The 84,782-nt window shown below is 36.4% G+C and carries 76 protein-coding genes (1 of these 76 only partly in view); 33 read left to right on the top strand and 43 right to left on the bottom strand.

What is annotated here, in order from left to right; all coding sequences use genetic code 11:
• Positions 1-282: 282 nt before the first annotated feature.
• The gene (locus BW946_RS11290; protein WP_170872077.1) at positions 283-1,098 is read right to left on the bottom strand and encodes a helix-turn-helix domain-containing protein; all 816 of its coding nucleotides are present in this window, start codon (positions 1,096-1,098) and stop codon (positions 283-285) included.
• A gap of 475 nt (positions 1,099-1,573) precedes the next feature.
• Between BW946_RS11290 and BW946_RS11285 the strand changes: the two genes are divergently transcribed.
• On the top strand, positions 1,574-3,082 hold the full coding sequence (locus tag BW946_RS11285) for an RCC1 domain-containing protein (protein ID WP_076596280.1): 1,509 nt from the start codon (positions 1,574-1,576) through the stop codon (positions 3,080-3,082).
• Between the two features lie 421 nt (positions 3,083-3,503).
• On the opposite strand, the gene BW946_RS11280 is transcribed toward BW946_RS11285, so the two are convergent.
• The 3 genes from BW946_RS11280 to BW946_RS11270 form a co-directional block, all read right to left on the bottom strand.
• Positions 3,504-4,580, bottom strand: coding sequence for a GNAT family N-acetyltransferase (locus BW946_RS11280; RefSeq protein WP_076596279.1), 1,077 nt, complete (start codon positions 4,578-4,580; stop codon positions 3,504-3,506).
• Entirely contained in the window at positions 4,577-5,575 is a 999-nt protein-coding gene (locus BW946_RS11275; protein WP_076596278.1) for a polysaccharide deacetylase family protein, read from the bottom strand. Before BW946_RS11275 ends, BW946_RS11280 begins: the two co-directional genes overlap by 4 nt.
• Positions 5,576-5,646: 71 nt before the next feature.
• The gene (locus BW946_RS11270) at positions 5,647-7,785 is read right to left on the bottom strand and encodes a S46 family peptidase (protein WP_083688855.1); all 2,139 of its coding nucleotides are present in this window, start codon (positions 7,783-7,785) and stop codon (positions 5,647-5,649) included.
• A 450-nt stretch (positions 7,786-8,235) separates the two neighbouring features.
• On the opposite strand from BW946_RS11270, the gene BW946_RS11265 reads away from it, so the two are divergent.
• The gene (locus tag BW946_RS11265) at positions 8,236-8,721 is read left to right on the top strand and encodes a copper resistance protein NlpE (RefSeq protein WP_228402538.1); all 486 of its coding nucleotides are present in this window, start codon (positions 8,236-8,238) and stop codon (positions 8,719-8,721) included.
• Positions 8,722-8,760: 39 nt separating this feature from the next.
• On the opposite strand, the gene BW946_RS11260 is transcribed toward BW946_RS11265, so the two are convergent.
• Positions 8,761-9,408: an MgtC/SapB family protein gene (locus tag BW946_RS11260; RefSeq protein WP_083688854.1), complete on the bottom strand. Its 648-nt coding sequence runs from the start codon at positions 9,406-9,408 to the stop codon at positions 8,761-8,763.
• A gap of 188 nt (positions 9,409-9,596) precedes the next feature.
• On the opposite strand from BW946_RS11260, the gene BW946_RS11255 reads away from it, so the two are divergent.
• Both BW946_RS11255 and BW946_RS11250 read left to right on the top strand, forming a co-directional pair.
• On the top strand, positions 9,597-10,181 hold the full coding sequence (locus tag BW946_RS11255; RefSeq protein ID WP_076596277.1) for a hypothetical protein: 585 nt from the start codon (positions 9,597-9,599) through the stop codon (positions 10,179-10,181).
• 15 nt (positions 10,182-10,196) lie between these two features.
• On the top strand, positions 10,197-10,595 hold the full coding sequence (locus BW946_RS11250) for an immunity 22 family protein (protein ID WP_076596276.1): 399 nt from the start codon (positions 10,197-10,199) through the stop codon (positions 10,593-10,595).
• A gap of 82 nt (positions 10,596-10,677) precedes the next feature.
• Here the strand turns inward: BW946_RS11250 and polA are convergent, their stop codons facing one another.
• The 14 genes from polA to tssO all read right to left on the bottom strand — a co-directional run bounded on the left by polA (position 10,678) and on the right by tssO (position 29,217).
• The gene (gene polA, locus BW946_RS11245; RefSeq protein ID WP_076596275.1) at positions 10,678-13,512 is read right to left on the bottom strand and encodes a DNA polymerase I; all 2,835 of its coding nucleotides are present in this window, start codon (positions 13,510-13,512) and stop codon (positions 10,678-10,680) included.
• A 278-nt stretch (positions 13,513-13,790) separates the two neighbouring features.
• The gene (tssD, locus tag BW946_RS11240) at positions 13,791-14,204 is read right to left on the bottom strand and encodes a type VI secretion system tube protein TssD (RefSeq protein WP_076596274.1); all 414 of its coding nucleotides are present in this window, start codon (positions 14,202-14,204) and stop codon (positions 13,791-13,793) included.
• A 366-nt stretch (positions 14,205-14,570) separates the two neighbouring features.
• Positions 14,571-14,984 carry a type VI secretion system tube protein TssD gene (tssD, locus tag BW946_RS11235; RefSeq protein WP_062675331.1) on the bottom strand — a complete coding sequence of 138 codons (414 nt, stop codon included), beginning with the start codon at positions 14,982-14,984 and terminating at the stop codon, positions 14,571-14,573.
• A gap of 345 nt (positions 14,985-15,329) precedes the next feature.
• Positions 15,330-16,193: a lytic transglycosylase domain-containing protein gene (locus tag BW946_RS11230; RefSeq protein ID WP_076596273.1), complete on the bottom strand. Its 864-nt coding sequence runs from the start codon at positions 16,191-16,193 to the stop codon at positions 15,330-15,332.
• A 59-nt stretch (positions 16,194-16,252) separates the two neighbouring features.
• Positions 16,253-18,751: an ATP-dependent Clp protease ATP-binding subunit gene (locus tag BW946_RS11225; protein WP_076596272.1), complete on the bottom strand. Its 2,499-nt coding sequence runs from the start codon at positions 18,749-18,751 to the stop codon at positions 16,253-16,255.
• 329 nt (positions 18,752-19,080) lie between these two features.
• Entirely contained in the window at positions 19,081-19,758 is a 678-nt protein-coding gene (locus tag BW946_RS11220; RefSeq protein WP_170872076.1) for a DKNYY domain-containing protein, read from the bottom strand.
• A gap of 88 nt (positions 19,759-19,846) precedes the next feature.
• Positions 19,847-20,455: a toxin-antitoxin system YwqK family antitoxin gene (locus BW946_RS11215; RefSeq protein ID WP_083688853.1), complete on the bottom strand. Its 609-nt coding sequence runs from the start codon at positions 20,453-20,455 to the stop codon at positions 19,847-19,849.
• A gap of 6 nt (positions 20,456-20,461) precedes the next feature.
• Positions 20,462-21,847, bottom strand: coding sequence for a hypothetical protein (locus BW946_RS11210; protein WP_076596269.1), 1,386 nt, complete (start codon positions 21,845-21,847; stop codon positions 20,462-20,464).
• A gap of 2 nt (positions 21,848-21,849) precedes the next feature.
• Entirely contained in the window at positions 21,850-23,781 is a 1,932-nt protein-coding gene (locus BW946_RS11205) for a type VI secretion system Vgr family protein (protein WP_076596268.1), read from the bottom strand.
• Between the two features lie 171 nt (positions 23,782-23,952).
• Positions 23,953-24,360, bottom strand: coding sequence for a type VI secretion system tube protein TssD (gene tssD / locus BW946_RS11200; protein WP_076596267.1), 408 nt, complete (start codon positions 24,358-24,360; stop codon positions 23,953-23,955).
• A 372-nt stretch (positions 24,361-24,732) separates the two neighbouring features.
• A complete protein-coding gene (tssR, locus tag BW946_RS11195; protein ID WP_076596266.1) occupies positions 24,733-27,138 on the bottom strand; it encodes a type VI secretion system protein TssR domain-containing protein in 2,406 nt (801 codons plus the stop codon).
• Between the two features lie 47 nt (positions 27,139-27,185).
• A complete protein-coding gene (locus tag BW946_RS11190) occupies positions 27,186-28,097 on the bottom strand; it encodes a PKD domain-containing protein (protein WP_076596265.1) in 912 nt (303 codons plus the stop codon).
• Positions 28,098-28,144: 47 nt separating this feature from the next.
• Positions 28,145-28,669 carry a type VI secretion system transmembrane protein TssO gene (locus BW946_RS11185; protein WP_076596264.1) on the bottom strand — a complete coding sequence of 175 codons (525 nt, stop codon included), beginning with the start codon at positions 28,667-28,669 and terminating at the stop codon, positions 28,145-28,147.
• A gap of 11 nt (positions 28,670-28,680) precedes the next feature.
• Positions 28,681-29,217, bottom strand: a complete 537-nt coding sequence (gene tssO / locus BW946_RS11180; protein WP_076596263.1) for a type VI secretion system TssO — start codon at positions 29,215-29,217, stop codon at positions 28,681-28,683.
• A gap of 179 nt (positions 29,218-29,396) precedes the next feature.
• Between tssO and BW946_RS11175 the strand changes: the two genes are divergently transcribed.
• The 4 genes from BW946_RS11175 to BW946_RS11160 all read left to right on the top strand — a co-directional run bounded on the left by BW946_RS11175 (position 29,397) and on the right by BW946_RS11160 (position 33,870).
• The gene (locus BW946_RS11175; protein WP_076596262.1) at positions 29,397-30,068 is read left to right on the top strand and encodes a response regulator transcription factor; all 672 of its coding nucleotides are present in this window, start codon (positions 29,397-29,399) and stop codon (positions 30,066-30,068) included.
• Between the two features lie 317 nt (positions 30,069-30,385).
• Positions 30,386-30,676, top strand: a complete 291-nt coding sequence (locus BW946_RS11170; RefSeq protein WP_002984212.1) for an HU family DNA-binding protein — start codon at positions 30,386-30,388, stop codon at positions 30,674-30,676.
• A gap of 366 nt (positions 30,677-31,042) precedes the next feature.
• The gene (locus tag BW946_RS11165; RefSeq protein ID WP_076596261.1) at positions 31,043-32,602 is read left to right on the top strand and encodes an Rne/Rng family ribonuclease; all 1,560 of its coding nucleotides are present in this window, start codon (positions 31,043-31,045) and stop codon (positions 32,600-32,602) included.
• Between the two features lie 617 nt (positions 32,603-33,219).
• Entirely contained in the window at positions 33,220-33,870 is a 651-nt protein-coding gene (locus BW946_RS11160; protein ID WP_228402536.1) for a response regulator transcription factor, read from the top strand.
• 272 nt (positions 33,871-34,142) lie between these two features.
• Here BW946_RS11160 and BW946_RS11155 read toward each other — a convergent pair whose 3' ends face one another.
• The 6 genes from BW946_RS11155 to BW946_RS11130 all read right to left on the bottom strand — a co-directional run bounded on the left by BW946_RS11155 (position 34,143) and on the right by BW946_RS11130 (position 39,551).
• Complete coding sequence (locus BW946_RS11155) at positions 34,143-35,654, bottom strand: carboxypeptidase-like regulatory domain-containing protein (protein WP_076596260.1); 1,512 nt, start codon at positions 35,652-35,654, stop codon at positions 34,143-34,145.
• Positions 35,655-35,665: 11 nt separating this feature from the next.
• A complete protein-coding gene (locus tag BW946_RS11150; RefSeq protein ID WP_076596259.1) occupies positions 35,666-37,030 on the bottom strand; it encodes a CsgG/HfaB family protein in 1,365 nt (454 codons plus the stop codon).
• 24 nt (positions 37,031-37,054) lie between these two features.
• On the bottom strand, positions 37,055-37,465 hold the full coding sequence (locus BW946_RS11145) for a curli production assembly/transport component CsgF (protein WP_076596286.1): 411 nt from the start codon (positions 37,463-37,465) through the stop codon (positions 37,055-37,057).
• 11 nt (positions 37,466-37,476) lie between these two features.
• On the bottom strand, positions 37,477-38,211 hold the full coding sequence (locus BW946_RS11140) for a curli production assembly/transport protein CsgE (RefSeq protein WP_228402534.1): 735 nt from the start codon (positions 38,209-38,211) through the stop codon (positions 37,477-37,479).
• A 7-nt stretch (positions 38,212-38,218) separates the two neighbouring features.
• A complete protein-coding gene (locus BW946_RS11135) occupies positions 38,219-38,617 on the bottom strand; it encodes a hypothetical protein (protein WP_076596257.1) in 399 nt (132 codons plus the stop codon).
• A 115-nt stretch (positions 38,618-38,732) separates the two neighbouring features.
• The gene (locus tag BW946_RS11130) at positions 38,733-39,551 is read right to left on the bottom strand and encodes a hypothetical protein (RefSeq protein ID WP_076596256.1); all 819 of its coding nucleotides are present in this window, start codon (positions 39,549-39,551) and stop codon (positions 38,733-38,735) included.
• 480 nt (positions 39,552-40,031) lie between these two features.
• Here BW946_RS11130 and BW946_RS11125 point away from each other — a divergent pair, with 480 nt between their 5' ends.
• From BW946_RS11125 to BW946_RS11110, 4 genes are read left to right on the top strand one after another with little or no spacing between them, the layout of a single operon-like run.
• Positions 40,032-40,661 carry an NUDIX hydrolase gene (locus BW946_RS11125; RefSeq protein WP_076596255.1) on the top strand — a complete coding sequence of 210 codons (630 nt, stop codon included), beginning with the start codon at positions 40,032-40,034 and terminating at the stop codon, positions 40,659-40,661.
• Between the two features lie 27 nt (positions 40,662-40,688).
• On the top strand, positions 40,689-41,492 hold the full coding sequence (locus BW946_RS11120) for a lysophospholipid acyltransferase family protein (protein WP_076596254.1): 804 nt from the start codon (positions 40,689-40,691) through the stop codon (positions 41,490-41,492).
• Positions 41,493-41,508: 16 nt separating this feature from the next.
• Positions 41,509-41,946, top strand: coding sequence for a hypothetical protein (locus BW946_RS11115; protein WP_076596253.1), 438 nt, complete (start codon positions 41,509-41,511; stop codon positions 41,944-41,946).
• A gap of 6 nt (positions 41,947-41,952) precedes the next feature.
• Complete coding sequence (locus tag BW946_RS11110) at positions 41,953-43,290, top strand: UDP-N-acetylmuramate--L-alanine ligase (protein ID WP_076596252.1); 1,338 nt, start codon at positions 41,953-41,955, stop codon at positions 43,288-43,290.
• A gap of 76 nt (positions 43,291-43,366) precedes the next feature.
• Here BW946_RS11110 and BW946_RS11105 read toward each other — a convergent pair whose 3' ends face one another.
• From BW946_RS11105 to BW946_RS11075, 7 genes are all read right to left on the bottom strand, one after another.
• Positions 43,367-44,425: an NAD(P)H-dependent flavin oxidoreductase gene (locus BW946_RS11105; protein ID WP_076596251.1), complete on the bottom strand. Its 1,059-nt coding sequence runs from the start codon at positions 44,423-44,425 to the stop codon at positions 43,367-43,369.
• Positions 44,426-44,578: 153 nt separating this feature from the next.
• The gene (locus BW946_RS11100; RefSeq protein WP_076596250.1) at positions 44,579-45,283 is read right to left on the bottom strand and encodes a DNA alkylation repair protein; all 705 of its coding nucleotides are present in this window, start codon (positions 45,281-45,283) and stop codon (positions 44,579-44,581) included.
• Between the two features lie 101 nt (positions 45,284-45,384).
• Entirely contained in the window at positions 45,385-46,260 is an 876-nt protein-coding gene (locus tag BW946_RS11095) for an aldo/keto reductase (protein WP_076596249.1), read from the bottom strand.
• Positions 46,261-46,749: 489 nt separating this feature from the next.
• Positions 46,750-47,604 (bottom strand): glycine betaine ABC transporter substrate-binding protein, encoded by an 855-nt coding sequence (locus BW946_RS11090; RefSeq protein WP_076596248.1) that lies wholly within the window; start codon positions 47,602-47,604, stop codon positions 46,750-46,752.
• Between the two features lies 1 nt (position 47,605).
• Positions 47,606-48,433 carry an ABC transporter permease gene (locus tag BW946_RS11085; RefSeq protein ID WP_076596247.1) on the bottom strand — a complete coding sequence of 276 codons (828 nt, stop codon included), beginning with the start codon at positions 48,431-48,433 and terminating at the stop codon, positions 47,606-47,608.
• Between the two features lies 1 nt (position 48,434).
• Positions 48,435-49,685 carry a quaternary amine ABC transporter ATP-binding protein gene (locus tag BW946_RS11080; RefSeq protein ID WP_076596246.1) on the bottom strand — a complete coding sequence of 417 codons (1,251 nt, stop codon included), beginning with the start codon at positions 49,683-49,685 and terminating at the stop codon, positions 48,435-48,437.
• Positions 49,686-50,203: 518 nt separating this feature from the next.
• The gene (locus BW946_RS11075) at positions 50,204-50,569 is read right to left on the bottom strand and encodes a DUF1304 domain-containing protein (protein WP_076596245.1); all 366 of its coding nucleotides are present in this window, start codon (positions 50,567-50,569) and stop codon (positions 50,204-50,206) included.
• Between the two features lie 65 nt (positions 50,570-50,634).
• Here BW946_RS11075 and BW946_RS11070 point away from each other — a divergent pair, with 65 nt between their 5' ends.
• From BW946_RS11070 to BW946_RS11060, 3 genes are all read left to right on the top strand, one after another.
• Entirely contained in the window at positions 50,635-51,207 is a 573-nt protein-coding gene (locus BW946_RS11070; protein ID WP_076596244.1) for a Crp/Fnr family transcriptional regulator, read from the top strand.
• A 63-nt stretch (positions 51,208-51,270) separates the two neighbouring features.
• Complete coding sequence (locus tag BW946_RS11065) at positions 51,271-51,702, top strand: DoxX family protein (protein WP_076596243.1); 432 nt, start codon at positions 51,271-51,273, stop codon at positions 51,700-51,702.
• 8 nt (positions 51,703-51,710) lie between these two features.
• Complete coding sequence (locus BW946_RS11060; RefSeq protein ID WP_062675364.1) at positions 51,711-52,154, top strand: carboxymuconolactone decarboxylase family protein; 444 nt, start codon at positions 51,711-51,713, stop codon at positions 52,152-52,154.
• A 436-nt stretch (positions 52,155-52,590) separates the two neighbouring features.
• On the opposite strand, the gene BW946_RS11055 is transcribed toward BW946_RS11060, so the two are convergent.
• From BW946_RS11055 to BW946_RS11045, 3 genes are read right to left on the bottom strand one after another with little or no spacing between them, the layout of a single operon-like run.
• The gene (locus BW946_RS11055; RefSeq protein WP_228402532.1) at positions 52,591-53,343 is read right to left on the bottom strand and encodes a type 1 glutamine amidotransferase domain-containing protein; all 753 of its coding nucleotides are present in this window, start codon (positions 53,341-53,343) and stop codon (positions 52,591-52,593) included.
• A 2-nt stretch (positions 53,344-53,345) separates the two neighbouring features.
• Entirely contained in the window at positions 53,346-53,633 is a 288-nt protein-coding gene (locus BW946_RS11050) for a putative quinol monooxygenase (RefSeq protein ID WP_076596242.1), read from the bottom strand.
• Positions 53,630-54,247 carry an NAD(P)H-dependent oxidoreductase gene (locus BW946_RS11045; RefSeq protein WP_076596241.1) on the bottom strand — a complete coding sequence of 206 codons (618 nt, stop codon included), beginning with the start codon at positions 54,245-54,247 and terminating at the stop codon, positions 53,630-53,632. The genes BW946_RS11050 and BW946_RS11045 overlap by 4 nt, the downstream gene beginning before the upstream one ends.
• A 381-nt stretch (positions 54,248-54,628) precedes the next feature.
• On the opposite strand from BW946_RS11045, the gene BW946_RS11040 reads away from it, so the two are divergent.
• Positions 54,629-55,531, top strand: coding sequence for a LysR family transcriptional regulator (locus BW946_RS11040; protein ID WP_076596240.1), 903 nt, complete (start codon positions 54,629-54,631; stop codon positions 55,529-55,531).
• Positions 55,532-55,541: 10 nt separating this feature from the next.
• Positions 55,542-56,063 carry a GNAT family N-acetyltransferase gene (locus tag BW946_RS11035; RefSeq protein WP_076596239.1) on the top strand — a complete coding sequence of 174 codons (522 nt, stop codon included), beginning with the start codon at positions 55,542-55,544 and terminating at the stop codon, positions 56,061-56,063.
• Here BW946_RS11035 and BW946_RS11030 read toward each other — a convergent pair.
• The 4 genes from BW946_RS11030 to BW946_RS11015 all read right to left on the bottom strand — a co-directional run bounded on the left by BW946_RS11030 (position 56,060) and on the right by BW946_RS11015 (position 59,711).
• Positions 56,060-56,524 (bottom strand): GNAT family N-acetyltransferase, encoded by a 465-nt coding sequence (locus BW946_RS11030; RefSeq protein ID WP_076596238.1) that lies wholly within the window; start codon positions 56,522-56,524, stop codon positions 56,060-56,062. The two genes, BW946_RS11035 and BW946_RS11030, sit on opposite strands and share 4 nt — an antisense overlap.
• Entirely contained in the window at positions 56,524-56,958 is a 435-nt protein-coding gene (locus BW946_RS11025; RefSeq protein WP_076596237.1) for a GNAT family N-acetyltransferase, read from the bottom strand. Before BW946_RS11025 ends, BW946_RS11030 begins: the two co-directional genes overlap by 1 nt.
• 225 nt (positions 56,959-57,183) lie before the next feature.
• Positions 57,184-57,645 carry a thioredoxin family protein gene (locus tag BW946_RS11020; RefSeq protein ID WP_076596236.1) on the bottom strand — a complete coding sequence of 154 codons (462 nt, stop codon included), beginning with the start codon at positions 57,643-57,645 and terminating at the stop codon, positions 57,184-57,186.
• A complete protein-coding gene (locus BW946_RS11015; RefSeq protein WP_076596235.1) occupies positions 57,642-59,711 on the bottom strand; it encodes a TonB-dependent receptor plug domain-containing protein in 2,070 nt (689 codons plus the stop codon). Before BW946_RS11015 ends, BW946_RS11020 begins: the two co-directional genes overlap by 4 nt.
• Before the next feature lie 122 nt (positions 59,712-59,833).
• Between BW946_RS11015 and BW946_RS11010 the strand changes: the two genes are divergently transcribed.
• The 9 genes from BW946_RS11010 to BW946_RS10970 all read left to right on the top strand — a co-directional run bounded on the left by BW946_RS11010 (position 59,834) and on the right by BW946_RS10970 (position 69,927).
• Positions 59,834-60,985 (top strand): homogentisate 1,2-dioxygenase, encoded by a 1,152-nt coding sequence (locus BW946_RS11010; protein WP_076596234.1) that lies wholly within the window; start codon positions 59,834-59,836, stop codon positions 60,983-60,985.
• Positions 60,986-61,156: 171 nt separating this feature from the next.
• Complete coding sequence (locus BW946_RS11005) at positions 61,157-62,668, top strand: succinate CoA transferase (protein WP_076596233.1); 1,512 nt, start codon at positions 61,157-61,159, stop codon at positions 62,666-62,668.
• A 218-nt stretch (positions 62,669-62,886) separates the two neighbouring features.
• Positions 62,887-64,161, top strand: a complete 1,275-nt coding sequence (locus tag BW946_RS11000) for an acetyl-CoA hydrolase/transferase family protein (RefSeq protein WP_076596232.1) — start codon at positions 62,887-62,889, stop codon at positions 64,159-64,161.
• Positions 64,162-64,300: 139 nt separating this feature from the next.
• Positions 64,301-65,107, top strand: a complete 807-nt coding sequence (locus tag BW946_RS10995; RefSeq protein WP_076596231.1) for a hypothetical protein — start codon at positions 64,301-64,303, stop codon at positions 65,105-65,107.
• Positions 65,108-65,328: 221 nt separating this feature from the next.
• Positions 65,329-66,459, top strand: a complete 1,131-nt coding sequence (gene hppD, locus BW946_RS10990; protein ID WP_076596230.1) for a 4-hydroxyphenylpyruvate dioxygenase — start codon at positions 65,329-65,331, stop codon at positions 66,457-66,459.
• Positions 66,460-66,529: 70 nt separating this feature from the next.
• Positions 66,530-66,991, top strand: a complete 462-nt coding sequence (locus BW946_RS10985; protein WP_076596284.1) for a hypothetical protein — start codon at positions 66,530-66,532, stop codon at positions 66,989-66,991.
• 52 nt (positions 66,992-67,043) lie between these two features.
• Positions 67,044-68,291 carry a fumarylacetoacetase gene (fahA, locus tag BW946_RS10980; RefSeq protein ID WP_076596229.1) on the top strand — a complete coding sequence of 416 codons (1,248 nt, stop codon included), beginning with the start codon at positions 67,044-67,046 and terminating at the stop codon, positions 68,289-68,291.
• 198 nt (positions 68,292-68,489) lie between these two features.
• A complete protein-coding gene (locus BW946_RS10975) occupies positions 68,490-69,311 on the top strand; it encodes a flavin reductase family protein (RefSeq protein ID WP_076596228.1) in 822 nt (273 codons plus the stop codon).
• A 13-nt stretch (positions 69,312-69,324) separates the two neighbouring features.
• Positions 69,325-69,927 (top strand): hypothetical protein, encoded by a 603-nt coding sequence (locus BW946_RS10970; RefSeq protein WP_076596227.1) that lies wholly within the window; start codon positions 69,325-69,327, stop codon positions 69,925-69,927.
• 55 nt (positions 69,928-69,982) lie between these two features.
• On the opposite strand, the gene BW946_RS10965 is transcribed toward BW946_RS10970, so the two are convergent.
• Both BW946_RS10965 and BW946_RS10960 read right to left on the bottom strand, forming a co-directional pair.
• Positions 69,983-70,495: a hypothetical protein gene (locus BW946_RS10965; RefSeq protein WP_076596226.1), complete on the bottom strand. Its 513-nt coding sequence runs from the start codon at positions 70,493-70,495 to the stop codon at positions 69,983-69,985.
• 47 nt (positions 70,496-70,542) lie between these two features.
• On the bottom strand, positions 70,543-71,385 hold the full coding sequence (locus BW946_RS10960; protein ID WP_076596225.1) for an alpha/beta hydrolase family protein: 843 nt from the start codon (positions 71,383-71,385) through the stop codon (positions 70,543-70,545).
• Positions 71,386-71,445: 60 nt separating this feature from the next.
• On the opposite strand from BW946_RS10960, the gene BW946_RS21850 reads away from it, so the two are divergent.
• The 5 genes from BW946_RS21850 (at position 71,446) to BW946_RS10935 (ending at position 76,951) form a co-directional block, all read left to right on the top strand.
• Complete coding sequence (locus BW946_RS21850; protein WP_076596224.1) at positions 71,446-72,702, top strand: T9SS type A sorting domain-containing protein; 1,257 nt, start codon at positions 71,446-71,448, stop codon at positions 72,700-72,702.
• Between the two features lie 15 nt (positions 72,703-72,717).
• The gene (locus BW946_RS10950; protein WP_076596223.1) at positions 72,718-73,491 is read left to right on the top strand and encodes a HipA family kinase; all 774 of its coding nucleotides are present in this window, start codon (positions 72,718-72,720) and stop codon (positions 73,489-73,491) included.
• Positions 73,478-73,861, top strand: a complete 384-nt coding sequence (locus tag BW946_RS10945; RefSeq protein ID WP_076596222.1) for a DUF3037 domain-containing protein — start codon at positions 73,478-73,480, stop codon at positions 73,859-73,861. The genes BW946_RS10950 and BW946_RS10945 overlap by 14 nt, the downstream gene beginning before the upstream one ends.
• 19 nt (positions 73,862-73,880) lie before the next feature.
• Positions 73,881-74,915 (top strand): alpha/beta hydrolase, encoded by a 1,035-nt coding sequence (locus BW946_RS10940; RefSeq protein ID WP_076596221.1) that lies wholly within the window; start codon positions 73,881-73,883, stop codon positions 74,913-74,915.
• Positions 74,916-75,109: 194 nt separating this feature from the next.
• Positions 75,110-76,951: a carbon starvation CstA family protein gene (locus BW946_RS10935; RefSeq protein ID WP_170872075.1), complete on the top strand. Its 1,842-nt coding sequence runs from the start codon at positions 75,110-75,112 to the stop codon at positions 76,949-76,951.
• A gap of 211 nt (positions 76,952-77,162) precedes the next feature.
• Here BW946_RS10935 and BW946_RS10930 read toward each other — a convergent pair whose 3' ends face one another.
• A complete protein-coding gene (locus tag BW946_RS10930; protein WP_076596220.1) occupies positions 77,163-79,940 on the bottom strand; it encodes a TonB-dependent receptor plug domain-containing protein in 2,778 nt (925 codons plus the stop codon).
• A gap of 412 nt (positions 79,941-80,352) precedes the next feature.
• A complete protein-coding gene (locus tag BW946_RS10925) occupies positions 80,353-82,683 on the bottom strand; it encodes an ATP-dependent helicase (protein WP_076596219.1) in 2,331 nt (776 codons plus the stop codon).
• Positions 82,684-83,036: 353 nt separating this feature from the next.
• On the opposite strand from BW946_RS10925, the gene BW946_RS10920 reads away from it, so the two are divergent.
• Both BW946_RS10920 and BW946_RS10915 read left to right on the top strand, forming a co-directional pair.
• A complete protein-coding gene (locus BW946_RS10920) occupies positions 83,037-84,350 on the top strand; it encodes a M16 family metallopeptidase (RefSeq protein ID WP_076596218.1) in 1,314 nt (437 codons plus the stop codon).
• A gap of 53 nt (positions 84,351-84,403) precedes the next feature.
• Positions 84,404-84,782, top strand: the 5' portion of a protein-coding gene (locus BW946_RS10915; RefSeq protein WP_076596217.1) for a M16 family metallopeptidase. 1,667 nt of this gene lie beyond the right edge of the window; only the first 379 of its 2,046 coding nucleotides appear in the window; its start codon is at positions 84,404-84,406; its stop codon lies off the right edge, out of view.

Raw genomic sequence — 84,782 nt, 5'->3', positions numbered from 1 at the left:
TAATAAAAAGTTATTTCCGTAAAATTTTTTGAGCTATGAGGGCTCAAAATTTTCCAGAATAACTTTTTAACTTACACAGTTAGTGAGACACTACCAATAACAAAAAGAAGGATGTACCAAAGTTTAGTACATCCTTTTTCTTTGTCCATTTTATCATTAATGTTTACAGAAAATTTATGGGAATTTTCAAGCATATACTGTTGAAGATTTTTCATTATATTCTGATGGTATAAGATATAAGATCATGGATCTTGATAGCGTATTACTGAATTCTGACAACTTTTACATTTTCTCTTTACGCTTCAGGTATTCAGTGGCTGTATATCCTGTAATTTCTTTAAATACGCGGCTAAAGCTAGCCTGATAGCTGAATCCTGCTTTTCTGTAAATAAATGAGATTTTATAATTTTTGTGCTCCAGATTTTCAAAATCCTGTAAAACCTGCCGGACACGGTAGGTATTTAAGAGATTATTAAAATTTGTTTTTCCTTTTTCTCTCAGAGCCTTAGAAATGTATGTACGGTTAGAAGACAGCTTTTCTGCTAACTGGCTGATAGAAAAATCTGCATTCTGCCATACCTTATTTTCTTCTATATAAGCAATGATTCGCTGGTAGAGTTCATCAAATTTATCTGCATAATCTGATGGTATTTCAATATGAGCCATGGAATGGTCTTCCAGGAGTTCAGCTTCAGGTTCAGAGTGGTTTTCAGCTGACTGAATTTCTTCATTTCCTTTTTTCAGCAATCCATCCTGTTTTATTTTGTTAAAAATTTTCAAGTAATGAAAAATAAAAAATATACCAAAAATAACGGCTACAAAAGTAGATATATTCTGGATCATTTCTTCTGTCCGGCTCAGCTTCAACGGATGTGAAAAGTTAAAAAAATTATCCAAAACAAAAGGGCTGAGAAAAGAAATCACTATGTAAGCCGACCAGAGAATCAGTACTTTGAGGCTATAAAGATAATTAAGTATCAAAAATGCCGGAATATAGTACAGTGCCTGTATTAAAAAAGTATTGTAGGTAATATAAAAGCAATACTGCATCAGAGTATAGACCAGAATATGAAGAGTTGTGAGAAATTTAAACGTCATATTCAATTTTAATCCAAGCCATAATCCTATTAAAATCGATGCAAAATAAGTGAATATTATAAGATGCGTGATCCCATTTGGGTCCACAATATAGTAAAAGCATCCCATATAAAAGTAGAAAGGAGACATACAAAAAACGAAATTCTTCATGAATTCTCTTTCCTTTACATATAATAGTTCACTTGTTTCCATTTTTAAAATTAACAATATTTTTCATTTTCTAATATACAAAGAGATCAATTAAACAATTAAATTTCAAAAAAAAATCATTTTCACAAATAAAAAAAACAATTAAACATTTTCTGAAAACATATAACATCATATTTTACAGCACTTTATTAAAATGATTCATTCTTTTACACTTTGATTTAATCTTTTGTGATTAAAATTTAAAATCCCTATTACCTTCGCAGAGCAATATTCTATAAAATCACAAATCTTAAAAATATAAATGTTAAACTATAAAATTTTACAAATGAAAAAAAATGTATTTCTATTTATGTTCTTGCTATCCTGTATATACAATGCGCAGGTCGGGATTTACACCCATGATCCTCAGGGTGTAATGGACATCAAAAACCAAACCGGCAAAAAGAACGGGCTGGTTCTCCCCATCGTTGATGATGCTAATAATACACTCACCCCATCGGGAAACACTGCTGTAGAAGGCACATTAGTATATGACCAGGGTTCCCAATGTATCCGTGTAAAAACAGGAACAGGATGGTCCAACTGTCTTATAGACCAGTCGAGTGTAAGCATAACGGCTTTGGGCAGTGTTTATTGGGTAGCCAATTCTTTTTCTAACTTAACAGAGCCATTAATGCAGAAAAAATTTAGTGTCAATATGTATACGGCGGTGTTTGGTAATGCGGCTGACAATGGATATATCACTGGTTCAGGATATGCTACTAATGGTCTGGGATTACCAACAACAGCAGCCAGCGTATCTCCTGCCAAGAGATTATATAAAGGTAATGTTCTTACTGTAAGCGGAAGCCAATCATCTCATGTTATGATCAATACGGATGGAAAAATTTTTGTTACAGGATCTAATACTAGTGGGAAACTTGGAACAGGAAACACTTCAAATATAAACACATCATGGAAGGAAGTTACTTTAACAGGAGCTGCTACTGACGAGAAAGCCATTCAGGTACAGACATCACCGAATGCTACCATAATTCTTACTAACAAAGGTTATGTATATTCTGCAGGATCTAATACAAATGGACAAACCGGTTTAGGTATTACTACTGGTAATACACCAACCTTTACCAAAATCCCAACCCTTAGCAATGTAAAATCTATCTGGGGAGGCGAAGACCTTAACGGTTCCAGTATGTTCACTGCAATTACTAATGATCATAACATATATGCATGGGGATATTATTTAGGAGCAGGTATGAGTTCCAGCCTTGGAAATAATGGAAATAAACCTACTCCGATAGACATCACAGCATCTTTTGCATCAGCAACTGCATCATCGGGTGTTATAAAGAAAGTAATGATTGGACATAACGGAACTCTTGCGATGTTTAGCAACGGCTCCATATGGGCATCTCAATCCGTGAATGCTCCGAAATCTAATATCGGCTTGGGAACTGGTACTGCCAGCACCTCAGAATTACAGGACATTACCAGCTATATCACTATGGATGCAGGAGAAAAAATTGTAGACTTTGACCTTAGTGATAATGGTGGGGTTATTATTACAAACCATAATGTATGGATATTCGGAACAGATCTATCTAATAGGTTCTCCCAAATTGGTGGAACATCTAATACATGGATCAAGGTGCAAAGCCAGCTTTATGATGGAGTTCTCCAGCTTACTTCTGTAGACTTAGGTTATAATGCTATGCTGGTGGGAACCGATCTTGAAAATTCAAACAGAATAATTGTTTCCGGCAGTAACACTTACAGGCAATTGTCACCAAGCGGCAACACAAATATTTCAACCCCTACTTACGGTCTGTACTAATAAAAGATAACGTGTGATTTGTGGAAATAAGGTATTATTTACTTCTACTCAAGAAAATATTCAGAGGAATACTTATTGAACACACTAAATACAGAAAGGGAGATCATTTTGATCTCCTTTTTTGTTACACACCGGCAAAACAGAGCCTGTTGCTATCATTTCTATTTTTGCTAAACAGCCTGAGTCCGAGATAAGAACTTCCTGTTCTAATCAGCGTGAAGACCAGAACTATAAAAAAAACTATTCTGGTAATAAAGACCAGCTTTTCTGTATTGTAACTTTCTAAACATTAATTGGATTCGGGATAACCTCTGCAAATAACAAGGACAGAAAATAACTTTCAGTCTTTTTTTCCAGCGTTCAATAGCCCGAATATTAATTTTATTGTCTCAAAAACCAGATTAAATATATTGCAGATCTGTTAAACCATCATACAATCTGCATCTCCATCCTGATAACTGGGGCTGAAACCCTCCGGAAGCAGCTTCAGTAAGTCCTTATGGAAGAGATATTCTCTGGTAAAATTACGTTCGTAGATATGGGAAAATGCGCTTGAATGCCGGATCATTTCATTCAGCCTGATTTGATAACTGGTAAAGCCTTTCACCTTATGAATTATCATAAAATAATTTAAAAACCGAACCACCTCAGCCAGATCAGATTTTGAAAAAAGGTAAGGTATTTTAAGATAGCCATCACGGAGCTGCAACAGGAAGCAAGAGGAAATGTTATTATCCTGATCCAAAATTTTAATCCAATAAAACTTAAAGCTGTCAGCAAAACTTGAAAACAGGTATTTTTCATCTTTTTTACCTTCCAAAACCCAGGGATAACTGATAAAGGTATTGATTTCATATGCGTCACGTCTCCCAGAAAATCCATTAATAAAATCTGTACTTTCTTTGTCGATCCTATTCAGAACTTCATATTTGAAATCTGGTTTTTGTACTGCCAGGTTCTTTATTGAGATCAGTCCATTGGCTGCAGCATCCAGAATTTGGAAAAGAGGTTTCAAAGGTTTCGTTCCCGGTTTCTTTTCAGGAATCATTTTCGCCGCATCGGTTCTGAAGTAATATCGTTTGCCTTCTTTAGGAAAAACATATTCAAAAACACCCATAATATTGTAGAGTGCTTCTGCCTCTTTGGTAAATTCTGTAATGGCAATTCTGCCTTCGTATTCTTCAAAAGCTTTTTTCAGTAATGCTTTGGCTGGTCTTTTTTTTCTGTATTCCGGGTTTACATACAGAGTACTGAGCCAGGCATAACGGATTTCTTTTCCATCAATAATAAAGGAATCAGGAAAACATCCCACATAACCTACCAGTTTTTCTTCATAAAAGGCAAGAATAAGAAGTACATCTTCATCTGATGCTTTTGGATTTTGAATATGAGACAGCGCCCGATGTCCGGTAATCGGAAGAAAATCATACTGCCGGAAAGCTCCGGATGATATAAAATCGTCCAGCTGGTTTCTATTGAAAGTTTTCAGCGCTATCATTTTCTCACTATCATATTTTTATTAATAAGGCTTTTCAGTCTGAAGTAAGTGATTTCCCTTTTCAGTATCTGTGCTCCGCTCTCTCCCATTTCCATTGGAATCCTCTGGAAATTTCTCTTTACGCTGTCCAGTTTTATACCTGCACACCCAAAGCTGCAGTAGATGTCTTCATTTTTATAAAGTTCATCAAAAAATTCTTTCTTTACTTCAAAATCGGTAAAAGGGAAGGCAAAACTTTCGTATAAAAAACCATTTTCTTTTAAATAATCAAAGGTTTTATCTGTTGTTTCCATCTGCCGTTTCAAAGATAAGTCTCCATATTTCGGATGATCCCAGCTGTGCGAAGAAATTCCGAAACCTTTACGGGTAAGTTCTTTTAATTCTTCTGTGCTTAGATAAGGCTGATATTCTTTTGAATACGCTTTAAAATCTATTTCAAATTTTTCAGCAAGCCTGTCCAAAATATCTTTTTGCTGATAATTTACAGATAAAATTTTCTTTTGTAAAATGCTTCTGTCTGTATTTTTCAACGATAAGATAAAATAAATTTCGGGATCAATGGTTTTCTTTTTTTCAGCAGCATCGGCAAGAAGGCTTGCTTTGCATCTGAACATCATATCTTTATTGTCTATGAAAGCGGGATTGATAAAATTGCAGGCATATATTCCCTTTCTTTCCAAAATAGGAACGACAATATCATAGAATTCTCTGAAACCATCATCAAAAGTGAGCATGGCAATCTTTTTCTGAGGCTTGAAATTCCCGGACGTAAATTCTTTAAACTCCTGCCAATTCACAAACTGAAAATTCCCGGCCATATGATCGAGATCGTCTTCAAACTGCTGGGTCGTCTTATAGCGGATCACATGTTTTAAATGAGGCAGTTCTTTGTCTGAAACACTATGATAAAGCGGCAGACAATAATCCAGCGGAAATGATTTCCCGATATTCTCAGATTCAAAAGCTGCCAAAACATTGATGATTCTGTTTTTCATCCTATTTTAAATAAAAAAGAATCTATTCAAAATTAAATTCAAATAGATTCTTAAAGGTATAACTTTTAAAATTATTTTATGATTTTCATTTCATCAACAAGCCATCTTGAATCAGCAAACTTATCAATGATGAAAAGGATATATTTTGTATCTACCATAATATTTCTGCTGAAACGCGGGTCATAATTGATATCACTCATTGTTCCTTCCCACTGTCTGTCGAAGTTCAATCCGACAAGGTTTCCGTTGGCATCAAGAGCTGGGCTTCCTGAGTTTCCTCCGGTAGTATGGTTCGTTGCAGTGAACCCTACAGGAACATCACCAGTTTTATCTTTATAGATTCCGAAATCTTTTTTGTTGTAAAGATCAATCAGTTTCTTTGGAACATCAAATTCATAATCTCCGGGAACGTACTTTTCCATTACCCCTGCAAGATGAGTCTGGTATCCGTAAGAAACCGCATCTCTGGGAGTAGAACCTTTTACTTTACCATACGTTACACGAAGTGTTGAGTTCGCATCCGGGAAGAATTTTCTGTCTTTATCCGTCTTCATCTGCTGTGCCATGAATTTCTTCTGTAAAGCATCAATTTTTGCCTGCATAGAAGTATATTGCGGATCTGCAGTTTTCGTATAGGTTTCTTTCATCGAAACATATAATTGATAAATAGGATCTTTCTTTAAAGTCTTGATCAGTTTATCCTGATTAGAAAATGCTTTATCAATATCGGCAGTCAATGTTCCTCCGTTTACAGCTGTTCTTCCTGTAATAACAGAGTTTTTAGACATATCTTCTATAACAGGAATATTGGCATTTTCATCTTTATATTTGTTGAATCCCGTTGGTAAAAACTGAGGTGCCGTTTTATTAACGTATAAAGCCAATAGTTTTGCTGTTACTTTAGCATCTAGCTCTGCACTGTAGTCTTTATAGAAAGAAGTTAATTTTGTTTTCAGTTTTGAAAGTTCCTTTTCATCCATTCTCCCTGCTTCTACAGAAGCAACGAAGTCATAATAATCACCAGCTAATTTCAAAGTCTCAGCATTTTTGATAACTTCTGTGAAGTAAGCATTGTTTAATGCATAAGGAGCCTGATCATTGTACAGTTTATTCAGCTGATCCAAAGTAGTTTTAATCTCCGGGTTTTTAGCTACCAAAGAACCTTCATACATTATTTTCTTTTCTACTGCATTGGATTTTTTCAATCCTTCTATTTCACCAATCCACTTTTTCCAGTAGTTTGCAACGGAAGCATATTTTGAAGCATATTTGATACGTGTTTCATTATCAACACGCATTTTTTCATCCAACGTTTTTAAAGCAACATCTCGTACCGCAATTCTTGCAGGATCAATATCTTTCATGATCTTCTCTACAGCGATTGCAGGAAGGTATTCTGTAGTTTTTCCCGGGAATCCGAAAACAAAAGTAAAATCGTTCTCGTTTTTATCTTTGATAGAAACCGGTAAGTAGTGTTTTGGAACGTAAGGTACGTTGTCTTTTGAATATTCTGCAGGTTTGTTGTTCTTGTCCGCATAAATTCTGAACATAGAGAAATCCCCTGTGTGTCTCGGCCAAACCCAGTTGTCAGTATCACTTCCGAATTTCCCGATACTTTGAGGAGGTGCTCCTACAAGACGGATATCTTTATACGTTTCTATGGTATAAGCATAGTACTTGTTTCCATAATACATTGGCTTTACCATGATCGACTGGTAAGATTCAATTTTCTGAGAGTTTTTATACACCTCAATATTGTTGTTGATCTTTTTAGTAAGTTCAGGTTCTGTAAGGTTATCTGTACCTTCTAATATGGGATCAGTAACTTCTTTTATATCTACAATAAAATCTACTTTTACTCCCGGGTTGGGAAGTTCTCCTGCTGTATTTTTTGCCCAGAATCCGTTTGAAAGCAGGTCATTCTGAACGGTAGAGTGTGCCTGAATCTGCCCAAAACCACAGTGATGGTTGGTTAAAAGCAATCCTTTAGGTGAAATAATTTCTGCAGTACATCCGCCGTTAAACTGTACAACCGCATCTTTAATGCTTGGTTTCTGAGGATTGAAAATATCTTTTGCAGAGATCTTCATTCCTAAATCCTTCATTTCCTTTTCATTCAGCTCTGTAGGAATCCACATTCCTCCATATTGTTGCGCAAATGCCATTGCAGCCGGCAAAAGAAATACAGATAAAAGTATCTTTTTTGTCATAATCAAAATTTTGCCCCAATTTACAAAGAAAAATATGAACAGGCTTTATAAAAGAGGTGGAAAAACTGTTGCGAGGTCTTTTTTAAAAAGGTTGATCGTGAATGGCCAATTTTGCTTCACAAGTGAAAGGTGAATTTTTATGATCAGACAGAAGTAAATTTATGAAATATTGACAAGCAAAGCGAATTGACTATTCACTCTTCACAATGCATTCAAAAGTTGGATAGTCAATGGTGAATTTGCTTCGCAAGTGAATGGTGATTTTTTTCTCAGAAGGCACTTCCAATTCATCATTTACTCATTTAAAATTGATGCAAAAAATAAAAATTGACAAGCAAAGCGAATTGACTATTCACCATTGCTGAAATCTGCTCTTCAATGTTCCTCTGGCTCAGTTTTTGTTGATTGGAAGTAACTTTATTGTTAAAAAACATCCTTAAATTAATTATTATGATGAAAAGCAAAATGTTTGTGTTAGGAATGACATCTGTTCTCTTCCTCGCTTCATGTTCTAAAAAGGAAGCTGCTGAAACAACCAACACTACAGATTCTGCTGTGGCTGTACAACCTGCTGCTACAGACAGCATCACTAAAGCTACTCCTACAGCTGCAGGTGATACCTCTGAAAATGCACTGGACTGGGCGGGAACTTATGAAGCAACAGTTCCCTGCGCTGACTGCCCGGGAATAAAGACTTCTTTGACATTGAATGATGATAAAACATTCAGTATTACCGAGGAATACCTTGAGAGAAATTCAAAAAACCAGGATAAAGGTTCTTTTGTATGGGATGCTACAGGAAGCATGATTACTTTAAAAGGGAAATCTGCCAACTATAAATATAAAGTAGGTGAGAATATTCTGATCCAACTGGATATGGAAGGAAAAGAGATTGATGGCCCAAACAAGGATCTTTATGTATTCAGGAAAAAATAAAAATAAAGGCTCAGGCCTTTATTTTTTTGCTTTTACATCCTAAAACTGATAGGCTATAATCTTCGGATCCTCTACCAGCCTTCTGATTACTTCTTCGTGATGGGTATTTTTACCTGTCAGTCTCCATATGACAGCCAAACTTCCCTGTGAATACTGCTGCTTGATCATCTGATAGTTTAAATGATATTCTTTAAAAATATTTTCACAATATTTAATATCTCCTGAATGGATAAGTGTTATTCTATATTCTCTCACTTTATGGAAATTATCAATAAAATTCTGAAGATAGGTTAAGGCACTCAAAACAATTAAAACCAACGCCGTTCCCAGGAGCGCAATATAAATATAGCCGGAACCTACTGCCATTCCTATAGAAGCGGTGGCCCAAATAGTGGTTGCTGTGGTAATTCCTTCAATTTTATTATCTCCTTTGAAAATGACTCCTGCTCCCAGAAATCCGATTCCCGTAATGATATTGGCCGCCAGACGATCCGGATTGGCCACACCTATTTTTATAGAAAGTATGGTAAACAGGCAGGCTCCGAAACACACAAGAATAAAGGTTCTGAGACCAGCCGATTTATTACGGTATTCTCTTTCGGCACCAATGAACAGTCCTAAAATAACAGATATAAGGATAAGCAGCAATTCATTTTTAATGGCGTAATGATCCTGAAGAAAATCCATATTTTACAATTTAAACTGAGAATAAATTTACAATAAATACTATTAAGGAACTATCTTTGCTGCGGAGATTTTATGTTGTTACCTCAAAAAATGTATTTCCGGAAAAAACTTTTGTAATATTATATTTTAGTTACAGCAATTTCCTTGCATAAAAGGGATTCAACAAAGAGATTGTCATAAAAACGCCTATGAAAAACCTTATTTTTGCATTATTTACCGTATTATCCGGAATGACATTTTTACATGCCCAAAAAGTATTTAATGAAAATTATTCTTTTAAAAGTGATGGGTCAACGGTTGCTTTTGTACCCATTATCAATGATTTTAAAGATAATGACGATATTACAAATCAAATTTTAAGGGATACTCTTCAATTAAAATTTAAAGATGCAGCTGTTTTACGGGCAAATATGGATACAAGGGTGATCGATATTTTAAAGAAAATCGCTGAGAAAGATTATAAATCCAAAGAAGTAAAAATGTTTCCTAATCTTACAGGCATAATAACTGGTGAGGAAATGAACTATATTAAAGAAAAATTCGGCAATGCAGATCTATTACTGCTTCCGGTTGTTTTCAATATCAACCAATCTATGGGAATGACCTTTGGAAATTCATTATTCCGGCTCTATGATCTTAATAATGGAGATTTCATTCAGCAGTTTTCAGAAAAAATCAATGTGAATATAGGAGATGAAACAGGCTTCACAATAATGACCAGTATGCTTATCAGCGGTGAAAAATCTCACTTGCTAAAAAATATTAAAAAATAAAACTTATATACAATTATGGATAAAGAAATTTCACACTTCTGGTTAGGATATTTCAAAAATGAAGAAGATTTCTATAGCTTCATAGAAGAGGATGAAAATTATTATATAGAGGAAGAAACTGATGATCAGTATGTTTCCAAGTTTGCAGAATCACAGAATATCAAGTGGTTTGACGATGACTTTATAGAATATGGTTTTGAGGATGAAAGCCTTAGTCTTTATGACAAATTTGCAGAATATTCTTATGCTGACCAATGGATTCCGATCTTAGAAAAAAAGCTGAATGAACTTAGTCTGGACACGCCCGTGAATGCGATCATCTTTGCGACACGATTTGCTATTCCTAATCCGGTTTCTGTAGAAAATGATGATTTTTCACTGCATTATGTAGGGGAAATAGAATATGATATTTAAAAAAGAAGATAAATCAGTACAACAAAAAACTTCCGCCCAAAAGACGGAAGTTTTTTATATCGTTAGGGATACGTTCTGTTTATTAATGTGCTTCTAACCAGTTGTCCCCTACTCCAATTTCTACCAATAATGGAACCTGTGTTTTTAAGGCACTTTCCATTTCAGTTTTGATGAGTTTTGAAGCGGTATCAATCTCATCTACCGGAGATTCAAACACCAGTTCGTCATGTACCTGAAGCAGCATTTTTGTTTTAAGCTGTTTCTCTTCCAATTCTCGGTCTATTTTAATCATGGCAAGCTTTACAACATCTGCCGCACTTCCCTGAACAGGAGCGTTCACAGCATTTCTTTCTGCATGACCTCTTACCACAAAGTTATTAGAGTTGATATCTTTCAGATGACGTTTTCTTCCCAATATGGTTTCCACATATCCTAACTGGCGCGCTTTACTCACCTGCTCTGCCATATATTCCTTCAGTTTCGGATACGTTTCGAAATAAGCTTCGATCATTTGTTTAGCTTCAGTACGGGATAATCCCGTTTGCTCTGCCAAAGCAAAAGCTCCCTGCCCATAAATAATTCCAAAATTTACAGTCTTAGCCTGACTTCTCTGGGTTTTAGACACCTCAGCCAAAGGAATTTTAAAGAGTTTGGCTGCTGTAGAAGCGTGGATATCTTCTCCATCCTGGAAGGCTTTAATCATATTATCCTCTCCTGAAATTTCAGCAATTAAACGAAGTTCAATCTGTGAATAATCGGCAGAAATAATCTTTTTCCCTTCTCCGGAAACAAATGCTCCGCGGATCTGCTGGCCTCTCAAGGTTCGGATCGGAATATTCTGCAGGTTCGGGTTTACACTTGCCAAACGGCCTGTAGCGGCTGTAGTCTGTGAGAAGTTGGTATGTACTCTGTTATCTTTTTTCTCAATCTGTGAAGGCAGAGCGTCTACATAGGTTGATTTTAATTTCTGATAGGTTCTGTATTCCAGGATATGCTTGATGATTTCATGTTTTGAAGATAACTTCTGAAGAACATCTTCTGAGGTTGCATATTGTCCGGTCTTTGTTTTTTTGGCTTTCGGATCCAGCTGTAATTTTTCAAAAAGAATCTCTCCCAGCTGTTTAGGTGAATTCATATTGAATTCTTCTTCTGAAAGTTCAAAAATCTTTGCTTCCAGCTGCTTCAGGTCATTCTCAAGGTCAACACTTTCCTGAGCCAGCCATTTTTCATCCAGAGAAATTCCTGCCAGTTCCATTTTCGCGAGCACTTCCATCAGAGGCATCTCAATATTGTAGAAAAGCTCTTCCAGATTTTCTTTTTTAAGCTGTGGTGCAAAAAGCTCATACAGTTGGAAAGTTATATCTGCATCTTCCGCTGCGTAATCTGTTTGCGTTCTCAGATCAGCATCTCTGAAATTCCCTTGTTTTTTTCCTTTTTTTCCGATGATGGTTTCAATGGATACGGGTTTATAGTTCAGGTATACTTCTGAAAGGTAATCCATCCCGTGTCTTCCGTCCGGATTCAGGAGGTAATGGGCAATCATGGTATCGAACATGGCCCCTTTCACGGTGATATCGTATTGTTTTAAAACTTTATAATCGTATTTAAGATTGTGAGCAATTTTCAGCAGATCTTCTTTTTCGAAAAACGGTCTGAAAATTTCCAGGGTCTGCAACACTTCTTCTCTGTTTTCAGAAAGTGGAATATAGTAGGCAAGTCCTTTTTTGTAAGAGAAGCTCATTCCTACCAATTCTGCTTCCAGCTCATTTAATGAAGTAGTTTCTGTATCAAAACAAACTACTTTTTGCTGGAGCAGGTTTTCGACCAGTTTTTTCTGTGCTTTCGGATTATTGATAAACTGATAAAGGTGATCATTATTCTCAATGGTAGACTTTGTAGAAGTAGCCTGCTCCAATTCTTCGAAATTGGCAAAAAGGTCAAGCTGCATCGCCTGCCCTTTAACTTCTGCTCCTGTTGGACTCTGCTTCACTTCTACTTCACTCACCACTAATGTTTCTGTAGTGGAAGGAGCAAAAGCTCTGTATAGATTTTCATATAGTCTTCTGAATTCTATTTCATCAAAGACTTCTTTTACTTTTTCAAAATCCGGAGTTTCAAGGTCATATTGTTCCTGATGGAATTCTACAGGAGCATCACAGATGATAGTCGCTAATTTTTTAGACAAAATACCACGCTCCGCAGAAGCTTCTACTTTTTCTTTCAGCTTTCCTTTAAGCTTATCGGTATTGGCAAGCAACGTTTCAATATTTCCGAATTCTTTCAGGAATTTCATGGCAGTTTTCTCTCCTACTCCTTCCAGTCCAGGGATATTATCTACTGCATCACCCATCATGGCCAGGAAATCAATCACCTGCTTTGGATCTTCAATCTCATATTTTGCCTTTACTTCTTCAACTCCCAGAATCTCAATATCACCGCCTTTTAAGCCTGGTTTATAAATTTTAATTTTATCGGTAACCAGCTGTGCAAAATCTTTATCCGGCGTCACCATGAAAGTGGTGTATCCTTCTTTTTCTGCTTTGCACGCAATAGTCCCAATGACATCATCGGCTTCATATCCTTCCACTCCAAGAATCGGGATATGCATTGCTTCCAGAATTTTATGGATGTATGGAACAGCAATTTTGATCGCTTCAGGAGTCTCGCTTCTGTTGGCTTTGTAATCTGAGTAGTCATCCGTCCTCACACTGGCCTGGCCTACATCAAAAACTACTGCCAGATGTGTTGGTTTTTCTCTTCTGATCAATTCTATGAGAGAATTGGTAAAACCGAAGATGGCAGAAGTATCCAAACCTGTACTGGTGAGTCTCGGATTCCTGATCAATGCGTAATATCCTCTGAAAATCATCGCATAAGCATCGATGAGAAACAGCCTTTTATCTTGTGTTGCGTCCATATTTTGAATAATGAACAAATATAAGAAAATAGGAGTAAAAATTGGTAGCCTGTTAAAGGGTTTCGGGTATCGGATTTGAGTTTTGGAGTGCAGGGTACGAGGCCCGAGTTGCGGGGTACGTAATATGACAATCACTTTTCAGCAGCGGTGGTTTTAAGACTGATTGGTCTATTTTCATTTCGACTGTTTTCCATTTTTTGCTTTGTACAGCTACTTTTATACAAACAAAACAGCATACCCAAAGGCATACTGTTTCTTTTTTATTTAAGTTTATGGGATTATTTACCTGAAGAAGGCCATAGCCCTGCGTACTGAGAAGTACCGTAGTCAATGGTTTCAGCACTTACTACGAAACTGATCAGCATACTGTTGCTGTCTACTGCGTCGAAGTCTACTTCATGCTGGATGACGTATCCGTTTTCCCATTTCAAAGTGATCAGTGTTCCTTCTTCGTGAGATTTGTTGAAAGTAATTTCTCCTACTGTCGGCTTATATTTGCCGTTTAGTAAGCTTTCCAGGATGTCTGACTTTTCAGTAGCTTCTACTGTAACCTTGATTAATGCGTTGGAAGGATCTGATGCTACACGTCCTGAAACGTCTGTAGCTCTTGATACGCTGTAATTCATTTTTAACAGCTTCTGTCCTTCTCCGTTGTTGAATTTTAAGATTCCTCTTGAGTTTCTTTCTGCCATGATTGTAAATTTTAATCGTTAGTAATAAATTGTAATTCAATAATTATATAACAAAGATAAAGCCCCTGGTTTTGAAAAAAAAGCAATTGAAAGGAAATCTGAAAAAGTGTCGTAATTATACGATTTGATGTAGTAGTTCTACGATTAGTTGTCGTAATTCTACGACATTAAGTTGAAAAAAACAACATAAACACCTTATAATAAACACATTAACAACAGAATCTAAATAAATATTATTACACTATAAAGAGATATATTATATTAAATATTATTTCAAAAAACCTAATTATTAAATAAAAAAACAGAACAGCGTCTCTTGTCCGCTGTTCTGTACCAATTTTATTTTTACTAAGATGATGAATAGGCTTATTTACCTGCCGAAGGCCATAGTCCTGCGTACTGAGAAGTACCGTAGTCAATGGTTTCTGCACTGATGACGAAGCTGATCAGCATACTGTTGCTGTCAATAGCATCGAAGTCTACTTCGTGTTGGATGACGTATCCATTTTCCCATTTCAAAGTGATCAGTGTTCCTTCTTCATGAGATTTGTTGAAAGTGATCTCTCCTACTGTCGGCTTATATTTACCGTTTAGTAAGCTTTCAAGGATGTCTGACTTTTCAGTAGCTTCTACTGTAACCTTGATTAATGCATTAGAAGGATCTGATGCTACACGTCCTGAAACGTCTGTAGATCTTGATACGCTGTAGTTCATTTTTAACAGCTTCTGTCCTTCTCCGTTGTTGAATTTTAAGATTCCTCTTGAATTTCTTTCGGCCATGATTAGTAAATTTAATCGTTAGTAATATTTTGTGATGTGGTGATTGTGTTAGCAAATATAGAAGCTCTTTTCTGCTAAAAAAAGCTTTTGAACGGAAATCTGAAAATTTGTAGTAGTTCTACGATTTCTTGTAGTAATTCTACGATAATGGATTTAACAAAGCTATCCAAAACCTCATCAACAAAGGTTTTGAATCAACTAAAAACCAACAACAAAAACAATAATTTTACACTTAGGTGAGAAATATTAAGAATTTATCAATAAAAAATAGATCTGTTTTCAGCAGATTACTTAATAAAAAAGCAACCAGATCAACTGATTGCTTTGTATGGTATTGCTGTTATTTTACTGTTGGGTCTTTCCGCCTTCTTTTAAGGAACGAACCAATATTTTATTTTTTCTCAGCAGAAAATCCGGCATCAGATCCACGGGAAGATAGAATGGACTTTCCCCTTTTTTCTGGAGTTCTTCCTCGATTCCGGGATTCCAGGCAAGGATTTTGTCTACATCAACGTTCAATTCAGCAGCAACCACGTTCAGGTTGAACCCGGCATTGATCTCTGTTTCTGAAAGCGAAGCAGCGGTCTCTTTACGGTCTCCCTCAAAGAAAATCTTATTGAGTCTTGCAGAATTATAATTATTCAATACACTCTGAAGCTCTCCGGTTGCATAGCATGCATTAAGATATTTCTTCACATGATTAATGGTTTCTGCCGGAAGGTATTTATAAAACTCATGATACTGGGAGGAACCTGCGGCTTCCATTGCTTTGGCAATATTTCCTTCACCGCAGTTATAAGCCGCAACCACTGTCACCCAGTTATTGTACTTTTTATAAAGATTACTTAAGGAAATAGTAGCTGTTTTGGTACTTTTATAGATATCTGTACGCCCCTGCTCTGTAAGTCCATACTGGTTGGCATGGGCTGTCATGAACTGCCAGATACCAACTGCTCCTGCTCCCGAGGTAATATTTCTGTCAAAATGGGATTCAATCAGGGCCAGGTTTCTCAAATGTTTGGGAAGACCTTTCTGAAGGAGTAACTGTTCAATAAATTCTACAAGATCTTTATTGGCATTAATGATACCTTTATACTTTTTCACACTGTTTTCCGAGGTATCGGAAGCGGCAAGAAACTGTCCGTTGATCATGATAACGGATCCTAATAATAGAAAACCTGTAAAGATATTTCTGACAATCGTTTTCATTGTAATTTCATTTATAAGTAAAGGGTAAAAGCTGATGGCCAATCCCCTTTGCTTTATATTTAATCTACTTTCCAGCTCAGTTTTTCTTCGTCTTTATTCCAATCTACATGAATCGTCTGGCCGGATTTCACTTCTTCTTTAACAATCATTTTAGAAATGGGTCTTGCAAGCTGTGCACGGATTACTCCGGAGATCTGTCTTGCTCCGTACTTGCTGCTGAAGCCACCTAATGCAAGGTTTTTCACAGCTTCGTCTGTAATTTTTAAAGCAATTCCCAATCTTGTTAAAGAAGTATGAAGTGATTTCAGCTGAATGTTAAAGATTCTTTCTGCAATGGATTCTGTGATAGGTGCAAAAGGAATGATCTCTGTAATTCTTGCCAGGAACTCAGGTCTGAATCGTCCTGAATTCGACATGATCTGCATCAGTGAAGATGATTCCGGAATTTTTCCTTCTTCAAACTGTTTCACGATTTCTTCACTTCCTATATTGGAGGTAAACAGGATCAGTGCATTGCTGAAATCTCCTTCTTTACCTAATTTATCATGAACTTTTCCTTCATCCATAATCTGAAGGAAAACATCAAAAACTGAATGATGGGCCTTTTCAATTTCGTCAAATAAAACAACGGTGTAAGGCTGCTGTCTTATTTTATTAACCAGCATACCACCCTCTTCATATCCTACATATCCCGGGGGCGCTCCGTATAGCAAGGCTGCGGAATGTTCTTCTTTAAATTCTGACATATCAAAGCGTACCATTGCCTTTTCATCGTTGAAAAGTAATTCTGCCATCGATTTTGCCAGCTCGGTTTTACCGGTTCCGGTAGGTCCCAGAAGGAAGAACGATCCGATAGGCTGTCCCGGTTTGTTCAATCCGCTTCGGTTTTCAACAATGGCATCGGAAAGGATTTTTAATGCGTGATCCTGTCCTACGACTCTGTTTAGCAGAAGAGATTCCATATTCAGGAGTTTTTCTTTTTCCTGAGCCTGAATTTTCCCGATGGGAATATTGGTTTTAGCGGCCATTACAGCTGCCAACTCCAATCTGTCTACTTTTTCTCTTTTTTTGGCGGCATGCTGTAAAAGTTCTGCGAATGTATCTTCAATGATCTTCTGAATCTGATCTACCGGCATAGAGTTGTCAATGGTTGGCTGTTCACTCAGTGAACCCCAAAGAATCGGGCTTATTTTGTCTCTTAGCAGGTTGTAAGTCCAGATCAGTTCATCTGCTTTATCTTTACTGTCTGCATATTCTTCTGTTAAAATCGCATCATAGCTTTCTTTCCAGCTGTCCAGTTCTTTTTCTGATAATTCATCCAGCATTTTGATGGCAGCCATTGTTCTGTCTAATAAGTCAATAGCAGCATCCGGTAATTTTTTACCTTTTGCATATCTTTTAGCCAGACGCACGCATTCCGGAAGGGCTGTTTTTTCCACTTCAATACCGTGGTGTTTTTTGTAGCCTTCAAGAAGCACGTCAATCATTTTCACGCAAGTCTTTTCATCGGGTTCATGAACCGTCAAAACTTCAAAACGGCGGTTAAAAGCCTGTTCCGGTTCTATAATTTTTCTGTATTCTTCCTGTGTAGTAGCTCCGATTACGGTAATTTCACCTCTGGCAAGTTCAGGTTTCAGAAGATTGGCAACGTTTCCGATGCTTCCTTTCGGGTCCAGAAGGGTATGTATTTCGTCAATGAAGAGAATGGCTTTTTCAATTTTCTTGCATTCATTAATTACTTTTTTCAGGCGGTCTTCAATTTCACCTTTGTAAGAAGTTCCTGCTAATAAAGCTCCGGTGTCAAGTTCTAAGAGAGTCCCGTTTTTAAGCATTTCGGGGACATTTCCTTTAATAATTTCTGTAGCAAAACCTTCTACCAAAGCTGTTTTTCCTACTCCCGGCTCTCCGATGATGATCACATTCGGTTTGCTTCTTCGGCAAAGGATTTCCACCAGCATTCTGAGTTCTTTATCTCTGCCGATAATATTTTCGATTTCTCCTTTTCTTGCCTGTGCTGTTCTGTCTACACAGTAGCTTTTAATGGAAGGAAATGAAGAATCTGAGTAGTCTGATGTACCATTTGAAAATAATGATGAAAAATCACCGTCTTCAGACACGGTAAACGGAGTGTCTTTTCTGTACAGGTTGAAGATCTCATGTTCTCTCAAAGGAAGTGACTTTAACTGCTGAAGAGAAAATACAACCTGAGGTTTTACAATGGCTGTAAGGATGCAGATAGGAGTAATCTCATCCAGTCCTAATTTTAAACGGATATCATCAGCTTCTTCAATAAGGGTATCTACCGCATCATCCTGTCCTACTTCATCCGGAAGATGACTGGTTTTCGGATACTCTTCAATACGGACATCTGCCCATTCATAGAAATAACCTGGATCTTTATCTATACTTTTCAGGAATTCATTAAGGCCGATATCTTTATGCATTAAAGCCTGCAGGATATGCGGGCCTCCATAGGTTCCATTATAATTTTCCTTCGCTATCGACTGAGCAATGTGAAATAGTTGCTTTACTGTTTCATTGGTTACTAGTACTCCCATTTATAATTTTCTTATATTAATATATTTGCATTCTGCTGTGCTTGCGATTTGATGATTTTAAAGTATGTTTTTCACCTCTTTTTTCAAAGAATCAAAAATTATTCTTTTTGTGTAGCTAAAATTAGCTATTTTATTCTAAATGATATAAAGATAGTTAATTCTTTAATCAGAGAAATAATAACGGTGTCTTTTTGTTTTTAATCCTAGTTCTGATGGTGATATATTGTAGTAAATTACTTTTCTGGATAGGAATGCTTTGTACAGTTTATTTAAAACAATTGAATCTCATCCATCAACTTATTTGCTTAGTACTAAAAATAGTAATCATATTATTCCGAATATCTTTTTTGGAGAGAATCCAGATTAATTCCTATTATATCTTTCTTATATTGATCTAATTTCTCCTTATTTTCTTTTTTACTTTCCATATAGATTGAATTTTTGTCAAATCCTATTGTTTGGAACCATTCAGAATGTTTCAATCTCATCATAGCTATTTTAAAAGTATTAATATCCACATCTACTAATTCATTTCCCTTACAATAAATTTTGTTTCCAACACGTAAGTATCCACCTCCAATCACACTATATTCATTTACTTTTCCAGCTACAAAAAAAAGAGGAAACTTATTTTTATCAGATATATCATCTTGATAAATATATAAGTAATTTTTATCTTTAAAGTAATAATCATCTCCTCTCAGATAATAATCATTTGATACTTTTTTCCTATCATTAATGTCATTATATAAAACATCAAATGTTTCTGGATCAATAATCTTATTATTTGAAATATTCTTGTTCTCAAAAAACACTTTGCTGAAAAAAATAGAATCATCTTTTTTATAGCTGCCTTCCTGTTCTATTATATTACTAAAAGTAAAATGTTTGAAATACAATATGCTTTCCTTTATGGTTATGTACTCTTTATTTTTTATTTCTTGCTTACAAGAAATAAAAAATGGTAAAAATAAAAAACAGTACATCATCTTCTTTGAATTTTCCATAAAACTGTTTCGGTAGAATCCCATTTTAAATGCTTATTATTTTTTTTCTTTAAATGCTCTAGTACTCTGTTTATACAAGTATTAGCAATTACGGGTTATAAAATGGTACTGTCTTCTTTTGAAGTTCTTTTCCTGTTTTACCATCCAGAATGATTTCCTCAATTTTGTCGCCTGCAATTTGATGAGAAATTCTCCATACTTTTTTGCCTTCAAAATCCTTTTTTAATACTCTAGCTTGGTAACCAGAATCATGGTAGCCTTTAGGTAGATCAATTTTATTCTTTTCACAGTATGCAATAATATCTGCAGGTTTTAAGTCATAGCCTTCATCCATGTTTTCCTCTTTAAGGAGTTTGCCAGATTCGTCAAAATGATACCAAATACCAACTACTGAGCCTTCATTGAACAAACATCCTTTTTTCTCAATATTACCATTACCATAGAAAAATTTAGTAACCTTATAAAACAAATTATCATTGTAAATTATTTCTCTGTAACCTGGCGATTGAAAATCCTGAATGTAGGTATTGCTATCCTCCCGCACTTTCAAGTAACCTCTTATTGATTTCTTTTGGAAATTTTCAATATCAAATTTTTCATACTTATTATCAACACTTGGTATCATATATTTATCTATTTTTTGAGATTGGCATTGTATAAATATACTCAACCACATTAACATTATTATTTTATTCATAACTACTTATTTGATAGATGAATTGGCTTTTTTCCACTGCCAATAATATAATGAACATCGCTTATTGTCATTCCCTCCATGATGCGAATAATCTAATAAATTATCTGTCTTTTTGTACTCATACGTATACAATGCATGAGAAGATGCTTCCTTATTTGCAAATGTATGGGCTAAATTCATAGAATGAAGAAATTCATGTGCTGCTGTCTGATCGTTTTTACTTTTAAATACGACCACATAATCTGCTCCATAATTTGAATATCCGGAAACATGTCCACCTACATCGTAACCATGCTCAGCAAAATAAAATGCTTTGAAATGCTTTGTGTATTTCTTAGGATAAGCCTTTTCCAATTGGACTTTCAAATAGTCCTGAAGTTCTTTTCCACCACTCTTTTTATCAGGATCTACCTCACTATTGGTTACGAAATTAATAAAATTTTTATCTGCTGTTAAATCCAATTCAACAATATCTGAATCATCCGATAATTTGATATATGCTTGCTCAAGATATTGATTAATCCTATTTTTTTCATCATTAATATTAGGTTTATTCTTCCCTGACCCAATTGACAATTCCGGAGTTTTTATTTCAACAAATACTACATCCTTTTTCTTCTGTTTCGTATTATCATTTGCCCAGACATTTATTTTCCCGGCAATTGATTCAACCGTTGCACCTGCTTCAGTTTTAAATGCTTTTAACTCTATAATCTGATTACTTGTAAACTCTTTTATGCATTTGACTGTCACTTCATAATCGTTCAAAGCTATTTTCTTTTTACCTTTTATTTCTATTTTATCAGGAGTAAAAGTAAAATAATCAGATTTGGTAAACTCCAAATAATCAGCTTCCTGTTGGATTTCTGCAAAAAAAGTAATCTTAACTTCTTTATCTTTTAGGATGGATAGCCACGGTATAAAATATTCTTCAGGAACATCTTTTCCTGTTTTTTTATCTTTTTTTGTTTTCCATGCAACAGAGAAAGGATTATACTCTTTTTTCAGGTTATTAAACATCGTTTCATTAACCTCAAAGTATCCATCATATTTATTGCCATTTTTTACTTTTGTAGTAAACTTGGCATCTTCATATTGATAGGCTACAATATCCTCAAATTTTTGATCATTAAAAAGGCTCGTATCCCCTATTCTCATCCAATCAAAGCCAAACTCCCCTTTCCAGTTTTTGTTCGGTCTGAATTGTACAATCAATTGTATAAGCTGTTGTAGTGGTGGAGATTGTGGCGTATTATGGCTCACTCCTTTATCATTACCCTTTTCAAAAATCCATTTCATGGCACGTGAAATAATACTCTCCTGAGAATACATATTATGATTTTCATGAGAGATTTTGTTGTAGGTGCCTTTTACAATTCTCGTTCTGCTCATAATTAATAGGCTTTAGATCTCTCTCCGCTGTTGTTTTGTACTTCTTGTTGGGCGTGTTTATTGATGGAAGCATTGGAGGTAATGTTAATTTCTTTTTCAGAAATTTCATTTCTTTCCTTCTTTGTTTCGCTGTGTACATCTCCTTCAATAATTTCAGTAAGTTTACCTGTAATGAATGTACTTACATTTCCTATGACCGAAGTTAGTTTCATAGCGCCTACAGTCTCAGTATTATTTAATCCGATACTGTCTGCTTTATTCATTCCCACCGTCGTCGTCATATTCTCTCCAACATTAATATTCATATTCTTACAGTTCAGGGTCATGGTTTCCGGTGCTGTAATGTTGATATTACTTCCGGTTGTATCAAGATGGATTTCATTTCCGCTCTTATCGGTAATAATAATGCTTTCATCTTCTGTGAAAACGATCCTGTGACCGCTTCTCGTCTGAATAGACTTTACACGATTGTCTGCTCCTCCACCAAGGCCTATTCCGCCATGAAACATTCCTCCCATTACAAATGGTCTGTCAGGATGACTATGTACGAAATTAACCATCACCTGATCGCCTACCTCGGGAATAGCTACATAACCACGATTTTGAGTGATCTGATCGGTTACTCCTGCATCGGGGCTCATTACTCTTACAAAGTGAGTGTTATCATTCATCTGCCAGTCGAATCTTACCTGAACTCTTCCCTGTCCTTCCGGATCGGTATTGGAAATTACCGTTGCAATCTGTGGCTGGGCAGCCGGTACCGTAAATTCCGGTTTGGGCAGAAAACCCGTGTCTGCGGCAATGGATTCGAAAGTTCCCGTATAATGTCCGATCGTATCAATTTCATGAATGGCTTCTGTCACCATAACCTTCGTAAAATAAGATGTTTCACTGCTGTCCGGTTTTCTCATATGAATATCAGCAATACATCCGGGATGCAAAAAAGGAACGGTTGTAGATCCGGAAACCGAAAATACATTAACTGCTTCACTTCCTGACGCGCTTCTTTGAGAATGCTCTATATCCAGATGCGTTGTTGCTTTGATAGGTGCAACCTGCAGTGCCGGGGTTTTATATATCTTGTCATTGTGACTGTATGCTGTACGGGCAAGATCGCCTAAATGGCTTACCGGAGTTTCTCCTGAAGTCAGCTTTTCATGTTTACTGCTGTTATAGCCATAATACTGAGGCTTTGTATGAACAGCTTTTAGTTCTATTTTAATATTATCTGCATTGCTTCCGTATAACAATTTTATAGGCTTATTCTGCGGAGGAAGCTTTCCAAAATGCAAGACTTCACCATCATAATAAAATTGTTCCCCATAAGCTTCTGCCATTCTCGCCAGATAATTATAATGGGTTTCGTTATACTGGCTGCTGTAAATAATCTGGGAATAATCATTGGTATCGACTCTTATATCAAACCGCTCTTTATCTATTCCCTGTTTTATTACTTCTTTGGCTATGATGCCCATATTAACAGGCTGGCTGCCACCAAAACTCTGAATATGCGGAGCCCCGTCCAGCAAGATCGTTGGGCTGTATCCGGAAAGCACAATATTTCCCAGACTCATTTTTTCCTGACTGAATCCTACTTTGGTAATGATCCCGACAAAATTCCTTTCCGGACTTTTCTCAATATCTTTGTAGGAAATGACCGCTGTAAGACGTTTACCCAGAAATTTGTTGGCTTCTTCAAGGGTATGGCTTTGCCTTTCTCCCAAAGCATCGTGAGCAAGAATAAGATTGAATTCGTGGTGGTGCCTCGCTTTTTGTTTAAGGGTGAAATGTTTATAGTACTTAATAATTTTACCTTCTACAACCAGTGACAATTTAACCAGCCGGTTGATGCCTGCGTGATGATTCTCGGATATTCCGTCTGCATTCTGTGAAGGACGGAAGGAAGATCCCTTGGTCTTTGATTCGGTTTTCATATGCTTTGTGTTTGTGTTGGGTATTAAAGATAACAAAATTTACATAACAGACACTATATAAATATGTTATAGAATAAAATTTCAGGTATAGTTTTTTCATTCAGGCAAAAAAAGACCGTCTTAAATAGGGACAGTCTTTCTTCTTATGAATGTTGATAATATGTGTCAATCTTAGCTGGATGGCCATAGCCCTGCGTATTGAGAAGTACCGTAATCAATGGTTTCTGCACTGATGACGAAGCTGATCAGCATACTGTTGCTGTCTACTGCGTCGAAGTCTACTTCATGCTGGATGACGTATCCGTTTTCCCATTTCAAAGTGATCAGTGTTCCTTCTTCATGAGATTTGTTGAAAGTGATCTCTCCTACTGTCGGTTTATATTTACCGTTTAGTAAGCTTTCAAGGATGTCTGACTTTTCAGTAGCTTCTACCGTAACCTTGATTAATGCATTAGAAGGATCTGATGCTACACGTCCTGAAACGTCTGTAGATCTTGATACGCTGTAGTTCATTTTTAACAGCTTCTGCCCTTCTCCATTATTGAATTTTAAGATTCCTCTTGAGTTTCTTTCGGCCATGATTAGTAAATTTAATCGTTAGTAATATTTTGTGATTCGGTGATTGTGTTAGCAAATATAGAGGCTCTTTTCCGCTAAAAAAAACTTTTCCTTATAAATCTGATATTTTGTAGTAGTTCTACGATTTGTTGTCGTAATTCTACGACAATGGATTTACAAACCACACCATAACATCCATTAATACAGTATTTTAAATTATATCTCAGTTTTTAGATAAAAAATATTTTTACACTTTAAAGAGAAATAAACAGAGTTTAGGTTTCAAAAATTCAAAGTTTAAGGTTTACAATTAATCAATATATGTGACCTCACTTTAAGACACAAAAAAAGCAGAAGATATACTCCTGCTTTTAATATCATAAAATAAATTTCTTAATGCTTTGTGTATTCCGGTTGTTCTGTTGGAATTCTGGATGGCGTAAAGTACTCATTAAGCCAGTAGAAAGTCTGTCCGTTCTGCTGAATTTTTACAGCCGGATTGTTTCTGTTGGCAAGCAGTCTGTCTGCTAAGTTCTTGTAGTGCTGGAAATAATTTTTTACCGTTTCACTAGGAACCACTTTTGATTTTTTCCAACCTTTCAGTTTATATTTAGCCATCAATTCTTCTTCAGAAAGGTCAAATCCGGTACTCATTCCAATAGCGTAAGACATTGGCAGCTCATAAAGTGCTCCTTTATCTAAGAATTTTATTGTAGGATTATACTTTTCCAGCAGCTTTACATACTCCTTTACTGCTCTAGCCTGGTTAAAGTCTGCACGGTCTGCCTGAGTATTTCTGTAAACTTCCGTATAAAAAGCTTTTAAGTTATCATATTCCGATTCAGAAATAAGGATTCCCTTTTCTATTCCTGGCGTAAACTCTTTCAGCTCTTTTGGAATATATCCTTTCACAAGGAACGGGCTTCCATAGTTGATCAGCTGTGCAGCAATTCCGGCAGAAACCGGATTGGTTAGTCCGGGATACAGGTATTTATATTTTAAATCTACATCTGTTCTCCCTGCTCCTACGGATGAATGGAAATATTCATTAAGAGATTTATCAACAGTCTGATTATCTAAAGTAACTTGTGCAATAAGACTGTCAACAGACTTTTTAAGGAATCCGGGAGTTGTAATATCTCCTTTTTTAGGGAAAATAACAAATCCCTGAGACATGCTCTCTTTAGGATAAGCTAAAGAGAAGAATCCCGTATCGCCTTCCACAAGGCTGAAATTATTTTTGGTTAAAACATCATATTGGTTGATGATCTTCTGCTTTTTAAGTTCAGCAATGTTTTTAGCTGTATTCGTTACCACATTTTCTGCCATCAATACAAAATCGTTGTAAGTATCAGATGATCTTGCACTGGTCTGGAACATGATTAATCTTGCCTGAGCCTGTGTTAACGAACTGATTACACTGTACATATTTCCGCTTTGATTGGCAGAAGTTCCTACAGTTATAACAATATTGGTTTCATCAGAAACATTTGAAAGAAGATTCCCTGCTGCAGTAAGCGCCTCTCCTACCGGCTGATAGCCATTATTGCTTGCACAGTTCATTTCATTGGTTTTCTGATCAATAAATGTCATGATTTTACTGTAGTCTGTACTTAAGTTGGATACAGAAATATTATCTCCACATGGATTGTTTTTGTATAAAACCACACCATATTTAACGTGATTAAAATAAGATGGTTTTTCAAATCTCAGCTGAAGATCCTGTAAAAGTGATTTTACGATAGGTGCATAAGGTGCATTGGCAGCACTTACGTCTAATGCAAAAACAATATTGATATTTTTATCTCTTTCCGTAATCTCTCTGTAGCGATCAAAATAAATAGGCTCACCCAATACATTGGATACAAAGTTCTTGCTGTAATCTAAAATATTGGTGAAATATTTTGTCTTGGTATCAGGAGTTGGAGTTTCTTCTAAATGAAGATTTACCGGGAAGATATTTTCCAGAGGTGTTCTTTTGTTTACATCAGTAAGAAGAACAGCTGTTTTGTTATCAGCATCTGAAGCAGATCCGCCTGGATGTCCTTCATGGATTCCCAATGCCGTATCATTAATTCCTGTTGTATTTTTTAATTTGATCGCAGAACGTTCTCCCCAGCTGGAAATTACATTTGAGCTTACCCATCCGTAAAGTCCTTTGTTGATACTGTCCATATCAACAGATGGTTTTTTACCTACCAGGAAACGTTTATTATTTTCAGCCATCTTGTATACGTAAACAATTTGTCCGTTAGGAATTTTCACGTTGGCTGTTTCAATAAGACTTGGTGAATTAAACACCATAATAGAGTCGTTTTTGTAGTATCTCTCGGCATTTCTGATGACTTCGCTGTTATTCGGTACTACTGCTACTCTTACAGGATACCCTGTTTTTTCGCTTTTTAAGGCATTATTCCAAAGAAGGAGGTCAGATTCCTGAATCCAGCCATATGTTTTGACTGATTTTGAAGAAATCTTTTTCATTAAAGCATCCGGAACATATTCCGCTACTTTTACCATTCCGTCTCTATGTTTTAAAACCATTAAAGGTTCAAGGAATTTTACTTCTTTGTAAGACTTCTCATCATCTTTATCCAGATAAGCCGTATTTCTTGATCTGTCTGAAATAACAATCCATGGAACTGACTTTTTTGGATATCCGTTAACGACAGGGGAAGCATCCACCTGCCCATACTGTGAAGGTTCCGGGGTTTTCTTTGACGGGAGCTTTACCTGGCAACTCGTTAATAATACTGATAACCCTATATAATATGCTGCTAGAGGAAATGTATTTTTCATCCTATTTAATCTTTTTATGATTGGTGCATCCGTAAGACCGGACGAAATTATTTGCTTTGATTAATATCTACTTTCGTTACACAGTTCTGTGTATCATCCAGATTTACTTTTACCGTCTGGATCACTGTATTTTTATCAAACTGAAGGCCTGCACAATACATGTAGAAATTATTTACTTTGCTGTCATTTACTTTTACCACTGTATTTTCATTGTTACACAGATACGTTTTCAACAGGTAATTGTAATGCATATTGAAACTGTTTCCGTTAGCAATCTGCTGCAGGTGATATTTGAAATCATTATCTACTTTTGCATAAGAGTCTTCTACTGAAACTTCATCTTCTGCAAGAGCATCATAAGCCGGAAGGATTTTAATACGGTGATAAATAGGATCCTGGCTTTGTTCCGTGTAAAGAGTTACCAGATAATCTCCGGGTTTTTTATAGGAATAGATAGTGAATTTATCCTTAGCATCTGTATTTCCGGACTCACCAAATTTCCATGCAAACTGCTTTGCTTCGGAAATAGCACGGAAGGTTACATTCTCGTTCTGCATCGCCTGGCTCACAGCTTCAATAGTTGTTTTTGCCGTTGCAGTATCTTTTGGTTTCTGAACGCTTCTTGCACTTACCATTACAGGGAAAGATTTCGTATACTTATTGTCCACGATCAAACTTACCTGGTAATATCCTGGCTTATTATAGAAGTGAATACCACTGTTTTTGTCTGAAGTTGTTCCATCTCCGAAATTCCATCTTTTGGTTTTCGCAAACTGGGTTTTATCTTCAAATAAAAGTGTATCTCCCACCGCCAATGAAGACGGATAAACCACCCCAACAATATCATCGGCTGAATGTATTACCTTTTTCTGCAGCCACAGAGCAACCAATGCAGCAATCAGCAACGTTGCAATAACACCGATAATAATGTTTTTCTTGTTCTTTTGAAAATAATTCATAGTTAATAATTGTGATGTGTTGTTTAAAATTCCTAGTATCCATTTGCTTACTGCATTCTTGCTTTCAGATCCTGCTCGCGCTGATAGAGCTTATTCTGCTTATCTTTAAATCCGATTCTGCATTCATCTACCTGTTTCTGGAAAATTTTAATGTCTTCCGAGGTTGTTGAAATGACTTTTTTGTCATCAAAATACATTTTATAAAATTTTGCGATCTGTGGATAGGCATCTTTACGGATATCCACAACGTCAGTACTATTGAAATAGCTGTTAAGATCATTCACTCCCAGCTGGATATTGTTTTCGATAAAAGGCTGTGGTCCGTCATTGGTAAGTTTGGTGATCATGGTATAAGTACTGTCCATGATGGGAAGAACAACTTTCTGATGCTGTTCAAATTCGGCTTTCTGTTCAAGATTCTGAATGCCTCTTACATCTTCATCAGAAAAAGGAGATACAAATCCTTTTAAAAAGATCACTCCCAAAAATAACATTGCAGTTACCAGCATCAGTATTAAATAAAAAAACTGATAATGCCTTTCTTTCTTAGATAATGTGATTTGTCCTTGCATATCTTTTCTTTTTATCTTCTTCTTTTACTTCCTGTGAAATTTCTTGTAGGGTCTTTTCTAAGTTCATTATTGGTTACTTTGATCTTTCCCATACATTCATCAAGATCTCTCAACACTGTTTTCTTCTGATATTCCACTTCAATGATCCTGGCTTTTAAATTCATCATGGGTACAATCTGTTTCATCAGTACAGCATAATGTTTAAAGCTTTGTACACTGTCTTTACCCATAATATTTTTAGCATCTCTCACATTATCCATAATACTGGTTCTGAGAAATACTTCATTCTCCACCTTATTAATGCTAAGCTGGTTCATTTTGTCGTAAATATCATCAATGTGGTCCTTAAGTACATCACTTCGAAGCATCAGTTCTTTATAAGCTTCTGCTTCACGGCTAATTCCTTCCCGTTGTATATCATAACTCTTAAAGAAGAGAAATAAGCAAGTAAAAGATACAGCCGACAAAACGACAAATGACAGAATAAACTTCCAAATGCCCGTTCTGACGTCAGATTTGTTTAATTTTTTTTCCCTGTTAGAAGACATAATTTGCGATTTGTTTGGCCTGTGAAAATATAAAAAAAAAAATTTATGCACAATACGTAATTTCCCCAAGCCTGTTTCGTGAAAACCCTGATTAAATTAATATTAATTTTCACTTTGATAAGTTTTTCATAAATTAGACCTTTAAATTTCAAATATCATTCGCCAAATCGATATTAAGAATGAGTAAAATATTATCTAATACCGTACGTTTTTCCATTGCTGACAGTGATTTTTATTTTAAAAAAATAATGATCAAAACACTTATGGAAAATCCTTTCTATATGCTTCTGAATGACTGTAACAATGGGCATGAACTGGTAAACAGAATCTACAGAAGACAGGAAGATGTGTTCATTATTGAACTCTTCATGCCGGTATTAAGCGGAATTGAGGCCATAAAGTACATCAGAAAAAACAATACGGAAACACCCATCATTACCTATTCCGGCACTTATCAGGAAGATATGGCCGAGATCCTTTCAAAAATTCCTAATATCTATTACTGCCAGAAAAAAAGTACAATCATAAAGGATATCATTAAAGGAAGTATTGCTTCTGAAGACTTTGACTATCAGGCTTATTCCAAAGAATGGGAGCAGCAGCCTCTTGCTGTACAGGAGTATATGGACAGGCAGAAGAAAGGACAGGAGGAGCTTTCACCGGCAGAAATACAGCTTATGAGATTCTGCTATGAAGGATTAAGCAATAAAGAAATTGCAGAAAAACTTAATCTGAGCACCAGAACCATAGATACCTACATCAACAGGCTTACAGAAAAGCTGGGATTAAAAACCAAGCTTCACCTTATCCGTTTCTGTGTGGAAAACGGATATTATAATTCCAGTTTATAAAATTTCTGATTTCAGTTAAAAAATTCAATTACGGGTTACAAATGAGGGTAGATACGAGGATATTAAAATATTATGCTCAAGGTTAGAAAGCGTTGTAAAGCCTGCTATAACCAGCATTTATTAAATTTTATTCATTAAATTTTCATACCTTTATCCGGTTACATTATTTTATTGTTAAATTATTATCACCCGCCCTTAATATAGTGTATACATAAAAAGTCCAACTCTTTGAATAAAAATATTTTGCCACTAATTTGCTAGTATTCAATTTTTTTAACTAAATTTGCACACCTAAAATTTAAAATTAAAATAAGGAAATGACAAAGGCAGAATTGGTAAACACCATCTCAAATAAGTTGGGAACAGAAAAGAATGAAACACAGAAAGTTGTAGAAGCTTTTATGCAGGAGATCAGAACTTCTATGTATAATGGGGATAACGTTTATCTAAGAGGTTTTGGATCTTTTATCATTAAAACAAGAGCTGCTAAAACAGGAAGAAATATTTCTAAAAACACTGCAATTGAGATTCCTGCTCATAACATTCCTGCTTTCAAACCATCAAAATCTTTTGTTGAGAAAGTAAAAACTAAAGTTGCAGTAAAATAAGAACATTAACTGAATATTAACTAGTTACTAAAAAATTAAAATTATGCCAAGCGGAAAGAAAAGAAAAAGACACAAGGTTGCAACTCACAAAAGAAAGAAAAGAAGAAGAGCAAACAGACATAAGAAAAAATAATCTCTTTTTTTCGAGATTTACAATATAATAATATAGTTGGTGGATTTAAATTTTTAAAGTTCACTAACTATATTTTTGTTTGCAACTATAAGATTCCGCGGAAAACGGAGGGTTTCAAATATTATTTTAATAAACATATAATGGTTTTCATTCAAAATCCTTATATTTAATAGATGAATTAATCGATAAAACATCCACTTCCTATAATCTTAACAATTTTATCTTATTAAAAAATGAAGAAAGAACTAATAGTTTCGCATGAAGATGATCTTACAAAGATTGCGCTGCTGGAAGACGGAAGACTATGTGAACTTCATGAGCAAGAAGACAAAAGCGATTTTATAGTTGGAGATCTGTTTATAGGAAAAGTAAAAAAACTGGCACCCAATCTGAATGCAGCATTCGTGAATATCGGATACGACAAAGATGCATTTCTGCATTATCAGGATCTGGGGCCTCAGTATCTTACATACAAAAAGTTTTTAAAAGATACTATTTCTAAAAAACAAAGCACTTCGAGCTTAAAAAATTTCGAGATACAACCCGAAATAGACAAAAACGGAACGGTAGACAAAGTGATCGTAAAAGATGACCTGGTACTGTTACAAATTACCAAAGAACCAATTTCTACCAAAGGTCCCAGAATTTCTACCCAGATTTCACTAACAGGGCGATTTCTGGTTTTAATTCCTTTCGACAATAAAGTTTCTATTTCCAAAAAAATCAGAAGTTCTGAGGAAAAAGAAAGGTTGAGAACCCTTATCGACAGTATTAAGCCTGAAGGATTCGGAGTAATCATCAGAACTGTAGCGGAAGGAAAAAAAGTAGCAGATCTGCATAATGACATGAACCAGCTGGTTCAGAAATGGGAAAGCACTTTCAAAAATATCCAGAGAAATAAAGTTCCGTCTAAAGTTTTAAGCGAAGAAGACAAAGCTTCAGCTATTTTAAGAGACAATTTTAACCAGGACTTCGTGAATATCATTTGTGATGATGAGCAGATGGTGACCGAAATGAAGAACTACATTGAAGTAATTGCGCCTGAAAAGAAAAATATTGTCCAGTTTTATGATTCTCATATTCCGCTTCTGGAATATTACAATGTTGAAAAACAGCTTAAACAGAGCTTCGGGAAACATGTAAACATTCCGAGTTCCAAAGGAGCTTATCTTGTTATTGAACACACAGAAGCACTTCACGTTGTGGACGTCAACTCCGGAAACAATATTACTACCGGAACGGCTGTCAACAAAGAGCATGCACTGAAAGTGAACAAAATGGCTGCTACAGAAATTGCAAGACAACTCCGCCTCCGCGATATGGGAGGTATTATTGTTATCGATTTCATAGACATGCCGAATTCTGATCACAGAAGAGATCTCTACGAGCATCTGAAAGAGGAAATGAAGCGCGACAAAGCTCGCCACAAAATCCTTCCTCCTAGTAAATTTGGCCTGATCCAGATTACCAGACAGAGAAACCGTCCGGAAAAACAGATCGAAACCAAAGAAGAAAACCCGAACAAAGACGGAGAAATTGTAGCTCCTATTGTTATCGTGGAAAGAATGGGTGAAACCCTAAGAAATATCCTGCAGAAAGAAAAAGGAAAGATCTACCTGCATGTACACCCATTTGTGGAAGCCTACCTTACAAAAGGCATTAAAAGTATCCAGATGAAATGGTTCATGAAATACAAAAAATGGGTAACCATTGTTCCGAGAGATTCTTTTAAATATTTAGAATACAAAATCTACAATGCCAAAAAAGAAGAATTGATAGAATTCTCTAATTAAAAAATTTAAAGAGGCTGTCTCAAAAGTCAAACAATCTGGCTTTTGTCATTCTGACGAAGGAAGAATCTCATTGATAACCAAACATATGAGATTCTTCACTACATTTCATTTCGTTCAGAATGACACTTTTGAGACAGCCTCTTTTTTGTTTTGTATTTATAAATATAAAATATGATCTACCCTTTAAGTTTTGGCTGAAACCGATAAATTTTAATGACAAGATCTTTTATCTTTTGATAAAACACAGGTATTATGGCAGAAAAAGCCAGTTGAATTGGTTATTTTAGAGAAGTTACCCTGCCTCCTGCAGCAATAATTTATGAAAGAAAAGCAGAACAGCTACATCATAAGCTAATTCTGATAGTTTTCCGCTAAAACATATCCCCAGCATGTTATTTATATAGCACCACATTTCAAAATAAACTCTAAAAAAGACCATTAATATTAGGTTTTAACAATAATAACTCCAAAAAACTCTACAAAAAGAGAATTATTTAATAAAAAATCAACAAAAATAACATTTTACTAATAATAAAAACATAATAATTTTAAAATATTTATCAATTTTAATTAAAATGTAAAGTTTTTTTCCTATTTTTATATAAACAAAACAGACCATGATGAAACCAAGATTGACCATTTTTGATGAACCCATGCTGTATACAGAGGGATTATCAAGACTACTTTCACAAAGCAATATTTTTAGCACTATAGATATTTGTAATTCTTTAGAAAACCTCTCCAAAAATTTAAAAGAAACGCCCCCGGAAATGCTTGTTATGAGTTCCAATATGCTTATGCTTTCGGAAATCTGCAAGTTGGTGGAAAGTATTATTTCAGAGCATAAAAATACCAGAATCACAATCATTGGAAGCTCATATGATGTAATTGACATCCGAAAACTCTTCAACAAAGGGATTAAAGCTTATCTCGATAAAAATTGTACTTACGATGAATTTCTTAAATCCATCAATGTTTTGCTTCTTAATGATATCTACATCTGCGATCATGCAAAGGAAAGAATGATCAATTTTATCAGTAATGAAGAGGGCAAGCCCAACCCACACATCAAAGAACCTCTCACCCGTCGCGAAATGGAAATTCTTAAACTCATCTGTGACGGATGCAGCAGTAAAGATATATCAGAAAAATTATTTATCAGTATCAATACGGTAGAAACACACCGAAAAAGAATTCTTTTGAAACTCAATGCGAAAAACTCAGTCGGAATTGTAAAATATGCAATAGAGAATCATATCATCGACTGAAAGACTTCCATGAATTACTCAAAAAATTCCAGGCTTTACAAAGTCTGGAATTTTTTTTACTCCTGATTTTAATTTCAATAATTCTTCAGGGAAATTTTTATTGTTACATACAATCAAAATCTATAAGGTAAAAAGTGAGGCAGAGAAATAAGAGACTTAACAATTAAAAAAGTATTTAATTCATTTTAAATTTATCTCTAATGGGTACAGATCATCTCTCCCACCTCACTTTACAACTAAAACCTTGGACTTTGAACGCTAAACGTTATATATTATTCATAATCCGGCATTTCTCCATTACTAAACAGTGTTACCCTTGTAAGATCAGTCATCGTACTATTGAGGTCAACTACCATTATATTTCTTTGCGAAATATTATCGTTGGAGGTATTCATAAAGATAATCTGAGCATTGTTCGGGGAGAATCTTGGATCGAGATCATTAGTTCCCATTACTTTTTCGCTTTCTGCAGAAATATCACTTACAGCATCTGTAATAAGGTTATAGATAAAGATATGTGAATCCAGCTGACGGTAATTTCCGCTTCCGTCCAAATATCCGGAAACATCACGGGTAAAGAGAAGAAGCTGTCCGTCAACCGAGAAGTTCAAACCTCCGCTGGCCCCTGCTGTACCAGACAATACAGTTTTAAGAACGGCACCATTGACATCGATCACATAAATTTTAGTGTTATATCCGTTATAATCATTGGTTTTCAATGCTATTTTACTACCGTCGTAGCTCCAGTCGCATTCCGAGATCATACTTCCATCCGGAGTTGTATACACTAAGCTCAGACCGCTTCCATCTTTATTAATTCTGTAAAGTTTATTAAAGTTGGAATAAATAAGTTCCTTACCATTTGTACTCCATGCAAAGTCCATTTCATAATTATTAAAACCTGCAACAGCAACAGTTGTTACTTTAAAAGGATTGGAACCATCCGGGTTGGCAGTATAAAGATGGGTACTTCCCCCTTCTGTACGAAGGAATGCAATGAGGCCGGCATTATTGTTTTTCCGTGGCCGCCAGCTATTATAGGAAGAATTGGTAAGCTGGAACTTATTTCCCTGGTCATCACTGGAAATGATCACAAAGTTTCCATTTTGTTTCTGAACGTAATGATACCGGTTGGCCGGAACTGTATTGGTGGTGAATTTACTGATAGAGCTTAAAACTGGCTGGTGAATGCCGTCCGAAACAGACACCTGCCAGAAGTAACTTACACCAAACTTCAGATTTGATAGCGTATAATGGGTTGCTGTCAAATCATTAACCTGAATCACGTTAGTGTCAAGATTATTTTTAATTGTCAAACTGTATTTTAAGACATCCGCTGTATCTGGATCTGTTGCGCTCCAGGTTAATTCGACGCTCAAGGGTTGATTTACTGCGTTATCTATCGGACTTAGCAACTGGGGTGTAGCGGGAGGAGAATTCAATGAAGTATCATCATCCATCTCAAAAACTACCGTTACTACCTGATTTTGAGTTTGAATATTGACTGACTGAAAGCTTGTAATATATCCTGAAAGTTCTGCTTTTACAGAATAATTCCCCACTGGCATGGCAGGGATCTCAAATGAACCGTCTGTACCGCTGAAAACAGTTTGTGTCGTAGGATTGGTGAAAATTTTCACGTTAGGAATCGGCACATTACTGCCTCTTTTCACGACTTTTCCTTTTAACATTCCTGTTTGAGCCTGTTCCACAAGGTCTTCATTGCATGAAAACAGACAAAAAGCAAAGATGAATATGCTGAATATTTTAATTATAGTTTTCATTGTTCGTGTTTTTATTTGTTTCCGAAGTAAAAGTTGATTCCTATTCCAAAGCGCAAAGCCTGATCTTTTCTTTTCCCATTAACAAGGTCTTCCCAGTCGTCTTTGAAACCAAGGTCATATTGTGCGGAGGCTCTCAGTGAAAAATTCCGGCTGATCATATATTCCAGTCCGCCACCGAACTGTGCTTTATATTGAGGTTTATATTTTGAATACATCGCTCCTGCTCCACCGTATACAAATGGGCTGAATCTGTATTTCGGAAAAAGGATGTATTCCAGATTCACTTCAGGACCGAAGTAGTTTCTTTTTACAATATTTGAATTTTCAAGCGTAAAATAGCTTGCGTTCAGTTCCATATTCAGATAGGGAGTAAGAAAATATTTAAATCCTATTTTTCCACCAACATTCATCTTTGGACTTACATAGTCATCTTTAACTTTCTGCCCTTCCACATTCGCAAATATGGATACTTTCTGTCTGTAATCCTGCGGATATCTGCCTCCAACAACTCTGTCATTATTTTGCTCCTGCTCTCTGTTATATTCGTTGATTAAGCTTTGATATACTCCATTCTCATCTATTGCTTTCCCCCATATTTTATCTCTGATCCCTTCAACAATCAGAGCTTTTACAGCCTTTTCTATCGCTTCTGTCACGGCGAGCTGAACAGGCTCATTTTGAGTAAGCCCTACTTCAGCTTCCAGTAGTCTTTCCGTATCAATATATCTGAAAAAGCTTCCGTTAACACTGGTTGAAAGAATGGTTTTAGAAGTATAAACCGTTTTAAGAATTTCTCCGTTAAGGGTAGAGACTGCACGGAGATAGATCGTAATTCTGTCCTGGCGGTACTGCGTGGAAGCACCGATTCCGAAATACCTTGCTCCAAGTCCTCCGGTCAGAATATTGCTGTCGTATGAGATAACGCCGCCTTCAAGAAGAATCCCGGCATATAAAAGAGGGGGAAGTGATTGATTGTTTTTGTCTGCATCCTTGATGTATTCCTGTCTTGTGGAACGGATGATCTGTCTTTCATTAAGTAGATTGGCAATATTTTCTCTTTCAATAGGGATAAACCAGCGGCTGTCTTCTAATGCTTTAATGAGAATGGTAGTCGTTCCCTGAGGGACTGCCGTACTCCAGTTGTTTCCATTTTCGGAAGGTTTATACTGGCCGGTCTGATCTCTGAATTTGTAGACTCCTATTACAATCTTTTCTTTGGGAAGCGGAAGATTTTTCAGTTCCGCAGTGGAAGAAGTAACCTCTCCCATTGTTGGCTTTTCGGGATCCGAAGGTAAGCCAAATATTGAACTACAGGCCTGCATAATGCATAGCAGGAAGGTGCAGAAAAAGATTCTGGTATAAGTGTAGGTTGTCATGGTAAGTTTATTTTTAGTGATTTCCTATTTCGGAATTACGATCTCGGACTGATCGCCATTGCTGGTATCCAAAATATTGATTAAAAGTCCCTGATTAGTATTGGTAATTTGCAGATAAAGGGATCCGAAAAGGTAATTTCCGGGTTTTATGTTTCCATCACCAAACTGTTCATCAAACAGTTTTCTTGAAAGCTCACTGAGAATTTGTCTGTTAAGACTCTGGGTAAAACTATCAAGGGAGTTCACACGATCCAGCAAATTGCTGTAATCATTTTTTTCATCAAACGGGTTCTGTGCATTAGCAGAGCTTAAAAGCCACTGGTAATTAAATGTATCACCTCCGAAAGCAGGATTTACCGGCTTATAGACGAGCTGCTGAGCTTTTCCGTAGAAAACACCCGCAATACATGTCAAAATAATGATAAAGGTTTTCATGGCGGACATTTTTAATAGATAAATTCATTTTTTATAAGATTTTTTTTGGCATTAAATTCTTTGATGTATTTTAAGCTATAACCTAGCTGTTCTTTTAAATATTCCTCTGCCGGATTGGTCATAAAACTGTAAATAATTTTATCTTCCATCTGAATCGTAATCTGACCGCTTGTTCCACGGAGAGGAAGTTCTGAAATAGTAATTACGCTGCTGCTGTTATCGGGAAGCTGACTGTACTGCATGTAAAACATATCATAGAAGTCTTTTCCTACTTTGGTTTTTGTATCATCTATAGTAAGCCCTCTGAGTTCGTAAGCAGCATCTTCTTCTATCTTAGCTGTTTTTTTCTTAAAAAGATCACTGTTCATTTCCAGACTGTCTTTGGCAATCAGCTTCTGGGTTTCTTCATCCCTGATGTAAAGGAAAGCTTTAAGAGCATCTTTTGATTCGAGATTCACATTGATTTCCGATAATACCTTTACTTCATTGGGGTTGACAGAAAATTTACCATTCTGCTGATTATTGGAGAGATTTCCGCCATTCCCTTTTTTAATAGAAACCAAAAGGTAATTCAGTTCTTTATAAACAGCGGTGTTATTGATGACTAAAGCTTTCAACCTGACCTGGTTTTCAAGGAGACTGCTCTCTATCCTGGCGTTTACTTTTTTATCTTCCTGCCCATAAACCCATACAGACAGGAAGGTAAAAAATGTACCCAGGCTGAGGGAATATAAAATTTTCATCATTTGTGTTTTAATAGTTTCTCATGAAAACTGTTTTATTATCTCCTTTTACATTAATCTGAATTCCATCCGAAATACTGTTGCTTCCTGTAACATCAATAATATTATTATTTCCCTGTGCAGTAATGGCAGCTTTTGCTTCTTTATCTGTGAATGAATTGATAAAATATAGGGTATTAAAATCTCCAAGCTGTTTTACTACAATATTCGTTCGGGCGTTAACGGAAAGTTCGGCATTATTATAGTCTCCCATCTGAATAATACCGTATCCATACGAACTCTGATCTGTCTGCTGCCTGGCTATAAGATTAAAGATTGTATTACTGTTTATCTTATCCCAGTCTATTTCCTGTGCATGTAGTGGCAACAATGTAAAAAGAGCCAAAACACTCCATCTTAAGTTAAACATAGCTTGTTTATTAAAGTTTCATGAATAACAAATCTGTCAAACTGAAGGTAAAAAGGAGAAACACTGTAGTTTCTCCTTTACAATTTCTAAGATTTACAGCATTTTGTTATAGGACTTAATTCGACTGGTTCACAATCATTGAGTTTCCATTACCCATCTGAGTTCCTACATGAACCTGGCTAACACCACTCTGAGCTACCCAGGTAAAGTTACCATTACCCATCTGAAGATCAATAGCTGAGTTTGAATCTCCTATCTGGAACTGATAAAGCTGGTTGGCATTACCTACCTGAAATCCTGAAGAACTGTTATCATCCCCTACCTGAACTGAGGCAGCAATATTACCTGTACCAACTTGTACGTGAGTAGCACTGTTATCATTACCATCCTGATACTGAACAAGAACGTTATTATCACCTAGCTGAAGAGCACCAGCATCATTTCTTCTTCCCAGCTGAACCTGATAAGCGGCATTACCAATACCTACCTGAATAGCAGAAGCATCATTTCTTCTCCCATCCTGATATTGAAAAACTGAGTTCCCTAATCCAATCTGTACTGAAGAAGCATCATTTCTTCTTCCGGTCTGAGTTTGTTCTGTAGAGTTAAGTACTCCTAACTGCCATGTTGAAGCAGAGTTTCTGTTTCCCGTCTGCATCACTTCATTTGAGTTCCCAATACCCACCTGGTCTACATCTATAGAGTTTCTGTTCCCGATACTTTGTGCATTATTGACATTTAAAATTCCTATCTGGTCGATATCTGCGGTATTACGATTCCCTGTTTGTGTTAGAGAATTCATGTTCAAAAGACCAGTTTGGTCTACTGTAGCAACATTTAAGTTTCCTGTCTGGGTAGTCACATCAATATTGAATTGTGCGAATCCGAAACTCATTGCAAATAGTGTAAGTACACCTGTAAGTAAGTTTTTCATCTTAGTAAAATTAATTGGTTAATAGTAAGGCAAAGGTAGCTTGCCCATTAAAATGAAAAACCACCATCAAGGTGTAAATTTTGAAAATCACGGTTTCCAGTTGGTCATGTCATTATTTACCGTTACAAAAAAACATAGTTACAAAATATTGGTTTACAGTAAAATCCAATAACAGTGAATATTAAATTCTCTTGTATTATGATCTTTTCTAAGTAAACCCGACCTTTTATCTGTTCAAAACATCACAGCCCAGGGTTTTAAGCCTTTTTTTACAAACTGCATTCAAATTTATTTTATCAACCTAAAATCAATTTTGAATTAAAAATTAAAGATTAAAAATTGCAATTCTTTGTATTTTATCATCAATGATATCGCATTGGGATTAAGAGGCAAAAATTTTCGGCTACACTACAGTGTTTCTCATAGGTTAATTAATGTTAAGGCACTTATTTCTTCAAGATATATTGCTAAATTTGAGCTATGGAAAATTTTGGAAAAGATTTATTGAGACAAATAAAAAGCGTGGAACTTCCCGGTGAACACGCCCATGGAGTATTCTCACCTCCCTACCGTCCCGTTTTTACTTATGATGAAGTATTGTCAAAGAATCCCAAATTTGCAGCTGTTAATATTGTTTTATATCTGAAGGACAACGAATGGTATTTTCCATTGATTCAAAGAACGATTAATGAACACGACAGGCATAGCGGGCAGATATCCCTGCCTGGAGGAAAGCGTGAGGAAATGGACAGAGATTTTGCTGAAACAGCCGTTCGGGAAACTTCTGAAGAAATCGGAATAGATAAACATTATGTAAGGATCATCAGAGAAATGTCCCCTATCTATATTCCGCCGAGCAATTTTTATGTATATCCCTATATCTCTTATACTAAAAAAAATCCGGCCTTTGTTCTTCAGCAGACGGAAGCTGTAGAAACCATTGAATTTCCCATCACTTCCTTTTTAAACCTGTCAGACACCCCGGAAATTATGGCTCTGCCAAGTGCAGGCGGACATGAAGTTCCGGTTATTAATTTCAACGGATACATTATTTGGGGTGCTACAGCGATGATATTAAGTGAATTCAGTCAGTTGCTGAAAAAAATGTAACTTTGCACTACCGTGTTTAATTGAGAGATGGCGAAGAAAAATATTTTCACCGATGCATTCGGAACACCTTATTTTTTGAAAAGGTTTATTATTTTTATATTAGGAGTTGTATCATACAGAAGATTCAACGGCTTTAATAAGTTAAAAATAACCGGCACAGAACACCTTGTGGATCTTCCGGACTCTAACGTACTTTTTGTATCCAACCATCAGACCTATTTTGCAGATGTGGCTGCAATGTACCATGCCTTCTGTGCTGTAAACAACGGATATTTAAATACGATAAAAAACCCGATCTACCTACTGAACCCAAAGATTGATTTTTATTATGTAGCAGCTGAGGAAACCATGAACAAAGGTATTCTTCCTAAAATTTTCAAAATTGCAGGGGCTGTAACAGTAAAAAGAACCTGGAGAGCTGAAGGGAAAAATGTCAACAGAATGGTTGACATGAGTGAGGTAGATAATATTATGAAAGCATTGGACAATGGCTGGGTAGCTACTTTCCCTCAAGGAACTACATCAGCTTTTGCACAGGGACGAAGAGGAACTGCCAAATTGGTGAAAAACCAGCGCCCTATTGTAATTCCAATCAAAATAAACGGATTCAGAAGAGCTTTTGATAAAAAAGGACTCCGCGTAAAGGTAACCGGTGTAAAACCTACGATGGAATTCAAAGCTCCTTTGGATATTGATTATGATAATGAAAAAGCACCGGAAATTTTATTGAAAATTATGACAGCCATTGAGCAGACAGAAGATTTCAATCTATTACACAGTTATGATGAAGAACTTAAAGCTAAAAAATTAGAAAAGGACTCAAATAATTAAAGTAAATAGAAAAATTATGAAAAAAATACTTGGAATATTATTCGCAGTCATAGTATTAGTTTCATGCAACAGCCAAAAAGTATATTCGGATTTCGATATCAGCTATTCGAAAAGCGGAGGCTTTGCTCCGGTATATGAAAATCTGCTTATAAAGGGCAATAATGTACACTACTCTTTTGAAGGACAGGGAAAGAAATATAAGCAGGATTTTAAAATTTCCGATGAAGATTTAAAGAAACTGGATCAGGTTCTTTCTCAGAATAATTTCAGAAGAATACAGGAAGACCGTAAAAAATTGTACGACAATATTTCAACGTCCATCAATGTAAAGAAAGGTTCTAATGAAGGCAGTAAATCGGATGCGAGTATGATTATTCCGAATTACCAGACCAACTGGAACAATATTGTTGAAGCTTTCCAGCAAATCATTAATACTAATGTTAAAAAACAGTAAATACAATTGAAAACCCACTTCATTGCCATTGGCGGAAGCGCCATGCATAATCTCGCCATCGCATTAAAAGACAAAGGATATCAGGTGACAGGTTCTGATGACGCTATTTTTGAGCCTTCAAAGTCCCGATTGGAAAAGAAAGGAATTCTGCCCGAGGAAATGGGCTGGTTCCCGGAAAAGATCACTCCGGATATTGATGCTGTCATCCTTGGGATGCATGCACATCAGGATAATCCTGAGCTGGCAAGAGCAAAAGAACTGGGCCTGAAAATATATTCTTATCCTGAATTCCTCTACGAACAGTCTAAAAATAAGACAAGAGTTGTCATTGCAGGATCACATGGTAAAACAACCATTACTTCAATGATTCTCCATGTTCTGAATTTCCATCAGAAAGATGTGGATTTCATGGTAGGCGCACAGCTTGAAGGTTTCGACTGTATGGTAAAACTGACTCAGGATAATGATTTTATGGTGTTGGAAGGTGATGAATATCTTTCTTCTCCTATTGATCTTCGTTCGAAATTTTTATTGTATCAACCCAATATCGCTTTAATGAGCGGTATTGCATGGGATCATATCAATGTATTCAAAACATTTGATGATTATATTGAGCAGTTCAGAAAGTTTGTAGCAAGCATTACGGCAGGCGGAGTTCTTGTGTATAATGAAGAAGATCCGGAAGTAGTGAAAGTAGTGGAAAATGCAGAAAACTATTTCAGAAAGATTCCTTATAAAACACCAGAATACGAAATCAACAATGGTAAAGTATATTTAAAAACGGAAATGGGAGATGTGCCTCTTTCTGTTTTTGGAGCACACAACCTACTGAACCTTGAAGGAGCAAGACATATCTGCCAGCAGTTGGGAATTATGGATGAAGATTTCTATGAGGCAATCATGAGTTTCAAAGGAGCATCCAAGCGTCTTGAAAAAGTAGAAAGAGAAGACAAAGGAATTCTTTACAAAGATTTTGCCCATGCACCAAGTAAAGTGAAAGCAGCTGTAAAAGCCTTTGCAGAGCAATTTAAAAATGATAAGAAATACGGATTCCTGGAGCTTCATACCTATTCCAGCTTAAATCCTGCTTTCCTTGAACAATATGACCACGCCATGGATGGTTTGGAAGAAGCCATTGTTTTCTACTCTGAAGATGCATTGAAGATCAAGAGAATGGAAGCTATTTCTCCTGAGTTTATCAAAGAAAAATTCAGGAATGAAAATCTAAGGGTTTTCACGAATGCTGAAGATCTTCATACCTACTGGAATACATTAGATAAAACGGATGGTGTTTATTTAATGATGAGTTCCGGGAATTTCGGCGGATTAGATTTAACAAAATAAATAAAAAGCTTCAGAGTATATCTGAAGCTTTTTTTACTAAGTTTTGTAATTTCCGTCCCATTAAAAACGTCAGAATTTATCTTTCAGATTCTTTGATCAGGTTTTTCAGAATTTCTTCTGTGGAAAGTTCACTGTATTGGTGGATAGACTGCCCTACCCATATTCCTACAAATTCAGGATTTTGTAGAGCTTTAGCTGCTTTTCTCAGGGCATTCGTAAGTTTGTTCTGATAAGGATAGGGTAAAATATATTCTGAGTTTTCAACTGTTTCTATAAACTGATTTTTCACTCCTCTGGCATACCTCCCGGAGAAACTTTTCGTTAAAACAATTTCGTCTTCTGTTACTTTTTTCAATCGTTCTTTTTCAAAAGGCAAAAGAGCACTTTCCTGAGAAGTTAATAGAAGATTTCCAACCTGAAAACCTTGCGCACCTAAGTCTTTCACAGCCTTTAATGTTCTTGCTCCGTAAATTCCTCCTGCATAGATTAAAGGAACATTTACCTGATCAAAGATCTGCGATAGTAAAGATAAACCTCCGATCTGTGGAATATTTTCTGCTTCAAAACTTCCTCTGTGTCCTCCAGCTTCTACTCCCTGAACACAGATGATATCAATCCCGGATTTTTCAAGAAATAAAGCTTCCTTCACAGAAGTACAGGTTCCGATAAGGATAACACCATTTTCCTTTAATTTCTGAATACTCTGATCCTCCAGATTTCCAAAAGTAAAACTTAATATTTTACAATTTTCTTCAATGATAGCATCCACCTGTTCACGATAACCGTTGACACTGATTTCTTCAAAATCCGGAAGATGTACTTCAATACCATTGTCTTTGGCCAGCTGCTCAATAAATTGCTTGGTTTTACTATACTTTTCTTTTAAAGCATCCGTCACTTCAGGAATTTGATGGACAAATATATTGGCAGCAAACGGTTTATCAGTCAGTTTTCTTGTTTCCCTGATTAATTCCACAGACTGGTCTGCAGAAAGGTCAGCCAGCGCCAAAGATCCGAGACAGCCTGCTTTTGTGGCTGCTAATGCCATCTTTACCGTGCTCACTCCAAACATTGGAGCCTGAATTACAGGATATTCTATACCTAGTTTTCTACTGATTCTATCCGGCCAAAACATAAGAATTATTTTTTATTAAAATGTACGAAGAACAAAGCGATAGTTTCTGTTCCAAGATATGATATTGCTCACTATTTATTTAAAGTTCAAGGTTCAATGTTTAGAGTTTAAGGTTGTTGATCAACTTCTATTCTATATTAAATGAATAAAGATTTACTTTTTCTTCCTGAGTTCTTTGTAGAATAATTTTAATTCCGGATCCAGTTTTTCTGTTGCGTAAGAAAATGTAACGGCAGACATTGTTTTTACATAAGCAGTGAGAAAACCGTGTAATTTCTTTTTGTCTTTTTTTCCGGCTTCCCGAATCCAGCTTCCTACAGCTTTATTCACAAGCTCGTTTGGATCGTGAACAAGGATTTCCGCTATGGCAAAAGTGTCTGCTACCTCATTTTTCCGAATAAATGCATGAGTGCTTACGATGGCTGTTCTTCTTTCCCATGGACTGTCGGAATCAGCAAGTTTGTATAAAATGTCTCTCGGTTTATCAATAAGATATTCTCCAATAATACTTCTGGCAGCTCTGTCTACAAAATCCCAGTTATTCAAACGGTCATGGCGGTTGAGATAGAGATCAAAAAGGGCTTTCTTATGGTCTTCAGACGTTTTTTTACTTCTCGCCTGAAAATCCATGATGCTTACCGCTCCCATTCTTACCTCATAAAAATCACTGTCAAGAAGCTTATTGATTTCCTCCAGAGACATCTCCGAAAATTCTTTAGCCGTAGAAAAAACATCTCCGAATTTCGTCCCGAAACTCTTGGTAATACCATCATTTCCTTTGAAAAACTTCTCAGCTTTATTAAGCTCTTTTTCATTTTTAAATAATGCGAGTGTTTCTATGAATTCTTTTGCAGTCATGGTTATATTAATTTAAAAATCCCGCAGATCTCACAATAGCTCAGATTCGTAGATCTGTAAATTTGCGAAAGCTGCGGGATGTATTTTTTATAAATTCCAGATTAAATATCCGCTACGGAATTTAACATTTTTTGCTCCCATTCAGGATCTTTAGGATCAAAGAATAATCTTTTCCCAGTATCTAAAGAACGGACAACATTCATTTCATCTTCTGTCAGTTCAAAATCAAATACATTAAAGTTTTCTTCAATTCTTGAAGGGGTTACAGATTTTGGAATCACGACAAATCCTTCCTGTAAGTGCCATCTCAGAATAACCTGAGCTACTGTTTTTCCATATTTTTCTGCAATAGATTTCAGATCAGGATTGCTTAAAAGATTCGCATTACCGTTTCCTAGCGGGCTCCAAGGTTGAGTTACGATATTATTTTCTCTGTCATACACCTGCAGTTCTTTCTGCTGAAATACAGGATGCAGTTCAATCTGATTGATAACCGGTAAAACAGTTGAGTTAACTTTCAATTCCTCCAGTTTTTCTACTGTAAAATTGCATACTCCAATCGCTTTGATTTTTCCTTCGTGGTATAATTCTTCCAAAGCTTTCCATGTACCCAGAAAATCTCCGTATGGCCAGTGGATAAGATACAGATCAAGATAATCCATCTGTAATCTGTCCAATGTTCTCTGAAAAGCACTTTTCGCCTTTTCATATCCATGATCCTGAACCCATACTTTGGAGGTGATAAACAGTTCGTCTCTGTTAATGCCACTATTTCTCACAGCAGTACCTACCGCGGTTTCATTCTGATAAATAGCCGCAGTATCAATCATTCTATATCCCGTCTGAATAGCTTTGATTACTGCATTTTCACATTCCTTCAGATCTTCCATCTGCCATACTCCGAATCCTAAAGCCGGAATATCCACTCCGTTATTTAATGTTACCACTGGCTGCCCTGTATAGGTTTTCTTTTGCATAAATCTTTATTTTAGTTATTAATATAAAGTGATGAACAAATTTGCGATAAAAATTTGAAAATTATGCTTACCAATTTTACTGTTTTTCTTCTAAGAAAAGTATTTTATTAGCTCCGGAACAGGTTAAAAAATGTAAAGTTGTAGAGTTGGTTATTCTGATTAATCAATTTTATCGAGGATAAAAATCTTTGCGCCTTATGTATCCATCTTTAGAAAGATTTCTTGCACCCCTTTGCGATTTTCCAACTTTAAAAGTTTTTTTCTTTCCCACAGATTATACAGATCCTACATATTTTTTCTTTAATGTATTTTTGAAATTTGTGAGATCCATTCCAGTCTTCAATTTTTTACATGATTAAATCTTTTAATTATTTAATTCTGACCATCATCAGGAGAAAATCAAAGAATCAATGAATTCTTCTGATCTATAGATAAAAAGTCCTCATACCCGTTTAGAGTTGAGGATTTTAAATACTACCAAATTGTTTATTAATTTTTATCTAACCATGATTGTACCAATTCAGCGTGATCTTCTACCCATTCTTTGGCAGTGGTTTCTTTATTTTTACTCTGTTCCATTTTCATTAAAAGATCAGACATATTTTCATCATCAAAATGAACTTTGGAAAAGAATTTTGCCAGCTCCGGATGATCTTTAGCAAAGCTTTTTCTGGAATAGGTTTTAATCTGTTCTGCTTCACCAAATATCTTTTTGGGATCATCAAGAAACTTAAGTTTCATTTTACCAAACATCCAGTGGGGCTGCCATCCCGTTACCACAATCCATTCCTTACGTTGGATAGCGTTCTGTAATTCGGTGATCATGGCAATGGTAGAGGAATTGATCTGTTGATAATCCAGCTGATAATCAATAATAGCTTTATCTGTTCCGGTGGTTAATCCGGCTCCTTTTTCAATTCCAATAATTCTGTGGCTGAACTGATCCTTCTGCTGATTAAGTTCTTCAATGGATTTAATCGGGACATATTCCGGCACAACCAATCCTATGCGGCCGTTATCGTAATTGGTTCCAAGATGAGTCAATCCCGGAAATTTAGCCAGTTTTTTAGCGTGGGTGTAAGGAAGCCAGACTCCCATGAAAAGGTCTGTATCTTCATTATTCATCGAAGCCAGGATCATATCCGTAGAAGCTTTTTGAATAATAACATGATAACCTTGTTTGTCAAGAATGGCTTTAGCAACATGCGTCATGGCAACATCTTCTGCCCAGCCGTCTACCATGCCTATGGTGATGTATTTTGATTTTTTTATGTTTTCACACGAACTTAATGCTGTTAATATGAACATTAAAACGGGCAAAAACAGATATTTAAATTGTTTCATCTTATTGCTTTTTCTTTACAAATCCCTGGGTAATACGGTCCAGGATAATGGCTAAAATCACTACGGATAAACCACTTTCAAATCCTAATCCGATATCCAGATTATTAATTCCTTCCAGTACTTTCTCTCCCAAACCGCCTGCAGCAATCATTCCTGCAATAACCACCATGGATAAGGATAGCAGTATGGTTTGGTTGATTCCCGTTAATATCGTTTTCATCGCTAAAGGAAGTTCAACTTTGAACAGGATCTGGCGGTTGGTAGCACCGAAAGCCCTTGCCGCTTCTACAATGTCTTTCGGAACGGCTTCAATTCCCAATGTTGTTAATCGAACTGCTGGTGGCATGGCAAAAATGATGGTTGCAAAAGCACCCGGTACTTTACCGATACTGAAAAACAGTACAGCCGGAATCAGGTAGACAAATGCGGGCATAGTCTGCATCAAATCCAGCAAAGGACGAATGATTTTGTCTGCTATTTTGCCTTTCGCAGCTAAAATTCCCAAAGGGATAGAAAGGATAAGAGCGGTAATGGTGGACACAAAGATAAGCGCCAGCGTTTCCATGGTTTCTTTCCATAGTCCCATAAGAAATATTAAACTCAGTCCGGCTGCGGTTACCACAGCGATTCCTTTTCCGGCTTTCCATAATGCCAAAAGGGTAAAAAAGAGAATGATTACATAAAAAGGAGTGTTTGTTAAAACCCATTCAATTCCCATAATGGAAGAGTTTCCCAGATGTTTTATGACATCAAATACAGGCTTTCCGTTTTCTGTGAGCCAATTGATTGCAGTTTCTACATATTGGCCTATATCTATAGTTTTATTCATCTTATTGGTTGTTTGCGATTTCTTTTAATTCTATGATCTCTTCTTCATTAAACTTGGTGGCTTCTATGACAAGTGATAACTGGGTAACAAGACCTAAAAATTTATTGTCTTCATCAATTACCGCAATGGCTGATTTACTTCCGGAAATCAACGGCAGCATTTCTTCTACCGTCACTTCGGGATACACTGAAGGAACATTACTGTTGATAATTGATTCTACCGTAGGTTCTTTCTTTTTGGCAATGCGTACCACATCATTAAGGGTTACAAAACCAAGAAATTTATTCTGAAAATCTACTACAGGCAAATTTTCCAGGCCTGTAGCTCTCATCTTTCTTAAAGCACCTTCAGGACCATCTTTTCTGAAACGTACCACCGTAGCTTTGTCGAACATTAAAGATCTTGCGGTGATAATCGTTTTACGGTCTACTTTCTCTACGAATGCTTTTACATAGTCGCTGGCAGGATTGGTTAAAATATCTTCGGCCGTTCCTATTTGTTCTATCACCCCATCTTTCATGATGACGATACGGTCTCCGATTTTAATGGCTTCGTCCAAATCGTGGGTAATAAAAACAATGGTTTTTTGTAATGTATTCTGCAGTTCAAGCATTTGATCCTGCATTTCAGATTTTATTAATGGATCGAGTGCGGAGAAAGCTTCATCCATCAGTAAGACTTCAGGATCGTTAGCCAAAGCTCTTGCCAATCCCACTCTCTGCTGCATTCCTCCTGAAAGCTGGGAAGGATACTGATTTTCAAATCCGTTTAAACCTACAATATCCAATGCTTTCTGTGCTTTTTGGTCACGGGAAGCTTTGTCTTCCCCTCTGATTTCCAAACCGAAACCAGCATTATCTAAAATAGTATGATGAGGAAGTAATCCGAATTTCTGAAATACCATACTCATTTCCGTTCTTCTTACTTCCAGCAGTTCCTTGTTGTTTTTACTGGTAATGTCATCGTCATTGATGAATACTTTTCCTGAAGTGGGTTCATTCAGTCTGTTAAGACAGCGTAATAAGGTAGATTTCCCGCTTCCTGACAACCCCATAATGACAAAAAATTCTCCTTCATAAATTTCAAAACTGGCTTTGTTGATTCCTATGGTGCAGCCCGTTTTTTCAAGATTTTTTTTTTTGGAAAAACCTTTATCCAGAAGTTCCTGTGCTTTTTCTTTGTTTTTACCAAAGATGATTGTCAGGTCTTCCACTTTAAGTTTTACTTTTCGAGTGTTTTCATTTTTTTCCATATTCAGAATTTTTCAATTAATAATTTGATATAAAAAATTGTACACCAATTCATTATATACATTTAGCTTTCGTTGTTCTGCTGTTGAGAATAGGATAAAATAATTTGCTGAGCTTTTAGTGATAAAAAGCTTTAACAAAAAAAATAATACCATAAAGACCTGATGGACTTATGTTTATTTTAAATATGTCAATAGATTATACTCTAGAAAAAGAGTGCATTATGTAAAAAGAAGCTTATCTTTTACATAGATTCTACAATTAAATTACTGATGAGGTAATTACAGATATGTGTACTGAACAACTTGAATGGCTACATTTGATCAAAATGCTTGCCAGCATCAAAAAACTGTATATCAATTTTTTATGACGGTGCAAATTTACGGATTTTATATTAAATGGATTTTTACAGATGTAACTAATTGAATTTCAATCATATTTTCAGATTAAAATTCACAGTAATTTTTCTCTTATAACTAAAGTCAAGAGAAGATTGATATTGCCGGAATGATCCGGTAAATTATTTCAGTAAAACAGCAATAATGGCAAGAATAGCAGGTAAAGCCTGAACGAAAAATATTTTTCTAGCAGCAGAAATTGCGCCATAGATTCCGGCTACGACTACACACCCTAAAAAGAATAGAGCTATATTTGCCTGCCATTGCGGATCTTTAATCAAAAATGACCAGATTAATCCGGCTGCCAAAAAGCCATTGTAAAGTCCCTGATTGGCAGCAAGTCCTTTGGTAGGTTTAAACATTTCTGCAGGCAGGGCTGCTTTAAAAACCTCTTTTCCTTTGGTTTCCCATGCAAACATTTCCATCCAAAGGATATAAAGATGTTCCAGTGCAACAACAGCGATCAGAATTTTAGCAACAATTTCCATGATTCAATATTTTTCTCATTGTAAAACTAAAAAAATAAAGTTAAGTTTGAGTATTAATTTGTAAGATGGACTCATTCAAATCACATTTAAATAAATTCATTACTGTAACTGACGAGGAGTATATTTCTATTGCCTCCTTTTTTAAGGTAATGGATGTGAAAAAGAAACAAAATCTGGTGCTGGAAGGAGAAATCTGCCGGACGATGTATTTTGTGGTGAAAGGATGTCTGAGAAAATTTTTTATTAATGAAAAAGGGGTAGAACAAACTACGGAATTCGCTATTGAAAACTGGTGGATGACGGATACATTTGCCTACGAAAGACAGATATCAACGGACTTTTCAATACAGGCGGTAGAGCATTCTTCTATTCTGGTGATTGATCTTGAGCGTCAGGAAGAATTGTTGAAAAAACATCCCGTAATGGAGCGCTATTTCCGGATGATCTACCAAAGGGCGTATGCCGCTTCAGAACGCAGAATCCGGTATTTGTATGAAATGTCCAGAGAAGAGCTTTATATGCATTTCAGTACATTATATCCTTGGTTTATTCAAAGAATCCCTCAATATCTTATAGCTTCCTTTTTGAATCTTACTCCGGAATATCTGAGTGAAATCAGAGCAAAATTACGATCTTAAACCAGTTTAAGTTTTTTACGGATCAGAAGCCGGAAATTTGTCATGTGATTAAAAGCTAATGCAATGACAGATCAAAAAAATCAATTTCCACAACTTTTTTTAAGACTGGCTCTTGCCGTTACCATGCTTTCTGCAGTGGCAGACCGATTCGGCTGGTGGAGCAAAGAAAATTCATCATGGGGAAACATGGAGCGTTTTAAAGAATATACAAGACAGCTTACTTTTTTCCTTCCTGAAGCCTTAAGTACGTTTTCAGCGTATGCGGCTACCTTCTTAGAAATCCTTTTTCCTTTGATGCTGATTTTGGGATTTAAAACAAAAATTGCGGCCTTTGGAAGCTGTATCCTGCTATTGATTTTTGCCCTATCCATGACTATTGCATCAGGACCCAAAGCCCCACTTAATTATTCTGTATGGGTGGGAAGTGCTGCCGCACTTTTACTGGCAGTACAGCAACATTATTCTTTAAGTATAGATCAATTAACCAAAAAATAATACATATTATGAGCGCAAGATTGAATATTGCAACAGTAGATTCCGCAGCCTATAAAGCAATGCTTGGATTGGAAGGGTATTTACAAACTATTTCTTTAACACACATTCAGAAGGAGCTGATTAAAATCAGAGCTTCACAGATCAATAAATGTGCGTTCTGCCTTGATATGCACACTAAAGATGCCATCAAATACGGAGAAAATCCTCAAAGAATATTTATTCTGAACGGATGGACAGAAGCTAAAGAATTTTTCACTGAAGAAGAGCAGGTGCTATTGGCAATGACAGAAGAAATTACGCTGATCAGTGATAAAGGATTAACTGAAGAAACGTATCAGAAAGCAAAGTCATTCTTTGATGATAACCAGATTGCTCAGATCATTATGGCGATCATTACCATCAATGCCTGGAACAGAATTGCAGTAAGTACTCATCTTCCGATTGCAAAATAGTGAAGTCTGGAAGATGGAAGTCAATGAAGACTGCTTCATCTACGGTTGTTTACTTTATTTTAAAACGGCCTTTCAAATTTTGAAAGGCCGTTTTAATGCAAGATGCAAAGTGACATTGTAACACCGTTTGGGTATTAATTCTAAAATAAATTCTAAGGTTGATTTTTATTTTTTAAAGCGGAATTACATTGTCTCTTCGTTTCTCAGATATAAGAGTTGTTTAAACTTTACCAAACCACAAAAGTTACAAAGGTTTCATTTTAAAACACTTGAGTTCACTTAAGTAAGTTTAAAATGATACTGCAGAAAAGTTCACACAAGATGAAAATCAAAGATTTTCACAAAACTTAGGTGTACTTATTACGCATAAGGCCTGGTTCTGAAAAAACTTAAGTATTTAAAAACTTTTGTGCTTTTTGTAGTTAAAAAGTATCTGTTATTTCTTTAATTCTTTCAGAATAGCTTCTCCAACGCTTTTTGCAGACTGTGGATTCTGTCCTGTAATCACTCTTTGATCTGTTACCACATGATTCTGCCAAAGTCCTGATTTTTCAAACTTTGCTCCTCTTTCTTTGAGCTTATCTTCCAGTAAGAAAGGAACAACATTGGTTAGTTTTACTTCAGATTCCTCTTCATTGGTAAAAGCATTGATTTTCTTTCCGTCTACAAGATATTTCCCGTTATTCAGTTTGATATTCACCAAACCTGCAGGGCCATGGCATACACCGGCTACAATTCCTCCGTTTTCATAAATCCTGGAAGCTATATCTGCCAGTTCCTTATTGTCTGCAAAATCCCACATAGCACCGTGTCCTCCTGCATAAAATATCGTTGAATATTCTTTTGGATTAATCTGAGATGGGTTCATAGAATGATCAATCTTGTTTTTGTATTCTTTATTTTCCCAGAATTCTTTATTTACGGGGTCTTTCAGATCAAAGCCGTCTACCGGAGGAGTTCCGCCTTTCGGGCTTACAAAATCAATTTCGTATCCTGCTTTGTGAAGAACTTCCCAGGGATAAGAAACTTCACCCAGATAATATCCTGTGTCTTCACCGGTACTGCCTTTTTTATCATGACTGGTAACAACGAATAATATTTTCTTTTTCATATTCTTTGATTTTTTGGTTTGTGCCTGAGCGAATCCTAGTGTAAAGACCGCAAACATTAAAAATGCTAATTTTTTCATTATTAAATAAGATTGGTGATATAAATCTGTGGTTTTTCCTGAAGCTTTTCATCCACCAAAGCCCCGAAAGTCCGGATATAGTGCTGCTGATTATGCTGAACCAATCCTTCTTCGCTTTTCCAGATTTCGTAGAAAACAAACTGGTTTTTGTCTTCAATTCCCTGATGCAGGCTGTAAAGTTCACATGCTTCTTCTTTTCTTGTCTCTTTTACCATATTCTGAAGAACTTCCAATACTTCAGCCTGATGCTCTTCTTTGGATTTAACTATTGCGGTAAGGTGAATTTTCATGATACTAACTCGGTTTTTAATTCTTTTTCAAATACATTTCTTACATGGTCTCTGTATAATTTCATATCACGCTCTATATTAGCATTTTTCTCTACATCATGAAAGTGAAAGCTTTCCATTTTTTCTAATGATACAAACGCATTCATTCTGTGAAAACCAAATAACGGGCCTTCGTCCACACTTTTTTCATTGAAAAATTCTCCGGGAAGAGTAAAGGCTGTTGCTGGAGCGTTCCAGCTTGTAGTCAGCATATATTTTCTTCCGCCAAGCATTCCTCCAGTCCCGTAGTTGATTTCAGGATTCTCAGCATTTCTTCCGTCGCTCATATAAATTCCTTTTGCATGGCCTGCTGTGAAAACTTCGTCTATATATTTTTTCAATCCGTTAGGAAGCTGAAACCACCAGATAGGAGTGTGATAAATAATGTAATCTGCCCATACAAATTTTTCCACTTCTTCATTTTTGTCGTAGTTTTCGCTTACATTGGTTATCTTTACTTCTACGTTATCAAATTCTTTAAGAACGGCTAATGTATTGTCTGTAATAGTCTGATTATATTTTCCTCCGGAATGTCCGAAATTCTGTCCTCCGTTGATGATTAGTACTTTTTTCATTTTTTTATGATTGTTTAAATTTTACTCTGCAAAGTTATAATGGATATCGGCATAATAAAAATAATATAAATTATAGTAAAGTATTATTTAAATTATAGCTTTTTAAATTAAAAACCGTTTGAAAATAATACCTGGGCTGTTAATTGTGGCTCTGTAGTACGCTCTAAAGAAGAAAACAGACAGGCTTCCTATCTAATACTGACGTTGGATGAAGAAAAAATAACCCCGGAAATTGTACAGCTGCCTTATTCAGTTGATGAAACAGCCCGCCAGATAAAGGAAAGCAGTATTCGGATTATTATGCATTATTTTTGAAGAATAAAAATATATTAAAATTATAATTATTTTGTAATTTCGTATTATAATATTAATAATAAAGTCATGGTTAATTTGGAATGGTATCGTACTTTTAAAGCGATCTATAAAACCGGGACATTGACAGGTGCTGCGGATGCTTTATTCATCTCACAACCGGGAGTAAGCCTGCATTTAAGCTCACTGGAAGCTTATGTAGGTTATAAACTTTTCGACAGAACCGGCAGAAAAATGATTCCTACAGAGCGCGGAAAAGTTTTGTTTAATGCTGTTGCAGAGCCTATTAACAAACTGGAGGATGTAGAGAAGAATTTCCAGAAATCTACAGAGAAGCACACTCCAACCATCAGTGTGGGGATGTGTTTTGAAACTTTTCAGACTACTTTGGAGCAATACGTTTCTTCCCTGCCTTTTAATCTCATTATCAGTTTTGGAGAATATCCTGAAATGCTGGATCAGCTGGATAAAGGAATTCTGGATCTTATCATTACACCGAAAAAAGGGTCTTCGCCCAATATTGAACATGAAGCATTCTCTTCAGAGCAGATCATTCTGGTAGGGGGAAAAGAAGTGGATAAAGCGGCTTTCAGTAAAGTTTTAAAAATAAAAGACGCTGAGCAGATTGAAGAATGGCTGAAAAACGAAAAATGGTATGGAACTACCGGAGATATGGAACATCTTTTCCAGTTCTGGGTATTGAATTTTGGTCATAAGCCTAATTTCCGTCCTAATTATATTGTTCCCAACATGAACTCAATCATCCGTTGTCTGAAAGGGGGAACAGGATTAGCCGTTGTTCCTGATTTTCTTTGCAGGAAAGATATCGAAAGCGGTGAAGTCCAACTGATCTGGGAAGGCAAAAAGAAGCTGGAAAACACCCTGTATTTCGGATGCCGTAAGAAAACCAATTACCAAACGGAAATAGAACATATTAAAGGCTTATTCCGTAAGGTGATGGGGAAAGGCTAAATCTTTAATTATGGTAAAGAAAATATTAGAAACCAACAGACTTTTATTAAGAGAACTCACGATTGATGATGCCGCTGATTTTTATGAACTTAATGCCAATCCCAGAGTAATACATTATACGGGAGATTCAGCATTTGTAAATGTAGAAGAAGCACTGTGTTTTCTTCGGAATTATAATGATTATAAAGTGAATGGTTATGGCAGGTGGGCTGTTATAAGTAAATCTGACAATGAATTTCTTGGTTGGTGTGGCTTAAAATATACTATATCTAAGAACGAAACTGATATCGGATTCCGGTTTTTTGAAAAGTACTGGAATATGGGATTCGCTACAGAAAGTGCTGCTGCCTGCCTTAATTATGGATTTGACGAATTAAATCTTCAAAAGATTATCGGCAGGGCAATGTCTGAAAATAAAGCTTCCATAAAAGTATTACAAAAACTTGGGTTGACCTTTGAGAAAGAATTTGATTTTAGTGGGCAAAAAGGCGTTATTTATGCAATTGAAAAGCCGTTCGTTGGGAGGTTTTAGAATAAAGAAAATTCTAAAATAATCATATCGTGCATCTGTAAACCGTTTTCATAGATTGGATCCGGATAATTTTCAATAAAAAAACCTTTCAGGATTCCACGTTGAACGAATCCGTTCTTCTCATAAAATCTGATCTGTTGGAATCCGGTATCCGATGTTCCGACAGTCAGTTTTTTATAGTGATTTTCTTTCGCAATTTCTTTTGCCTTATTGATCAGGATGCTTCCGATCCCTTTGCTTCTATAGCTTTCAATGACTGCGATATTTTTAATTTCAAGCTCTGTATCATTGTTCTTGTACAGTGCCATCACCGCAATGTCCTCAATACCGTCATGCAAAAGATAGATGTCAGAATTGAAAATATACCGGTCAATAGCCTCTTTGGTTTCATCCGCCAACATCAAGAGATGATAAGGAATTTCCGAATCGGAATTAAATAGACTGAAAGTAAAATCTTCCATTACAGACTCATATGAATAAGTGGATAATCCTTTCCTGAACCATCTTTCTCTGATCTTCCGATTTTTTTGAAACCCATTTTTTCATAAAACCCGATGGCCTGTGGATTTTGTTCGTTCACGTCTACTTTGGTCAGTCCGGTTTTCTCTTTCATAAACTGATAAAGCGTTTTTCCATAACCTTTTCCACGCATGTCATTATGAATAAAAAGCATTTCCAGATTGCCTTGCGCTACTGATGCAAAACCTTTCGATTCACTGTTTTCAGTAATCACATACACTTCCAGATGAGGAAGATAGTCTCTTGGAATCACTTCTTTAAAATAATTGAAATCTTCTTCAGCAAGGAAATCGTGTGTTGCCTTTACTGCTGACTCCCATATTTCCATAATTCTTGGATAATCTTCTGCTGCAGCCAGTCTGATATATTGTGACATGATTTTTTAACTTTGAGCAAAAATAGAGAAAATAGCGATGGTATTCCAGTAGGAATGAAGATTTGAGGCTGGAAGATGGAAAATGGAAGTTAGTACACAGAATAATAGTGTCATCAATAGAAAACAGCCATTTTTACAAGGAGAAGAATTTGTGTCATTAAAAAATTTAAATCCATCTTGCGTATTAACATAGAAATCTTCGCGTTTTCCAGCAAAACTCCCAATTTATAAAGCCGAAATTTCCAAAAGCTTCTGCTTCATTTTCTCAGGTGTCATCTGCCCTTCCTGATAATACACCAGATTCTGATGCTTATCCAGAAATACCCATAAAGGATAAACAGGCTGATTTTTATTCTTAGACAAAGCCAGCGCCAACTCATGAATTCCGGAATTTCCGTTCTGCAGATATTCAAACTCCTGATTCTGAAAATGAATTTTCTCCTTCGTCTTTTCTGCCTCGAAATTGACAAAATAAAAATGATCATTAATCATACTTACCACCTCTTTATCTTTACTCAAACGATAGGACTCAATCTTGCAGACCGCACACCAATCTGTATACAGATGGATCACAACCGGCTTCGGATTTTCTTTCTGCTGAATCTCAAGATCAGAAAAAGTGCCTGTCTTCATCTGAGACAGATAAAAACAGGGCACTAACATTAAAAATAAAGCTATTTTTTTCATTTTAAAGTATATTTTACTCCCATGAAACCTCTGATCCCCTGCATGGGTGCATAGCCGTATGCCGTATCAAAAGTATAATGATTAGGATTATTGACAGGATCATCAACATGCTTATCAAAGGGGTCAAATGGTCTCATCAAAGGATCTTTAGGTCTGAAATTGAATAGGTTTTTAATCCCGCAATACACTTCAAATCCGGATTTGAAACTCTTGGACATCTGAATATTAGCCAGAGAATAAAAGGGTGAATATTCAGGGCGATAGTCATTTACCAGAACAGGAAGTCGCATTGGTCCGTAGAACTGTCCTGTAAAATCTATAGTCAGATTACCTGGAAATTTATAAGTCAGGTTATACGTACCGCTCCATTTTGGGGCATGCAGCTGCTGTGTTTTTTGATTTTCGTTATCAAATTTCTGATAAACATCAAGATATGTTACTCCCAGATTAACACTCAAAGGAAACTGAAAACTAAAATCCACATTCAATGAAGCTCCTCTTGAAATTCCATATCCGTGGAGATTATCATAAATAATTTTATCAGGATCGGAATCAAAATCCCCTACAATTTTATTACTGAAATACGTATAAAATGCAGATGCATCAAGATTCAACATTCGGTTACCTACAGGAATTTTCCAGATATAATTCAGGTTTCCGTTGACAGATCTTTCCGGTTTCAAATCTGATTTTACCACAACTTCCCTTGAACCTGTTAATGCAGCATGATCTTCCGTAAACAAATTAACCACTCTGAATCCTGTTCCAAAGTTGAAACGTAATGTATGATAAGGATTAGGATTGAATTTCCATGCAAACCTCGGTGAATGTACAGAATGATGTACTTTATCGTAATCGTATCTGTAGCCAATTAACAAAGTATTCTTATCGTTGATTTCCCACTGATCCTGGATAAAAGCTCCCCAGATAGGAGATTTCATCGGGGCATTCGTGATACCGTCTGCTGATAAAGTTCCCGGTGTATTGTCATCGTAAAAAGTTCTTTTGAAAGTGAGCCCTGCAGTGATATCATGTTTCCCGAAACTTCTGTCCCAATACGTCTGTACAAAAGCTACTTTTTGTGTAGCATTGAAGGGGTTTGATCCATAAAATGAATTCTGATCGTGATAGTTGTAAGAAAACTGGGTTACGATATGCTCTTTCATTGGCCATTCATACAAACCGAAAACCTCTGCCCTGTTGGTATAAATACTTTCTCCATATACTTCATCGCTTCCACGGAAAGATTTATTCCATTGCATTTCTCCCCCAAAACGGTCTTCATACAGATACCTCATCGCAAAACTTGCCTGTCTGTTTTCCTTTCTTTTAAAATTCCATTTGTTGAAAACCGAAATCCTGCTCTGTAAAGTAGCATCGGTGAAATTATCTTTATTCTGATCTATTCTTTCCTGAAAACTGAAATAATTCAAACTTAATAATGAAGCCGCTTTTTTTCCAACATTGAATTTAGTGGAAAGATCCAGATTATTTTCACTCCACGTACCCGTCATCATATCTACACTCAATTGAGGAGCGGTTAATGCATTTTTGGTAATAATATTAATCACACCTCCCATTGCTTCAGAACCATAGATAGAAGATGCAGGACCTTTTACCACCTCTATTCTATCCACCAGACTATTGGGGATTCCGCTCAAACCATAAACAGTGGAAAGTGAGCTTACAATCGGCATTCCGTCAATCAAAATCATCGTGTAAGGCCCTTCCAGTCCGTTGATATGGATATCTCCCGTATTACAGACAGAACAGTTCAGCTGAGGCTTTACGCCATTCACCATCGCAATGGCCTCAAAAATACTGGGAGTAGGGTTTTTCTGGAAAAACTTCTGACTGTAAATCTCAACCGCCACAGGACTTTTCGATCTGCTCATCGGTTTGATGGTTCCGGTAACCACCACATCTTCGATGGTACTGGTCTTAAATTCCCTCTTCATAACTTTTGCAGAATCCACACTTTTAGTATACTGTACACTCAAACTGTCAGTCTCCTGCGCAAAACAGTAGGTTGATAAAAAAGTCACAGAAAATAATATTCGCTTCATGAAATTAAAATTGTTAGACAAAACTAACAATTATTTTTCAAATACAAAACTTCATTTAAAAATATAGATGGATTGAATTCATGAAAAATGATTAAATTTGAGAAACTACATATGAAAGTAAAATGAGATATCATCTAGCGGGAAATATCCCACCAAAAAGACATACAATCTTTAAGTCTCCTGAAGATCAATTTTACTATGAACAGCTTTTCGGTACAGAAGGCTTCCATGGTATTTCTTCTCTGTTATATCATATCCACCGCCCTACACAGATTAAATCTATCGGTGAGCCGAAAGATGTCACTCCAAAAATTGCTGTGGAAAAAAATGTTGCTCCAAGAATGTTTAAGGGAATGAATGTCACTCCTGAAGACGATTTTATGGACAGCCGAAAAATCCTTTTGATGAACAACGACCTGAAAATGGGATTGGCTAAGCCAAGAAAATCGATGGATTATTTCTACAAAAATGCAGAATGTGATGAACTTTTGTATGTCCATAACGGAACAGGAATTTTAAAAACATTTGTAGGAGATCTGGAATTCGTGACCGGAGATTATCTTATTATTCCGAGAGGAACCATCTATCAGGTAGAACTGAAGTCTGATGATACCGTCTTTTTTATATTGGAAAGCCACTCACCTATTTATACTCCGAAAAGATACAGAAACGAATTCGGACAGCTTTTAGAACATTCTCCATTCTGTGAGAGAGATATGATTGCCCCTACTTTCAAAGAACCAGTAGATGAAAAAGGAGAATTCCTGATTAAAGTAAAAAAAGAAAACCAGATTACAGATTTTATCTATGCAACGCATCCGTTTGATGTGGTGGGCTGGGACGGATATTTTTATCCTTATAAATTCAATATTAAAAACTTCGAACCGATTACCGGAAGAATTCACCAACCGCCACCGGTTCACCAGAATTTTGAGGGACACAATTTCGTAGTATGCTCATTCTGTGCAAGAATGTATGATTATCATCCACAGGCTATTCCTGCTCCTTACAATCACTCCAATATTGATTCTGATGAGGTATTATTCTACACAGAAGGTGATTTCATGAGCCGTAACCACATTGATTTGATGGACTTTACCCTTCACCCGGGAGGAATTGTGCACGGACCTCATCCTGGTGCTATGGAAAGAAGTATCGGAAAAAAATTCACAGAAGAATATGCGGTAATGGTAGATCCATTCCGTCCTTTAAAAATTACTGAAGAAGCTTTAAAAGTAGAAGATCCTTCCTATAAAACTTCATGGTTAGAATAAAACAGTAAAAATTATCAAAAAGTATTACTGAATACATACAAAAGACGCTTTAAATCCTTTATTTAAAGCGTCTTTTTTCGTAAATTTGTGAGGTATGGTTACCATATTAACCATCATTATTTTTCATGACGCATCCTAAGTAATGGTGGTTTAAAACAAAATCAATATTACATGTTAGAAAGAATCAGATTAGAAAGCTTACGCGAAAAAGTTACTACAGCTGAAAACGCTGTAAAAATCATTAAAGACGGTATGACCATCGGGTCCAGCGGATTTACAAAAGCAGGTGACAGCAAAGCCATTTTGCCGGCACTGGCAGAAAGAGGAAAAACTGAAGACCTGAAAGTCACTTTAATGACCGGAGCTTCACTAGGCCATGGGACCGACGGAAAACTGGCTGAAGCCAACGTCCTGAAAAAAAGAATGCCTTTTCAGGTAGATCCTGTTCTAAGAAATAAAATCAACAATGGTGAAATTCTATTCATCGACCAGCATTTAAGCGAAAGTGCCGAGCTTCTTCACACTAAAAATCTTCAGAGCATTGACGTAGCCATTATCGAAGCTGCTTATATTGAAAGAGACGGAAGTATTGTTCCTACCACTTCTGTGGGAAACTCCGTGACTTTTGCGGCATTGGCTAAAAAAGTGATCATTGAAATCAATACCGAAGTTCCTGAAGAAGTCTATGGTATTCATGATATTTACCAGGCAGAAGATTATCCTTACAGAAATGTGATCCCAATTGTTGCTCCCTGGAATAAAATCGGGAGAAAAAACATTCCCGTAGATCCTGAAAAAATTGAAGCCATTGTTTTTACCAACCGTAAAGACAGCCCTGCTGATATTGCAGAGCCTGACGAAAAAACAACAGCTATCGCCAAACACCTTCTTGCATTCTTTGAAAATGAAGTTCTTCTGGGGCGCCTTACAGACCGGTTACTTCCGCTTCAGGCAGGGATCGGTAAAGTAGCCAATGCTGTTCTGACAGGATTCAAAGACAGTAATTTTTATGATCTCACCATGTTTTCAGAAGTGCTGCAGGACAGTACATTTGATCTGATAGATTCCGGTAAGCTAAGCTTTGCATCTGCATCTTCCATTACCGTTTCCCAGGAATGTTATGAAAGAGTGTTGGGGAATCTTTCAAAGTATAAAGACAAGTTTGTTTTAAGACCTCAGAATATTTCCAATACTCCGGGCCTGATCAGAAGATTGGGTGTGATAGCCATCAATACAGCCATTGAATTTGATATCTATGGAAACGTAAACTCTACTCATATCGGTGGAACAAAAATCATGAACGGAATCGGAGGTTCCGGAGACTTTGCAAGAAATGCTTACTTAAGTATTTTTGTGACTCAGGCAGCTTCAAAAGGCAACAATATCTCCCACGTTCTTCCCATGGTTTCTCATACTGACCATACAGAACATGATGTAGATATTCTGGTAACAGATGTCGGATTGGCAGATTTAAGAGGATTGGCACCAAGAGAAAGAGCACAGAAAATTATAGACAATTGTGTTCACCCGGATTATAAAGAAGAATTACAATCTTACTTCGACAGAGCCTGTGAAAAAGGAGGTCATACTCCTCATTTATTACAGGAAGCTTTCAGCTGGCATTTACGATTTGCAGAAACCGGAAGCATGAAGCAGAAAACAGCTGTTGAAACTGCTAATTAAGATTTACATCAAACAATAAATAAAACAAAAAGGACTGAATGCCATCGCATTCAGTCCTTTTTCCTGTTAGATCATCAGGTTAATTCATATGACAAAAGTCTTTACAATATCCTTAAAAAATTTATATGAATATAAAATTATAAAGATTATCTTTGGAAGAAGAGAGGTATTTTTATGAGCTATAAAAATATTCTTAGTACCCTTTAAAAAGACAATATATGAATAATTACATCAGCGCAGAAGAAGCAATATATACGGTAAAAAGCGGAAACCGTGTCTTTTTTCACGGCAGTGCGTGTACCCCGAATTATCTGATTGATGAGCTGGCAAGACAGTCCGGCCGGTTGCAAAATGTGGAAATGGTTTCTATTACCCAGCAGGGAAATGTGGAAATTGCAAAACCACAATACAAAGACAGCTTTTTCATCAATTCTTTATTTGTTTCCACTCCTGTGCGTGATGCTGTGAATTCTGACCGCGGAGACTTTGTTCCCGTTTTCCTAAGTGAGATTCCTATTTTATTCAGAAAGAATATCCTTCCTCTGGATGTAGCAATTGTCACTGTTTCTCCACCAGATAAACATGGTTTCTGTACTTTGGGAACTTCTGTGGATATTGCAAGGGCCGCAGTAGATACAGCTAAAATCATTGTTGCCATCGTTAATCCGAGAATGCCGAGAACCCACGGAGATGGAATGATCCACATCAGCAGAATTCATAAACTGGTTTGGCATGAAGAAGAACTTCCAACCATAGATTATAGTTCCAAAGTAGGTCCTGAAGAAATGCTTGTAGGAAAAAATGTAGCTGAACTTATTGAAGACAGATCAACCCTTCAGATGGGTATAGGAACTATTCCTGATGCAGTTTTGAAATGCCTTACCAACCATAAAGATCTGGGAATTCATACAGAAATGCTGAGTGACGGTGTTATTGACCTGATCCAGGACGATGTGATCAACAATAAATACAAAGGCTACAACGATAACAAAACCATTACAAGTTTCTGTTTCGGAACCCGAAAACTCTATGATTATGTGGATGATAATACCGTATTTGCTTTCCGAGATGTAAGTGAAGTTAATTTCCCCATCAACATTATGAGAAACAAAAAAATGGTAGCCATCAACTCTGCCATTGAAATAGACCTTACAGGACAGGTATGTGCAGATTCTATCGGAACTCTGCAGTACAGCGGAATTGGAGGCCAAATGGACTTTATGCGTGGTGCTGCTTTAAGTGATGACGGAAAACCTATCATAGCCATTACCGCAAGAACAAAAAAGGGAATTTCCAGAATTGTTCCTTTCCTTAAACAAGGCGCAGGTGTAGTCACTACAAGAGGTCATATTCACTATGTTGTTACTGAGTACGGAACGGCTTATCTCTATGGGAAAAACCTTCGCCAGAGAGCACAGGAACTAATCAGCATTGCGCATCCTGATGATAGAGAAATGCTGGAAAGAGCTGCTTTTGAAAGATTTAAACACTGATAATCAAACCATAAAGTTTTAAAAACTTGTTTTGAATCTGAAAATCAAAAATAAATTTTGAATTTAATACCATCAAATCGTACGAAAATATTAATATCTTGGCAGTATATTTGATAAAACTCATTCAAAAACAAGGAAATTGAAAACTATATATAATTCGATACGAGAAGAAATTGTGAAACATTCCAAGGTCAGGAATTCTGTTTTAGGGAATGTGAATGACTGGAAGAGAAGCCATTATATTATTCTTTCCGAAATCATCAAAGACGAACTCTCCGAAGCTGAAGAACTGAAAGGAGGAAAAAAATTTGAAATCGGAAATACCATTTCCCATGTTACCCTTCAACGGTTTTTTGAAAACGATTATCAGGATAAAACCCATAATGACCTCAGATTTTTGAAAACATTGGATAAGATTTGCATCTTCTTGGGATATAAAGATCTTAATGACTATATTCTTACGATAAGATACAGAAAAGAGCATGACGAGGAAGCCGATGAACAATCCTATCTTACACAAATGGTGTATGATTACTGTGCCGCCGCTTTTGAATTTTATAAGCGGTTTCCGAACCACAACACAGAACCTTTAAAAGACCTGGTATTTGAAGATTCTCCTTTTCTAGAAAGAGCCTCACAATTCAGTAAAGAACTCTGTGATAAGGATTTCCATCTGGTAACAAAAAACAACAGATCCAACTATGAGGTATTTGATATCCATGTGGTTACTGATGAACCTGAAAAAAAAATTCTGGAATCCCAGGAGTTCTGGAATTTACTGTTTAAAGTGGGAGAAACCGGAGAAGAACATTTCGTGAATCAACTGAGTACCCAGATCTATTTTATCCGAAAAGTAAATGGTATCTGGAAGATATGGGATAATTATAATCCCGATGCAGGAATGTTGAATAAAGAATTGAAACAATCTAACATAAGAAAGCCGTAGAGAGTATCTACGGCTTTCATGTTTCGAAATATTTTTTTTCACTTGTCTTTTGTATAACAAATGTAGGTAGAGGATTTTAAACTTAAGAAACTTAAATATACTTAAGTAAACTCTTCTTTAACGTTATGTTAAATATATTCAATGAATCCGTAGGAATATTTTCGCCATATCTAAGAATTTTGTAATTTGCATACCAATAAAATAAAAGTAAAAGAGAAAATATGTCAACACTTACATTTGCCGAGAAAATAGCTCAAGCAGAAAATTTCTTACCGATTAACGGTACAGATTATATTGAGTTTTATGTAGGAAATGCAAAACAGGCTGCCCATTATTACAAAACCGCTTTTGGTTTTCAGTCTGTAGCTTATGCGGGTCCTGAAACAGGAGTAAGAGACCGTGCATCTTATGTGCTTCAACAAGGAAAAATAAGATTGGTATTAACAACAGGACTTAAATCTGACTCTCCTATCAGCGAGCATGTAAAAAAACATGGTGACGGAGTAAAAATTTTGGCACTTTGGGTAGATGACGCTTATGCAGCTTTCGAAGAAACAACTAAAAGAGGGGGAAAACCTTATTTAGAGCCTGTTACATTAACTGATGAGCATGGTGAGCTAAGAATGTCCGGTATCTACACGTACGGAGAAACCGTTCATATGTTTGTTGAAAGAAAAAATTATAACGGAGCTTTCATGCCTGGGTATGAAAATTGGGAGAGTGATTACAAGCCTGAAGAAGCAGGTTTATTATACGTAGACCACTGTGTAGGAAATGTTGACTGGAACAGAATGATCCCTACCGTAGAATGGTATGAAAAAGTAATGGGATTTGTAAATATCCTTTCTTTTGACGATAAGCAGATCAACACAGAATATTCTGCTTTAATGTCTAAAGTAATGTCAAACGGAAACGGATATGCAAAATTCCCGATCAACGAACCTGCAGAGGGTAAAAAGAAATCTCAGGTAGAAGAATACCTTGATTTCTATGAAGGAGAAGGTGTACAGCACATCGCTGTGGCTACAAAAGACATTATCCACACCGTAACTGAACTGAAAAAGCGTGGTGTAGAGTTCCTTTCTGCTCCACCGGAAGCATATTACGACATGGTTCCTGAAAGAGTAGGTCATATTGATGAAGATCTTAAAAAACTTCAGGAGTTAGGTATACTTATTGATCATGATGAGGAAGGGTATTTATTACAGATCTTTACCAAGCCTGTAGAAGACCGTCCTACTCTATTCTTTGAAATTATTGAAAGACATGGTGCACAGAGTTTTGGTGCCGGAAACTTCAAAGCATTGTTCGAAGCATTAGAAAGAGAGCAGGAAAGAAGAGGTAATCTTTAATTTTACATTAAAAATATAAGTTTTGTCAGGATACCGTATTCTGGCAAAACTTTTTTATAAAACACAGTATATGAGAAAACTTTTAATCGGGATTTTCCTCCTTGGAACTTTGGGACTTAAAGCTCAATATGGAACTTTGAATGAAATCCTCAACCGGCTTGAACAAAGAAAAGGCATCAATCAGCATCTTGAAAATGTAAATATTGATAACAAAAAGTTTGTTTTCATCAAGGATGAAGCCGATCATACGGAACGGGACTTTATTATTATCAAAGGGAATAATGCCACTTATGTAGAAGTTTTCGATGATAAAGCAACAGGAGAAAGCAGTTCTAACGTTTTCAGCGGTGATGTTATCAGAAAAAAAAATATTATTTCTTTAAGAGCAGATATGCTTGAAAATAAAAAAATCCCAATACCTGTCACGAAAACTTTATTGCTGACGCAACAGGACAATATTCTGTACCTTATCGATGTCAATACCAGAGACAGGTGGATCGATGAAGCATCTTACTCAAAAAAGGCAAAATAAATGTTCCGGGGAATTCTCCGGATGATACTTAATCTAAATAAAATCTAAACTTATGAAATCATTTGTAGACTATTCCTCAAATTCGGATTTTTCTATACACAATATTCCTTTCGGAGTCGCAGTTTTTAACAAAGAATATATCGGATGCTGTACAAGAATCGGAGATCAGGTCATTGATCTTGCTACCTTGTACGATCTTGGTTATTTTGAAGATATTGAAGGATTAGACGACAATGTTTTTGAAGCGTATACCATTAATGAATTTATTGAACTGGGTAAACCGGTTACCAATGCGGTCCGTACCAGAATCCAAACCTTATTACAGGAAGGTTCTATTTTATCAAAAGATCAGAAAACGATTGAAGAAGCTTTCTATGATCTGGATAAGATAAAAATGATGATGCCTGTTCACATCCCGAATTACACCGATTTCTACAGCAGCATCGAACATGCTACCAACGTAGGCAAAATGTTTCGTGATCCGGCCAATGCTTTATTGCCCAACTGGAAACACTTACCGGTAGGTTACCACGGAAGGGCATCCTCTATCGTAGTTTCCGGAACGGAGATCAACCGTCCGAAAGGTCAGACGAAACCCGCAGACGCAGACAAACCGGTTTTCGGACCATCGAAACAGCTGGACTTTGAACTGGAAATGGCTTTCATCATCAATAAAAATACAGAGATGGGAGAAAGCATCTCTACCAAAGATGCAGAAGATGCTATCTTCGGAATGGTGGTTTTCAATGACTGGTCTGCAAGAGATATCCAGGCATGGGAATATGTTCCGCTAGGCCCATTCCTTGCCAAAAATTTCGGTTCTTCTATTTCTCCATGGGTAGTTACGATTGAAGCTTTAGAACCATTCAGAACCGCTTCTCCAACTCAGGATCCTGAAGTTTTAGAGTATTTAAAATTTGAAGGTGATAAAAACTACGATATCAACCTTGAAGTATATATCCAGCCTGAAAACGGAGATCAAAACCTGATCTGCGAAAGCAACTACAAACATATGTACTGGAATATGGCCCAGCAGCTGGCACACCACACCGTAAACGGATGTAATGTGGAAGTTGGTGACCTATATGCCAGCGGAACCATTTCCGGAAGTGATCCAAAATCTTTCGGTTCTATGCTTGAGCTGACATGGAGAGGACAAAATCCTTTATCATTAAGCAACGGTGAAGAGAGAAAATTCATTGAAGACAATGATACGGTTACCATGAAGGCATGGGCTGAAAAAGATGGGATAAGAGTAGGTTTCGGGGAAGTTTCCGGTAAAATCATTCCAACACTTTAATTTTTATCTAAATTTTAACTCTGCACAATATTACTATTAAACCTTATAGGTTTTGAAAACCTATAAGGTTTGGTGGATGACATCGCTAGAAATATACTGCTAAACAGTTAGTATTAGAAGTGTCATGCTGAGCGGAGTCGAAGCATCTTTTAATATCATTTGAATACTTAAGTTGAATTAAGTGTTAAAAAGAAAAACATGAAAACAGTAATCCCCTCCGAGATAACCTCCGTACAATTACAGACCATTATGCAGACAGCCGTTTCACCACGACCGATTGCACTGGCATCTACTGTAGATAAAGACGGTAATAATAACTTGTCTCCGTTCAGTTTTTTTAATATGTTCAGTACGGTTCCTCCGATTCTGATCTTCTCACCATCAAGAAGAGTTCGTGACAATACCACCAAACATACGCTGGAAAATGTTCTTGAAGTACCTGAAGTGGTAATTGGAACAGTGAACTTTCCAATTGTACAGCAGATCTCTTTAGCATCTACAGAATACGAAACCGGAGTGAATGAATTTATCAAATCCGGTCTTACCATGAAAGAGGCAGACCTTGTTCAGCCTAAGCTAATTGAAGAATGCCCCGTTAACTTCGAATGCAAAGTTTTAGAGGTAAAATCATTGGGTGATCAGGGTGGTGCAGGAAATCTTGTCATCTGTGAAGTTCAGAAAATTCACATCAGAGAAGAATATCTGAATGAAGACGGAAATCTGGATCAGAAAAAACTGGATATGGTAGCCCGTCTGGGAAGCAACTGGTATTCCAGAAGCAACGAAAACAGTCTTTTTGAAGTACCAAAACCCTTGGTAACAAAAGGAATCGGTTTCGATCTGCTGCCAGACTCTATCAAATACAGCAAAGTGTTTACAGGAAATGACCTTGGAATGCTTGCCAACACCGAAGTATTACCTGCCGGTGACTTTCATGCCGATGAAAATATCCATCTTGAGGCCCAGAAGTTACTTCTGGAAAGTAAAATTGAAGAAGCGTGGAAATTACTAATCAAATAATTGAGCTGCATTCATGAAAAAATATATTTTCTTTATCTTTTTTCTATTCATAGCTTTACAGTCATGCTATTATCCGGTAAGGAAAGATTATGGTATTTACAGTAAAGCATTAGTGTTTTCTAAAGACAAAAAATGGTTGATTAATGATATCAGAACAGGGGGAGATTCGCACCACAGAGAAATGATGGGTAAAGAAACTCTTCAGCTATTTCAAAATTTAAGCAATGGTAATGCATATGATTTAAAAATGGCAAAAGCGGGGAACCTCATTCAAAATGATATTCCATTTGAACCGGAAAATGAAGATCTTGAGGAATTGAAAAACAATTCTGATTTTAATTTTCTGGTAAACATCTACACAATGAAAGTACGAAACGGCCTGGACAATTCCATTGGAACCCAGTATGAATACAAAAAAAATGAAACTTTTGCAATGATGGATGTTTATGATATTACAACCATGAAAAAGATATATTCTTTAAAAGCATATTCGGAAGTTTCTGTAGATAAAGATCAGAAAGCAACCATTTTTACTCCTACAACAGAAATGATGACTATGAAAAACTTTCGAAGTCTTTTAAAGGCAGTAAAAAAGAATGCTGTTAAAACGAACTAAAGATATCTATTGAAAATCAATAAAAAAAGGAGTGAAAGTTTCACTCCTTTTTTTATTATTTGGATTTAAGCGATTCTGAAACAGTAATTTTTCCTTTTTCAGCAAAATCTGTTACCTTACCATTTTTATCTATGGAAACGTTAAAATTATCATTTTTGGAATCATAAAAAATGCTTGTCGCATATCCGGGACAGTCATGCTGTTTGCATCCTGCCAGCTTGTAAATTCCGTTCTCTGAAGAAACAGGGCTTTCCACATTGAAATTCTTTACCATTTCGTCATACTGAGCACCGGTAAGTTTTTTAAGTCTTTCTGAAATACTTTTATCTTCAAAGAATTTAATATCATGAGGATATTTGCCTACATTTTTGGTGATAATATTTTCCGTAGCGGGAGCAGAAGAAGATGCTGCAATTGATGTTGAATCTGTTTTGGGGTTTGTTACGGAATCCTCAGGCATTACTGTAGCCAAAGTATCACTGCTTACAGAAGATTCTGTTTTTGTTTCTTTTTTACATGAAACAACACATAGTGAAAGCGCAAATGCGCCTGCAATAATTTTTTTCATAATTATACTGTATGGTGGTTAATTCTAATAACGCAGTTTTAAGCGTTTTATTTCAATTTTTCTTTTATAAAATCAATACATTTTTCAGTGACAATATGCAGGTCTTTAGGTAGATCATTTTCTGTCCACGGTTCTTTTGCGCCGAAGGTATGGTTGGCATTTTCAATCAGAAACAGCTCAGAATTGGGGTGGAGAATATGAAGATGCTCAGCCTGTTTTACTTCTACCGCTTCATCTTCTGTTCCATGAATAATCAGCATATGAGCTTTAGCCATTTCTGCAGCCCGCTCCACATCAAAACGGTGAATATCTTTTTCATAGTCCTCATAGAACTGATAATAATGAGGCATTTCCTGTTGGGTACGCCCGTTCAGGGCATAATAGACTCCGTTTATCTTCCATTTCTCAAAAGCTTCTTCTTTTGGAAAACGATCTAATGCATCCACACTGGCCAACGTAATCAATCCGTTGATCCTTTCATCTTCAAAAGTTTTAATGATAGAAATTCCTCCTCCCCTGCTGTGGCCGATCAAAATAATTTTTTCATCATCCACATGAGAATCTTTGCTAAAGTGATCAATCACTACGCCAAGGTCAGAAAGTTCTTTAGAATAATTATTATTTCCAAAAGCTTCAAGGTCTCCAAAGTTAAACGGATCATCTGTAGTTGTTCCGTTATGTGAAAAATTAAACTTGACAAAGAAAAAACCTGCTTCAGCAAACTTTTCTGCCATCAGGTTCCATGCGCCCCAGTCTTTATACCCTTTATAGCCGTGAACAAATACAACCAGGGGAAGTTTTTTTTCAGTATCCGGATAAAAAATATCTGCAAGAAAACCTTTTGTTTCTTTATTTTCTAAGTATATATTCTTTTCACTAATCAAATTCATAAATAAAGGGGTTTTATTTAATATTATTTATATTTATGGAATTAATTCAAACTGAAATTTATGAAAAAAACTCTACTTTCTTTATTTTTAATTACTTTTTCTTTGATCCTGAGCCAGACGACTAAAAGGGTCTTTTTTATTGGAAACAGTTATACGTACGTCAATAATTTACCTGGTCTTATTCAAAGCATTGCCGCATCTGATGGCGATGTATTCGAGCATCACAGCCAGACTCCGGGAGGTGCTACGCTACAGGATCACTTCAATAACCCGAATGTCATTTCAGACATCAATCAGGGAAACTGGGATTATGTGGTATTGCAGGAACAAAGCCAGCTTCCTTCGTTTCCAGATTCACAGGTTCAAAGTCAGGTGTATCCTTATGCTCTTCAGCTTTCCAATGTAATTAAAACAGCCAATCCTTGTGGAAATGTTATTTTCTACATGACCTGGGCCCGTAAAAACGGTGATGCAGCCAATTGTCCGGGGCTTCCTACTGTTTGTACCTATCAGGGAATGGATACTCAAATTTATAACCGCTATATGGAGATGGCACTCAGTAATGAAGGAATTGTCTCTCCGGTAGGCAAAGTCTGGAGAACAATCAGAGAGCAAAACCCGGCAATTGATTTGTATGATCAGGATGAATCTCATCCCAGTTATATAGGTTCTATGGCGGCAGCTTATACATTCTATACGATTATATTCAAAAAAGACCCTACCCAGATTCCTTTTAACGGAAATCTTACTTCTGCACAGGCTCAATTCATTAAAGATATTGTGAAAACAGAAGTGTACAATCAGCCTGCTAAATGGTATGTAACCAACAATGATGTTCACAGCAGGTTCACTTATCAGCTTACCGGTGCAGGAACCGTTCAGTTTACAAATACCACACAGAATGCAGCTGCTTATTTGTGGGATTTTGGTGACGGTATCACTTCTACTCTGGAAAATCCAACACATACCTATAATGCGGTTGGAAGTTATCATGTTAAACTGACGACCAATGCCTGTGGAGTAACCACTACCAAAACAAAACTGGTGGTTGTAAATACATTACATACAGCAGAAACAACTATAGAAAACGGACTTCAAATGTATCCAAATCCTGTTCAAAACATTGTTAACATTGTTTCTAAAAAACAATTTGAAGTAATTTCACTTGCAGAAGCTTCAGGAAAAGTCATGCCTTATCATTTGAATAAGACAGAAAATGGTTACAGTATTTCATTTCAGCATTTGGCCAGCGGTATTTATTTCCTGCAATATAAAACAGGCGAAAAGGAATTCACTAAAAAAATTATTAAAAAATAAGCTTATTTTTGCTGTATGCAGAATTTAAGAACTGTAACCGTGATGCGTTACATTCTGCCACTAAGAGAAGGAGGATCTCTTCCGGCTCTGGCAGAAGCTGATGATGATTTCAAATATGTATTAAAATTCCGTGGTGCAGGCCATGGGGTAAAAATGCTGATTTCCGAACTGTTGGGCGGTAAAATTACCGAAGCTTTGGGACTTAAAATTCCTGAACTTGTTTTCGTTAATCTTGATGCTGATTTCGGAAGAACGGAAGCTGATGAGGAAATACAGGATCTTCTGAAGTTTTCTGAAGGTCTGAATCTTGGGCTGCATTATCTGTCCGGATCTATTACGTATGATCCGGGAGTCAGTGTAGATCCGCTTCTGGCTTCCAAAATTGTATGGCTGGATGCATTCATTACCAATATTGACCGTACTTTTAAAAACACCAATATGCTGATGTGGCATAAAGAACTCTGGATCATTGATAATGGTGCTTCGTTCTATTTTCACCACTCCTGGCAGAATTTTGATACAGCGGCCAAAACACCTTTCAAATATGTGAAAGACCACGTGCTTCTTCCTAAGGCAAAAATGCTTGATGAAGCTGATCAATTTGCCCATGAAGTTTTGAATGACACGCTTTTCAGGGATATTGTCAATATGATTCCTGAAGACTGGTTACACTGGAATGATGCGGATGAAACACCGGAAGAAATCCGTGAGATCTATTTTCAGTTTATGAAAACCCGATTAGAAAATTCTCAAATCTTTGTAAACGAAGCGAAAAATGCAAGAGGATAAAATATATGAGTATGCGGTAATACGCCTGGTACCTAAAGTTGAAAGAGAAGAATTTTTCAATATCGGACTGGTGATGTTTTCCAAGAAGGAGAAATTCATCAGAGTGGAGTTCTATTTGTGTCCGGATAAATTTAAGCTGATGCACAGCAAACTGGATTATGATGATATTATTCATAATCTGGAAAGTTTTAAAAAAATTGCTAATGGTGAGAAAGATGGCGGTCCTATTGCCTTTATGGATATTCCGGAACGTTTCCGATGGCTGACAGCAGTAAGAAGTTCTGTGGTGCAGACCTCCAGACCTCATCCGGGAAAATCAAAAGATCTTAATGCTACTTTTGGTAAGCTTTTTGAGGAGTTAGTAAAATAATATTCCTTAAAAATTTATTATGAAATCACAAATCAACAATATATCAACATACAGGTTTTCCACAAACCTGTTTTTTATTTTATTTTTAAGCTTTACAAATTTATTTTTTTCACAAGATTTACCACTAAGGCCAACCAAAGCTTCTGCTGTAAAAAGTACATTACTCCCTGAAATTGCAACAGTTTCCGAAGATATTGTTTACAAAACCAGCAGAAAAGGCCAACCTCTGGCTCTTGATCTCTATACTCCTAAGAACACCAGCGCTGAAAAGCTTCCGGTATTGATCTACGTTCACGGAGGCGGATGGGTAGAAGGTGACAAAGTGGTTAATGCCGATAATTATCTTGAAACGACTGTAAAAAAACTGATAGACAAAAAATATGCTGTCATCAGTATCAATTATACGCTTTTAAGTGACAGCATTCATTTTCCTTTGCCTTTGGAAGACACCAAAGATGCTGTAAGATGGGTAAGAAAAAATGCAGAGAAATATCATTTCGACCCCAATAATATCGGGCTTTTCGGGGCTTCAGCCGGAGCTCATCTTTCCATGATGGCAGCTTACACACCAGACAATACTTATCTGGGTAATCCGGAACTTTCGTCTTATTCTGCCAAAGTAAATTATGTGATAGATCATTACGGACCGGCTGATCTTAACAAGCTTTTTCATACAAGATTAGGAACAATTCCGGTGAGATTGATCGGTTTAATGTCCAAAAAAATTGTCGGTTTACAGGAAAATCTGGTGAAAGGAATTTCCGGATATGATATCAGAAAAGACCAGGACAGAGCTATTGATTACCTTAAAACAATATCTCCCGTTTATTTTGTTTCAGAGGGAGTACCTACTTTAATTGTTCAGGGAAATAATGACAAAATAGTTCCTTTAAGCCAGTCTAGAAAACTTCACAGAAAATTAAACAAAGCCAAAATACAGAGCTCTCTGATCATCGTTGATGGCGGAGTACACGGCTTTGGTACTACAGATAAAACTTATCTGGATCAACTTACCGATCAGATGGTTGATTTTGTTCTTTCACAAAAGAAATAAGATATACATCTACAGACGATAATATAATTAAAAACCTGTAAATCAAATTAATAATATACAGAACAAATACAAATTTGCTAGATTGATATACATATTGATATTTTTCATTAAGAATTAATTACCTTGGCTATTGTTTAAATTATTAACAACAAAAACACCAATAATTTAATTTTTCATCAACAAAAATAAGTGATATGGAATCTTTAAACAATATCAACGCTCTTACTCTCATCTTTGTATCTGTTCTTCTTTTTGCGATAGCTTACCGTTTTTATGGTATCTTCATTGCCAATAATGTTCTCCGGCTCAATGACGGAAATACCACACCTGCTGTAGAATTTGCAGACGGTAAAGATTATGTGGCTACCAATAAAAATGTACTTTTCGGACACCATTTTGCCGCTATTGCCGCCGCAGGACCCTTAGTAGGACCTGTTCTGGCAGCACAATTCGGTTATCTTCCCGGCGCATTATGGATATTGATAGGTTGCGTACTGGGAGGCGGAGTACACGATATGATCGTACTTTTTGCATCGGTAAGACATAAAGGACAGAGCCTAGCTACTATTGCTTCCAAAGAAATCGGGAAGGCAACAGGTACAGTTGCAGGGTTTGCCATCCTTTTCATTTTGATTCTTACACTGGCAGGTTTATCTTTAGCTTGTATCAATGCAATGCATGAAGCTTCATGGTCTCTTTTTACAGTAATCATTACCATGCCCATTGCTGTTATTATGGGGCTGATCATGCGCTATAAAAAGAACAGCGTTCTGTTTGCAAGTATCTTAGGCGGCATTCTTTTGATAGCAGGGATTATCGGAGGCCATACGCTGATGCAGAACCCTACAATGAATGGTTTATTTTCATGGGATATTACAACGATTTCCATTGCTATTCCTCTTTATGGTTTTATTGCTTCTGTATTGCCTGTATGGCTTCTTTTGGTTCCGAGAGATTATCTTTCTACTTATTTAAAGATAGGAACTATTATTATGCTGGCTATCGGAGTCATTGTTATTCATCCTACGATACAGATGCCTGCTATTACAGCTTTTGTTAATGGTGGTGGTCCCATTATTGGCGGTCCGGTACTTCCTTTTATCTTCATTGTAATTGCCTGCGGAGCCATTTCCGGATTCCATGCAGTGATTGCTACCGGAACGACTCCTAAAATGTTGAATAAAGAAAGAGAAATCCTTTTTGTAGGATATGGTGCCATGCTAGTAGAAGGATTTGTAGCATTAATGGCACTTATTGCTGCATGTACGCTGATGCCCGGTGATTATTTTGCGATCAATACTCCCAAAGAGGCTTATGATTCATTTTTAGCAGCGCATCCTACTTTGCACGGAGTAGATATTGATTACTATTCACAAAAAATAGGTATCGATCTTTATGGCAGAACCGGAGGTGCAGTATCTCTGGCGGTGGGAATGGCTCATATCTTTAATAAAATCCCATATATGGATCAGCTGACGGCTTACTGGTATAATTTCGCCATTATGTTTGAAGCGGTATTTATTCTTACTGCCATTGATGCCGGAACAAGAGTGGGACGTTTCTTTTTACAGGAAATGCTGGGGTCTGTTGTTCCAAAATTTAATGATAAAAACTGGATTCCCGGAATTATTATCAGCAGTCTTCTTTTCACTTTTGCCTGGGGATATCTGGTGTATACCGGAAATGTAAACAGTATCTGGCCGTTATTCGGAATCAGTAATCAGCTGTTGGCAGCCTGCGGACTTATTGTGTGTACAACGATGCTGATAAGAATGAACAGAGGAAAGTATGCTTTATGCTCGGCTATTCCGGGTGTTTTTATGGCTGGAATTACTTTCTGGGCAGGTTATATCCAGGTGAAGGACATTTATATTCCTAAAGGACAGTACTTGCTGGCTGCTTTAGCAGTAACCGCAATGGTTCTTATGCTGATTGTGTTTGCGGGAGCTTTCAGGAAATGGTATCAGCTTCTTCAGATCAATACCACAGAAATTGACCATTATGGTGAGCCAGTGAAAGAATTGGTAGAAAGATAAAATTCAAATTATATAAATGAAAAGACATTAAGAAGGATTTAAGAAATAAAGTTTAGTTAAGAGGAATCATTCTGATTTTTAAGCTTAAAGCGAAGCTCATATTAAGACTCTTAAACTCTTTTTGAATCTTAAGGCTTCAAAAATAAAATTTCATAAAAAACAGTTCAGGATTTCTGAACTGTTTTTTATAAGCATTATCTTTTGTATGTATTTAAAAATTGAAATTCAATCTTGCAAAAACATATCTTCCGTTCTGTCCAAACTGTGAAGTGGAACGTGAATAGATGAACTGGTCGTTATTGGTAGAAGCGGTAAGGTTTTTTGTTGGATAGATATCAAACAAATTGTTTACCCCTAAAGTCAGTCCTACATTTTTGGTAAACTGATAGGCCGCAGATAGATCGGTAATGATCTTATCTCCGATTTGCTGATGTTCATTAAAATCAATAATTCCGTCTCCGTTCACATCAATAATATCAGCACCTGTCACTTTTCCGAAGTAGGTATTTCTCAGATACAAGCTTGCATTCTTCCATGAAAGTGTGTGCGAAAGACTGGCTTTCACTCTTGGTACAGCTTCTTCAAGATATACTCTCGATTTTTCAGAGAAATAAACTTTTTCCAATTGTGGCGACTGTAAAAGCCCTGCAGAATGGATATCACCAACCTGTTTTGTTTTATTAAGGTTAATGGCAAAGTTATTATCCAGTTTAAATCCTGAGAATCTTGCATGATGTGAAATCACTACATCTACTCCTTTTGTTTCTGTATCAATGGCATTGGTAAAGAATTGTGCTGCATTGATTCCTAACTGATCATAAGCTTCCTGTGCTTTCTGAGGAACACTTGCTCTTAAGAACTGGTCAGTAAGGATGATACGGTTATCAATTCTCGTGAAATATCCGTCTGCAGTAAAACTAAGTCCTGCCGAAGGAATTCTGTAAGTAAATCCTACACTTGCTGATTTGGAAGTTTCCTGTTTCAGTTTTGGCATATCCAGCAATCCTGCCAGCTGAGAATCATTGCTGAAAGTTCCTACTTCCAAAAGTTGATTATTGGTAAACAATGTAGAGGTTACATTATAATAAATCTGGTGGATAGATGGTGCTCTGAATCCTGTAGAACCTGCAAATCTCACATTGAAATCAGGTGCTACCTTGATTCTTGAAGCCAACTTATAATTGAATGTAGAACCAAAATCTGAATAGTTTTCATATCTCGCTGCAGCATCTACCAATAACCAGTTGGTAAAGTTAAATTCAATATCTGCATAGGCAGCTACCGACTGTCTGTTTTTATCCACGGCATTTCCTGGTTTAAATCCGTTGAATACCTGCGATCCTCCCGGAAGTAATGCTCCGAAGAAATCTGTAGGTCTCACAGAATTTCCGTTCCATACGTTTCCTGAAACATCATAGGTTGCATATGAAGCTTCTTCCCCCTGAGTAATTTTAAAATTCTCATAACGGTGCTCTGCTCCAAATGCTACATTGATTCCTTCCCACACATCATATTTTTTAGAGAAATCTAAATTGATCGTATTTTGAGAAAATCTCAGCCCTCCTGCATTAAACTCTCTTGGTGAAACAAAACGCATTGAGGTATTTCCTGTATTCTGAATATTATAGGTAAATGAATTCTGTCCGTACGTATTACTGAAATCAATATTCCATCCTTCCCAGTTTCCTTTGATTCCCGCTGCTAATGAAATATCCTGAATATCTGTTCCGATCTGTGGAAGATAACCGTTAGGATACAATCCCGTAAAAGTTCTGCTTTCTCTAGGTCTTCTGTAAAATCCTTCGGAAGTTCCATGTCTTAAACTGTATCCTCCAAAAGTATATACTTTCCAGTTGTCACTTACAGGGATTTCTGCATTCACAAAAAGCTGGTGATTATTCAGTTTAGATTGTCCTACCTGCATATTAAAATCCTTTCTGCCCTGTCCTCTGTAAGCCAGTTCCTGATCTGTCACATCAGCACTTAGTAAAGACCAAAGTCCTTTCTGAAGAACATTCCCTGAGGCATCTGTAATGTCTTTGAATGTATTTGCATTTTGTATATCAGAGAGCTGAGTTGCACTAAAATAGTTTACTCCCTGAGCATACTGATGTACATAATCAATAATCTGCTGTGAATTGGGAGTATTATTTATATTGGTAAAAAGAGAAGAAAGATTGACTCCGTCATTCAAGGCACGTTGTTCAATCGCATTATAAGCGTTGTAGATTTTTCCACTTTCAGTACCTGCTCTGTACGTTGGATTTCTGAATTGTGAAGACCAGGTAATATTAAAGAAACCACCTTTAGTACCGATTTTATTCCCATAGTTTAAATCCAGCTGAATATTCTGTCCGTCAAAATCTCCGGTATGGTCATTAGCCGCTGGGGTAAGGTTTCCACCATAGCTGATCTGTCCTGCAAGTTTTCCTGTATCTCTTTTCAGATCAAGATTGATCACGCCGGCAATGGCATCAGAGCCGTATTGTGCAGCAGCTCCGTCTCTTAATACTTCAATTCTGTTTAAAGCAAAAGAAGGAATAGCATTCAAATCTGTACCAACAGTTCCTCTTCCTGGTGTTCCGTTTACATTCACCAATGCTGAAGTATGCCTTCTTTTTCCATTTACCAAAACCAAAACCTGATCTGGTCCCAAACCTCTTAACTGTGCAGGATCCAGGTGATCTGTTCCATCTGAATTCGTTTGAATTGTAGAAGTAAATGAAGGAGCAACCACATTCAGAATTTGTCCGATATTGGTTTGTGGAAGGATAATTGAAGATTCTTTTACATTGAATACATCTACGGGAACCGGGCTGTCTGTTTTAGATCTTGCACCGGCTCTTGAACCCAATACTACCACTTCTTCTACATTATTGGTCTTTATGGTGTCTTTATGTGCTTTTATGCTGTCTTTTTCCTGTCCGTAAGTAAACACGCCGAGAAAAAATAAAACAGAGGCCGAAAGAATAGTTTTCTTATTTATCATAGGTTAGAATTTGATTAACATTTATGTTTTTTACAAGGTGCAAATGTAAAATATATTTATTAGTCTACAAAACTAATAGACTTTGTTTTTATAAAAAACAGTTATCGTTTCTTTCTATCCTTCATTTAAAGTTATGATAAATTAAGGTAACACACATACAAAACATTGTTTTATAAAAGGTTAACTTCAATACAAATAGTGAAAACGCTATGCACGCGAAGAAATAAACTGCTTATTGATTATTCTTCCGGTTGCAACGGCACTTCGTTCAGCAGAGGATTTGTCTTTGCTAAGTGCAACGCCTTCGCGATCGAAAATAGTAGATCTAGATAATCACATTGCGAGCTTCGCGTTCAAATAAAAAAACGGATCCAAAAATTGAATCCGTTTCTTTTATATTTTTATTTTGAAATTAAATCTTAGTCAGTTTAGCATATTTTAGAATCAGGTTTTTCTCTCCTTCATGCATGAAAACTACTTTTGCTTTGATATTCTGAGGATCTGTTCCATCCAGGAAAGTCACCTCTCCTATTCCGAAACGGTCGTGTCTCACTTTATCACCTACTTCAATATCCTGAGAAGAAGCTCCGCTTGGATTGATAATTTTAGCCGTGCTTACAGGTTTCAGTTTTCTTACTTCAGGAGCAGGTTTGGAAGTATCACCTCTATCAATGGTCTTCTTTTCAACCTTTTTGAAAGATTTTATTTCAGAAGGATGTTCATCAAAGATATTGGATTTCACTCCTGAATTATTGATAAATCTTTTTTCCAAAGCAGGATTAAGGAATTCAATATATTCATCATCTATTTCACTTAAAAATCTTGAAGGCTCAGCATCCGTAATTTTTCCCCATTGAAAACGTGAAACAGCATAGGAGAAGAAAGCCTGTTTTTCGGCTCTTGTTAATGCTACATAGAATAATCTTCTCTCTTCTTCCAGATCTTCTCTGGTGGCTGAACTCATAAAGCTTGGAAAAAGGTTTTCTTCAAGCCCTACCAGGTGAACCACGGGGAATTCCAATCCTTTTGAAAGGTGAATGGTCATCAGAGAAACCATATCATCTTCCAGCTCTTTATCCTGAGTATCTGCAGAAAGGGCAATATTTTCCAGGAAGTTGGAAAGACTCGGATCTCCGTCTTCAAGCTGCATCTGCTCTTCAATGAACCCCTGCATGGAGTTCATCAATTCCTGAACGTTTTCTACTCTGGAAATTCCTTCAGGAGTCTGGTCATCTTTTAAAAACTTGATTAAACCACTTCGTTTTGCCACTTCCATAGCTACACTGTAAGCTGTTTCTGTTTTCAGCAATACCTGAAAAGCTTTGATCATGGACCAGAAATCGTTCAGTTTGTTTAAAACTCCATTGTTCAGACCTAGCTGCGGTGCATACATCGGAAGATTTTCCAATACTTTTGAAACCGCAATATTGTGGGCATCCGCAAAAACGATCAGTTTATTCTGTGTTGTTTCTCCAATTCCTCTTGCCGGATAATTGATAATCCTCATCAATGCTTCCGAATCATTTTCATTGATCAGAAGACGAAGGTATCCAATAAGGTCTTTTACTTCTTTTCTTTGATAGAAAGAAAGGCCTCCGTATACTTTGTACGGAATATTTTTACGTCTCAGTGCGTCTTCAAAAGCACGTGTTTGAGAGTTGGTTCTGTATAAAATGGCAAAATCACTGTATTTCCTCTGATCGCGGTTACGAAGTTCCCAGATATTTCCTGCCACAAAGTTCGCTTCATCAGCATCAGAAAGAGAACGGTAAATTTTGATCTTGTCCCCCTCTTCATTATCACTGAATACATTTTTCTTAAACTGCTGAAGGTTTTTAGCAATAACAACATTCGCTGCATTTACAATATTTTGTGTGGAACGGTAATTCTGCTCCAGAGATACCGTTATAGCATCAGGATAATCTTTTTTAAAGTTTAAGATATTGTAGATATTTGCTCCACGGAAAGAATAGATAGACTGTGCATCATCTCCTACCACACAGATATTCTCAAATTTTGAAGCCAATGCTTTTACAATAAGATACTGAGAATGATTCGTATCCTGGTACTCATCTACCATGATGTATCGGAATCTGTCCTGATATTTCGCCAATACCTCCGGAAAACGGGTTAATAATTCATTGGTTTTCAACAACAAGTCATCAAAATCCATAGATCCGTTTCTGAAACACTGATCCACATATTTCTGATAAATCTGCCCGATGAATTTCATATTCGCTTTTTCATCCGCTTCCATCAGTTCAGGATTGTTGAAATATGCTTTTACGGTAATCAGATTATTCTTATAGGTTGAGATTCTTGCCTGAACTTTTTTAGGTTTATAAAGATCGGCATCGATATTCATATCCTTCAGAACTTTTTTAATCACATTCAGGGCATCCTGCTGATCATAGATGGTAAAATTGGAAGGATATCCGAGATAATGAGCCTCAATTCTCAGAATTCTTGCAAAAACGGAGTGAAATGTTCCCATCCAAAGGCTTCTCGCATTGCTGTCTCCTACTACCTTCGCGATACGTTCTTTCATTTCCCGTGCCGCTTTATTGGTAAAGGTAAGCGCCAGGATATTGAAAGGGTCTATTCCGTTGTGTATTAAATGGGCAATACGCATGGTCAATACACGCGTTTTCCCGGAACCTGCTCCGGCAAGTACCATGAGAGGTCCCTGTAAAGAGGTAACGGCTTCATATTGTGATTCGTTGAGTCCTTTCAAATAGTCCATACAGCAAAAAAATTTTGGGAACACAAAATTAAGGTATTCGGAGCAGAATTCAAACTTTCATAAAGAAGTTAGGGATTTGAAGTAGTAAGATTGTACTAATAGTATTTGTCAATGGTCAATTTTGCTTCGCAAGTGAATGGTGAATGGCTATTGTTAAACTTAACTGTAAAGAAAAATTATGTATGCCCCAAAACTTAATACAAAACCTAAAAGATTCACAAGCGAATTCACCATTCACTATTCATTTTAGTTTTAAATTTCTGAAATTTTTTTCAATGCAATCATATATTTCAATATATTTTGTAACATTTAATTCACTTTTCATACTAATTGATAAACAATTTCTAAATTTTATGAAAAAGCGACTTATTTCTGCTGCTGCCGTAGCTTTCTTCGGGCTAATGCTGAATGCACAGCAAATCAAATTCGAAGAGTATGACCTTCCCAATGGTCTTCACGTAATTCTTCATCAGGATAACTCGGCACCGGTTGTAACGACGGGTGTAATGTACCATGTAGGTGCAAAAGATGAAGTAAAAGGCAGAACTGGTTTTGCTCACTTCTTTGAACACCTTTTATTCGAAGGAACTCCTAACATCAAAAGAGGAGACTGGTTCAAGATCGTTTCTTCCAACGGAGGTCAGAACAACGCCAACACTACTAATGACAGAACTTATTATTACGAAACGTTTCCTTCCAATAACGAACAGCTTGGACTTTGGATGGAAGCAGAAAGAATGCGCCACGCTGTAATCAACCAGATTGGTGTGGATACGCAGAGAGAGGTTGTAAAAGAAGAGAAAAGATTAAGAATGGATAACCAGCCTTACGGAAATCTTTTCACGACTATTCAGAAAAATTTATTTATCAATCACCCATACAACTGGCCAACAATTGGTTCTATGGAAGATCTGAACTCTGCTAAATTAGAAGAGTTTCAGGCGTTCTACAAGAAATATTACATTCCGAATAATGCTACTTTAGTGGTGGCAGGAGATATCAAACCTGAACAGACTAAGAAATGGATTGAAACCTATTACGGAGGCATTCCAAAAGGAACCCTTTATCCAAAAGATTTCCCGAAAGAAACTCCTATCACACAGGAAAAAGAAGTAACTGCTACTGACCCGAATATCCAGCTTCCGGCTTATGTATTTGCATACAGAACTCCTGCTAACAAAGAGAAAGATGCTTATGTTTTGGATATGCTTTCTTCTTACTTAAGCAATGGAAAATCTTCTGTTTTATATAAAAAATTAGTTGACCAGGACAAAAAAGCGCTTCAGGTAGCTGCTTTCAACCAGGGGCTTGAAGATTACAGTATTTTTGCGTTCTTCGCCATTCCTATGGGACAGACTACAAAGCAGGCTTTACAGGCTGACATTGATGCTGAGATCAAAAAACTTCAGACGACTTTAATTTCTGAAGAAGATTATCAAAAACTTCAGAACCAGTACGAAAACCAGTTTGTAAATGCCAACTCAAGCATTCAGGGAATTGCTGCTTCACTGGCAACCAACCATGTATTGATGGGGGATACGAATTTGATCAACAAAGAAATCGACATTTACAGATCTATCACCAGACAGGATCTTCAGAATGCAGCTAAAAAGTATCTTAATTCCAACCAAAGAATAGTCATCAATTACGTACCTGAGAAAAAGTAATCATTTCAACTTCTTAGGTGATAATATGATTATTAAAAATTAAATTTTTACAAATGAAAAAGCAATTAACATATATAGCTGCAGCATTTTTCTTTACAGGAATGGTTTCAGCACAAAAAATAGATCTTAATGCAATGCCAAAACCAGGACCTACTCCTGCAATTAACATTGCGAAGCCAAAAACTTTCCAGCTAAGCAACGGTCTTACAGTAATGGTGGTTGAGAACAACAAATTACCAAGAGTAAGCGCAAGCCTTTCTATGGACAGACCTCCGTACAACGAAGGAGCAGTAACCGGAGTAAGCGAAATTATGGCTGAACAGTTCGAAAACGGAACAACCAACATCAGCAAAGATGATTTCAACAAAAAAGTAGACTACCTTGGAGCGAACCTTAATTTTTCTTCAGGAGGTGCTTCAGCCAATTCACTTT

The sequence above is a fragment of the Chryseobacterium sp. RU33C genome (assembly GCF_900156015.1).
GTDB classification, from domain to species: domain Bacteria; phylum Bacteroidota; class Bacteroidia; order Flavobacteriales; family Weeksellaceae; genus Chryseobacterium; species Chryseobacterium candidae.
The sequence above is the reverse complement of the archived record's forward strand: the minus strand, read 5'-3'. Positions and strand labels throughout refer to the sequence as shown.

Bases quoted from the DNA above. Each gene is read 5' to 3' on its own strand.
- BW946_RS11290 (WP_170872077.1), bottom strand. From the start codon at position 1,098: ATGACGTTTAAATTTCTCACAACTCTTCATATTCTGGTCTATACTCTG.
- BW946_RS11285 (WP_076596280.1), top strand. From the start codon at position 1,574: ATGAAAAAAAATGTATTTCTATTTATGTTCTTGCTATCCTGTATATAC.
- BW946_RS11280 (WP_076596279.1), bottom strand. From the start codon at position 4,580: ATGATAGCGCTGAAAACTTTCAATAGAAACCAGCTGGACGATTTTATA.
- BW946_RS11275 (WP_076596278.1), bottom strand. From the start codon at position 5,575: ATGAAAAACAGAATCATCAATGTTTTGGCAGCTTTTGAATCTGAGAAT.
- BW946_RS11270 (WP_083688855.1), bottom strand. From the start codon at position 7,785: ATGACAAAAAAGATACTTTTATCTGTATTTCTTTTGCCGGCTGCAATG.
- BW946_RS11265 (WP_228402538.1), top strand. From the start codon at position 8,236: ATGATGAAAAGCAAAATGTTTGTGTTAGGAATGACATCTGTTCTCTTC.
- BW946_RS11260 (WP_083688854.1), bottom strand. From the start codon at position 9,408: ATGGATTTTCTTCAGGATCATTACGCCATTAAAAATGAATTGCTGCTT.
- BW946_RS11255 (WP_076596277.1), top strand. From the start codon at position 9,597: ATGAAAAACCTTATTTTTGCATTATTTACCGTATTATCCGGAATGACA.
- BW946_RS11250 (WP_076596276.1), top strand. From the start codon at position 10,197: ATGGATAAAGAAATTTCACACTTCTGGTTAGGATATTTCAAAAATGAA.
- polA (WP_076596275.1), bottom strand. From the start codon at position 13,512: ATGGACGCAACACAAGATAAAAGGCTGTTTCTCATCGATGCTTATGCG.
- tssD (WP_076596274.1), bottom strand. From the start codon at position 14,204: ATGGCAGAAAGAAACTCAAGAGGAATCTTAAAATTCAACAACGGAGAA.
- tssD (WP_062675331.1), bottom strand. From the start codon at position 14,984: ATGGCCGAAAGAAATTCAAGAGGAATCTTAAAATTCAACAACGGAGAA.
- BW946_RS11230 (WP_076596273.1), bottom strand. From the start codon at position 16,193: ATGAAAACGATTGTCAGAAATATCTTTACAGGTTTTCTATTATTAGGA.
- BW946_RS11225 (WP_076596272.1), bottom strand. From the start codon at position 18,751: ATGGGAGTACTAGTAACCAATGAAACAGTAAAGCAACTATTTCACATT.
- BW946_RS11220 (WP_170872076.1), bottom strand. From the start codon at position 19,758: ATGGAAAATTCAAAGAAGATGATGTACTGTTTTTTATTTTTACCATTT.
- BW946_RS11215 (WP_083688853.1), bottom strand. From the start codon at position 20,455: ATGAATAAAATAATAATGTTAATGTGGTTGAGTATATTTATACAATGC.
- BW946_RS11210 (WP_076596269.1), bottom strand. From the start codon at position 21,847: ATGAGCAGAACGAGAATTGTAAAAGGCACCTACAACAAAATCTCTCAT.
- BW946_RS11205 (WP_076596268.1), bottom strand. From the start codon at position 23,781: ATGAAAACCGAATCAAAGACCAAGGGATCTTCCTTCCGTCCTTCACAG.
- tssD (WP_076596267.1), bottom strand. From the start codon at position 24,360: ATGGCCGAAAGAAACTCAAGAGGAATCTTAAAATTCAATAATGGAGAA.
- tssR (WP_076596266.1), bottom strand. From the start codon at position 27,138: ATGAAAAATACATTTCCTCTAGCAGCATATTATATAGGGTTATCAGTA.
- BW946_RS11190 (WP_076596265.1), bottom strand. From the start codon at position 28,097: ATGAATTATTTTCAAAAGAACAAGAAAAACATTATTATCGGTGTTATT.
- BW946_RS11185 (WP_076596264.1), bottom strand. From the start codon at position 28,669: ATGCAAGGACAAATCACATTATCTAAGAAAGAAAGGCATTATCAGTTT.
- tssO (WP_076596263.1), bottom strand. From the start codon at position 29,217: ATGTCTTCTAACAGGGAAAAAAAATTAAACAAATCTGACGTCAGAACG.
- BW946_RS11175 (WP_076596262.1), top strand. From the start codon at position 29,397: ATGAGTAAAATATTATCTAATACCGTACGTTTTTCCATTGCTGACAGT.
- BW946_RS11170 (WP_002984212.1), top strand. From the start codon at position 30,386: ATGACAAAGGCAGAATTGGTAAACACCATCTCAAATAAGTTGGGAACA.
- BW946_RS11165 (WP_076596261.1), top strand. From the start codon at position 31,043: ATGAAGAAAGAACTAATAGTTTCGCATGAAGATGATCTTACAAAGATT.
- BW946_RS11160 (WP_228402536.1), top strand. From the start codon at position 33,220: ATGATGAAACCAAGATTGACCATTTTTGATGAACCCATGCTGTATACA.
- BW946_RS11155 (WP_076596260.1), bottom strand. From the start codon at position 35,654: ATGAAAACTATAATTAAAATATTCAGCATATTCATCTTTGCTTTTTGT.
- BW946_RS11150 (WP_076596259.1), bottom strand. From the start codon at position 37,030: ATGACAACCTACACTTATACCAGAATCTTTTTCTGCACCTTCCTGCTA.
- BW946_RS11145 (WP_076596286.1), bottom strand. From the start codon at position 37,465: ATGAAAACCTTTATCATTATTTTGACATGTATTGCGGGTGTTTTCTAC.
- BW946_RS11140 (WP_228402534.1), bottom strand. From the start codon at position 38,211: ATGATGAAAATTTTATATTCCCTCAGCCTGGGTACATTTTTTACCTTC.
- BW946_RS11135 (WP_076596257.1), bottom strand. From the start codon at position 38,617: ATGTTTAACTTAAGATGGAGTGTTTTGGCTCTTTTTACATTGTTGCCA.
- BW946_RS11130 (WP_076596256.1), bottom strand. From the start codon at position 39,551: ATGAAAAACTTACTTACAGGTGTACTTACACTATTTGCAATGAGTTTC.
- BW946_RS11125 (WP_076596255.1), top strand. From the start codon at position 40,032: ATGGAAAATTTTGGAAAAGATTTATTGAGACAAATAAAAAGCGTGGAA.
- BW946_RS11120 (WP_076596254.1), top strand. From the start codon at position 40,689: ATGGCGAAGAAAAATATTTTCACCGATGCATTCGGAACACCTTATTTT.
- BW946_RS11115 (WP_076596253.1), top strand. From the start codon at position 41,509: ATGAAAAAAATACTTGGAATATTATTCGCAGTCATAGTATTAGTTTCA.
- BW946_RS11105 (WP_076596251.1), bottom strand. From the start codon at position 44,425: ATGTTTTGGCCGGATAGAATCAGTAGAAAACTAGGTATAGAATATCCT.
- BW946_RS11100 (WP_076596250.1), bottom strand. From the start codon at position 45,283: ATGACTGCAAAAGAATTCATAGAAACACTCGCATTATTTAAAAATGAA.
- BW946_RS11095 (WP_076596249.1), bottom strand. From the start codon at position 46,260: ATGCAAAAGAAAACCTATACAGGGCAGCCAGTGGTAACATTAAATAAC.
- BW946_RS11090 (WP_076596248.1), bottom strand. From the start codon at position 47,604: ATGAAACAATTTAAATATCTGTTTTTGCCCGTTTTAATGTTCATATTA.
- BW946_RS11085 (WP_076596247.1), bottom strand. From the start codon at position 48,433: ATGAATAAAACTATAGATATAGGCCAATATGTAGAAACTGCAATCAAT.
- BW946_RS11080 (WP_076596246.1), bottom strand. From the start codon at position 49,685: ATGGAAAAAAATGAAAACACTCGAAAAGTAAAACTTAAAGTGGAAGAC.
- BW946_RS11075 (WP_076596245.1), bottom strand. From the start codon at position 50,569: ATGGAAATTGTTGCTAAAATTCTGATCGCTGTTGTTGCACTGGAACAT.
- BW946_RS11070 (WP_076596244.1), top strand. From the start codon at position 50,635: ATGGACTCATTCAAATCACATTTAAATAAATTCATTACTGTAACTGAC.
- BW946_RS11065 (WP_076596243.1), top strand. From the start codon at position 51,271: ATGACAGATCAAAAAAATCAATTTCCACAACTTTTTTTAAGACTGGCT.
- BW946_RS11060 (WP_062675364.1), top strand. From the start codon at position 51,711: ATGAGCGCAAGATTGAATATTGCAACAGTAGATTCCGCAGCCTATAAA.
- BW946_RS11055 (WP_228402532.1), bottom strand. From the start codon at position 53,343: ATGAAAAAATTAGCATTTTTAATGTTTGCGGTCTTTACACTAGGATTC.
- BW946_RS11050 (WP_076596242.1), bottom strand. From the start codon at position 53,633: ATGAAAATTCACCTTACCGCAATAGTTAAATCCAAAGAAGAGCATCAG.
- BW946_RS11045 (WP_076596241.1), bottom strand. From the start codon at position 54,247: ATGAAAAAAGTACTAATCATCAACGGAGGACAGAATTTCGGACATTCC.
- BW946_RS11040 (WP_076596240.1), top strand. From the start codon at position 54,629: ATGGTTAATTTGGAATGGTATCGTACTTTTAAAGCGATCTATAAAACC.
- BW946_RS11035 (WP_076596239.1), top strand. From the start codon at position 55,542: ATGGTAAAGAAAATATTAGAAACCAACAGACTTTTATTAAGAGAACTC.
- BW946_RS11030 (WP_076596238.1), bottom strand. From the start codon at position 56,524: ATGGAAGATTTTACTTTCAGTCTATTTAATTCCGATTCGGAAATTCCT.
- BW946_RS11025 (WP_076596237.1), bottom strand. From the start codon at position 56,958: ATGTCACAATATATCAGACTGGCTGCAGCAGAAGATTATCCAAGAATT.
- BW946_RS11020 (WP_076596236.1), bottom strand. From the start codon at position 57,645: ATGAAAAAAATAGCTTTATTTTTAATGTTAGTGCCCTGTTTTTATCTG.
- BW946_RS11015 (WP_076596235.1), bottom strand. From the start codon at position 59,711: ATGAAGCGAATATTATTTTCTGTGACTTTTTTATCAACCTACTGTTTT.
- BW946_RS11010 (WP_076596234.1), top strand. From the start codon at position 59,834: ATGAGATATCATCTAGCGGGAAATATCCCACCAAAAAGACATACAATC.
- BW946_RS11005 (WP_076596233.1), top strand. From the start codon at position 61,157: ATGTTAGAAAGAATCAGATTAGAAAGCTTACGCGAAAAAGTTACTACA.
- BW946_RS11000 (WP_076596232.1), top strand. From the start codon at position 62,887: ATGAATAATTACATCAGCGCAGAAGAAGCAATATATACGGTAAAAAGC.
- hppD (WP_076596230.1), top strand. From the start codon at position 65,329: ATGTCAACACTTACATTTGCCGAGAAAATAGCTCAAGCAGAAAATTTC.
- BW946_RS10985 (WP_076596284.1), top strand. From the start codon at position 66,530: ATGAGAAAACTTTTAATCGGGATTTTCCTCCTTGGAACTTTGGGACTT.
- fahA (WP_076596229.1), top strand. From the start codon at position 67,044: ATGAAATCATTTGTAGACTATTCCTCAAATTCGGATTTTTCTATACAC.
- BW946_RS10975 (WP_076596228.1), top strand. From the start codon at position 68,490: ATGAAAACAGTAATCCCCTCCGAGATAACCTCCGTACAATTACAGACC.
- BW946_RS10970 (WP_076596227.1), top strand. From the start codon at position 69,325: ATGAAAAAATATATTTTCTTTATCTTTTTTCTATTCATAGCTTTACAG.
- BW946_RS10965 (WP_076596226.1), bottom strand. From the start codon at position 70,495: ATGAAAAAAATTATTGCAGGCGCATTTGCGCTTTCACTATGTGTTGTT.
- BW946_RS10960 (WP_076596225.1), bottom strand. From the start codon at position 71,385: ATGAATTTGATTAGTGAAAAGAATATATACTTAGAAAATAAAGAAACA.
- BW946_RS21850 (WP_076596224.1), top strand. From the start codon at position 71,446: ATGAAAAAAACTCTACTTTCTTTATTTTTAATTACTTTTTCTTTGATC.
- BW946_RS10950 (WP_076596223.1), top strand. From the start codon at position 72,718: ATGCAGAATTTAAGAACTGTAACCGTGATGCGTTACATTCTGCCACTA.
- BW946_RS10945 (WP_076596222.1), top strand. From the start codon at position 73,478: ATGCAAGAGGATAAAATATATGAGTATGCGGTAATACGCCTGGTACCT.
- BW946_RS10940 (WP_076596221.1), top strand. From the start codon at position 73,881: ATGAAATCACAAATCAACAATATATCAACATACAGGTTTTCCACAAAC.
- BW946_RS10935 (WP_170872075.1), top strand. From the start codon at position 75,110: ATGGAATCTTTAAACAATATCAACGCTCTTACTCTCATCTTTGTATCT.
- BW946_RS10930 (WP_076596220.1), bottom strand. From the start codon at position 79,940: ATGATAAATAAGAAAACTATTCTTTCGGCCTCTGTTTTATTTTTTCTC.
- BW946_RS10925 (WP_076596219.1), bottom strand. From the start codon at position 82,683: ATGGACTATTTGAAAGGACTCAACGAATCACAATATGAAGCCGTTACC.
- BW946_RS10920 (WP_076596218.1), top strand. From the start codon at position 83,037: ATGAAAAAGCGACTTATTTCTGCTGCTGCCGTAGCTTTCTTCGGGCTA.